The sequence below is a fragment of the Rhodoferax sp. GW821-FHT07F03 genome, from assembly GCF_059418745.1.
The window spans coordinates 115,344-226,452 of sequence record NZ_JBWKQM010000008.1; the positions used below are offsets into that span (position 1 = coordinate 115,344).

The following is a 111,109-nucleotide window of genomic DNA, read 5'->3' on the forward strand; positions in this document are numbered from 1 at the left end:
AAGGTGAAGCCATTCCATTGACGGGGCGTATCGTGGCGGTGGTCGATTTTTTTGATGCGCTGACCATGGACCGTTGCTACCGCCGTGCTTTTTCCGACGATATTGCATTGCAGATGCTGAAGGAGCAGCGCGGCCTTGCGTTTGACCCCCACATCGTGGATATATTCCTTGCCAATGCGCAGACCTTCATCAGCCTGCGCGACGACATCAACCGTACCCGTCCTAGCTTTAACCAACTGGTCGACAACGTCTGAAATCTGGATTTAGCACTATGCGTCGTATTTGTTTCCAGCGGATTCTGAGATTGGCTCTGGTGGCTGGTCTGAGCCTGGCTTGGATGGCCAGTCCCTGGGCCGGCACGGTGGTGGAGCGGGTCAGATCCAGCGGCAAGATACGGGTTTGCATCTGGCCCGAATACTATGGCGTGAGCCATCGCAACCCGAATACCCAGCAGCTCCAGGGTATCGACATCGACCTGTCCGCCGAGCTGGGCCGCGACCTGAAGCTGCGCGTGGAGTATGTGGACTCTTCCTTTTCCACTCTGGTGCAAGACCTGCTGCAGGACCGCTGCGACGTAGCCATGTTTGCCGTGGGCATGCTGCCCCAGCGCCTGCAACAACTGAGGTTTACCCAGCCCTACCTGCAAAGCGATATTTACGCCGTCAGTACCCAGAGCAACCGCACGGTGCGCCAATGGGCCGACATCGACAAGCCCGGCGTACTGGTTGGCGTACAGGCGGGCACCTTCATGGAGCCGGTGATGATTGAAAGCCTGAAAGCGGCGCAGGTTGTTTCCATTGCCCCGCCGACCACCCGCGAACGCGAGCTGGAGGCTGGCCGGGTGGACGTGTTCATGACCGACTACGCCTACAGCCGACGCCTGCTGGACAACGCCGACTGGGCCCGCCTGATTGCCCCGCCCAAGCCCTTTCACGTGGTGCCCTATGGCTATGCGGTTAAACCGGGTGACCCCGTCTGGCTGGCGCAGCTGAATGCATTTGTCACCCGCATCAAACACGATGGCCGGCTGAGCGCCGCGGCGGCTCGGCATGGTCTGTCGCCCATCGTGGTGCCTGGCTGATGTCCGTCATTTTGGCGTCTGCCGCTGCGTCAGCTCCCTCGTCACGCAAGGCAGGCCGCCGCCTGTCCAGCAATGTGGTGCTGGCCGCTGGTGTGTCGCTGACGTTGATGACCTGGCTGCTGCTGTGTTTGCTGGGCTGGTACGAATACCAGGAGGTGGTGCAAGGCTTCCAGGACCGGGGCGAGCTGCAGGCCCGCGTGCTGGAGGACCAGGCCACGCGCTCGGTGGAAACCGTGTCCGTGGCCTTGGGCTACCTGGCGGCAGAGACGGCGAATACCGACGCCATGGGTAGCACTGACAGAAGCAATGCCCTTTTGTCCCAGGCCCTGGCCGGACTGCCGCTCGTGCGCTCACTGGCTGTGGTGGATGCAAGCGGCGTGGTACAGGCCAGCAGCGTGCGCGGAGACGTGGGCCTACATATCGCGCTGGATCGGCTGGGTACCCTGCCCACGCAGGGCCAGGAAAAGCTAGGCGGCTTTGTCGCAGGCCGCAGCCTGGCCGCCCTTGCTGGGCGGGACGCGGCGCCTTCAACTGGTGTCGGCTTTATTCCCCTGGTGCGTGCGCAGCAACACAACCGCTCACGCCAGCTTCTGTACCTGGTGGCGCTGATGAATGCGGATGCGTTCTCCAACTTTCAGCTGCTGACGTTGGACAATCCGCAAAACGCGGCCTATCTGCTGAGCTACCAGGGCAGCGTGCTGGCCAGCAGCGGCACGCTGGCGCCGGCCACCTCGCTGGCCCAGCACCCGGTTTTTAGCCATTACCTGCCCGCGATCGAGCATGCCAACTATGTGGGTGAGGGCGCCGTGCCGCAGCGGCAGGTAGTGTCGTTTCGCCTGTCCAAAGGTCGGCCGCTGGTGGTTTTGGTTGAGCAGCCCTATGCCAGCGTGGTGGCCGAATGGGTCAAGACCATGCGCTCGTTTGCCGTGGTGGCGGTGTTTACCAGTCTGTTTCTGGGCTATATGACCTGGGCGGCGCGGCGTAGTCTGCGCGCCCGGGAGAACGCCTATGTCCAGCTAGGGCTGGCGCGCCGCGAGGCAGTGCACCGCGAGCGCGAGCTGCAGGTTCTGGTGAAGAGCGTGCAGGAGCTGATCTTCCGCACCGACACCCGGGGCATCATCACCTACACCAATGAACGCTGGCTGGCCCTGCGTGGCGACGTGACGCAGACCACGCTGTCAAAGACCCTGGCCGAGGTAGTTGAGCCTAGCGACCGGGAGGCCGTGCAGGCCCTGTTCACGCTACAGGGCGACAGCGGTGTGCGCACTACCACCGCCAGCATCCGTACGGTGGACGGCATGGCCCGGCGGCTGGACTTTGCCGTGGTGCCGCTGCGCAGCAAGTCAGAGATCGTCGGTTTCGCCGGCAGCGCGGTGGATGTGTCGGAGCGCTATTTTGCCGAGCAGGCCCTGAAGCACCAGCTGGCGTTTGTGGGCACCCTGCTGGAGATCAGCCCCACGCCGGTGGCCACCTTCAACCAGCGGGGCCAGTACACCAGCGTCAACCGCGCCTGGGAGGAGTTCACCGGCCACGCACGGCAGAAGGTGGTGGGGCAGTACCCCGAGGCTTTTATGCCACCCAGCGAGGCCGCTCTGGTGCGCGAGCGGGATTCCCAGCTATGGCGCGAAGGCGGCACCGTACGTTACGAGATCAAGGTACAGCACCGGGATGGCAGCCGCCGCGACGTGGTGGTGAACAAGGTGCTGGTGCCCGGCTCGGGCGACGGCGGCGCCAGCCTGCTCAGCAGCATGATGGACGTGAGCGAGTTCCGCCAGGCCGAGCGCGCCACCCGTGAGGCGCGCGAGGCGGCGGAAGAAGCCTCGCGTGCCAAGTCGGAGTTCATCGCCAACATCAGCCATGAGCTGCGTACGCCGCTGCAGTCCATCCTGGGCTTTTCGGAGCTGGGCGTGATGCGCGGGCGCGAGAACCCCAAGCTGCAAGGCATGTTCAGCGACATCCACGCCTCGGGCGTGCGCATGCTGGCGCTGGTGAATGATTTGCTGGACGTGTCGAAGATCGAAAGCTCGGTAGGCGGCATCAACCTGGAACGGGCCGATCTGCGCGGCCTGGTGCACGCCGTGCTGCACGAGCTCAGCCCCCTGCTGCAGGCCAAGCATGTGCTGACCGTGGTGGAGCTGGGCGAGCGCCCGCTGATCGCCAAGGTGGACCCGGTGCGCTTCCAGCAGGTGGTGCGCAATATCGCGGCCAACGCCATCAAATTCTCGCCCGTCTGGAGCGAAATCGTGGTGCAAGGCAAGATCACCGAAGACCGCCGCATCTGCATCAGCGTGCGCGACCACGGTGCGGGCGTGCCGCCGGCCGAGCTGGAAAAGATCTTCGACGCCTTTGTGCAGTCCAGCAGCAGCAAGGACGGCTCGGGCGGCACCGGCCTGGGCTTGACGATCTGCAAGAAGATCATCGAAGCCCACGAGGGCAGCGTGGTGGCCGGCAATATGCCCGATGGCGGCGCCATCTTCTCCATTTACCTGCCCGCACGCCAAAGCCTGCACGCTGAAACGACTTTCTAAGCTCACCCCCAGGCTACAGTGCTTCGCACTTTTCGCCCCCCCCCTCGCATCGGCTTCTAAAAGTCGATGCGACACGCAGGGGGCAACACCAGCAGCCTGGCAAAGCCAGTTCTGCGGTGTTTCTGGACGGCCTGCGTTCTGTCTATAGACTTGGCTTGGAGTTATTTTGCTATTGAATAAATAGCTGCTTGCGTAGGTTCTATCTGCGCTAGTGGCCTTTTTTATTCGGATATACCGTCGACCCGCAGATGCAGCACACGGTCGGCCCGCGCCGCTGCAGACTCCGAATGGGTGACCAGCACCAGAGACGCACCCTGGGCCCGGGTCTGGGCCAGCAGCGCATCCATTACCTTGGCGGCGGTGGTGGGGTCCAGGTTGCCGGTGGGTTCGTCGGCCAGCAGCAGGGCCGGGCGGTGCACCAGGGCACGGGCAATCGCCACGCGCTGCAGCTGGCCGCCGCTGAGCTGCTGCGGCAGCCGTGCGCCCAGGCCACCCAGGCCCACGGCTTCCAGCAGACTTTCCACCCGCGTCGCATCGTTCTGGCCCAGCAGCATCAGCGGCAAGGCCACGTTTTGCGCCACGTCCAGATGTGGCAGTACATGGAAGGCCTGGAACACAAAGCCCACCTGCTGGCGCCGCAACAGGGCGCGCTGGTCGTTGCCTAGCGTGCCCAGGTCAGTCCCGGCGATATGTACCGTGCCACTGTCCCAGCTGTCTAGCCCGGCCATGCAGTTCAGCAGCGTGGATTTGCCCACGCCAGATTCACCGACGATGGCGACAAACTCGCCTGGCGCCACGCGCAGCGACACATTGGTGAAGACCGTGCTGTCGCCATAGCGCTTGGCCAGGCCATTGATGACCAGGCTCATACCGCCTGCTCCACGATGTCGAGTACCTGCTGCAAAGCGTCTGGCGCCTCGCAGGCCACGATGCGCCGCTGCGGCATGGAGCGCAGCCAGGTGATCTGCCGCTTGGCCAGTTGGCGGGTGGCGAAGATGCCTTTGTCGCGCAGCTCAGCCATGGGCCAGAGTCCATCCAAGGCCTCCCAGGCCTGGCGGTAGCCCACGCAGCGCATGCTGGGCAAATCCAGGTGCAGGTCACCGCGCGCACGCAGGGCCTGCACCTCGTCCAGAAAGCCACCGGCCAGCATCTGCTCAAAGCGCAGGGCGATGCGCGCATGCAGCCAGGCGCGGTCCAGAGGTTCCAAAGAAATAAGGGTTGTAGCGCAGGTTCTATCTGCGCTGGCAGCTGCGTTTTTTGTAGCATGAAAGCTGGACAAAGGCTGACCGGAGATGCGGTATACCTCCAGCGCACGCTGTATGCGCTGGCCGTCCAGCGGCTGCAGCCGGGCGGCGGTGATAGGGTCGACCAGGGCCAGCTGGGCGTGCAGTGTGGGCCAGCCGTACGCGGCGGCTTCAGCCTCCAGTCCGGCGCGGATGGCGGGGTTGGCGGTGGGCATGGGGTCTATGCCGTCAAACAGCGCCTTGAAGTACAGCATGGTGCCGCCCACCAGCAGCGGCAGCTTGCCGCGCGCGGTGATGTCGGCCAGCAGGCGTTCGGCATCCACCACGAATTCGGCCGCGCTATAGGCCTGCAGCGGGTCGCGGATGTTGATCAGGTGGTGCGGCACCTGGGCCAGCTCGGCTGCCGTGGGCTTGGCCGTGCCTATGTCCATGCCCTGGTAGACCAGCGCGGAATCGACGCTGATGATCTCCACCGGCATGCGTTGCGCAATCGCCAGTGCGGCGGCGGTTTTACCCGAGGCCGTGGGGCCTGCCAGGGCGATGCAGCGGGGAAGAGGGGTGGGGGCGGTTGGTGTGGCGGAGAGGGAGGCAGACGGCGCAGACATGCGCCGGAGGCTACCAGAAAGTCAGCAGTGGCTTATCTTGGCGCTGCCACGGCGCCCACAGGGCGTGGCCAGGCTGGTGTCGGGGCTGGGCGTGCCGTCGGCGTCCATGCGTACGGCCACGGTGTTCCAGCTGCGAATGCCTTGCTTGTCCACGCTCAGACGCAGCAGCCAACCCAGCTTGGCGGCGGGCAGTTCGAAGCCGTCAAACACCAGATTGCCCAGGCTCCAGATCACCGGCTTGCCCAGCACCACATCGGCGCCCTGGGTGACGTGCGGGTGGCTGCCCACCACGGCATCGGCGCCGGCCTGGACCATCAGCCTGGCCAGTTGGCGCTGGCGCTGGCTGGGCTCGGGTTCGCGCTCCCAGCCCCAGTGCATGAAGGGGATGACCACGTCGGCGCCAGCGGCCTTGGCGGCGCGGATATCGGCCACCACCAGGCTGTCTTCGCTCCAGGCCACGCCGGGCCAGTTGGCACCGGCCTCGAAAGAGCGGGGTTTGAATTCGTCGTAGCCCAGCACGGCGATGCGCAGGCCGTTCTTTTCAATCCAGTAGGGCTTGTGCGCTTCGACCAGGTTCGCACCGCCACCGAAGCCGGCGATATCTGCGCTGCGCAGATGCGCCAGCGTTTCCATGAAGGCTTCGCGGCCAAAGTCGCCGCTGTGGTTGTTGGCCACCGACATCGCGGTGAAGCGGCCCTTGAGCACATTTACCGTGTTTGGCTGGGCGCGGAAGGTGTAGATCTTGTTGTCCAGCGGCGTACCGGTGGTGGTGGCGGCAACCGAGGTTTCGAGGTTGCCTATGGCCACGTCGGCCGCCTGCAGGATGGGGGCGATGGCTGCCAGCGGGTCGCCGCCGGCGGCGATCAGGCGACCGGGGCCGTCGTCCAGCATGACATCGCCGCCGAACAGCAGCTCGACTTTTTTCGATTCAGCGGGCGCGGCAAAGCCCAGCAGGGGGACGCAGAGCAGCGCGGCGAGCAAGGTATGTTTCATCATTTCTTCCAGCCGCACCAGTATTGCAATTCACCGTCGCGTATGGGCTCATACACGCGCTGCAGGCCGGTGAAACCATACGGCCCTGGCGCTGGTGGCGGCGGATACAGGTAGTCGGCTTGGTGCAGCATCACCGCGCCCTGCGGCGGGTCGCGGTCGGCATAGGTATAGAGCTTGATGGCGGCCAGCCCGGGTGGCTGGCGTTCAAACACCAAGCGGAACATGAAATACGAGCCGATGGAGGTCGGTGCGACGGTGTAGGGCGTGGCTGCGGGCTGGGCTGAAATGATCTGCGTCTCGCCACCGTAGCTGACGTGGCAGTCCACGCTTTCGGCCTGGGCAGACTTGGAAAACTGGCATGCCAGCAGCGCCAGCAACAGGAGTGTGCGCTGCATGGTCATCGGCCGCGCATGAACAAGGTGTCCAGCTCTTTCACTGTGATTTGTCGCCATGTGGGGCGCCCATGGTTGCATTGGTCGGATCGTTCGGTAGTTTCCATCTGGCGCAGTAGGGCGTTCATTTCGTCCAGGGTCAGGCGGCGGTTGGCGCGCACGGCGCCGTGGCAGGCCATGGTGCCTAGCAGTTCGTTGTGCGCGCGTTGGATCACGGTGCTGGCTTCATGTTGTGCCAGCTCTGCAAGCACGCCACGTGCCAGTTCGGTCGCGTCGCCCTGCACCAGGCTAGTGGGCACGGCACGCACGGCCAGGGTCTTGGGCGAGAACGGGCTGATCTCCAGGCCCAGCGTGGCCAGTGTGTCTACATGGGCTTCGGCGGTGGCGACTTCTTGCGGCGTGGCGGCGAAGGTGACCGGGATCAGCAGAGGCTGGCTGCTGATGCGCGCATGCTCTGTGTTCGCCAGCTGGGCCTTGAGCCGCTCGTAGACGATGCGCTCGTGCGCCGCGTGCATGTCCACCACCACCAGGCCCTGGCTGTTTTCGGCCAGGATATAGATGCCTTGCAACTGGGCGATGGCGCGGCCCAGTGGCCAGGCCTCGTTGGGCTGGTCCGGCTGGGTGGTGGGGGCGCTGGCCGCGGCAACCGGGGCTGCGGTGGGTGTAGCGGCGTATGCATGGGCTACAGGGCTGGGCACGGGCGCCGCAACGGTCGTGGTCACCGGCCACAGGGCTTCGAAGTCCGACACCTTGTGCGGCGTGGGTGCTGCGAAATAGATAGCTGCTTGCGCAGATAATACCTGCGCTGGAGCCTTGTTTTGTATAAATTCTTGCGGCGGGCTGGTGGCGGGTGTTGTGGCGCTCGCTGCTGCGGCTACTGCAGCAGCGGCTGCGCGCGGTGCCGCCAAGGCTGCATCCACGGCGCGGCGCACGGCCTGGTGGACTTCACGGCTGTCGCGGAAGCGCACCTCGATCTTGGTGGGGTGCACGTTTACGTCCACCCGGGTCGGGTCGATCTCCACATACAGCGCATACACCGGCTGGCGCTGGCCGTGCAGCACGTCTTCGTAGGCGCTGCGGGCGGCGTGGGTGATGACCTTGTCGCGCACAAAGCGGCCGTTGACGTAGGCAAACTGCTGGTCGGGCCGGGCCCGCGCCGCGTCGGGAATGCCGACCCGGCCCCAGACGCGCACGGCCTGGCCGCCGTCGTCGCGCATAGAGCTGCGGTGGTCTACCGCCACCGAGCGCTCGGTGAAGTCATCGCCCAGTACGTCGCGCAGGCGCTCGGACAGCGCGTCGATGCTGTGGGGTGCAGGGCAGGCGCGCCATTGTTCGACCAGCTTGCCCTCGTGCCAGATGGCAAAGCCTACGTCGGGCCGGGCCAACGCATGGCGGCGCACGGCTTCCACGCAGTGGGCCAGCTCGGTGGCATCGGTCTTCAAGAACTTGCGGCGGGCCGGGGTGCTGAAGAACAGCTCTTTCACTTCTACCGTGGTGCCGGTGCTGCGCGCCACGGGCTTCAGTTCGCCGCTGCGGCCGTCCAGCAGAAATGCATTCGATTGGCCGCTAGCGCGCGAGGCGATTGCCATGTCAGCTATGGAGTTGATAGCGGCCAGGGCTTCGCCACGAAAACCCATGGTGCCTACGGATTCCAGCTCATGCAGGTCGCGGATCTTGCTGGTGGCGTGGCGCTTCAGGGCGATGGGCAGCTCTTCCATCGGGATGCCTCCGCCATCGTCTTCCACCGCAATCAGCCGCACGCCGCCGGCCAGCAGGCGCAGCGTGATCTGCGTGGCGCCGGCGTCCAGCGCGTTGTCGACCAGCTCGCGCACCACGGATGCCGGGCGCTCCACCACTTCGCCTGCGGCGATCTGGCTGATGAGTTCATCGGGCAGCTCGCGGATGACGCGGCGGGGACTGGGGGACAGCAGGGGGGGGGGGATGGGGGCGTTCACCGGGTGATTTTAGAGGGCGCCGCAGATCGGCCGCAGTCACTGCGCGACCTGAGGGGCGCTGGCGGGCTTATAGCCACAAGTCCTGGCTGCTAGCCAGTTCCAGTCCGCGCCTTTGCATGTCCTGCAAAAACATTTCGTGCTGCAGCTGGAAGCCGCCCACCGGGCTCATGCAGTCGGTCAGCAGCACGATGCGCTGGGGTTTGTGGCGGGCCAGGTGGTCCACGATGTGCTCGGTGGTGGCGCGCACGCAGTGGCTGCTGGCCTCGCCGGCAATCAGCAGGGTGTCGGCCTGGTCCATGGCGGCCATCAGCGTGTGGTTCAGGCCGGTGGCCTCGTCCTGCGCATCGGGCACCTCGGCCATGACCGCGCTGTAGTGTTCGGTCCAGGGGTTGCTGCCCTTGCTGAGCTTGGTGACGCTACGGCCCTGCTGGTCTTCCCAGGCGTTGTAGGCGGCGTGCACATCGGCGTGTACGTTGTGGCCCCAGGTGCCGATCTCGCAGTGCACCGGCCAGACCATCAGGGTGTAGCGGCCGCGCGCTTCCAGTGCATCCAGGTAGGCCAGGCTGCGGCCCAGGTGGGCGGGGTCGCGCGGCCGATACAGGCCGGCGTTCACATCCGCCGCCGTGATGGTGGTGAAGGGAGTGACGGCGCTGCCGTCGCCTTGCAGCCAGAAGGTGGGGTGGGCGATGTCCAGCCGGTGGTGCGAGTCCAGCGTAATGGTGATGTCGGTCAGCCGGGCCGCATATTCGCGGATGAAGGCTGCCAGCCGCTGCATGTCGGCATGGGCGCCGGTGACCGGCAGGGCAGGGCTGCCGCCGGCACCTGGGGGGAGATCGCAAAAATCGTTCTGGGGGTCGATGATGAGCAGATGGGTGTGGCGTGTCATGGCTGTCTTCCGTTTGTCTTGCGATGCTGGCGATAATCGGTGCCCATGGACATTCTCATGCAACTTCTCGACTTCATTCTGCACGTGGACAAGCACCTGCAGGCTTTTGTAAGCAATTACGGCTTGTGGGTTTACGCCCTGCTGTTTCTGATTATTTTTGTGGAGACCGGCGTTGTTGTGATGCCGTTCCTGCCGGGGGACTCGCTGCTGTTCGTGGTGGGCGCCATGTGCGGTGTGGGGCTGATGTCCTATCCGCTGTCGGTCGGGCTGCTGCTGGCCGCGGCGATTTTGGGCAACCAGAGCAATTACGCCATCGGCCGTTATTTAGGCCCCAAGGTATTCCAGTGGGAAGATTCGCGCTTTTTCAACAAGAAGGCCTTCAACCAGGCCCATGCGTTTTACGAGCGCTATGGCGGCCTGACCCTGGTGGCTGCACGCTTTATGCCGTTCCTGCGCACTTTCGCGCCGTTTGTGGCGGGCGTGGCGGTGATGAATCGGGCCAAGTTTGTGTTTTTTGACGTGCTGGGGGGCGTGCTGTGGGTGGTGGGCATCGTCACCATCGGCTACTTCTTTGGCAATTTTCCCTGGGTCAAGCAGAACCTGGACAAGATCATCTGGGCCATGATTCTGGTACCCACGGCCCTGGTTGCCATCGGCGCCCTGAAGGGCCGTATGACCGCCAAGGCTTAGTATTCCACTTGCCTAAAAAATAGGCGCTGTAAGCTTTGTCTTTGTAAATCAATGGCTTAGCCTGCATATACAAACGCTTGCCCGGGTTATCCACAAGTTTGTCCAGCGCCAGCAGGGAGAACTCTACAATCCCACGCTTCACCGGGGGTGCCTGCTTTGAAGCGGGCTGAGAAATACCCCACACACCTGATCTGGGTCATGCCAGCGTAGGGAGCGTGATGGGGCTGCGGCCTTCCATGCGACCCGCGCCGGCGCATTGAAAGGCAAGCATGTTCCACCGCCGCGCTACTAGTACACGCCGTACGTTCACTTGGGCCGCCACCGCGCTGGCCGCACTCTGCACCTTCCCTGCCCTGGCTGCCGACAAGGAGCTGCGTGTGCTGGTGCACAGCTCTTTTGATCTGCCCAAGCCCTTGCTGGCCCAGTTCGAGGCCGATGCCGGCGTCAAGCTCAGCCTGATCAAGGCCGGGGATGCGGGTGAAATGCTGAACAAGCTGATACTGACCCGCGCGCAGCCCATTGCCGACGTGGTGTTTGGCCTGGACAACGCGCTGGTGGCCAAGGCCCAGGCCGCCAAGGTGCTGGAGCCCGTGAGCTATACCCAGGGCTCGCCGGTGACACAGGTGGGCACGAATGTGGTGGCGGTGGACTATGGTTTCGTCACGCTGAATTTCGACAAGGCCGCCTTCGCCAAGAGCGGCCTGGCCTTGCCCAAGACGCTGGAGGATTTGACCCAGCCGGCCTACCGTAACCTGCTGGTGGTGCCCAACCCCGCCACCTCCAGCCCCGGCTACGCTTTCTTGCTGGCTACCGTGGCCGGCATGGGCGAGGAGAAAGCCTTTGACTGGTGGGGCCGCATGCGTGCCAATGGCGTGAAGGTGGTGAAGGGCTGGACCGAGGCCTACTACACCGAATTCAGCCGCAACGGCGGCAGCCGCCCGCTGGTGGTCAGCTACGCCACCAGCCCGGCGGCCGAGGTGTTCTACAGCAAGGAAAAGATCAGCGAATCGCCCACCGCCAACCTGTTCCTCAAAGGCGGCGTGTTCCGCCAGGTCGAAGGTGTGGCCTTGGTCGCGGGTGGCGGGCAGCGCGAAGCCGCCGCCAAGTTCATCCGCTTCATGCGCGCTGGTACGGTGCAGCAAGCCCTGCAAACCAGCATGTGGATGTATCCGGTGGAAGCCCACACGCCCCTGGCCGACGTGATGCGCCATGCAGTTGAGCCTACCGCGTTTGAAAGTCTGCCCGCCGAGACCATCGCCGACAAGGGCCCGGCCTGGGTCGCGCGCTGGACCCAAGTTGTACTGAAATAAATGGCGATCACACGCCGCCAGAGTTTGCTGGCAGCGCTGCCGCTGCTGTGCCTGGCGGTGCTGCTGGTGGCACCCGTGCTGCGGCTGGGGTTTGAAGGTTTTTGGGGGGAGCTGGCCACTGGACCCACGCCGTCGCTTTGGGCGGTATGGACCGACCCGTATCTGCGCTGGCGCGTGCTGTGGTCGCTTTTGCAGGCGGGCGCCACCTGTGTCGCCGCTTTGCTGCTGGGCTTGCCCGTGGCCTGGGTGCTGGCGCGTTGGGAGTTTGCCGGGCGCCGCCTGGTATTGCGCCTGCTGATGCTGCCGTTCGTGGTGCCCACCCTGGTGGCGGCAGTGGGCGTGCTGGCGCTGTGGGGGCCGCGTGGTTTGTTGAGCAATGCCTTGGGACTGGAGCTACAGGACTCGCCCTGGCTGCTGCTGTATGGCAATCTGTTTTTTAATCTGTGCGTGGTGGTGCGGGCTGGGGTGGAGGCGCTGGAGCAGGTCAATGCCCAGCGTGTGGCCGCCGCGCGCAGCCTGGGTGCCAGCCCGTGGCGGGCCTTCTGGCGGGTCGAGTGGCCGGCAATCGCACCCTGGCTGGCGTCCAGCCTGTGCATGGTGTTCTTGTATTGCTTTGCCGGTTTTGGCCTGGCCCTGGTGTTGGGGGGCCAGCGCTATGCGACGGTGGAGGTGGAGATCTACAGCCTGGTCGCGCACGAGCTGCAGCTGGCCCCGGCGAGCTTGCTGGCGCTGTGGATGCTGCTGCTGACTGGCGCCGTGGCCTGGGGCTATGCCGCCATTGAAAAGCGCCTGGCCGTGCCCGGCCGTGTGCAGCCCATCGCGCGTCGCCGTCCCAATCGACCCGTACATTGGCTGGGCGTGTGGGGCGCATGTGCGGTGCTGGTTTTTTTCTGCGCTGCACCTATCGCGGCGATTCTGTGGCGCGCGGTGCACGCGGGCTGGCAGATCTGGGCCGTGCTGCTGGAGGCCGATACCCTGGTCGCGCTGTGGAACACCTTACGCTTTTCGGCTGTGGCGCTGTTACTGGCCAGCGTGCTGGGGCTGTTGCATGCGCTGGCGGCACAGCAGTCGCTGGCGATGCGCGCGGCGGCCTTTTTACCGTTTGTGGTGTCGCCCATCACCGTGGCCTTTGGCCTGTTGTTGCTGTACCCGCAGTGGACTGCCAGTCTGGCGCTGCTGCTGTGCGCCTATGCCGTGCTGGCTTACCCCTTTGTCGCCAAGTCCCTGGCAGCCGCATTGGACAGCCTGCCCGCGCATGTGTCCCAGGCGGCGCGCAGCCTGGGGGCCAGCCCCTGGCGGCTGTTCTGGCGTGTCACGCTGCCGCTGGTCGCACCCGCGTTGCGCCGCGGCATGGCATTTGCAGCCGCCACGGCGCTCGGCGAGTTTGCGGTCACCCTTTTTCTATCTCGCCCAGAATGGGCCACGCTGACTACCCTGGTTTACCAACGCCTGGGGCGGCCCGGTGCAGCCAATGGCGACGCGGCGCTAGTGCTGGCCTGCCTGCTGATGGCGCTGGCCTTGGCGGCGTTTGCGTTGATCGAAGGCCCGCGACGGGCGGAACCCACCCATCCTCCCCATGCTTGAACTGCGATCCATCACCAAACATTACGGCTCTCGACTGCTGGCCGACCAGCTCAGCCTGCAGGTGGCCGAGGGCGAAATCGTGGCCCTGCTGGGCCCGTCCGGCAGTGGCAAAAGTACGCTTTTGAAAATAGCGGCCGGGTTGGAGGAGGCCGAGTCCGGCAGCGTCTGGTTCGATACGCAGGACATCACCCGACTGCCACCCGAGCGGCGCGGCTTCGCCTTGATGTTCCAGGACTTTGCGCTGTTCCCGCACCTGGACGTGCGTGACAACGTGGCTTTCGGCTTGGTGGAGCAACGGGTGAAAAAAGCCGAGGCCCGCCAGCGCGCCGAGGCCATGCTGGCGCGTTTCGGCCTGGCCAGCCACGCCCGGCAGCACGTGTGGACCTTGTCGGGCGGTGAGCAGCAGCGTGTGGCCCTGGCCCGCGCACTCATCACCGCGCCGCGCGCCTTGCTGTTGGACGAGCCGTTTTCCGCGCTGGATGCGGCCCTGCGCCAAAGCCTGCAGGCTGAGTTTCGTCAGCGCATCTTCGAGGCCGGTATGGCAGCCGTGTTGGTAACGCACGACGAGGGCGAAGCCCGTGCCATGGCCACACGTGGCCTGCGCCTGGTGGACGGGCGTCTGCAGAGGCTTTGGTAGTTGCTATTGATTCAATAGCTGACTGCAGAGCATCTATCTGCGCTATCGGGCATTTCACCACTGGTTTTTAAGTGCCTTGCAGGCCGGATCTAGGCGGCGTTGGGTGCGGCTGTGTGTTGCCGGCCATGCACCTAAGTGTGACTTATCGCAAACAAACTCGGCTCATGCGCACATATTCGTGCACGAGCGCACCCACTTTGTGCGATACTAGGGTTAACCCTAGAAAGGGTAAACCTCTAAATTTGGAGTTCTAGCTATGAACATCGCTCTCTTCTTTTTGTTGTCCGCTCGGCGTGCTGCCCAGGCAATTGGCCGTAGTTTTGAACAGCACGAATCCAGCGATGTTGAGAGCTATCTCAGCAAATCCCAGTCGCTAGCCGACCTGGAATCCCGCCAGCGGGACTGGCTGCAGTCTCACTAAACCACCACGGCCGCTGTGCCGGCAGGCCCCCCCAAGGGTCTGAAACATTCAGGATATTTACCATGCAAGTTCTGTTCTTTTTGAAATCTTTGTTCACCGTCGCTGCTGCCACGTTTGTTCCAGGCGAGCGCGTCAATTTGGTGCGTCGCGGCAGCATCTTGCGTACCGACGGTTATGTGATCGCCCAGACCGACAAGGGCGTGTTGGTGGAATGGCCACGCGCCGGCACCGGCTTCGTCAATTCTTCGGAACTGACCGCCATCGTCTGAATCCAGCCGCCGTCTGCTTGACGGCGCTATGGAATAAATAGCTGCTAGCGCATGCAGAATGTGCGCTAGCAGCTATTTATTTGTCTTTTTTCCGGCGCTTTATGCGTGGCTGGGCGTTGCAGTCTTGCCAAACCGTTCCAGCACATGCCTGCCCATGCTATGGGCCAGCTCGTCTTCACCCAGGAAGACACGGCCGATCTTTTCCTGCTGCAGCAGTTCGGCCTCGGTTTCGTTGTGGGTACGCACCACGGTTTCTATCGCAGGGTTGAGCATGCGGGCGTTCTCCACCATCTGGCGCACATTGAAGGCGTCGGGCGTGGCCACCACCAGCATGCTGGCGTGGGCAATGTGCGCCTGTACCAGTACGGCAGCATCGGCCGCGTCGCCAGATACGGCGGTCAGGCCGCTGGCGCGCAATTGCTCCACACGTTCGCGGTTTTGCTCGACCACCACAAACGGGATGCCCTGCACACCCAGCTCCACAGCCAGACGCTTGCCAACCCGGCCATAGCCCACCAGCACGACCTGGCGCGACAGGTATTTCTCATGTGTGTCCATGGGCAGCTCGGCCAGATGGTCGGTGCTGCGTGCGAACCGCTGCTTGAGCGACGGGTGGGCTTCCACCCACTGCTCCAGCCAGTCCGCGCCCTTGAACACCAGTGGGTTGACGGCGATGGACAGCAGGGCACCGGCCAGTATCAGGCTCTGGCCCTCGGGCCGCAGTAGCCCCAGGCTGGCCCCCAGACCGGCCAGGATGAAGGAGAACTCGCCAATCTGCCCCAGGCTGGCGGACACGTTCAGCGCCGTGTTCAGCGGGTAGCGGAACACCAGCACCAGAGCTGCAGCGGCAATCGACTTGCCCACGATGATGATGGCCAGCACCGCCAGGACTTGTAGCGGCTGCTGCACCAGCACCATCGGGTCGAACAGCATGCCCACTGACACAAAGAACAGCACGGCAAACGCTTCGCGCAGCGGCAGCGAGTCCTCGGCGGCGCGGTGGCTGAACTCCGACTCGCGCATCACCATGCCCGCAAAGAAGGCGCCCAGCGCGAACGACACGCCGAACAGCGTGGCCGCGCCATAGGCGATGCTGACGGCAGCAGCGATCACGCACAGGGTGAACAGCTCGCGCGAACCGGTGCGCGCCACCAGCCACAGCAGCTTGGGGAACACGCGCCGGCCCACCACCAGCATCAGGCCGACAAAGGCCGATACCTTCAGCAGCGTCAGCCCCAGGCTGAGCCACAGATTGCCACCACCGCCGTGGCCGTCGCCGGGCACGGTGCCACCCAAAGCGCCAGCCAGCGGGGGCAGAAGCACCAGCACCAGCACCATGGCCAGGTCTTCCACCACCAGCCAACCCACGGCGATCTTGCCGTTCATCGAATCCAGCGCGCCGCGCGACTCCAGCGCGCGCAACAGCACCACGGTGCTGGCCACCGATAGCGCCAGGCCAAATACCAGGGCCTCGCCCATGGGCCAGCCCCAGAAATGCGCCACACCTGCGCCCATGGCTGTGGCCACAGCGATCTGCAGTATCGCGCCGGGCAGGGCGATCTTGCGCACCGACATCAGGTCGTCCAATGAGAAATGCATGCCTACCCCAAACATCAACAGCATCACGCCGATCTCGGCCAGCTCGGCGGCGATCTGGCCGTCGGCCACGAAGCCGGGTGTGAACGGACCGATCAACACCCCGGCCAGCAGATAGCCGACCAGTGCGGGCAGCTTCACCCGCACGGCCAGAAAGCCGAACACCAGGGCCAGTCCGAGCGCCGTGGCTATGGTGGTGATCAAGGGGGTGCTATGCAACATCTACGGGTTCCTTCAGGGTGTTGAGTGACAGCAGGCACTGCACGATGGGGGTGAAAAGAGGGCGTAGCGCGGGCTGGGGCTGCAGGCAGCTGTCGCGCAACGCGGTCAAGGTAGCTATTGCCGGACTGTCGGCGTGGGCCAGAAGTTCCTCCAGCAGGCAGCCAAAGGCGCGTACCTCCAGGCGTTGCAGGGCTTGGGACAGGCTTGTGTCGGCGGGCAGGAAGGTTGCGGCACCCATATCGCCCAGCAGGCAATTGCCGTCTGCATCGCACTGCAGGTTATGGGCGTACAGGTCGCCGTGCAGCAGGCCTCGGCCGTGCAGGTACTCGGCGGCGCGGGCTACGCCGAGGGCGATGCGCAGGATTTTGTTCAGTGTGAACTGCGTGCCCGCCGGGTACACATCGCGGGTACAGCTCTGCAGGCTGGGCGGTCCGGCCAGAGTGCTGAAATGCTGCGGTATGTATTCCAGCACCAGGCCGGCCGTGCCATCCGGGTGCCCGGCCAGCGGGCCAGCCACTGGAATGATGTGCGGGTGTGCGCCAGCGGCCAGGCAGGCTGCCATTTCGCTGTGCGGCCAACCGTCGCTGGTGACCGCGCCCTTGAACAGCTTGACGGCCACCGTGCGCGGGGTCGCGTGGTCGTGCAGCTCGGCCTGGTGGATCACGCCAGAGGCACCTTCGCCCAGCACGTGCTGCAGGCGCAGTTGCTCCCAATCGATAGGCAGGGCCGACGAGGGGGCGCGTTCGGCATCCAGCGGATTGCCGGCATAGGCCAGCCAGGCCAGGCGGGGTAGCTCCAGCAGCCAGTCGGGTAGGGCGGTCAGCTGATTGGCCGAGATGCGTACCAGCTCCAGTTGTCGGCAGCGCGCCAGCTCGGGCGGCAGCTGCCGCAGCCGGTTGCCGGCCAGCATGAGCTTTTGCAGCTGGCCGCACTGGCCTATGGCTGCGGGCAGGCTGTCGATCTGGTTGTCGGTCAGGATCAGCCAGCGCAGGCTGGACGGCAAAGCCGAGGCCGGCACCTGGCGGATCTGGTTAGATTTGAAGCCCACCATCTGCAGGCTGTTGCACTGGCCCAGTACGGCGGGTAGCTCGGTAAAGGGGTTGTTGGAGCAGAACAGTACGCGCAGGCGGTGCAGCCGGTGCAGATCGTCGGGTAACTGGGTCAGCGCGTTGCCTGACAGATTGAGTATCTGCAGGCTGTCGGCCAGGTCAAATATTTCGCGCGGAAACTCGGTCAAACCGCAGGACAGGTCCAGCCGTTCTATGCCTTGCAGCTGGCCCGCGCGCAGTTGGGAATAGGTGTCCATGGGGTCATGCATCACCCTATTGTCGGTGCAGTGCCGCGGGGGGCGGCATCTGGGGGTTATCTGTTTGAAATGGCTGTGATGCAGGTATATTGTGCGCAAGCAGCTATTTATTCGATAGCAGGCCGGTGGCCACGTGCAGTGGCTGCGGATAGCCGAACCAGTAGCCCTGGGCGATGTCACATTGCTTGGCGATCAGTATCTGGTTTTGTTCTTCGGTCTCCACGCCTTCGGCCACCACTTTCAGGCCCAGGCCATGGGCTAGGGCGATGGTGGCGCGCACGATGGCGGCGTCGCCCTTGTCGGTGGCGATGTCCATCACAAAGCTGCGGTCGATCTTCAGCTCGTCTATCGGGAAGCGTTTCAGGTAGGCCAATGAGGAATAGCCGGTGCCGAAGTCGTCCACTGCCAAGCCTACGCCCAGCGCACGGATTTCATGCAGCAGGCTGATGACCTGGTCGGCATCGGCCATGGCCGTGGTTTCGGTGATTTCCAGCCGCAGCATGTGCGGCGGGATGCCCGTCTCTTGCAAGGCCAGGCGGACCACCTGGACGATGTCGCGGTTCATGCACTGGCGTGCCGAAACGTTCACCGCCAGCGGTACCGCCGGCAGGCCGGCACGCAGCCACAGCGCGACCTGGCGCGCGGCCTGCAGCACGGCCCAGGCGCCCATGTCTACGATCAAATCGGACTCTTCGGCCACGCCAATGAATTCGCCGGGCATGACCAGTTGTTCGGGGGTGCGCTGCCAGCGCATCAGCGCCTCCATGCCGACCAGCCGCCTGTCGTTCAGCGTGAACTGGGGCTGGTAGTGCAGCACGAACAGGCCGTCGCGCAGACTGCGGCGCAGGTCGATCTCCAGCGCCAGGCGGTTGTGCATGCGGCTGTTCATGTCGTTGGACCAGAACTGGAAGCAGGCCCGCGGTTGCTCCTTGGCGCGGTACATGGCCATGTCGGCTTTGGACAGCAGGTCTTCCAGGTCCGATCCGTCCTGCGGAGCCAGCACCACGCCCACGCTGCCCGAGCTGGGTAGGCGTGCGTGGTTGAAGTCGGCGCCCAGCTCGATGTCGCGCGCCAGCGCGTCCACCACCTTGGCGGCGGCGCTGGCGGCGCCCTCGTGGCCGTCTACATCCTCCAGCAGCATGACGAATTCGTCGCCGCCCCAGCGGGCGACGGTGTCGGTATCGCGGCACATGCTCAGCAGGCGCTGGGCCAGGATCTTCAGCACCTGGTCGCCAGTGCGGTGGCCCATGCTGTCGTTGATGTGCTTGAAGCGGTCCAGATCCAGAAACAGAATCGCCGTGCTTCCGCCGCGCCGCTGCGCGCGCGACAAAGCCAGTGCCAGGCGCTCGTGCAGGGTGCCGCGGTTGGGCAGGCCGGTCAGTTCGTCATGGCTGGCGGCGTAGTCCAGCTTGCGGGCGGCGGCCACGGCGTCGGTGACGTCAGAAAACACCAGCACTGCGCCGTCCAGATGCCCTTCCGGGCTGGACAGTGGGCTGGCTGTGGCTCGTAGTGCCCGCATGCCGCTGGCCCCGTGCAGGCTCAACAGCTGGGGCACATGTATGCGCTGGCGCGTTTCCAGGCAGGTTTGCACGGCCTGGCGCAGATGGGCCTGGCTGTCCTGGGTGAGCGGGTAGGTGCTGAGCAAGGGTTGGCCTTGCAAGTCTTGTTCGCCTGCTTGCAGCAGGGCTGCGGGGTTGGCAAAGCGCACGCAGCCGTCGTGGGCATTGATGGTGACGACGGCTTCGTCCAGCGCCTGCAGGGTGGCCTGGGCATGTTGGCGGGCACGCTGCAGACGCCGGTTGGCGGCTTGCAACTGGCCCGCGACCCAGACCAGCAGCGCCGCCGCTAGTGCCAGCTGGGCCATGGCTGGAGGTAGCCAGACCTGGGCCGTGCGCAGCAGTACGGCACTGCACAGCAAGGGTAGCAATAACAGGCTGCTGGCCAGCAGGGCACGCCGGCCGGAGTGCCGGGGCCAGGCCGCCAGGCTGCTGAGCATCAGCACGGAAAACAGCATGGTGGCCAGCAGCGAGGCGCGTTGTATCAGCCCATGGCTTTCCAGCGCCGCGTAGGCTTTGGCATGGAGCACCACCGACGGCAGAGTGCTTTGGCGGCCCGCCAGCGGGCTGACCAGCTCGCCGCCCAGGCCGCTGGCGGTCAGGCCGATGAAGGCCACGCGGTCATGCACCTCGGACAATAGCTGCGGGTTGTGTAGCGCCGCCGCAAAAGACACGGTGGGCAGGTCCGGCACACGCGGTAGCAAGGCTTCCTGGGCGCGGACCCAGGTGGTTTGTGGCTTGAATGCCGGAGCCGGGGCACTGCTGGCGGCTTGTTGCACCGCCAGCGCCAGGGCGGGCCAAACCGCATCACCGTTGCCAGCGTACAGAAACAGGCTGCGCGAAGCGCCGTCGGTGTCGATTTCCACGTCCACATGGCCCAGGCTGGAGGTGGTCAGCGCCCCGCCCAGCGCAGGCAGCAGAGGCTGCGGGCCCATGCCGCCATCGGCCTGCTGGCTGGGCGCCACGGCCAGCACCACATGGCCGTAGCGTTGGATGGCTTCGGCCAGCGCGGCGTCGCTGCCCGGGTGTTCGGTGTCTGGCTCGGAAAACAGAATGCCTATGCCCACGGCGCTGGCACCCGCCTCGTGCAGGCGGTTGACCATGTCGGCATGTACCGAGCGCGGCCAGGGCCAGCGGCCCAGCTCGGCCAGGCTGGCGTCGTCAATCGCCACCACCACCGGCGGCCGTGCCGGCAGAGCTTGTACGGGTAGTAGCAAGTCGTAACTGAGCAGGTCCAGGCGACGCACGCTGCTGGGCTGCAGCCAGGCCAGCAGCAGAATCGCCAGCAGACCTGCCCCCCACCAGCCGTGGCGCAGCATGGCCCGCCTCCAGCGCTGCCGGGGTGGGCTGGCAAGAGGCAAAAAGGTGCTCAGAGAAAGCCCAGAAGCGGTAGCAACAAAAGCAGTACACGCCAGGGGCTGGGTGCATCTGGCACGGTGAAGGATTGGGTGCCGCCCCAGGGGCCGGTGTAGCCGTCTTCGCCTATGGTCTGCACCCGTACATAGTGGGTGCCAGGTGCCAGGTTCTGTAGGGCGTATTGGGTGGTATCGGTCTGCGCATCGGTCTGCGGGCTGGCAAAGGTCTTGTCAATGTCTACCTGTAGCCGGTATTTGGCGGTTTGGGGCTGGGCGGTCCAGCGCAGGCTCAGGTTGCCGTCCTTGGGAGGCGGTATGTCTACGCCCGGGCCTGGCAGTACGCGCCTGAAGCTTTGGGCATCACCCCAGGGCCCCTGGCCTTTTTGGGGGTGGATAGCCGCCATGCGCCATTGGTACTGGCCAGGGGGCAGGTCCTGCTGGGTTGTGGTGCTGGCGGTATTGGCCAGCTCCTGGTCTTCCAGCGGCGCTGGTTGGTCCTTGGCGCTGACTTGCAGGCGGTAGCGCCAGCTGGGGTCGGCCAGGGTCCAGCGGAAGCTGGGTTGGGTGGCTGTGGTGGCGCTGTCGGCTGCGGGCTCTATCAGCAGTGGCGGCTCGGGCCTGGCATGTACGACCAGGCTGCGCTCGGTGCCCAGGCCTTCCAGGCCTTGGGCGTCGATTGCGCGCACGCGCAGCACGTAGCTGCCATCTGCCACGTCGCGGGCACGGATACGGGCTGCGGGCGAGGTTTCGTCCGACTCGGCCACCACGAACTGCGTGCCTGGTGCCAGCTGGGTGCGGTAGCTGCTGGCACCGGCGACCGGGGGTAGCGGCCAATCTATGGGCAGGCGCTCTATGCGCTCGGGCAAGCTGTCCAGCACCGGTGCGGGCAGCAGCGTCACCGGCTGGTCGGGCGACTGGCCGGCCTGGGCTAGGCTGCCCTGGGCGGCCGAGGCGGTGACCTGGCCTGCCGGGTTGCTTACCTTGACAGCGCCCTCTATCACTTCAGTGCGCAGGCTGTCTTTTTCGGCGTAGACGCGGAACTGGGTGCCGCGCACCGCTGCCACGGCCGCCGGGGTGCGGATTTCAAAACGACCGCCCGAGGTTCCCATGGGCGTGACCTGGTTTTCCAGGCTGCCTTGCAGCAATTCCAGCTCCACCATGCTGACCTGGCCCAGCACGCGCCGCTGCGTGCTGCGTAACTGCAGCGCGGTATCGCGGCGTACCAGCACGCGGGAGCCGTCGGCAAACTCCAGGCTGGCGCTGCCGGTGGGGCCGGTTTGCAGGCCGGCGGGTGCTTGCAATAACTCGCCCACTTCTGGGCTACGGGCTGCGGCTTGGCCAGATACCAGGCGGGTATCGCCCACCACGGCGGCCACGCGTACCTGGGCCGATTCCAGTCTGAGCCAGTCTGTGGGGATGTGCAGGCGGGTTCCCGGCGGGATGCGGTGATCGTCTGGAATATGGTTGCGCTGCCGCAGCGCCAGCGCCAGGGCGGGTTTTTTCAGATAGCGCTGGGCCAGGTTCCAGGGATGATCTCCAGGCTGTACGGTATAAACGAAGTCAGCGGCCGAGGCGCTGCCAAAGGCGCCTGACAATAAAAGCAGCGCCAGGCCGTGGCCCAGTTGCGTAGAGCGGTAGATGTGCAGTTTCATCGTGTCTTACATTTCGGTTGCTGCCGTTGTGCTGGGCGATGGCAGCTTGTAATAATGCCGTTACAAGCTGCATTGGACAACATTTAGATGGGTCTGAACCGCCAAAGGGCGTCGCTGCTAGCGCATTTTTGAAGTACGTCGCTTGAGGCAGCGTGTAACACGGTCTTAACACGACCTTAGGCTCCGCTCCCCAGGGGCAATTATCCTTTGTAGCTTGGCGCCGCGCGCCAGAAAGAAGTACATGGACAGATCGAGGACCTGGCTTCAGCGCAGTCTGGACGGCTTGCTGGGTGTAGAAAAGGCCATGCGCATCCGCACCAGCCAATTTGTGCTGGCGGCGGTGCTGATGCTGGCCTGTATTGGCGAGCTGTACTGGCTGGCGGCATTCGGCATCGCCAATATGCAGGATGTGACCCACTGGTCCATCCTCTCCGGCGCTGGCCTGGTGCTGGTGTTTGCGCTGATTCGCAGCGGGTTTTCTCTGCGCTGGAGCGATCCCTCGCTGGCGCTGCCGCAGATGCTGTATGCGATTGCCTGCAACGCTGTGGCTTTTGTGATTGCGGGCGATGGCCGGGGGGGGACTTTGCCGCTGCTGTCGGTGATCTTGACCTTTGGCATGTTTGGCATGTCCACCCGGCAGGTGACGTTTGTAGGGGTTTACGCCTTGGTCCTGTTTGCCTGGGCGATTGCGTATGTGCGCGAGACCATGGGCAGCCTGGTGCCAGTCGAGATACACATCGCTTATTTCTTCATGTTGGTAATTGTCGTGATTGGCTGCTCTTTTTTGACCTGGCGCTTGACCAATATGCGCCAGCATATCCGCGACCAGAAGGACCAGTTGCAGCAGGCGCTGGAGAAAATCCAGCGCATCGCTACCCGCGATGAACTCACGGGTACGGCCAACCGCCGTTTCATGCAGGAGCAGATGCGGCAGGAGTTCCAACGCTCCAGCCGCAGCGGAACACCGGTGATGGTGGCGATGCTGGATATTGACTATTTCAAGCGCGTCAACGACACCTACGGCCACCAGGCAGGAGACCGCAGTCTGCAGATGTTTGCCCAGGTGGTGCAAAACAGCCTGCGCTCCACCGACCTGCTGGCGCGTTGGGGTGGAGAGGAGTTCCTGGTGTTGTTGCCCGATACCGACTTCAGCTACGGCATGGCCTGCCTGGAGCGCGTGCGCACCCAGGTGGCCGAGACCATGGTGGCCTTTGGCAGTGTGGAAATCCAGTTTACCGCGTCCATCGGTGTGACCCAGTACCTGGAGGGCGACTCCATAGAAAGTACGGTAGACCGTGCCGACTTTGCGCTCTATGCAGCCAAGGCCCAGGGCCGCAACCAGGTGGTTAGTGCATAGCTACACTGTGCGGTTGCGGGCCAGCGGCGGGTTCTTCGCAAAGTAGCTGCGGATGCCGCGCAGGATGGCGTCGGCCAGCTGCTCGCGGTAGTCGCTGCTTTTGAGCTTGGATTCCTCTTCTGGGTTGCTGATGAAGGCAGTCTCCACCAGCACGCTGGGGATGTCGGGCGCCTTCAACACCGCAAAGCCGGCCTGTTCCACGCTGCCTTTGTGCAGGCGACCAACACGGCCCACCTCGCCCAGCACCGCACTGCCTAGTTTCAGGCTGTCGTTGATCTGCGCGGTGGTGCTCATGTCCAGCATGGCGCTTTGCACCTGTGAATCCTTGGCATGCACATTGATGCCACCAATCGTATCGGCGGCGTTTTCCTTGTTGGCCATCCAGCGCGCGGCACTGCTGGAAGCAGCGCCGTGGCTGAGCGCGAACACGCTGGCGCCGCGTGCGGCGGGGGTGAGAAAGGCGTCCGCGTGGATGCTGACGAACAGGTCGGCCTGCACGCGCCGGGCTTTTTGCACCCGCACCTGCAGCGGCACGAAGAAGTCGGCATCGCGCGTCATGAAGGCGCGCATGGGGTTGCCGTTGACGGTGGTGGCGTTGATGCGCTCACGCAGCAGATGCGCCACCTGCAGCACCACATCTTTTTCGCGTGTGCCGCTGGGGCCGATGGCACCCGGGTCTTCGCCGCCGTGGCCGGGATCCAGGGCGATGATGATCAGGCGGTCAGTGCGCTGCGCAGCTGTGGCCGGATTATTGGCATCATTTGAGCCTGTAGCGCTGGGCGGCTGTGCTGGAGGCGCTATTGAATTGATAGCGGAATCCTTGTTGGGCGCACCACCGGGTACCGGCGGGCGCGCGATGCCTGTAATGGCCGGTTTGGTTTGCTGTTTGGCGATTAGCGCCTCTAGTGCGTCGGCCTCGGCGGCCTCGCTGGGCTGCGGAGCGGGCGTGCGGTCCGCCAGGCGTTCGGTGATCAGCGCCTCCAGCGGGTCTTCTTCCTGGGCCGGGTAGAGGTCAAACACCAGCCTGTGCTGGTAGGCCGCCACGGGGGCCAGGGTGAACACCTGGGGTTTGGCAGCGCGCTTCAGGTCGATCACCATGCGCACGATGCCGGGTGCGTTCTGGCCCACGCGGATGCCGGCGATGTTCGGGTCATCGGCTTGCACACGGCCCACCAGTTCGCGCAGCGCCGGGTTCAGGTCTATACCCTCGATGTCCACCGCCAGGCGCGGCGGGTTGGCCACAAAGGTTTGCTTCACCGCCAGGGCGGTATCCGATTCGATGGTGACACGCGAGTAGTCGGGCGCCGGCCACACGCGTACCGCCACGATGCTGGCGCCGCGCGCAATGTGCTGCGCACCCAGCAGCAGGGCCAGGGTGCTGCCTTGTACAAATTCGCGCCGCTTCATGCGCCTACTCCTTGCAGCAGGCGCTGGCCTATGGCGGTGGCGGCTGTGATGTGCACCTGGCGGGACTCGTCGGCCAGGGCTTCCAGTGTGATGGCCAGGTCGGGCGCGGGCAGCAGGCCGCCGGCGTTTTGTGGCCACTCGGCCAATTTCAGGCCGGGGCTGGCGAAGATGTCGCGAAAGCCCGCGTCTTCCCATTCGCGCGGGTCGCTGAAGCGGTAGAAGTCAAAGTGCCAGATATTCAGGCCGGGCACCTCGTGCGGTTCCACCACGGCATAGGTGGGGCTTTTGATGCGGCCGGGTACGCCCAGGGCGCGCAGTAGGTGGCGCACCAGTGTGGTTTTACCCGCGCCCAGGTCGCCGTGCAGGGTGATGAAGGCGTGGGTAATGTCGGGCTGGGTGGCCAGGGCCTGGGCAAAGGCGGCGGTCGCGGTCTCGTCGGTCCAAAGCAAGGTGCTGTGGGTTTCTACAATCGGCGAATGGTGTTGAACGGTGCTCAGAACAATGGTCTCCAATGGGTGTCGCAGATACAGGCATGGGCGCGCGAACTCGGATTTTCCCAAATTGGCGTGGCCCCGGTGGATTTGTCGTCTGCCGAAGCAGGTCTGATGGCCTGGCTGGCCCAAGGGTTCCATGGTGACATGGCTTATATGGCCAGCCACGGCATGAAACGAGCCCGCCCGGCGGAACTGGTGCCAGGGACCGTCAGCGTCATCACCGCCCGCATGGATTATCTGCCGCGCAGCACGCCCGAGGGTTGGCAGGTGCGGGAATTCGACCGTTTGAACCGGCCGGGCGAGGGCATCGTGTCCGTTTACGCCCGGGGGCGGGACTACCACAAGGTGCTGCGCGCACGCTTGCAAAAGCTCAGCGATCGCATCGCCGCCGAGCTGTGCCCGCTGGGTTACCGTGTGTTCACCGACTCGGCTCCAGTGCTGGAGGCCGAGCTGGCCGCGCGCAGCGGCCAAGGCTGGCGCGGCAAACACACCCTGGTGCTGAACCGCGAGGCCGGGTCGATATTCTTCCTGGGTGAAATCTATGTGGACATTGCTTTGCCGCCGTCCGCACCTACCAGCGGCCATTGCGGCAGCTGTAGCGCCTGCATTGATATCTGCCCTACGCAGGCCATCGTGGCCCCGCACCGGTTAGATGCACGTCGTTGCATCTCTTACCTGACCATCGAACATGCTGGGCCGATTCCGCTGGAGCTGCGCCCGCTGATGGGAAACCGCATCTATGGTTGCGATGACTGCCAGCTGGCCTGCCCCTGGAACAAGTTCGCCCAGCGCAGTGCCTTGCCCGACTTTGACGAGCGCCGTGGCTTGAGCGGTCAGCAACTGGCTACGCTGTTTAGCTGGACCGAGGACGAATTCCTGCGCTACACCGAAGGTGGCCCGATACGCCGCATAGGCCATGAACGCTGGCTGCGCAATGTGGCGGTGGCGATGGGCAATGCGCTGAGGGTGTTGGACGATGTGATGATCCGCAACGCGTTAGAGCAGCGAGCCCAGGACCCAAGTCTGCTTGTGCGCGAACATGTGACGTGGGCGCTGAAAAGTTAGTACATTCCTGAATTTAGAGCAGGGCCCTAGGGTATTTACTGTGTTTATTGATTTTGTAAACGTGTAAGAAAAACTATCTTTTTGCTGGTTGTAATTAATTAATTAATGAAATCAGAGGTAATATTGGCTACGAAATGTATCCAGTATTTCAAAGGGATTAGCGTGAACAATCAGTTCGGGAAAAAGAAGAAAGCGCTGGTTATCGGCGGTGGCGCTCCGAATTCGCCTTTGATTGCCGGCGCCTTAGCCGCCTTCCTGGACCAAGGCATTGAATTCGATGTGATTTCTGCCTCGGGCGCTGGCGTACTCATGGGCTTGCTGTACCAGGCACCCAAGAACTACACGCCCCGGGAGGCCTTGGTCCGCTGGGCTGAGGTCGGGGTTGCGGACACGATCTACAAGCTGTTCCCGGTCAACTACAAGATATTCCAGAAACCAGGTGCCGAGGCCATGCAGTACCGAAGTGCCATGCAGCCTGCTGCAGCGCCGATTGCGAGCAACCCGTTCCTGGATGCCATCACCAAAAGCTTCACACACAATTTCAGCCAGACTTCCGGTACCTGGAAAGACTGGATGCAACTGGTGCAGTCCAGTCTGTCGCCATCGGATTTGAGTAGCAAAAGCCTGGGCTTGTGCGCGCATCTGCCGTTCTTGGAGCAGTCGGTTGACTTCAGTGCTGTAGCGAACATGCGGCCGGCCTTCTACATCAATGCGTACAACATGACCCAGGGTCGCATGCAGATTTGGGGTAAGGATGAGATTCAGCCTGTGCATGTGCGGGCGGCCTTGTCATTCCCTTTTCTGTACCCACCGACCGAGATCGATGGGGACGACTACATAGAGGGTGCAGCGCTGGATACGCTGAATTTTCAACCCTTCGAGTCGAATGCTGATGGGCAGTCTCAGCATGACGACGTGGATACGCTGGTCGTGCTCGACATCCTGGGAGACGAGCGTTTGATCCGCAAGCCGCGCAATCTGTACGACGCCTGGGTTCGTTCTGTCATCACACCGCTGGTGAAGATATCGAAGGCTGAAACCCGGCTGTTCGAGCTCGAACACAACACCGACCCGGCCACCGGCCAGCCCAAGCGGCGCATGCTCAAGGTGGACCTGATGCAGGGGATTCCGGATGGGCACTGGCCGGAAGTGCTGGAGTGGTCAGCATCCAATATGCAACTGCTTTTCGAAGTCGGCTACCGGGCAGGGCAGGCATTCTGCTTGGAGCATGCAGCTCTTTTGCATGTCACACATCCCGAAGACGACGAGGCCGTATCCGCTTGTTGAGCAAGTCGGCAGAACGATGGCCACCTAATGACATTGACGAGGAACATCTATGACAATCACCAAACGCTTGCTATTGACACTGTCCACCGCGCTTGTCGCGTTGATTTTTGTGGGCGTGGATGGGCTGTGGCAGCTACAGCGTTCCCAGGATCGCTTTGACACGGTGCAGAACCGCATCATTCCCAGCATCCATGGTCTGAATGCGGCCAAAGGCTTTTTGGCGGACACCCGGCTGGCGGGTTACCGCTTGTCGGTGTTCTCCAATCTCAGCGACAAAACGGCTCTGGAAAAAGCCTTGACCGACGCCAACAAGAACTTTGATGACGTGATCGCGACCTACGAAAAGGAACGCATTTACGACGACACCGACCGCAAGATGCTGGCCGCCGACCGTGCCAACATGGAAGCCTATCGCCAGGCCTTGGTGCCGTTTTTCAGCGCTGCACGCGCGGGCGACATGGACGGTGTGCGCGCAACGCTGGTCGCCGGCTCGCCGTTGGCGCTGTCAGCTGCCGGTGTCAAAAAGGGCATAGACGAGCACATCGTCTACAACAACTCCTTGGTAGAGGCGGTGCGCCGGGAAAGTGCCGACGCCCATACGTTTGCCCAGCGCAGCATGCTGGCCGTGATGGTGGTGGCCTTGCTGCTGACGGGTACGCTGGCCTTGCACCTGTACCGCACCATTACCGGCAGCTTGGCCAATCTGCAGAAGGACTTTGAACGCGTCAGCGTGTCGCTGGATTTGTCGAAACCGGTGAAGATTGAGCGCATGGATGAAATTGGCCGGGTAGCGAATGCGTTCAACACCTTGCTGGCGCGCATTGCCGACGTAGTTGCAACGGTGCATGCTTCAGCCGATGCGGTCAGTGTTGCGTCGCAAGAGATCGCCGCGAGCAATGCCGACTTGTCGACCCGTACTGAACAACAGGCATCTTCGCTGGAGCAAAGCGCGGCCAGCCTGGAGCAATTGACCGCCGCAGTGCAGCAGAACACCAGCAGTGCGCGCGAGGCGAGCCAACTGGCGGTGACAGCATCGCAGATCGCATCGCAGGGTGGCAGTGTGGTGAACCAGGTGGTGAGCACCATGAATTCGATCAATGATTCCTCCAGCAAGATCGTGGACATCATCAGCGTGATTGATAGCATTGCATTTCAAACAAACATACTGGCGTTGAATGCTGCTGTCGAGGCTGCACGTGCGGGTGAGCAAGGGCGTGGCTTTGCCGTGGTGGCCAGTGAGGTGCGCAGCCTGGCACAACGCTCGGCGGCTGCAGCCAAGGAGATCAAGGCACTTATTGGCGACTCGGTTGACAAGGTTGGGTCTGGCAGCAAGCTGGTGGAGCAGGCTGGTGAAACCATGCAAGATATCGTGACCAGTGTGCGCAAGGTAACGGAGATTGTGGGCGAAATCGCATTGGCCAGCCAACAGCAAAGCGACGGCATCGGCCAGGTGAACGTCGCGATTTCTCAAATGGACCAGATGACCCAGCAGAATGCTGCATTGGTGGAAGAGGCTGCGGCCGCGTCCCAGGCCTTGCATGAGCAGGCACAAACGCTGGAGCAGGTGGTGGGTGTGTTCCAGGTGGACGCGAACCCGTTGGCGTCAAAGCCTGATCCCTATAAAGCCGCCTCGCGCTTGGCGGTCGCTGCACAGCCTAGTTCACCCGCACCGCGTTCTTCGGATAGGAAAATAGCTCTGAACTAGGTTGCTCTTCGAAAGCCTATTTCTCTACTGAGCGTGCTGCGCGCTCTATCAGCGCAACCACCGCGTCTGGGTGGCTGACAAGCGACATATGGCTTGACTTCACACTGACGGTCGTTGCGCCGATGGCCTGGGCCAGCGTGCGCTGGACCCGGGGTGAAAGGGCGTTATCGTTTTCCGTCACCAAATACCAACTGGGCTTGCTGTGCCATGCGGCCGTCGTCACTTTGTCGCCAAATGCGCGGGCGCCCATGGGTTGCTGGGCCGCTGCCAGCAGCGCTGCCTGCGCCACGGACACATCGCCCGCCATGACGTGCCGGTAGGCCACGGGATCGTCGAGCCAGATCAGTCCGTCGTTGTCGGGCGTGAAGCCTTCCATGGGCGCGGCCAGGCGGGTCAAAACGTCTGCGGTGGATTCACCCGAGTCCGGCACCAGGGCGGACAGATAGACCAGGCCCAGCACATTGCTGGTGGTGCCGGTCTCTGTCACCACGGTTCCCGCCCAGGAATGGCCAACCAGGATCACGCCGCCTTTCTGCCTTTCCAGAACACGGCGCGTGGCGGCAACGTCATCGGCCAGCGAAGTCAGCGGGTTCTGCACCGCCGTCACGTGGTAGCCCTTGCGCTGCAATCGCTGGATCACAGGTGTCCAGCTGGAGCCATCGGCAAAGGCGCCATGCACCAGCACGATGTTGCGCACCGTGGCTGGGGCCGCGCTGGCCGAGGCGAATGCGCAGCTGGCCGTCAAGGCCAGGGCGCCGCTGAACCAGCGCCAAAAACGGGATGTCGCCAAGATGCCGCTCCTCACTGGATGGCCTTGGCACCGGGCGCCCAGTCGGCTGGGAAGGCAGCGCTGCGCATGGCGGCGTCAAAGCCGCGTACCTGGTAGTCCACTAGCTTGTGTACGGCAAAGGAATCCAGTGCCAGCACGCGGTCCAGATCGTCGCGGCTATTGCTGCGTGCCAGCACAAAGCCACCGCTGCGGTCTTCCAGTGGACCGGCGACCAGTATCTGGCCGCTGCGTGTATGTGTGACCAGCCAGTCACGGTGCGTGTCGATGTGCGCATTCACCTCCTGGATGGGGCGGATGTAGTTCAGTGTGACGAGGTAAAGCATGGGTTTCTCCGAATAGTGGGGATGGTGATCAGGCAGCAGCTTGGCGTACGACATCGGCAACCGCTGCATGCGCGGTGCGCATGGACAGTTCCTTGGCCTCGTTGCCTCGGGACAGGTTCTCTGCACGTACGAAGCGCACGTCGGTGATACCTATGAAGGCGAAGACAGCCTTCAGGTAGTCCTCCTGGAAGTCCATGGCCGTGGCCGGGCCGGAGGTATACGCGCCGCCCCGGGTGGACGCGACGATCACGCGCTTACCCGTAGCCAATCCCACCGGGCCGGTGGCGGTGTACTGGAAGGTGCGCCCGGGCTGCACCACGCGGTCTATCCAGGCCTTCAGCTGGCTGGCCACCGAGAAGTTATACATGGGTGCGCCGATGACGATGGTGTCGCTGGCCAGCAGCTCGTCCACCAGAGCTGCCGAGCGGGCGTGCTCTAGCGCCACGCTGGCGCTGGTGTAGTCGCTGTGCACGGGCCGGAAGCTGGCGGCAATCGGGCCGTCCAGGTGCGGAATGGCGTCTTCCACGAGATCGCGGTAGCTCACCTGGGCGCCTGGGTGGTCGTGGCGGATGTGGCTGACGATGGCGGCTGTCAGTGCGCGCGATGTGGATGCGTCTGTGAGGATGCTGGAATCGAGGTGGAGAATTTTCATGTGATGCTCTTTAGTGGTAGTGCCTTGATGATCGGCAAATGGGCGGTGTCTGTCCAAGACGGAATGTGCGACAGTTGAGACCTGAAAGGACTCAACCATGCTCGACCTGCGCCAGCTCCGCTACTTCATTGCAGTCGCCGAAACCGAGAACGTGGGCCGCGCGGCCGAGCTGCTGCACATCTCGCAATCGCCGCTGAGCCGGCAGATCCAGCAACTCGAAGAGCAGCTCGGCGTACTGCTATTCGAGCGCAGCAAGAAGCGCCTGCGCCTGACGCACGAAGGGCGCGACCTGCTCGGCGAGGCGCGGGTGCTAATGGCGAATGCTCTGCGGGTCGAGGCCTTTGGCCGCCGGCTGGGCTCCGGCACCGCGGGGCGGCTGGCAATAGGCTATGTGGAGGGCGCCATGCATGCGAACCTGCTGGGCCCGGCGCTGCGGCGGTTTCGGCGTGCCAGTCCGGCAGTGGCCTTGTCCTTGCAGGCGCTGGGTACCGCCGTGCAGTTCGAGCGGCTGCGCCAGCGCACGCTGGACCTGGGTTTTGTCTATCGGGCGCCCGAGCCAGGGTCTGACCTAGCCAGCGTGGCGGTGGTGGACGAGCCGCTGCTGCTGGCCATCCCCAAGGATGACCCGCTGTGCAAGCTGAAAAACATCCAGCCCGCGCAACTGGACCAGCGCCCCTGGATCGCCGTGGCCCGCCAACCGGTGGACACCGTACGCCCCGCGCTGCTGGCCGGCTGCCAGCGCGCCGGCTTCACGCCCGACATCGCCTATGAAACCTCCGACCCTCTGTCGTCGCTGCAGCTGGTCAGCGCGGGCGTGGGGCTGACGGTGGTGCAGGCCAGCCTCGGCACGGCCAACGCTGTGCCCGATGTGGTGTTTCGGGAGCTGCCCTGGCTGAACCTGCGGGTCAACGTGTACCTCGTCTGGCGTAGCGACGAACAGCGCCCGCTGGTCAGCCAGTTTCATAACGCGGTTCTCAAGATTTAGGCCCCTGGCGCAGGCAATATCTGCACAGTCAGCTATATTTTTAATAGCAGCATCAATGAGCTAGCCCCAGGGCAAAAGGCAGGCTGAGTATGGCCAGCAGGGTAGACAAACTCACCAGGCTGGCCGTCAGCGCGCCGTCGTAGCCCATTCTGGACGCCAGCACATAGCAGCTGGATGCCGTGGGCAGGGCTGAGAACGCCAGCAGCACAGTGGTGTAGAGGGGCGACAAGCCCATGGCACGGGACATGCCCAGCGCCAGCAGCGGCAACACGCAATGCCGTATCCCCAAGATGCAGACGGCCAGCACCTTGGCCCGGGCCAGCGGCCCGAAGCGCATGCCAGCGCCCGCCGCCATCAGACCCAATGCGATGGACGCGGCGCCGATGCGGTTTACCGTGGGCTCCAGCCAGACCGGAATGGCAAAGCCCAGCAGGTTTGCCGCCAGGCCCGAGGCCGTGGCCAATATCAGCGGGTTGCGCAGCAGCTCGCGCGCAAAGCCGCGCTGCGCGTGCCGCGCCATGGGCCACACCGCCGCCACGTTGTAGATCGGTACGCAGATGCCGATCAGCACCGCCACCAGCTGCGGGCCCTGCGGGCCGGCCAGGCGCTCGGCCAGTGCCAGGGCGACAAAGGAGTTGAAGCGAAATGCCACCTGGGCCGTGGCTGCATGCTCGCGCCGGTCTATGCGCTTGCCGATGAAAGGCAGCCAGGGCAGGGAGTAGGACAGGGCGATGGCCAGTAGCCCGGTCGCCAGGCCGGCCAGTATCAGGCCGGAAGTGGCCTGCAGGTCCAGCGGGGTGCGCACAATCGACTGGAACAGCAGTACCGGGAACAGAAAGTAGTAGGTCAGGCTTTCCACCTGTTCCCACACCGTGCGGTTGAGGGCGGTGTAGCGGCACACCAGGTAGCCGCACAAAATCAGCGAGAAGTCGGGGAACAGCAGTTGCGCGTAGTACATCGCACCGAGAATAGCAGCCACCTTTTGTCCGTATTAGAAATTCACCATGATCCGTTCCACTGCCAGGGCCTGGGGCCTGCCTGCGTGAGCACCGACCGAATCGACGCCTTCATCGACGCCATCTGGCTGGAAGAAGGCTTGTCCAAAAACACGCTGGAGGCCTACCGGCGCGACTTGACGCTGTACGCCACCTGGCTGGCGCCGCAGCAGCGCGGGCTGGACGACACGCGCGAGCAAGACCTGCAGGCCTACTTTGCGGCCAAACACGCCAGCACCAAGGCCACCTCGGCGAACCGGCGGCTGACGGTGCTGAAGCGTTATTTCCGGTGGGCCTTGCGCGAGCAGGTTATTACGGTTGACCCCACCTTGAAGCTGCAGCCGGCGCGCCAGGCTTTGCGCGTACCCAAGACCCTGAGTGAAGCCCAGGTGGAGGCCCTGCTGGCCGCGCCGGACGCCGACACCCCACTGGGCCTGCGCGATCGCGCCATGCTGGAGTTGATGTATGCCAGCGGCCTGCGTGTCAGTGAGCTGGTGTTGTTGAAGACCTTTCAGCTCAGTCTGGGCGACGGCGTTTTGCGCACCATGGGCAAGGGTAGCAAGGAACGCCTGGTGCCGTTTGGCCAGGTGGCTGCTGAGTGGCTGGAGCGTTATGTGGCCGAGTCCCGGCCCGAGATACTGGACGGCAAGCAGACCGACGACCTGTTTGTTTCCTCGCGTGGCAACAAGGCCGGCCGCGCCATGTCGCGTGTCATGTTCTGGATGCTGGTGCGCAAATACGCGCTGGCCGCCGACATCCATGTGGCCTTGTCACCCCACACCCTGCGCCACGCCTTTGCCACGCATTTGCTGAACCACGGCGCCGACCTGCGTGCGGTGCAGATGCTGCTGGGGCATGCGGATATTTCGACCACCACCATCTATACGCATGTGGCGCGCGAGCGGCTGCACAGCTTGCACGCCAAGCACCATCCGCGGGGGTGATTGCCGTTTGCTTTTGCCCATCCAGGTAAAGTCTTTTGCGAAACGACAAAAGAGCACCAGGATCGCCGTATGAGGTTCGGCGGCTGTGCTCAAGCTATTTTTACAAGTTTGAAGGAAGTGCTACATAAAAAGTAGCTGCTTGCCCTTTCAATGTCTGCGCTATTACCCATAATTCCCTGAGCGAATAGCGTAAAAAAGAGCGCTTGCTTAGCTCAAATCTTAGGTCTCAAAAATGCAATCTGCTGCTGACTATATGCTTCGAACGGAAAGTGCTGTACGCCTGCTCTTTGAAGGCGTCGGCTCATATCTCACTGTCTTAAAGAAGGCAACGTGCGTCACGTTCGTGACCAGCGAACCATACGGTCCGAAGCAAGACGCAGAGTTTGCTGCATGGCAGCTAGAAAACGCGGAGCGCTTGTCAGCGGCACGAGCGGCTGAACGTGAGTTCATAGCCGAATCGTTTGCACTTGATACCTTGTGTGGTGCGATTCTCCAGGTGGCCGACAAGGCTATCGAACTCTACGGCTCAAATGAAACCATGCCTTCCGGCTTGCCTGCTGTATTGAAAACCCATCACGCGAAGTTTTGTGTGGGGAGGATCGTAAGAACAGTTCCTCTCGGTCTAATCGTCTACGCGGCGAGAAATCAGCATACTCACTTTAACGATGAGGCTCTCAGGGAGCCTGGCGCGTCCGTATTCCATCTTCTAGCCACCGCACACGGCTATGGTGAAGGACAAGTAATTATTGACCCTGCGTTTGATCTGACCAATCAGAGTCTCTCGAGTTTCGCTAGTAACGTGACATCTTTGATAGGGTGGCGTTCCTATGAAAAATACGCTGAAGACATGCGCGCGATGCTTGGTGCCTAGCTCGTGATGGCTGCGCCGCCGACGGCATCGAGGTTTAGACGCGCACAGCCGCCTGCCTTTCCGTCGCGTACACCGGCGCCAACTTGCGGGTGAAAACCTGGGCGATGAGCGCGCCATCGGACTTGCGTTGTAGCGTGCTGCGGTGGCACAGCATGCCCTGGTCCGCTGCCTGTGACTGCAGCTGGATGCGTACGCTGTCGCCCAGGTCCAGGTTGCCGTGGAACACCAGTTCACGTTCGCGCAGCGCTGCCGGCCGGCCCGGTGGCTGGGTGTGCAGCATCCAGGCCCACTCGGTGCGGTCCACCATGGCCTGGAAGGTGCTGAAGTACAGCAGGTCGGCTCCGTTGAAATCGTTGTTGGGGCAGGGGGTGAAGTTCAGCGTATAGGCGGGCTCATTTGCAAGCGTGGGTTCCATGGCCCGGTGCGCATGGCCCCGCTGCACGAAGGCTTCGGCGGCGGCCCATAGTTCGGGGTCTGGCGCGTACCTGCCGGCATCGGCCATGGCCGCGCGCACCACGCTGCGGTTGCTGCCCGATTGGGCACGGCGCACAAACACGGACAGCATTTCCACCCGTGCTGCAGTTTGACCCTGCGCATGTAGCACATGGCGGCTGTAATGCTGGGCTCGGCCCACGGCCAAGCATTGGCTGGCGATGGTGAATACATCGTTCTCACCGATCTGCTCCAGCCTTCCACCTGTGATACGCACCAGGGTGAAGGCGGCGTAGACCTTGTGGCCCTGCGTATTGCGGAACTCCGGCCGCGGCAGGCCCTGGGCTTGGGCGATGCCCTGCCAATGGCGGTCGCCGCATTCTTTGAGCAGCCAGTTTTCCGACAGTCCGTTGACGTTGAGCTGCGGCATGCCGGCGGTATAGCGCCCGACCTGCGGTGCTGTAGATGCATGGATGGTCATGAGAGTAGTTCGGCCATTTCGGGTGCGTGGTGCGGTTCGGCTGTGCGTGCTTCAATCTGCTCCGCCAGGTACAGCGCATCGCGCGCCACACCTGAAAAGCGGCCCGAGCCCCAGGTGTGCAGCCAGGGCAGGCCCAGAAAGTACAGCCCAGCCTGGGCCGTGACGCCGCGCACATGGCTGGGCTGGCCACGGCCATTGAACACCGGCAGGTCCAGCCAGCCAAAGTCTGGCTGGAAGCCTATGCACCAGATGACCGACGCTATGCCTGCCTCGCGCAGGTTCAGCGCCGGGCGTTCTTCACTGGGGTGCCAGGGGGCGGTGTAGACCTCGCCGGGCGGCGCATCAATGCCGGCTTTGGCGATGAATTTGTCGATACTGGCGTTGATGCCGTTGTAGATGCGGTCGGCGTGGTCCAGGTTCTCCGCCAGGTTGGGTTCGAACTGCAGTGTCTCGCCGTCCAGTCCGGTCAGCAGGCCATACAGCTCCATGCCCTCAGAAGCGAATTTGCGCAGGTCGATATCGCGCCCCCCGTCGCGGCCGGTGACGTAGTGGTTGGTGTTGTCGCGCACGCCCTCGCGCAGCGGGTGCTCGTGCACCGGCATGTCGTAGTAGCCCATGTCGGCCAGCCAGTCCACCACGTCCTTGCCGCGGTAGAAGCGCGCGCAGCGCGGGGCGTTGCCCGTGGCCAGCACCACTTTGCGGCCGGCCAGGTGCAGGTCCTCGGCGATTTGCGCGCCCGACTGGCCGCAGCCTACCACCAGCACCGTGCCTTCGGGCAGGGCCTGCGGGTTGCGGTACTGCTCGGAATGCAGCTGCAGTATGTCGGCCGGCAGGCGCTCGGCCATGCGCGGGATGATGGGCTGGTGGTAGCCGCCTGAGGCCACCACCACCTGGTCAGCGGTGTAGCTGCCGGCCGAAGTCTGCACCTCAAAGCCCTGCGAGCCGCGTCGGCTGACGCGCTGCACTGCCACGCCTTCACGCAGCGGGGCGTTGACGTGTTTTTTGAAGCCCTCCAGATAGGCCAGGATTTCCTGCTTCTTCATGAAGCCATGCGGGTCCGGACCGGCATAGGGCCAGCCGGGCAGGGCGCATTGCCAGTTGGGCGTGACCAGGCTGAAGGCGTCCCAGCGCTGGTTGCGCCAGGCGTGCATGGGTGTTTGCTTCTCGATCACCAGGTGGTCGATGCTGCGCTGCTGCAGGTAGTAGCTGAGCGACAGACCGGCCTGGCCGCCGCCGACGATGACGACGCTGTGGTGGGGTGTTTGGGACATGGAATTTCCTATGGATTTGGGGGTTATTCGTGGAAGGCCAGCACTTCGACCTCTGCGTCTGGCGTGGCTTCAAAGCGGGCTGCGGTTTGCTCCAGCTGGGCCAGTTGGTCCATGGCGGAGGAGCAGCTGAAGCCAAACTTGGCGCGTACCCGCTCGGAGGCAATGTTCAGCGCCTCGCGCACCTGTGCCATGAACTGCGGCAGCGGGTAGCGCGAGCCGGGCTGGAAGTAGTCCTTGATGACCAGCGATGGTGAATAGCAGTGGCTTTGCGTGGCGTCAGGCCAGCGGATATCGAAATGCATGGCGGGCATGGGGGTAGGGCTCCAGGTCGGGGTTAAACAGAAAATGCGGCCGCCGTGGCATGGCGGGCCAGGGCCAGGTGGGCGCGGTACAGGTCGGCATGGCGTGCGGCGCTGGCCGCCCAGCCAAAGCGCAGGCAGACCGCCGGGGTGCGTACCAGAGACTGCTTCCAATGCGGCGCCAGCGCAGCCCGCATGGCCTGAGCGATAGACGGGGCGGACATGGGGTCAGCCCAGCAGCAGTCGGCATCCGCCAGGTATTCGGTGAATGGCGCCTGGCGCGACACCACCACCGGTGTGCCGCTGGCCAGCGCTTCCAGCACCACCAGGCCAAAGCCTTCGCGTAGCGATGGCATCGCCAGCGCATCGGCGCGGCGAAACAGCGCGGGCATGTCGGCATCGGGCAGCGCACCGGTCAGCACCAGGTCGCGGCCCGGCCCGGCCTGCAGGCCATGGCTGGCGGCCAGGACCTGGAACTCGCGGGCATAGCCGCTGTGGTCCAGCAGACTGGAGCCGCCCGCCAGCACCAGCTGCGCCTGCGGGTGCTGGGCGCGCAGCAGCACAAAGGCCTGCAGGATGCGCAGCGTGTTCTTGCGTTCTTCCACGCCGCCTACGGCCAGTAGCAGCGGCGCAGCCGTGCCGCCACGCAGGCCCCAGCGGGCGGCCAACGTAGCGTCGGTGGCGTTCGGGTGGGGCGTGTAGCGGTTGCAGTCCACGCCGTTGTGCACCAGGGCGGCATCCACGCCATGCTCGCGGCGCAGCAGGTCGCACCACAGCTGGCTGACGCACAGCACCTGCTGTGCGGCCAGAAAGCCGCGCTGCTGCCAGGCCGCCAGCCGGGCATCGTCAAATTGGTCCAGGTGGTGCACGGTGCGTACAAATTCGTTCACCAGGCCCCGTGCCTGCAGGTCGGCCAGTGCATTCGCGCCCAGCGGGTCCTGGGCGTGGAAGATGTCGAACTGTTCTGCTTGCAGCAATGGCGCGAAGTGTGTTTTGAAGGCTTCAATACGCGAAGCCACCATATCCACCATGCCACCGGGGGCGGGTGCCACTGGCACCAGCTGCAGCCGGCACGGCAGCGGGCGGAACATGGTTTGGCCGGGCAGGGCGGGCGCGAACACCGTCACCGCATGGCCTGCCCGGTGCAGCGCATGCGCCAGTTCCAGGGTGTGCACCACGCCGCCGCGCGGCAGCACGGAATGCGTCAGCAGCGCAATCTTCAGCGGCGGTGGCGAGCCGATGTCACGCATGGGCCAGCTCCTGCGGCGGCAGGATGAAGCTTTGCTGCGCCACGTTCCATAGCAGGCAGCGCTCTTCGCCCTGGTGCAGCCAGACCTCGGGCGCGGCCTGCACGCTACCCACGCCAGTACAGGCAATGCCCCGGGCGTGGAAGCGTGCGCATACCGCCTCGGCCTGTTCGGGCGCCACGCTCAGCACAAAGCCGTAGCTGGGGAAGGACTGCAGCCAGCGCAGCAGCGGCACGCCTTCTGGGCGGGGAATGGCGTCTAGATCGATATGCGCGCCCACGCCCGAGCATTCCAGCAGCATCAGCGCCGTGCCTATGGCGCCGGCCATGCTGATGTCTTTCGCGGCAGCGCACAGGCCGTCTTCGGCCAGCAGGGGTAGCAGCTCCAGGTCGGCGCGCAGGCGCTCGTCGGGGGCGCCGGTGGATGCATTCCAGTAGGGGTGCGGCTCCTGGTAGGCGCCGCGCAGGTCTACGGCCATCAGCAGGCGCTGGCCGGGCTGCGCATCAAAGCTGGTCAGCAGCTTGCGCGCCCGACCCAGTATGGCCACGGCCAGCTGGCCTTTGTCGCTGCGGTGGTTGGTGTGGCCGCCGACGATGGGTACGCCGTAGCGCCGCGATGCCTCGGCCATGCCGGTCAGTACCAGAGCGCTGTTGCCTTGGCCCTGGCTCCAGATGGCATCGACCACCGCGATGGGCCGCCCGCCCATGGCGTAGATATCGCTCACATTCACCATCACGCCGCAGTAGCCGGCAAACCAGGGCATGGCCTGCACAAAGTCGTCCACGAAGCCTTCGATGGCGAACAGCAAGTAACCATCGCCGTCAGGAATGGCTGCGCAGTCGTCGCCCAGGGCTACGGCGGTGTGGGCCGGCAGGCCCTGGCGCAACAGGGCCATGGCGTCGCCGATGTCGCGCTTGTGGGCAAAGCCGCGCCCAGCGCGCAGTGCTGCGGCCAGCTCGTGCAGCGTCATGCCGCGCTCCGGCTGGGTACGGCATAGCCCCACAACGGGTCGTAGCAGGGTGGGTAGTGGTCCAGGTCGGCCTGCATCAGGTCGTGCGGCCGGCCGTGCAGGGTTTCCTGTTGCAGTACCTGCCAATGCAGGCGTTTGAACAGCGGGGTGTTCTGGCTTTGCACATGGGCCAGAAAGATGCGGCAGCCGCGTGCATGCGCGCTGCTGACGGCCAGGCGTATCAGCGCTGCGCCCAGGCTTCCGTGGCGGCGAAAAGCCGCGTCCACCGCCAGCCGCGAGCCCCACCACAGGCCGGGTTCGCTGCTATGGATGCGCACCGTACCCACCACCTGGTCGGGCATGCCGCCAAGCTGCGACACCGCCACCAGGGTTTGCGCCTGGGTGTCTATGGCATCGGTGTCGTCGTCCACAAACACGGCTTGCTCGGTACAGAACACGTCGCGCCGCACACGCCGGGCCTGGGTGATCTCCCAGGCGCTGTCGGCCCACTTCACGCGGAAGGCACGGGGACGGTAGTCTTGCGGCAGATCGCACAGGGGCTCGGTGGTCAGCATGGCGTGGCCTTTCAGGCGGACTCAAAAACGGACAGGGATGAGCAGGCGCCGCATTTGCCGCAGCCGGCCTTGATGTCGGTCGAGCGCAGCCCGGCCTGCGCCACCATGGCGCCCAGCGGCTTGAGCAGGCCCTGCATGAATTCGGCCGATGGCGCGGGGTGGTCTTCCAGCGGCGTGCCGCTGATGGGTACAAAAGGTACGACGAAGGGGTACACGCCCAGCGCCAGCAACTGCGCCGAGATGTCGAGAATGGCATCCTGGCTATCGCCCAGGCCGGCCAGGATGTAGGTACTGACCTGGCCCCGGCCGAACACGCGCACGGATGCTTCGAAGGCCTGCATGTAGCGGCTGATGGGCACCTGGGCCTTGCCGGGCATGATCTTTTCGCGCAGCGCGGGAGTGACCACCTCCAGGTGCATGCCCAGCGTGTCGATGCCCGCGTCCTGCATGCGCTGGAACCAGCGGTCGTCGTCGGGCGGCTCGCACTGGGCTTGCAGCGGCAGGTCCACGGCGGCCTTGATGGCCTGGGCGCTGTCGCACAGCACCTGGGCGCCGCGGTCGGTGGCATTGGGCGTGCCGGTGGTCATCACCATGTGCTTCACACCGTCCAGCCGCACGGCAGCAGCGGCCACCTCGGCCAGCTGGGCCGGGCTCTTGTGGGCAATGGTGCGGCCTGCCGCCAGCGATTGGCCTATGGCGCAGAACTGGCAGGTCTTCTTGCGGCTGGCGTAGCGTATGCACTCCTGCAGCACGGTGGTGGCCAGCACGTCCGAACCGTGCAGGGTGGCGATGTGCGAATAGGGCACACCCTCGGCGGTTTTCAACCCGTAAAAGCGCGGCGCGGGCGGGAAGGCTATCTGCGCGATGGGGATGCTGCCGCGCGTCAGCGCGCTGCGGCCCTGCGCATCAGGTGCCTGGGCCACAAAGGGCGAGTTCCAGGCGCTGGAGGTATGCACCGGCACCATGATGGTGTGGCCGTCCACCACCACCGCCTTGTGGTCGGAAGGGCCGGCGCCGCCCTTGCGGCTGGCCACGCCCGCGTGTTCGGCGCTGGGGTCAGCCAGCCGCAACCCGAAGGACTGCAGCTCGGTCATCAGCTGCTTGCTGGCGGGCGATGGGCTCAGGTTGGGCGTGTGCATGGTCGGGACTCCGTGGGGCAAAAGTAGTAGGCGTTGAATGGGCGTGCATGGCGTGCATGGCGTGCGTGGGCTGAGCTGGCGCATCGTTGATGGCCAGGCTCAGCAGCTCGGGGCGGGCGTAGTGGCCCACCGAGTCCATCATGCGTTTGCGCTTGGTGATCAGGGCCATGTCCAGGTCGGCGATCACCATGCCTTCGCCCTCGGTCAGCGGCGGCGCCAGGTGCTTGCCTTCGGGCGAAATGATGGCCGTGTGGCAGCCGCCGCGCAGTGCCTTCTGCAGGCTGGCGTCGGGGGTGATGGACTGGATTTGCGCGTCTGTCAGCCAGCCCGTGGCGTTGATGACAAAGCAGCCGGACTCCAGCGCGTGGTGGCGGATGGTGACTTCCATCTGCTCGGCAAATATGGGCCCCACTAGCGAACCGGGGAACTGCGCGCAGTGGATTTCCTCGTGCTGCGCCATCAGGCTGTAGCGGGCCAGCGGGTTGTAGTGCTCCCAGCAGGCCAGGGCGCCGACGCGGCCCACGGCGGTGTCCACCACCTTCAACCCGGCGCCGTCGCCCATGCCCCAGACCATGCGCTCGTGGTAGGTGGGGGTGATCTTGCGGCGCTTGAGTGCCAGGCTGCCATCGGCGTCAAAAATGAGCTGGGTGTTGTACAGGCTCCCAAAGTCGCGCTCGTTCACGCCCACGACTACCACGATGCCGTGGGCCCGGGCACGCTCGGCCACAGCGGCAGTCACCGGGCCGGGCACCACCACCGCTTGCTCGTACAGCTTGAGGTGGGGTGCGCCTTGCAGCACCGGCGGCAGCACGAACGAGAAATAGGGGTAGTAGGGCATGAAGGTCTCTGGGAAGACCATGATCTGCACGCCCTTGGCAGCGGCCTCGTCGATGGCCCCGCACACACGCTCCAGCGTGCCCTCGGGGCGTTCCAGGTCCGGCGCGATCTGCACCGCTGCGGCACGGACGGTACGTGGTGTGGAAGCCATCGTCGTGTGTCCTTACAGAGTCCAGGTGTCCAGAATGACCGCGTTGGCCTTTTTGTGCAGCAGCACAATGTCCAGCACATCCAGCGGGTTGATCGGGCGTATGCCTTCGATCAGTGCGCCTTCGCCGTGGCCGTACAGCGCTTGTAGTGCGAAGCGGCAGGCGTAGACCTTGCCGCCCTCGGCCATGAATTTGGTGATCTGGTTGTTGAAGTTTTGGTGACCGGGGAAGGCCTCGTCGCCCAGCGTGGGGAAGCCGCGCTGCACGCCCAGCGTGACGCCAGGGCCGTACAGCAGTACCGAGGTCTCGAACCCCTTGCGCAGCAGGCGGGTGGCTTGCAGCAGGTTGACGAAGCCGATAGAGCCTTCAAACGCCACGGTGTGGAAGGTGACCAGGGCTTTCTGGCCCGGGTCGGCCTTCACGTCTTCAAAGACCTTTTCTTCGTAATCGACCAGGAAATCGCCTTTGGCGTTTGCGGGCTTGGTGACTTTGGGCATGGAAATACTCCGTTAAAAGCGGGTGGATGAAAGGGATGCGCCCCCAGCTTTTCGCATGCTCTGTGCCACCGAAAACGCAATGCCATGCAATCAAGTCGCCATCAACCAAGCCAGGCGCATGCGGGCCGTTCGAAATATTTTTTTCAAGCCTGTATGAGGGGGATTGGTGGGTAAAAAAGCGCACTGCTTTGATGCGATTTCCGTGCGATCAATGCACCCGATAAAGTGGTTTTGTGCACCTGCAAGATGCGCAATCAGTACCCGTGCCGGGTGCGAAACTTGCGTCATTGATTGCATGCACATGCGATCAATGCATGCGATCAAGTTAAACGAGCCGGTAACGCCATGAAAAAAACCCCCGTCCACTGGATCAAGAAGCTGCAAAAGAGCGACAAGCCTGCCTATCTGCTGATGGCCGACTTAATCGCAGACGATGTGCGCACCGGCCGCCTGGTGGCGCGCGACCGCCTGCCCACGCTGCGCGAGCTGGCCGAAGACCTGGGCCTGAACTACACCACCGTGGCGCGCGGTTACAGCGAGGCGCGCAAGCGCGGCCTGATCGACACACATGCGGGCATGGGTACCTTTATCCGGGGCAGCAGCCCCAGCCTGCCGCTGCGCGGCGGCAGCGCGGCCGAGATGACCATGAACCTGCCGCCCGAACCGCAAGACCCGGCGCTGCTGGCGCATATGCACGACACCGCCGCCGGTGTGATGGCCAGCGCCGACCTGTACGCCTTGCTGCGCTACCAGGACTTTGGCGGCAGCACGCACGACCGTGCGGTGGCCGCGCACTGGCTGCGCCGCCGCCTGCCGGCTTGCCGGGTGGAGCAGGTGCTGGTCTGCCCCGGCATCCACAGCGTGCTGACGGCGCTGTTCTCGCAACTGGCCCGGCCCGGTGAGCTGGTGTGTGTCGAGGCGCTGACCTACCCGGGCGTGAAGGCGATTGCCGCCCAGTTGGGGATACAGCTGCACGCGCTGCCGTTGGACGATGACGGCCCGAGTGCCGAGGCCTTCGAGCACGCCTGCAAAACCTTGCACCCCAAGGCCCTGTACTGCAACCCCACGCTGCTGAATCCGACCACGGCTACCGTCAGCCGCTCGCGCCGCGAAGCCCTGGCCGATGTAGCGCTGCGCTACGCCATCCCCATCATCGAAGACGATGCCTACGCCATGCTGCCGCTGGACATGCCGCCCACCATGGCCGCGCTGGCCCCGGGCCTGACCTACTACGTTACCGGCTTCGCCAAATGCTTTGGCGCCGGCCTGCGCAGCGCCTATGTGTGCGCGCCCGGTGACCGCCAGGCCCAGCGCCTGGCCGGCGCCATGCGCGCTACCACGGTGATGGCCTCACCCTTCACCAATGCGCTGGCCACCTTCTGGGTGGAAGACGGCACGGCCGAGGCCATGCTGCAGGCCATACGTGCCGAGTGCACGGTGCGCCAGGCGGTGGCTGAGCGCTACCTGGCGCCCTACGGCATGCTGGGCCATCCGCAGTCCTTTCACCTCTGGCTGCCGGTGAAAGAGGGCTGGAGCCCGGTCGAGTTCGCAGCCCATTTGCGCAGCCAGGGCGTGGGCGTGGTCGCCAGCGCAGCCTTCTCCACCGATGGCGACCCGCCGGATGCCGTGCGCATCTGCCTGGGCGGGCCGACCAGCCTGGACGATTGCGAGCGCGGCATGCATCTGGTGGCCGACACCTTGCTGCACCCGGTGCACCACCACGCTACCAACCTTTGACTTCTTGTAGACGCCTATACCGTCACCCTGGGTGCTATGGATTTATGGAAAAAAGTTAGGTGTCAAATAGGCCACTTGCGCATATATCCTCTGCGGTAGGTGCTACAAAAAAGATACTTTTTTCATCCATCCAGCCAGGAGCAAGCGCCTGCCGTACAGGGCTCTTTGAGGCTTCTGGCGGGTGGGTGCCTGCTTTCCGCTAAGCAGGGGCGGGGTCGCGGTGCGCCGCCACCCTGGGTATCCTCAGCATGAAGACGGTACCTTGCCCCAGGCTGGATTCCACATCGATGGTTCCGCCGAGGAGGCCTGATAGCAGGCTATACACAATACTCAGCCCCAGGCCAGATCCACCGGCACCCATACGGGTGGTGTAGAAGGGGTCAAAAATCCGGGACACATTCTCAGGCGCAATACCCGCTCCATCATCCGATACGGTCAAGATGATCTGCTCGTCGGCCTGTGCCGCGCTGATGCGCACCGTACCTTTATGGTGTTCAGAGAAAGCATGCAGAACGGCGTTTTCAAACAAGTTGCTGACGATCTGCCCCACCGCGCCTGGATAGCCTTCCATCTCAATGCCTTCGGGTACATCAATCTGAAGTTGTACCGACGCGTATTTGCGAACCACCGATACGGATGCCAGGGTTTCTCGGATCACTTCCTTCAAGTCGAAGCGTCTGCGCCGCAGGCTTGTCTGGTCTACCGCGATCTGCTTGAAATCCTGGATCAAACTGGCCGCCCGGTTGAGGCTGTTGATCGCAATTTCGGCGCCTTGCGCTACCTGCTCCAGGTATTGCTTGAGCTGGGTTTTGGTAAGGCCCTGGTCCATGCTTACGAGAAACTCCTGGGTCTGCCCAACAATCGTGCTCATCACCAGCAGGCCATTCCCGATGGGTGTGTTCAGCTCGTGGGCTACGCCGGCCACCAGTGAACCCAAGGAGGCCAGCTTCTCGGACTGGATCAGGCGATCTTGCGCCTGCTTCAAATGTTGCAGGGCTTCCTCCAAATGGGTATTGGCCAGGCGTACTTCGGTGGTGCGCAGAAGCACCCGTTCTTCCAGCGCGTCTACCGATTGCGCGAGTGCTATTCGCATGCTGTCGAGCTGTAGGCTTAAAACCCCGAACTCGTCTTGGCGCAGCGCGGGCACGGCCGTGCTGAGGTCACCTGTCGAAATTGAGGCGGCACTGGAGCGCAGCAAGTTCAACGGCCGGTGAACCCGCCGGTTCAACCATATGCTGATGAGCAGAAGAGACGCCACAAATTGACAGCCCACCACAGCCGCCAGCAACCAGGACGAATTGAGTGCCTCGCTTTGGGCTGAATCTGTGGCATAGGCGAGGCTGACTTCGCCCAGCGGGGTACCCTCCTTGTCAATTTGCCTGCTGACTTTGATGGCGGTACTGCTGGGGTTCTGCGGACGATGAAACTCCAACAACATCGCGCCCGTGGCGTCATGCACCTCCACCCAGCTCACTGAGGTATCAGCCACTACGGCTTGCAGCAAGGGATGTGCGGTATCCAGCGCCACATTCCAGAGCGGCAACACCAGGCCAGCTTGTAAAAGATCGGCAAACTTCTCTGCCTTGGCCCGCGCATCGACGTCGATGGCTTTTTGCCAGTTGAGGGTCAATAAAACCAGAATGGCGATCGCACCCGGAATCACCAAGGCCAACATCAGGACGACGAACAAATCGCGCCGAAGACTGCTGGTGGGCTTGCTGTCTACCACGAGCGGCTGCGCCGGACCCATGTCAACAGCAGCCCCAAGGGCATGTGTTTTTCGCAGTGTTTTTAACGGCTGTTGCCGGCTGGTTCGGGCGCATCGGCAAATTGTCGGGCACTCCTACCAGGGGGTCAATTGGACTACTGGTTTATCCTGCCTTGCCAAAACACAAGCCCCCGCGTTCAATGAAAAAGTATCTTCTGCAATATCCTTTGACGGCGCGCAGTTCTACTTGGATGGCTGCATGAATACATACCGGAAGCATTTTTTCTCGCTCGCCATCTTGGCTGCCAGCATGGCAGGCGAGTGCGCCCCTTGGGTGTTGCGTGCTGCGGCCCAAGAGGGGTCAGCTCCAAAATTCATTGTGTCGAATGGCACCGCGACCGGGCATTGCCCCGATATCTTGCATGCGATCGAGCAGGTCGATAAGGACCTGCGTTTCAGCATTGCACCCATCGCCATGCCAATCAAACGGATTGAGAAAGAGATCCAAGCGGGGACGCAGGACATTATGTGCGCCTTGCTTGAGTCTCCGACCCGTAACGAGATTGCCCAGCGAGTTTCCACGCCCGTATATACCGTGCGTGAACGCCTGGTTGGTTTGCGTGACGATGAACAGGCCATCTTCGGATTTGATGATCTGGCCCGTGTTGGAGGCTTGGTGGCGACCCAGAACGGAGCCAGCTACGCCCAAAAGTTGCGAGAGCACCAGGTCAAGGTCGATGAATCCAGCAGTTCCGTGGCTCTGCACAATATTGTCAGGAAGCGGGTTCGCTATTTCTACATCAATGAACTGACGGCCATCTACTACATCAAGGCCGAAGATCTGGAGGACAAACTTTATCTGTTGCCGGTCATCATGGGACGAACCCAAAGTTATCTGTGGGTCGGGCGGCAGGTAGACCCCGAGGTGTTTCAAAAGCTGGATGCCGCGCTGGCCAAACTCAAGAAAAATGGCACGCTGGACCGCATCTATCGCAGCTACGGCGGTACAAATTGAAGGGCTTTCTCTTGCTTGGCAATCGAGCAGCTATCGAAAAACCGAGGTTGTCAAAATGAGCAGCTTGTTTTCACGTTGCAGTGGGTTTGCACTTTTTTTGCTGTGCCATACCGCTGCCGTAGAGGCCCATTGCAGCAAGCTCATCGTGACCGCCGATCCGTCATATCCACCCATGCATTGGTATGACGGCGAGCACCTTCAGGGTGCCAGCATAGAAATTGCCAAGCGCGTCCTGGACGAATTGAAGATACCTTACGAAGTGCGCTACGTTGGCCCCTTTGCGCGGCTCGTCAAGCTCGCTGAACGCGGCGAGGTCGACATGGTTGCCACGCTTAAAAAAACACCCGAGCGCGAGCAGTTTCTGCTGTTCACCAAGACGCCCGCTCTGTCCAATCCGGTGGCGGTGTTCCAGTCGCGCGAGCACCCATTTCCCTTCCAAGGTCGGGGTGACCTGATCGGCCGCAAAGGCGGTATCACCCGTGGCAATATGTTTGGTGATGATTTTGATAGTTTTCTCAGCACCAAGCTCAATGTGGAACCCGCAGACAACCCGGAAAGTAATTTCAACAAACTGAAACTGGGGCGCATCGACTACTTCATCACCGGCTACTACGTGGGTATGGCCTACCTGCTCAAACGTGGCGACGAGCAACGCTTTATCCCAACGTCGCCGTATGTGGTGGACACCCCCAACTATCTTGCGCTCACGCAAAAAGGCAATTGCGGCGACAAGCTGGATGCCATCGATGGCAAGCTTGCCCAGCTGACGAAGTCTGGCGTGATTGACGAACTGGTCAAGCTGAGCTTTGCGCGTTGGAAAGCCCATCCGACGGTGGTCGAGAAATAAGAGCGCCCATGGCAATAGTGCTATTTATTTTGATGAAATTCATAAATGTTGAATAGCCTTCCAGCGCAGGTAGTACCTGCGCTGGCAGCTATCAAAAAGATACCAATTTCTTCAAAAAAATCACGCTGCGGGTAAGCCCCGCGTTGACCAGCACGGGCGCGCTTCGCACAATCCGGCCCATGGTTACTGTGGAATTCGCCCCCAGCCTGCGCCGGCATATCGACGTGCCGGCCCAGCAGGTCGCCGCCGGCCCGCTGCGCGCCGTGCTAGAGGCGGCGCTACAGGCCGCGCCGGCGCTGGGCCACTACGTGTTTGACGACCAGCGCACGGTGCGCAAGCATGTGGCGGTGTTCGTCAACCAAACCCTGGTGCATGACCGCGTGCGGCTGGACCTGCCCGTGGCAGCTGGCGACAAGGTGCTGGTGGTGCAGGCCCTGTCCGGCGGATGAGCGCCTTTTTTTGAAAGCCCAGTGATGCATACCTTGCTTGTTGGCACCCGCAAAGGCCTGTTTACCGTGCAAGGCACGGGCAAGGCCTGGCAGATACGCGACCACCACTTTGCAGGCGAGCCCGTCAGCCAGGTGCTGGCCGACCCGCGCGACGGCAGCTGGCTGGCCGCGCTGCGTATGGGGCATTTCGGCGTCAAGCTGCGCAAAAGCTTGGACCACGGCGCGCATTGGACCGAGATCGCGGCTCCGGCATTTCCAACCAAACCAGTCACTGGCTCTGACGCGGACGACCCCACGCCCTGGAGCGTGGACACTATTTGGTCCCTGGCTGCGGGTGGCGCCAGCCAGCCCGGAACGCTTTGGGCCGGCTGCCTGCCGGCGGGCTTGTTCCGTTCGGACGATGGCGGCCAGAGCTGGGCGCTGAACCGCCCGCTGTGGGACGAACCGCGCCGCCGTGCGTGGTTTGGCGGTGGCTACGACGTGGCCGGCATCCATTCCATCCTGGTGGACCCGCGCGATGTGCAGCACATAAGCCTGGGCATTTCCTGCGGCGGGGTCTGGCAAAGCCGTGACGGCGGCGCCAGCTGGAGCCTGACGGCCGACGGGATGCGCGCACCCTATATGCCCGAGGGTAGCCAGGAGGACGGTAACACGCAGGACCCGCACCGCATGGTGCAGTGCGCTAGCGCACCCGATGTGCTGTGGGTGCAGCACCATGGCGGCATTTACCGCTCGACCGACGGCGGCCAGCAGTGGCAGGCCATCGCAGCGCCCGCACCTTCGGGCTTTGGCTTTGCCGTGGCCTGCGACCCGGGCAATTCGCAACGCGCCTGGTTTGTGCCCGCGCAGGGTGACTACTGCCGCATACCGGTAGATGGCCGCGTGGTCGTGACCCGAACCGACGACGGTGGCCAGAGCTTTCAAACCTTTGACCACGGCCTGCCAAGCGCACATGCCTACCACCTGGTGTACCGCCACGGCCTGGACGTCAGCGCCGATGGCCAGACCCTGGCCATGGCGTCCACCACCGGCGGCCTGTGGCTGAGTGCGGACGCGGGGGAGAGCTGGCAGTGTGTGTCGAACGATTTGCCGCCGGTGGCCGTGGTGAGGTTTGCGTAGGTCTTGTTTTTGCTTGCAGTGTGCTTGCTATGGATTTGCAAGCGAAATCCATAGATGAAAACCGCTGCTGGCGCAGGATATATCTGCGTTGGCTGCTATCAAAATGGATGCAAATTTTCAAAAGGACGCCATGAACCGCAACGACATCACAGAGAAGATCATCACCGTCAAGGTCGCCAAAGGCATCCAGTGGGCCGCCGTGGCCAAGAAGGTGGGCCAGTCCAAGGAATGGACGACAGCAGCCTGCCTGGGCCAGATGACCTGCACGCCCGAGCAGGCCAAGGTGATAGGCAAGATCTTCGGCCTGAACAGTGAGGAGCAAAAGTGGCTGCAGGTGGTGCCCTACAAGGGCTCGCTGCCTACGCCCGTGCCCACCGACCCGCTGATCTACCGCTGGTACGAGATCGTCAGCGTGTACGGCACCACGATCAAGGAGTTGATCCACGAAGAGTTTGGCGACGGCATCATGAGCGCCATCGATTTCAGCATGGACATCACCCGCGAGCCCGACCCGAAAGGCGACCGGGTGAAGGTGGTGCTGTCGGGCAAGTTCCTGCCGTACAAGACTTATTGAGGCCTATTGAGGCCGGGAAGCGGTGCTGCATCCTGCAGAATGCGGCACTACTGAAAACGGCTTATGGACCCCTGGATTGTTTACTGTGATGGCAGCGCCGTGCCCAACCCCGGCCGCATCGGCCTGGGCGCCGTGATGGTCGCACCCGATGGCACGCGCCACACCCTGTCCCAAGCGGCGCACACCCATGGCTGCAACAACGAAGCCGAGCTGCGCGCGCTGATGGCGGCGCTGCAGGCGCTGCAAGCCTTTGGCGCCCACGCGCTGCGTATCCATTGCGACAACAGCGTGGTGGTGGCGCAAATCTGCAGCCCCCAGGCCAAACCTATCGTGCGCCTGGCCGCCTTGTTTGACGCGGCGCGGGCGCTGTTCCAGTCGTTCGAACAGGCCGAGCTGCTGTGGATACCGCAGCACCGCAATGCCGAGGCGGATGCACTGGCCCGGGCTGCGCTGGGGATTACCGCTCCGCGCGTGGCCAAGATGGCCAAGAAACGACGCTAGCAGCGGCATCAAACGATGGCTGCTATACGCCGTCCGTGTTGAATCTCCCCGCAACTTGTTTGCGGAATTGGGTCGGTGTCATGCCCTTGACTTCCAGAAAGCGGCGGTTGAAGTTGGCCACGTTGTTGAAGCCAACGGCATAGCACACGCTGGATACATAACTGTCGCGTTCCATCAGCAACTGGCAGGCTCGGTTGACGCGCAGGCGGTTCACAAAGTTGGTGAAGGTCAGGCCCGTGGCCTTGCTGAAGAAGCGCGAGAAAGCACTTTCGCTCATGCCGACCAGGCCGCTGACTTCACCTACCGACAGCGCCTGGGCGTAATGCTCGTTTACATGCGAAATCACTTTGTTGACCACCGAGAGCGTGTCGTCCGAGCCGTTGAACGCCACATGGTCGGAGGACAGCAGCCGGTAATCCTGGCAGCGGTTCAGCAGGCACAGCAGGCTCGCGAATTCGGCAAAACGCTCCAGGCCGTGGCTTTGCTTGATGCGGTAGAAGCGCTCGCGCACCGCCTCGCTCAGCCCGAAGAATTCAATGCCATGAAGGGCCCGTTCCAGCAAGGGCAGGGTTTCTTCGAGTTCGCTGATGGCGCGCATGCCGTCGCGCAGCGGCGCCTCGCGGAACTGGATCACCAGGCTGCGCACCGCCAGGCCATCGGGCGGCAGATCCGTCGAAACCCAGTTGTGTGGCACGCGCGGACCGGTCAGCACCAAGTGGCCAGGCTCGAAGAAGCCGACGTAATCGCCCACAAAGGCCTGGCCGCGTGCGCCCACGATCAGTTGCAGCTCGTATTCGTCATGGCAGTGCCAGCGCTCCAGCGGGGTGGGGCTGCCGTGCTCGACGCAGCGCACAAACTCTTTGCCAATGTCCGCCTCATAGCCCAGACGCGGATCGCGCAGCAGATCGTGCTCGACCTCGGGGGCTATGTTGCGGCGGGTGGACAGAACTTGCTTCATGGCGTGCGGCCTCAGGCCATCATGGGCGCATCTGGGGCTCTACGAAGGCTACTGGGGCTACGGAGATGTGCTCTTTATACGGCATGGGTGGGCGCATCGGTGCGCACCAGGCCCGCGGCTTTCAGTTCATCCCATAGTGCGGCTGGTATCGGCAATGTCATCCAGCGCGCGTTCTGCTCGGCCTCGGCGCGGGACTTGGCCCCGGGGATCACCGTGGCCACCGAGGGATGGCCCAGCACGAACTGCAGTGCCGCAGCGGCCAGCGGCACCTGGTGGGCGGCGCAGATTTGTTCAATCTTGGCGACCTTGGACTTGATCTCGGCGGTGGCTGGAAGGTAGTTGTAGCGTGCATCGGGAGTCGCGCCGGTCACCAGAATGCCGGAGTTGAACGGCGCCCCAAGGATCACCGAGACCCCTTCCTTCACGCAGCGTGGCAGGAAGCTATCCAGCGCGCCCTGTTCCAGCAGGGTGTAGCGCCCGGCCAGCAGAAAGCAGTCGAATGGGCCCAGGTCCATCAGGTCTTCACAGGCTTCAAACTGGTTCACGCCGGCGCCATATCCACCGATCACACCGGCGCTTTTCAGCTCCTGCAAGGCCTTCAGCGCGCCGGTTTCCACGGTCTTCAGCGCGGTACGGTAGTTCTCGCCCTGCGACCACTCGTCGCAGTCGTGGATCAGAAGCAGGTCGATGCGGTTCATGCCCAGGCGCTGCAGCGAGTCCTCGAACGAGCGCATCGTGGCGCTGTAGGAGAAATCAAACTGCGGCGCGAACGGCAACTCGTCCACAAAGATGCCGCCCTCGGACGGCTTGAGCTTGGCCGGCGGCACGCGGCCATGCGGCTTCAACAGCCGGCCAACCTTGCTGGACAGCACGATGGATTCACGCGGCAGCGCCCGCAGCGCGTCGCCCAGGCGACGCTCCGACAGGCCGTGGCCATACAAAGGCGCGGTGTCGAAGTAGTTGACGCCGGATTGCTGGGCCGCCAGCACCGTGTCTTTTGCCACATCGTCGGGTACGGCGGCATAGAGGTTGCCCAGCACATTGCCGCCGAAGCCGAGGGTGGTGATATGAACGTCGGTATTGCCGACTTTGCGTTGTTGCATGGCGATGGTCATGGTGTGAGTCGTGAGAAAGAGGCAGGCGAGTGCACCAACGATAAATAAAAACAGGGCCGCGCCCGGTACGCATCTGCGCGATGCTGGTACGTATCTGCCGTCGTCGGTGCAGGAATACCCCAGCTTGAAATAGCCCACCCAGGACGAGACGGTACGATGTCAGGCATCGGCAAGATGCCGGCATGCGAGGACGGACATGGCAAAGAACCTGGCGAACCCTGGCGAATCCGCCGCCGAGTTGATAGACGCGCGGATCGCGGCACTGGACGGCTGGCGCGGCCAGATGCTCGCGCACATGCGTGCGCTGATCCTGCAGGCCGCCCCTGGCGTGGTGGAGGAATGGAAGTGGAGCGTTCCGGTCTGGTCCCTCGCCGGCATCATCTGCACTGGCGAGGCCTACAAGAGCGCAGTAAAGCTGACTTTTCCCAAGGGCGCGTCGCTGCCGGACCCTGCTGGTCTGTTCAATTCCAGCCTGGACGGGAAGGTCCGGCGGGCCATCGATTTGCACGAGGGGGACGCCATCGACGCAGAGGCCTTCAAGGCGCTGGTGCGCGCAGCTGCGGCGCTGAACCAGGCCCAGGTCCGGTAGCCGCCTGCCGAGTCTGCAGCCATGTGCGAATTACTAGCCTTGTCTACCTCCGAGCCGGCGCAGCTGACGTTTTCATTGAAGACGCTGGCCTCGCGCGGCAGCGCCACGGGCGGCGTGCACGATGGCTGGGGCGTGGCCTTCTACCAAGGTGTGGATGTGGCGCTGTTCCGCGAGCCGCTGGCCGCGGGGGATAGCGCACTGGTGCGTTACCTGGAAACCCAAGGGCCCTGCACCTACCTGGGTATCTCGCATATCCGCCACGCCACCCAGGGCAGTGTGGCATTCGTCAATACCCAACCGTTTGTGCGCGAGCTGGGTGGGCGCACCCACAGCTTTGCCCACAACGGAACCTTGCGCCAGCTGGAAAGTGGCACCATGTTTCCGCTGGCTGGGCACCACCCGGTGGGCCAGACAGATTCGGAATACGCGTTTTGCGCACTCATGGCACGCATGCAAAACCTGTGGGCCACTGGCAGCGTGCCCAGCCTGGAGGCGCGCATGGCGCTGCTCACGGAGTTTGCGGCCGATCTGCGCAGGCTGGGGACGGCCAACTTCATGTATTCGGACGGCGATGCCTTGTTTGCCCATGCCCACCGGCGTATCCATGATGGCGCTGATACCGCAGACCCCCCCGGTTTGTGGATGCTGCAGCGCCACCGCATACCGGCCGAACCTTCCACCACGCACGAGCATGGCGTCGCCATCGACGCAACAGAGCACAGCGCCTTGCTGATTGCCAGCGTGGCGCTGACCGACGAGGCCTGGCGCCCATTGGAGGAGGGCGAGCTGGTGGCGGTGCGCGAGGGCATTTTGCTGGCGACGCAGCAGGGCATGCGGTAACGCGCCAGCGCGGGCGGTGCTGTAGTTGTCCAGGCAGGTATCGCCGGACGGCTGTAAATGCGTTAAGGTAAGCATATGGACATATCTACACACCAGTTTCATGGGCTTTTTGCACAGCTGGGACTTCCCTCGGACCCGCAGGGCATTGCCAATTTCATCGCCACGCATAGCCCCTTGGCCAGCCATATTGCTTTGCCGGATGCGCCGTTTTGGTCAGCAGCCCAGGCTACGTTTCTGCGCGAAGCCTTGTTGCAGGACTCCGATTGGGCCGAGCTGGCCGACCAACTGAGCGAAGCCCTGCGGGCGCCGGGCGCCTGAGTAACCAAAGACGCACAAGAAATAGGCCGCTAGCCTATATGCTGCCTGCGTGGGCAGCAATCATATTTATAGCGTTTTGGTGACACACTTTGCATATGCTCCGGCAAGCTCGCCGGAGCCCGGCGCGGTTTAGCGTGCCGGTAGCCAGCATTGAAAATACAACCCCATGAAGAAGAATTTGCATCCGGCCCATGCGCCGTGCCCCTGCGACAGCGGCAAACCTTACGCTGAATGCTGTGCGCCTTGGCACAAGGGCATGGCAACCGGCGACTACGCGCCCACGGCGGAGGCGCTGATGCGCTCGCGCTACAGCGGTTACGTGCTGGGTTTGCTGGAATATTTGCTGTTTACCTGGCATCCGTCCAGCGCACCGGGCGATTTGGAGCTGGCCCCCGTCAAATGGCTGGGGCTGGAGGTGCGCCATGCGATGGAGTCTGGCGACGCTGGCGTGGTGGAGTTCGTGGCCCGTTGCCGCGACAACGGCCGAGCCCAACGCATGCATGAAACCAGCCGCTTTGTGCGCGAAGACGGGCGGTGGTACTACATCGACGGGCAAATGCACGGGCCGGCAGACTAGCGCGGGCAGATTTCCGGGTATTTGCTATGCTATTAATAGCGTTTGACGCACGCAGCATTTGCGCTACACCTGGATTTTTTTCAAACTTACAAGGTGTACAAAAGTCGCCAATGTGACAAAAAAGCGGCTTTCCTGACTTCACAGCTAAGATGATAGGCAGATGGCGGCAATCTGGCACGGTGGATGCTGGACTGAGGGTCATACGCTAGGTAACATCCGTTTACATATGAACTGGGCCTCTTTCAAACGCCGTAATTTCTGTCTGACGCTTGCAATGCTGCTTCCGGTGGTGTCACGTGCAGACCAGACTTTGCGCGTACTGGCCTGGCCCGGTTATGCCGACCCGGACATCGTCAAACAGTTCGAGCAGCGCGCCCAGGTGCGGGTCGAGGTGACCACCATAGACTCCGATGCGGACATGTGGCAAAAGATCCGCACCAACAACGCGCAGGACTTTGACCTGTTCGCCGTCAATACGGCCGAGCTGCAGCGATACATCAAGCAGGATCTGGTATTGCCCATCCCCCTGCAGGACGTCCCTAATCTGTCGCGCCAGCTGACGCGCTTTCGCAACCAGGATGCCATACCCGGCCTGCGACGCAACGGCAATACCTATGCCATTCCGTATACCTATGCGGAGATGGGCTTGATTTACGACCGCAAGCAGATGCCGCAGCCACCGGATTCGCTGGCTGCATTGTGGGACACGCGCTGGAAGGGCAAGGTCGTGGGCTACAACGGCGGTGCGCACAGCTTTTCTCTGGCGGCGCAGATGCTGCGCCTGAAGTCGCCATTCCAGATTGATGACAAAAGCTGGGGGCCGGCGGTAGAGCAACTGGTGGCTCTGCGCCGTAATGCAGCGGGCTTTTACACCCAGCCTGAGGAGGCCATGGCGCTGTTCAAGGCGCGCAAAGCCGCCTTGCTGTTCGCCAACTTTGGCCACCAGCAGCTGCAGCTAATGCAAAAGGCCGGCATGGACGTGGGTTACGTTATTCCCAAAGAGGGGGCCCTGGCCTGGCTGGACTGCTGGGCCGTGACCCGCGGCGCTCGCAACCCGGCGCTGGCGGCTGCCTGGATCAACTACATGCTGGAGCCCGAGCCTGGCCAGGCCCTGGTCAGTCGGCAAGGCCTGGCCAATACCACCACGGCCTCTGCCGGCGAGCGTGCCGAAGACCGCCTGGTATGGCTGGAGCCGGTCGAGAGCGAGGAGCGGCGGGATCTGCTATGGACCCGCATCATGGCGGGCGACCGCATCAGCAAGGTGTTGGCTCCATGAGGTTTGGCATCGCCGCCAAGCTGGCCCTGCTGTTGGCGTTGGTGGGTTTCTTGGCAGCGGGTGTGACTGGTTTCTACGCCTACCGAGCCAGCCGCGACCTGCTGGTGGACGCGGCCCAGAACAAGCTGCTGACGGCCACCCAGGTGCTGGCGCGCCGCATCACCCTCACACGTCAGGAGATTTCGCGCACCCTGGAGGTGCTGGCCCACCACCCGGCTGCGGTGTCCACCCTGCAGCACCCGGATACGGCGCTGGAGGACCAGCTCGCGACCCTGTTCCAGCTGCAGATGCAGGCCAATCCGGCCTACAGCCAACTACGGCTGATTTCTGCCAGCGACTTTGGCTTGGAGCGTGTGCGGGTAGATCGCAACAACGGCACGGTGGCGCGAGTGCAGGGCGACAACCTGCAGGAAAAGGGCCACTACACCTATGTTGCGGAGACGTTGAAGCTGCCGGCGGGCTCCACCTATCTGTCGCCCATCACCATCAACCGCGAAGCCGGCAGCGATGCCGGGCGGGACCTACCCATGCTGCAACAGGCCATGCCGGTGGTGGATGCAGAAGGGAACGCCGTGGGCGTGGTGGTGGTGAATGTGGATTTGAACGGCATGTTTGCCCTGCTGTCGGCGGATCTGCCGGCGGCCTACAAGGTGTTTCTGGCGAACAGCGAGGGTGACATCCTGGTCCACCCGGACAACAGCAAGACCTTTGGCTTCGAGCGCGGCCGGCGCATGCTGGTACAGGACGAGTTCTTGCCAACCCGGGCCGTGGTGCAACGCGAGCAGGAACACGTGGTGTTCGAGGATCGTGGCGGCGACTATGCGGGGGCGCCGGTGGTGGCCGCGTTCATTTCCCAGTCCACCCGGCTTTCGGCCAATGAGAGCCGGCTTATCCTGGGCTTGGCCCAGCCGCTGGAGCAGGTGCTGGCGCAGTCGCAGCAGCTGGGCTCCACCGTGGTGAAGATCGTGGTGGGTTTGTGCCTGGCCTGCCTGTTGCTGGCGATTGTGCTGGCCCGTATCTGGACGCGGCCGATCAACCACATGACGGTGGCCGCGCAACGCATTGCCAACGGCCTGCCTCCGGAAAAGCTGCCCCTGCAAAGCCGTGACGAGATCGGTCTGCTGGCACGTAGCTTCCACAAGATGCATAGCCAGATCACCCAGCAGCTGGCGGACCTGAAGGACAACCAGGAAGAGCTGGAACATCTGGCCCAGCATGACATGCTGACCGGCCTGCCAAACCGGCGTCTGTTCCAGGAGCGGCTGGAGCAGGCCCTGGCCCATGCCCGCCGTTACCAGCAGCAGGTGTGCCTGTTCTTCATCGATCTGGATGCGTTCAAGGCCGTCAACGACCGCCACGGCCATGAAGCCGGTGACGTGGTGCTGGTGAACCTGGCGCAGCGCATGCTTTCCCTGGTGCGTGAAGTGGACACCGTGGCCCGCCTGGGCGGTGATGAATTCGTGGTGCTGCTGGGCGCTGCCGTGCCCGATGAAGGCCTGATCGCCATCGCCGAAAAGTTGCTGAACGGCATCAAGCAACCCATGACGGTGCGCGGCAAGGTACTGCAGCTGACGGCCAGTATCGGCATCAGCCGTTACCCGCAAGACGGGCAGACGGCCGGCGAGCTGTTGTCCAGTGCAGACAAAGCCATGTACGAGGTCAAGGGTTCCGGGCGGAACAGCTTCCACCAGTCATCCATCCTGCCCCTTTGATTCCGTGGGCAGTGCAGCGCACTGGACTGCGACAAACTCGCGCAGCAGGCGCAGGGCCGGGGTGAGCTGGCGCCGGTCGGGCAGCACCATGTACAGGGGGGCGGCCTCGGTATCCCAGTCGGTGCACAGAGCCTGCAGCGTGCCGTCTGCCAGTGCCTGGGCCATGTCCAGCCGGGACTTGTAGGCAATACCGCGCCCGGCAATGGCCCAGCGGCGCACCAGATCTCCATCGTTGGCCACATGGCCTCTGCCCACCCGTACCGTGGTGGGATGGCCGTTGTGGCTGAACTCCCAGCGGTCGTTCACGTCTTCACCCAGCAAAAAGCACAGGCAGTCGTGCTGGGCCAGGTCGGCTGGCGTGGTGGGTGTGCCGTGCCGTTGTAGGTAGGCCGGCGAGGCGCACAGTACGCGCCGGTTGTCCAGGGCGACGGGTAGAGCCACGAGGCTGGAGTCGGGTGGCTCGCCGTAGCGGAAGGCCGCGTCCACCGGTTCGCTGAAGATGTTTGCCATGCGGTCAGATACCTGCAAGCGAAAGCGCACCTGCGGGTGCTGGTCCTGAAAGGCATCCAGCCAGGGCAGTAGCAGGTTGCGTCCCAGATCGGACGCAACGGCCAGGCGCAGCATGCCCTGTACCTGCTGGCGGCCCGTGGCCAGGGTCTGCTGGCCTTCACGCAAGGTGTTCAATGCCAGGCGGCAGTGCTCCAGGAAAACCGCGCCCTCGGGCGTTAGGCGCAGGCTGCGCGTGGAGCGCACCAGCAGTGCCATCTGCAGCTCGGCCTCCAGCCGCTGCAGGGCCGCACTGGCAGCTGCGGGGGTGATATCCAGAGCCCGGGCGGCGGCGGACATGCTTCCCGCATCCACGGTGCGCACAAAGATGTCCAGGTCTTGCAAGGCTTTCATTTGCAAATTTTATTTGAAGCTGAATTCAATCAGTGGGCTATTTATCTGAAATTTAAGAAAGATGAAGATACGTCCCGTACCAAACATCTTTGAAGGAATCTCCATGCGCGCCATAGGCTACCAACGTCCCCAAGCTATTTCTGAACCCAGTGCCTTGCTGGACATTGAGTTACCCGAGCCACAGGCCCAGGGGCGAGACCTGCTGGTCGAGGTGCAAGCGGTATCCGTCAACCCGGTGGACGCCAAGGTTCGCGCCTCTGCAGCGCCAGCGGAAGGACAGAGCCACAAGGTGCTGGGCTGGGACGCCAGCGGCATCGTGCGTGCGGTAGGGCCGGAGGTGCTGCTGTTCCAGCCCGGCGACCGCGTGTACTACGCCGGCTCCATCACCCGACCTGGCAGCAACAGCCAGCTGCACCTGGTGGACGAGCGTATCGTTGGCCATATGCCCACAACACTGGGCTTTGCCGAGGCCGCCGCCTTGCCCTTGACCAGCATCACCGCATGGGAGCTGCTGTTTGACCGCCTGGCCGTCCCACAAGGGGTGTTGGCCCAGCCCAAGTCGCTGCTGGTGATTGGAGCGGCCGGTGGCGTGGGCTCCATCCTGGTCCAGCTGGCGCGGCGCCTGACCGGGCTGACCATCGTGGGCACGGCCTCGCGGCCCGAAACCCAGGCCTGGGTGCAGCAGCTGGGCGCCCACCATGTGATCGACCACAGCCAGCCCCTGGCGCCGCAGCTGCAGCGCATTGGTTTGCCTCAGGTGGATTACATCGCCAGCCTGACTCATACCGGCGACTACCTGGCGCAGATACAGGAGGTGATTGCTCCACAAGGCAAGCTCGGCCTGATCGACGATCTGCCGGTGCTGGACGTGGCGCCATTCAAGCGCAAAGCCGTGTCGGTGCACTGGGAGATGATGTTCACCCGCCCTATGTTCGGCACGCCTGATATGCAGGCCCAGCACGAGCTGCTGGAGGCGGTGGCACAGCTGGTCGATGCGGGTCAGGTTCGCACCACGCTGACGGAGCGCTTTGGCAGCATCAATGCCCACAACCTGCGCCGTGCCCACGCACTGATCGAGTCCGGCCAGGCGCGTGGCAAGGTGGTGCTGGAAGGTTGGGGCAGCTGATCTGACTGCCGAGTCGGGGCGTATGGGGAAGTGTGCGCAGATGTATCTCATGCATCTGCTTTGTTACTCTTTTGATAGCGTCCTGTGCAGGTGTTTTGTGCGCTGCAGGGCGATGGGGCTTAAATGGGCGGCGTGTATAAAGAAATGTATATGTGGTCAACGGGCTGGATACGTTCGCGTTGTAGGTACAGGTCTGAACGCAATTCGGACTTGCTCGACGAAGTCGGAGCCCATGCGACTATTGTTTTAGGAACCCTGTAATGACCACGATCAAATCTCTCTTCGCTGCCGCCCTGATTTCTACGGTTGCTGCTGCCTCGTTTGCCCAGGCGCCAGCCGCTCCTGCCAAGGATGCAGCTCCTGCTGCTGCCGCAGCAGCACCTGCAGATGCCGCATCCAAGCCCATGAAGAAGCACACCAAGAAGCACGTGAAGAAGGCTGAAAAGGCTGCTGCAGCGACCCCTGCCACACCAGCAGCACCAGCTGCCTCCGCCGCCAAGTAAGCGCATCCGCCATTGCAAAAGGGGGCTGAAGAAATTCAACCCCCTTTTTGTCTTATAGGCTTACGGCGCAGGAGATACCTGCGCGTGAAGCTCCTGAATTTATAGCGTGTCGATTGTTACCACGACGGGTGCATGGTCGCTGGGACGTTCGTTCTTGCGCGGAACTTTGTCGATCACGCAGGCACTGACGAGTGGTTTGAGCGCGGGGCTGACCAGGATGTGGTCGATGCGCATGCCCCTGTTGCGGCGAAAGCCGAAGTCGCGGTAGTCCCACCACGAGTAGCTCTTCTCGGGCTGCGGGAACATGCGGTGCGAATCGGTCAGACCCAGCGCTACTAGGGCTTGCAGGTGGTAGCGTTCTTCGTCGGTGCAGTGGATGGTGTCCTTCAGGCCCACTGGGTCCCAAACGTCAGCATCGTCGAAGGTGATGTTGTAGTCGCCCATCAGCACCAGCTGCGGGTGTGTCAGCAGTTCGGTCTTGATCCAGTCGCGCAAGGCCTTCAGCCAGTGCATCTTGTAGTCGAACTTGTCGGTGCCCGGCGCCTGGCCATTGGGAAAATAGGCGCCGATGACGCGTACCCCGTTTACCGTACCGGTGATGACGCGCGATAGCTCATCGCTGAAGCCCGGGATGTTTTTTACGACATCGGTCGCCAGCGTTTTGCTCAGCAGAGCCACGCCGTTATAGGTCTTCTGGCCAAACCATTGCGCCTGGTAGCCGGCTTCGGCAAAGACCGCATGCGGGAATTTGTCGTCGGTTATTTTGGTTTCCTGCAATACCAGTACATCGACCGGGTTGGCGGTCAGCCAGTCAAGGACCTGGGGCAGGCGCACGGTGAGAGAGTTGACGTTCCAGGTGGCAAATTGCATGGTTTGGCAGGGAAGAAGAACAGGGTCTGAATCTTATTCTGTCTTGCGCCATGCAAAGTGCTGTGCTCCATGAAAAGCGCCCCAGGGCGCAAGCGACCAGGGGCGTTGAAAGGTTGCGGCCTTGGCAGGCATACAACCGAGGGCACAGGAAACTATTTGAACCAGGAATCATTGGCCTGCTTTTCCCAGGCTGAAAGCTGCTTCTCTGCTTCGTCTTTGGCAACGCCATAGCGTTCTTGGATCTTGCCGGCCAGTTGGTCACGCTTGCCCGCGATGACCCTCAGGTCGTCATCGGTCAGCTTGCCCCATTGCTCTTTTACCTTGCCGGTGGCTTGTTTCCAATTGCCTTCGATACGGTCCCAGTTCATAGCAGTTCCTTTCAGGATAGTTGGGGATTCAGGCAGTGGCTGGGCTTAGGGGCGCACAGCGACTTCGTTTTTCACGGCCTTCACGCCGCTGACGCTACGAGCAATACTTTCCGCAGCAGTCTTTTCACGCAAGCTCTTCGCGAAGCCGGAGAGCATCACGGTGCCGTTCAGTGTTTCGACACTGATGGCGCTTGCGTCCACATCTTTGTTTTCTACAAAGCGGGCCTTGATGCCGGTCGTGATGGATGCATCATCGACATAGGCGCCTACGGTTTGTTGGCCACGGCTGACGGCGCATCCGCCCATGGTGAGCAGGGCTGCGGCGGCAACGGTGGTGGCGATAGTGGTACGTAAGTTGAAGTACATGGTGAAGCTCCTGTGGTGAATAAATTGGTTGGAATCAACCGGGGGATCGTGACGATTGCTCTTCCACCCGAGGGTGGACGCGCTCTACTCGGTTAGGCGCCTAGCCAGTCCTTGAGTTCTTCGGCGTGCTCTTGCTCGTCGCTCAAGATATCTTCGATCAGGCGCCGGGTGGTGGAGTCTTTGTCTCCAATCATGGCGATGATTTGGCTATAGGCTTCAATGGCGACGCGCTCGGCAACCAGGTTGGCGCGGATCATGTCGCTCAGGTCCGAGGAGTCGTCGTAGCCCGCATGGCTGCGTTGGCTGAGTGAATCGGGTGCGAAGTTTGGTTCTCCGCCCAGTTGCACGATGCGTTGGGCCAGGCGGTCAGCGTGTGCAGATTCTTCGTTGGCATGTACCAGGAATTCTTCTGCAATCTTGGCCGATGCCCGTCCCTGGGCTGTGAAATGGTGGCGCTTGTAGCGCAATACGCATACCAACTCAGTGGCCAGTGAGTCGTTCAGTAGCTGGATGATGTCTTCGCGCCACGGCCCATAGTGGGGCGTGATGGAGCCCTGGTCCAGGCTGTGTTTGGCGGCTTCCATGGCAACCGTATCGAGTTCCATGCGGCCAGGCACGGCCGCAACTGCATGGATGGTATTTGTCGATTTTTTCTGGTTGGCCATGAAAGTCCTTGGTTGTTCGTCTTGGCGGTTGGTGATGGCACCAAGCCGATGACTGAACTTTAAAACCAGGGACCATGGCCAACCATCGGTCTAGACCGGCTGCCTGTGTAGGAAATTACCCCGCTACGCTGTCGGACCCGCGGGGGCGAATGGGGCAATCAGCGGGCAGAGAATCGGTAGTGGATGCTGTGCCGATAGACCTGCCCAGGCAATAGCCAGCAAGAAGGCTGGGGCCACTCTGGGTGGTTTGGGCTGTCGGGCAGGAACTGCGGCTCCAGTGCGATGCCGGCACATGCGGCGTACGCACCACCTTCCCGGGCCGGCACGCCGGTCAGAAACTGCCCGGCATACATCTGCAATGAGGGCAGGGTGGTGTGCACGCGCATGCTCAAAAGGCCGTCACTGGCCTGTAGTACGGCAGCTGGTACCTGCATATGAGCGCATGCTGGATCGAGCAAAAACGCGTGGTCATAGCCTGCGCCAGCTGCTTGCTGCTCATCCTTGAGCCAGTCCTGCGCCAGAGTTTTGGGCTGGCGAAAATCGAAACCGGTGTCTTGTACCGATGCCAAATGCCCGAGGGGAATCAACTCCTTGTCTACGGGCAGGTATTGGGTGGCAGCGATAGACAGTTTGTGCGCCCGCGCATCGCCAGGTGCGGCGTCCAGATTGAAGTAGCTGTGATTGGTGAGGCACACCGGACTGGGCGCGGTGACACGTGCTTCGAACTCCATGTCGATGCCGAGGGCCTCCGTCAGGCGTACGACGACCTGTGTTTGCAGTTCACCAGGAAAGCCTTGGTCTCCATCGGCAGATTCCAGGGTGAAGCGCACCTCGGTGTCGCTGCTTGATGCAATTGTCCAGCGGCGCTTGTCAAAACCTTCCGGTCCACCGTGCAACTGATGTGGAGACCCGGCATTCGGTGTGACGGGGGTGACTTGGCCCGCGTGGGTGATGCGGGCTTGGCCAAGACGATTGGCATACCGGCCAATCGTGGCGCCAAGATAGGCGGTTTGTTGTGCGTATGCTGCAGGACTGGGGCAGCCGAGCAAAACTTCGCGGCGGGTCCCATTGGACAGTGGAACCTGGCAGGACAGCCAGGTTGCGCCCAGGTCCATGAGAGTCAGGTTCAGGCCGTCGTGGCTGCGGAGATGCAAAAGGGTAGGGGGGGTATCGTGCATGGTGTCTGATCATGCCACTGCCTCGTGCTGAACGCGTTTACCCTCAGATGGAGTGATGGTGCGGCGCGCTACACTGTGCACAGCATTGCATTTGTATGATGATTAATCGGCTCCAGGCATTCTATTTCGTTTCATTCCATGTTTGACCGCAACGACCATTCCCACCGCCGCTATAACCCCTTGACTGACCAGTGGGTATTGGTGTCTCCACACCGATCCAAGCGACCTTGGCAGGGGCAGCAAGAGGCTCCCGATACGGCAGAGCGCCCGGCCTATGACGCTCAGTGCTATCTGTGTGCTGGCAATGCCCGCGTCACCGGCGAACACAATCCGGCCTATACGCATACCTATGTGTTCACCAACGATTACGCAGCGTTGATGCAAGAAGTACCCGATGCACCGCCAGCCACCGATGCGTTGTTCACGAGCATGTCGGCACGCGGGACCAGCCGTGTGATATGTTTTTCGCCCGACCACAGCAAGACCTTGCCCGAGCTGTCGCTGGAGTCAATAGGCCATGTCATCGGCACTTGGGCTGAACAGAGCGAAGACTTGGGGGCGACCTATCCCTGGGTGCAGGTGTTTGAAAACAAGGGGGCTGCCATGGGTTGCTCCAACCCGCATCCCCATGGGCAGGTGTGGGCCAGCAGCTTTTTACCCAACGAAGCCTTGAAGGAAGATACGCAGCAGCGGCACTACTTTGCGAAGCATGGACGGGCACTGCTATTGGACTATGCCGAGCGCGAAGCACAGCTGGGCGAGCGTACGGTGGTGCAAACCGAGCACTGGTTGGCGGTCGTGCCGTACTGGGCAACATGGCCGTTCGAGACGCTACTATTGCCGCGCTTTGAAGTGCAGCAACTGCCGCAACTGAATGCAGCCCATCGCCTAGACCTGGCCTTGGCTTTGAAAAAACTGACCAGCCGCTACGACAACTTGTTCCAATGCTCGTTTCCCTATTCCATGGGCTGGCACGGAGCACCGTTTGACGGTTCTGATGCCCGGCCATGGCAGCTGCACGCCCATTTTTATCCACCACTTTTGCGTTCGTCCTCTGTGCGCAAGTTCATGGTGGGCTATGAAATGCTGGCCGAGGCGCAGCGCGATCTCACACCTGAGCAAGCCGCAGAAAAACTGCGTGCCGTATCCGATACCCATTACTTGAGCAAGCAACCATGAATTCCGCCTTGATAGCGGCTGTGACAACAGCATTTGAAAGCAGCTTTGGCGCAGCCCCAACACTGTTTGTGCAGGCGCCAGGACGCGTCAACTTGATCGGCGAGCATACCGATTACAACGACGGCTTCGTCCTGCCCTGTGCCATCAACCACGGTACGGTCATCGCCGCTACACCGCGCAACGACGGCCTGGTGCGTGTCGTGGCGGCAGACTATGGCAACGCAGTGGATCAGTTCCGTCTGGACGCGCCCATCATGCCGCATGCCACTGAGCTTTGGCCCAACTATGTGCGGGGCGTCGTCAAATACTTGCAGGAGCATGGATTGGCTTTGCAGGGAGCAGACTTGGCGCTGTCTGGGGATGTGCCCCAAGGCGCCGGACTGTCTTCGTCTGCGTCGCTGGAGGTTGCCGTGGCCCAGGCGTTCAAGAGCCTGCAGGGCTGGACGGAGTTGCAACCCACGGATATGGCTTTGATCGCTCAGCGCGCTGAAAATCGCTTTGTGGGTTGCAATTGCGGCATCATGGACCAGCTCATTTCAGCTCGCGGGCAGGCAGGCCATGCGCTGCTGATCGACTGCCGCTCGCTGGACGCCCGTGCTGTGCCCATGCCACCCGGCGTGGCGGTGATGATCGTCAATTCACGCGTGCAACGCGGCCTGGTGGAGAGCGCCTACAACATCCGCCGTCAGCAATGCGAGGCTGCTGCCGCCCATTTTGGCGTGCCGGCGCTGCGCGATGCCACGCCCGAGATGCTGGATGCCCGCAGCGTCGGAATAGACCCCGTGGTGCTGCGCCGGGCTCGCCATATCGTGACCGAAAACCAGCGTACGCTGGACGCCTGCGAGGCCTTGTCACGTGGAGATATGCGGCGTATGGGCGTGCTGATGGCCGAGTCGCATGCATCCATGCGTGATGATTTCGAGATCACAGTCCCTGCCATTGACCAACTTGTTCAGTTGCTACAAGACGCAATCGGTGCGCATGGCGGGGCGCGTATGACCGGTGGTGGCTTTGGCGGTTGTGTGGTGGCGCTATTGCCCGAGGCTATGGTGGCCCAGGTGCGAGTCGTGGTCGATGCGCACTACCGCTCTCCCAACGGATTGCCGGGAGATGTCTACGTGTGCTTGCCGAGTGCGGGCGCAGGTGCCATCGCTTAAAAATTTAAACCATGAGCCCTATCTACCAACCCAGCCCCCGCCGCTATGAGCAAGTGCCTTATCGCCGTTGCGGCCGTAGTGGGCTCAAGTTGTCCGCTGTATCGCTGGGCTTGTGGCATAACTTTGGTGGCGTGGATGCCATGGACAATGCGCGCGCCATCGTGCGTTGTGCGTTTGACCATGGCATTACCCATTTCGATTTGGCGAACAACTACGGTCCCCCACCCGGCTCTGCGGAGGAGTGCTTTGGCCAGCTTTTGCGTAGCGATTTAGGGCGCTACCGCGATGAATTGGTGATCTCTACCAAGGCCGGCTATACCATGTGGCCGGGCCCCTACGGAGACTGGGGCTCGCGCAAATACTTGCTGGCCAGTCTGGACCAAAGCCTCAAGCGCATGGGACTGGACTATGTGGACATTTTCTACCACCACCGGCCCGATCCCGATACACCCCTGGAAGAGACCATGGGTGCGCTGGCCCATGCGGTACGTACTGGCAAGGCGCTGTATGTGGCCGTGTCCAATTACCCGGCGGAGCTGGCGCGTCGCGCTGCTGGAATGTTGCGCGAGATGGGTGCTCCTTGTTTGATTCACCAGCCACGTTACAACATGTTCAACCGTGCTGTGGAAGAGGGGCTGCTGCAAACCCTGGATGCCGAAGGCGTTGGGTGCATCGCTTTTTCTCCGCTGGCGCAGGGACTGTTGACCGACAGATATCTGGATGGTGCAATTCCGGCGGATTCGCGGGCAGGTCGTTCGGGTGGATTTTTACGGCCAGAGCATTTGACGCCTGAGCGTTTGGCGCAGATTCGCCAGTTGCACCATCTCGCTCAGGAGCAAGGTCGTAGTTTGGCGCAACTGGCATTGGCTTGGGTGCTGCGCCATCCGGGTATGAGCTCGGTGCTGATCGGTGCAAGTCGTCCCGCCCAAATTCTGGACGCAGTGGCCGCCATGCAAAAAACCAGCCTGGATGCGCAAGTTTTTCCGGCCATTGACCGTATTCTGGCAGGTGCCTAGCAGTAAGCGGTTTTGGCGGTCTCTGTCTTGTGGCACCGTATTCGATAGAATAAGATACGCGGCTTAATGTTTGTTGGCATACGCTCTTTGAAAGCATTCTCATGATGGCTCTGCGAACTACACCGGTAATTTTTAAAAGCCCCTAAAGGTCGTAGTCTGCGCGCCTTAGGCGTCGAAGAGCTATCAATATGAAAAAGCGCGGTCTGTGAACCGCGCTTTTTGCTTTCTGTGACTCCTGTTTCTCCGATTACCTATCCAATTCTTATGATCCAAATCACGCTCCCCGATGGCTCCGTCCGTGAGTTTCCTGGTCCGGTCACTGTGGCCGAAGTGGCTGCCTCCATCGGTACTGGTCTTGCCAAAGCGGCGTTGGCAGGCAAGATCAATGATCAGGTGGTAGACACCAGCTACCAAATCGTGGAAAACAGCCCTCTGGCGATCATCACGGCCAAGGATTCTGAGGGGCTGGAGGTGATTCGCCACTCCACAGCGCATTTGTTGGCGTATGCGGTGAAGGAGTTGTTCCCGGATGCGCAGGTCACGATTGGGCCGGTGATTGAAAATGGCTTCTTTTATGACTTCTCTTACAAACGCCCGTTCACGCCCGACGACTTGCTAGCCATCGAGAAGAAGATGGCCGCTTTGGCGGCCAAGGACGAGCCAGTGGTGCGCCGCGTTTTGCCACGAGACGGGGCCGTGGCTTATTTCAAGGGCCTGGGCGAGCACTACAAGGCCGAAATTATTGCCAGCATTCCAGTAAACGAGGATGTGTCGCTGTACCGTGAAGGCGCGTTTGAAGATTTGTGCCGCGGCCCCCATGTGCCTAGCACGGGCAAACTCAAGTTCTTCAAGCTGATGAAGCTGGCCGGTGCCTACTGGCGCGGTGACCACAACAATGAAATGCTGCAGCGCGTCTACGGTACGGCCTGGGCTACCAAGGACGAGCTGCAAAATTACCTGACGCAGCTGGAAGAAGCCGAGAAGCGTGACCACCGCAAGTTGGGCCGCGAGTTGGACCTGTTCCATATTGACGACCATGCACCCGGCTTGGTGTTCTGGCACCCCAAGGGCTGGACTGTCTGGCAGGGCGTTGAGCAGTACATGCGCAAGGTTTACCAAGATAACGGTTACCAGGAGGTCAAGGGTCCACAGGTCATCGACAAGACGCTGTGGGAGAAGACCGGGCATTGGGACAAATACCGTGAAAACATGTTCACAACCGAGTCGGAAAAGCGTGAATACGCGCTGAAGCCGATGAACTGCCCAGGCCATATCCTGATCTTCAAGCAAGGCATCAAGAGCTACCGTGACCTTCCGCTGCGTTTTGGCGAATTTGGTCAGTGCCACCGCAACGAGCCGTCGGGCGGCTTACACGGCATCATGCGCGTACGCGGCTTCACGCAGGATGATGGTCATATCTTTTGTACCGAAGACCAGATCCAGGCCGAGTGTGTGGCCTTCACGACGCTACTGCAAAAGGTCTACAAGGATTTTGGTTTCACCGACATCATTTACAAGCTGGCGACCCGACCCGAGAAGCGCATTGGCTCCGAAGAAAGTTGGGACAAGGCCGAGAACGCCTTGATGGCCGGCTTGCGTGCCTCAGGTTGTGACTTCCAAATTTCGGCGGGCGAAGGTGCGTTCTATGGTCCTAAGATCGAATACACGCTGAAGGATGCGATTGGCCGCGAGTGGCAGTGCGGCACGATGCAGGTGGATCCCAATATGCCTGAGCGTCTGGATGCCGAGTACGTGGGCGAAGATGGCGCGCGCCACCGCCCCGTGATGCTGCACCGTGCGATCGTGGGTAGTCTGGAGCGTTTCATCGGAATTTTGATCGAGCAGCATGCCGGAGCGTTGCCAACATGGCTGGCGCCGATCCAGGTTTCCATTCTGAATATCACGGAGTCTCAGGATGAATACTGTCGTGAAATTGCCAAAATGCTGCAGAATCAAGGGCTTAGGGTTCAACTGGATCTGCGTAACGAAAAAATTACGCGTAAAATACGCGAGCATTCGATACAAAAGCTTCCCTATATCCTAGTGATAGGAGACAAGGAGAAAGAAGCTGGTTCCGTTGCAGTGCGCGCCCGGGGCAATATTGACCTCGGAGTCATGTCTCTCCAGGACTTCCTGTCCAAAGTGGCAGATGACATAGCCTCTAAAGTTTAGTTTTAATAGAACGCAGCTTTAGCGCCCGCGCTGATTGCGGTTGTCGCTATAATATTTATAGCATTGATTTTGAAGGATTAAAGCCATCGCTACTGAATTTCGTGACCGCCGTCACCGCGAAGAACGCAAGCACCGTCTCAACCGTGAAATCATGGCGCCGGAAGTACGACTCTCCGGTCCAGACAACGAGCCATTGGGTATTGTTAGTCTGATGGAGGCTTTGCGCCTTGCCGGTGAGTACGACGTCGACTTGGTTGAAATTGTTGCTACAGCGAATCCACCGGTTTGCCGGTTGATGGACTATGGCAAGTTCAAGTACCAAGAGCAGAAAAAGGCGGCAGACGCGAAGTCCAAGCAAACGGTTATCGAGATCAAGGAAGTCAAGTTCCGTCCCGGTACCGATGATGGCGATTACAACATCAAGCTGCGCAATATCAAGCGTTTTCTGGCCGATGGCGACAAGTGCAAGATCACTTTGCGTTTTCGGGGGCGAGAAATCACCCACCAGGAAATCGGTATGGCTTTATTGCAACGTATTCGCACGGATTTGCAGGACTTGATCATCGTTGAGCAATTCCCCAAGTTGGAAGGCCGTCAGATGATCATGATGATCGCGCCAGGCAAGAAAAAGCCAGGCTCCAGCAAGCCAGTGGCGGAGGCTGCAACTGCTCCGGCAGCGGCGGCATCTTAAAGATTCGGTTTGCAGGTTTACCTGTAGGCTGTTTGCAAGGAGGGCAACCTCTTTGTCCAAAACGGTGGTTTTTCCATCGTTTTGAAAAGCGAAAGGTGAAAGCTTTTCGCTAAGAAGTGGCTCGGGGCCAACAAGCCTGGGATCGGTTCCCAGCGCCTCACGAGCACAATGAAAAGGAGCATTTAAATGCCCAAAATGAAGACCAAGAGCGCGGCCAAGAAACGGTTCCGCGTTCGTCCAGGTGGCACCGTCAAGCGCGGTCACGCCTTCAAACGTCACATCTTGACCAAGAAGACCACCAAAAATAAACGCCAATTGCGTGGTACTGCAACCGTGCATGAGACCAATATGGGTCACATGGCACAGATGCTGCCAGGCCGTGGCATTTAATTTAACGACGAACAAGGAGTAAATACATGCCTCGCGTCAAACGTGGTGTAACGGCTCGCGCCCGCCACAAAAAAGTTCTCGCCCTTGCAAAAGGTTTCCGCGGTCGCCGCGGTAATGTTTACCGCATCGCCAAAGAAGCGGTAATGAAGGCTGGGCAATATGCCTACCGTGACCGTCGTACCCGCAAGCGGGTGTTCCGTCAGCTGTGGATTGCCCGTATCAACGCCGCTGCGCGTGAATGCGGTCTGACCTACAGCCAGTTCGCCAATGGCCTGAAGAAGGCGGCCATCGAGATCGACCGCAAAGTGCTGTCCGATATCGCTGTGCACGACAAGGCAGCTTTTGCCAGCATCGTGGAGCAAGTCAAGGCCCGTCTGGCTGCTTGATTCCCCACGCTGGGCTGCTATTCTTTGGATAGCGGTCTGTGCAAGTAATACAAGGGCTAGAGCTTGAAAAAGCACTAGCCCTTTGTCATTTCAAGACAAGAGATGTTATGAACGAGTTGGACGCAATCGTCAGTGCCGCACAAGCCAGTTTTCAGGGGGCGAGTACGCCTGCCGATCTGGAGAATGCCAAGGCCCAGTTTTTAGGTAAATCCGGCCGCATCACCGAGTTGATGAAGGGCATGGGGGCTTTGAGCGTAGAAGAAAAAAAATCACGCGGCGCCTCGATCAATCTGGCCAAGCAGGCCATCGAAGCCGCGCTGACGGCGCGCCGTAAAGCCTTGGCCGATGCCGAGCTGGACCTGCAATTGAAAGCCGAAGCCTTGGACGTGAGCCTGCCAGGCCGCCAGCGTGGGCAGGGTGGTCTGCACCCGGTGTCGCTAACCCTGGAGCGTATCGAGGCCATCTTCGGCTCCATGGGCTTTGAAGTCGCCCAAGGCCCCGAGATCGAGTCCGACTGGTTTAATTTCACTGCACTGAACACACCCGAAGACCATCCGGCGCGTTCCATGCACGACACCTTTTACGTCGAAGGCGGCACCGCCACCGCGCCGAACCTGCTGCGCACCCACACCAGTCCGATGCAGATCCGCCATGCGGTCACGCATGTGAAGAAACACCGCGCCGCCATCGATGCAGGGAAGAACATGCCCGAGATCCGCGTGATTGCGCCCGGCCGCACCTACCGCGTCGACAGCGACGCCACGCATTCGCCGATGTTCCACCAGTGCGAAGGCCTGTGGATCGGCGAGAACGTTAGCTTCAAAGACCTGAAAGTGGTCTTCACCGACTTTTGCCGCACCTTCTTCGAGTCGGACGACCTGGTGCTGCGCTTCCGCCCCAGCTTCTTCCCGTTCACCGAGCCCAGCGCCGAGATCGACATCCAGTTCCAGAGCGGTCCGCTGTCGGGCCGTTGGCTGGAAGTGGCCGGCTCTGGCCAGGTGCACCCGAATGTGGTGCGCAATATGGGCCTGGACCCCGAGAAATACATCGGCTTTGCCTTCGGCATGGGCCCCGACCGTCTGACCATGCTGCGCTATGGTGTGAACGACTTGCGACTGTTCTTTGATGGCGATATCCGCTTCCTCAGCCAGTTTCAATAAACCTTCAGCAGAACTAGACCATGCAATTTCCTGAATCCTGGTTGCGCGCCTTCTGCAACCCCGACCTGACCACCGAGCAACTGGCCGAGACCCTGACCATGGCCGGGCTGGAAGTCGAAGAACTGAAACCGGTGGCGCCGCCCTTCATCGGCATCGTCGTCGGTGAAATCAAGACGGCCGAGCAGCACCCGAATGCCGATCGCCTGCGTGTCTGCACCGTCGATGTCGGCCAGGCCGAGCTGCTGAATATCGTCTGCGGTGCGCCGAATGCCCGCATCGGTATCCGCGTGCCCTGTGCGCTGGTCGGTGCAGAATTGCCGCCCGGTGAAGACGGCAAACCTTTCCTGATCAAGGTCGGCAAGCTGCGCGGTGTCGAAAGCCAGGGCATGCTGTGCTCGGCGCGCGAACTCAAGCTGTCCGAGGACCATGGCGGCTTGCTGGAGTTGTCGGCCGATGCGCCGCTGGGCCAGAACATCCGCGAGCACCTGGCGCTGGACGACACCTTGTTCACCCTCAAGCTCACGCCGAATTTGGCGCATTGCCTGAGCGTGTATGGCGTGGCACGTGAAGTTGCCGCATTGACCGGTGCGCCACTGCTGCAGCCTGAGTTTCCTGCGGTTGCCGCAAAGAATGCCGACCGCCTGCCAGTGAAGATCAGCGCCCCGGATCTGTGTGGCCGCTTTTCCGGCCGCATCGTGCGCAAGGTGAATCCCAAAGCCAAGACGCCCCAGTGGATGGTGGATCGCCTGGCACGTTGTGGCCAGCGCAGCGTGACTGCCTTGGTAGACATTTCGAACTACGTGATGTTCGAGCTGGGCCGTCCTTCGCATATCTTCGACTTGGACAAGATCCACGGCGGACTCGATGTGCGCTGGGGCCAGCCTGGCGAGCAGCTTAAGCTGTTGAACGGCAACACGGTCACCGTCGACGAAAAAGTCGGCGTGATAGCCGACGATCAGCAGGTCGAATCGCTGGCTGGCATCATGGGTGGTGACGCCACGGCCGTGTCGGACGATACGGTCAACATCTATGCTGAAGCCGCCTTCTGGTGGCCCAAATCAATTGCAGGCCGTTCGCGCCGCTACAACTTCTCTACCGACGCAGGGCATCGCTTCGAGCGGGGTGTGGATGCGAGTCAGACAGTAGAGCATCTGGAGCGCATTACCCAGCTGATTCTGGACATCTGCGGCGGCGAAGCCGGTCCGATGGACGATGTGCAGGTGAATCTGCCCCAAGCTCAGCCCGTTACCTTGCGCGTGGCGCGTGCCGCCAAGGTGATCGGCATGCCGCTGACCCAAGCCCAGTGCGCCGATGCATTGAAGCGCCTGGGGCTGCCGGTGGTGGAGGGCGATGGCGTGCTGACCGTGACACCGCCGTCCTACCGTTTCGACCTGACCATCGAAGAAGACCTGATCGAAGAAGTGGTGCGCATGGTGGGCTACAACCAGCTGCCGACTACGCCGCCGCTGGCGCCGATCACCGCCAAGATCCGTACCGAATCGCAGCGCAGTCCATTTGCCGTGCGCCGTGCGCTGGCCGGCTTGGGCTACCAGGAAACCATCAATTTCAGCTTCGTCGAAGAGCGCTGGGAGAAGGAGCTGGCGGGCAACCCGAATCCTATCCAGCTGCTGAATCCGATTGCAAGCCAAATGAGCGTTATGCGCTCGTCCCTCATGGGTTCCTTGCTACAGGTTTTGAAGTTCAACCTGGACCGCAAGGCCAGCCGGGTGCGTGTCTTTGAGCTGGGCCGCGTGTTCCTGCGCGATGCCAATGCGGTGAACTCCGACACCACCGTCGCCGGCTTCCACCAACCCATGCGAGTCGCCGGCATCAGCTTTGGTGCGGCCGACCGCCTGCAATGGGGGCGTAGGGAGCAGGATGCCGACTTCTTCGACATGAAGGGCGATATAGAGGCGCTGCTGGCGCCGCTGCAGGCCCAGTTCGAGTCTGCTGAACATCCGGCTTTGCATCCCGGCCGTTGCGCGCGGGTGCTGGTCAATGGACAGGCGATTGGTTTTATTGGCGAATTGCATCCCCAGTGGCGCCAAGGCTATGAGCTGGCGCAAGCGCCGATGCTGTTTGAGTTGGATTTGGACGCAGTGCTGCAACGCCCCGTACCGGTGTTCGCGCCGGTAGCCAAGTTCCAGGCCGTCGAGCGTGATATTGCGGTGATCGTGGCCGAGGCTGTGACGCATGCGGCCTTGCTGACAGCTGCGCAAGCGGCGGCAACCAACGGTTTGCTGCGAGACACCCTGGTGTTCGACATCTACCGTCCCAAGCCCACGCCCAAGGGTGTTGAAGCCCAGCCGGTGGCGGCTGGTGGCCTGGCCCAAGGCGAAAAGAGTGTGGCCCTGCGCCTGACTCTCAACAGTGCGGACGCTACGCTGACCGAGGCGCAGATCGATGCTTCGGTACAGGCAGTACTGGCCCAGTTGACGACCCAATGCGGCGCACGTTTGCGTGCTTGATGAAATCGGTTTGACGCGACACGACATACTGGAGAACGCCGTGGAAATTGCGGTAGAGAGCCTGGAAACCCCGACCCTGACCAAGGCGCAACTGGCCGATTTGCTGTTCGAGCAGATCGGTTTGAACAAGCGTGAGTCGAAAGACATGGTGGATGCATTTTTTGACTTGGTCAATGCCAGTCTGGTTGAGGGCACGGACGTCAAAATCTCCGGATTTGGTAACTTCCAAATTCGTACCAAGGCACCTCGCCCTGGCCGCAATCCCCGCACCGGAGAGGCAATTCCGATCGATGCCCGCCGTGTCGTGACCTTCCATGCCAGCCACAAACTCAAAGAGCAAATCCAGGGTTGATGGCGGTTTAAAACACAGTCGTGCCCCAGGCGTGGCTGGTTAGCGCATGTGATATTTGTCACGGCCGGTATCTGACCCGTTGAAAGTTATTTTTCCTTGGCATGAGACTTGGGTTAACCTTGTGGATTGATCCTGCACTCCATCCAATCCTCTTGATTCCCATGGGAAATTTACTTCCTAGCATTCCCGCAAAACGCTACTTCACCATCGGTGAAGTTGGCGAGCTATGCGGTGTCAAGCCGCATGTTTTGCGTTACTGGGAGCAGGAATTCACCCAGTTGCGTCCGATGAAGCGTCGCGGCAATCGGCGCTATTACCAACACCATGAGGTGCTGATGATTCGGCGTATTCGGGACTTGTTGTACGACCAAGGCTTCACTATCAGCGGTGCCCGCAATAAGCTGCAGGAGTGGGCTAGTGGCGACCGCGACAAATTGCGCGAGTATGTGCCGGCGCTGGATGCCCTGGATGAAACCGAATCGTCGTTTGAGCGATTGGAAGACGTGGTTGCTTTGGAGGGAGATGATTTCGTGTCGCATCATCTGCTGTCTGTGCGTCAAGAATTGTTCGAAATTCGTGACCTGCTTTCAGAAGTGCTCTGAATTCGGGCTATAATTCAAGGCTTGATCGGTGTGTGGCGCAGCCTGGTAGCGCACTTGCATGGGGTGCAAGGGGTCGAAGGTTCGAATCCTTTCACACCGACCATTACGAACGACAAAAGCCGCTAAGGAGCAATCCTTAGCGGCTTTTCTCATTGGTCGCTCAGTAGTGCGGGTGGTAAGGCTGCATTGCTCGGCGGCGTACTGCGAGCCGATCTGGATATCGGGTGAGTGGTTCATAACTTGTTTAATGTTGCATGCCTGAATTTGCTATGAAAGAAGTAGCTATTCGTGCAGGCGCAATATGCGCCAGTGCCTTGTTTTCTATAAACTGGCGACTTTGCCGAACACGCGTTTGCATGCCCATGCCCCATCCACTTGTACCGGTCCGCACTGAAACCCACGGGGTGGTGATCGAGCTGGCCTACGCCAGCCATAACAACATCGCTGGCCGGCCGATTTATGACTTCCCCCATTGCCTGCTGCACCGTGATGCCGAGCGCTGCCTGCGCCAGGCGGTAGACCTGGCAGCGCAGGCCGGCTACCGGTTGAAGATTTTTGATGCCTTTCGCCCGCATGAGGCGCAGGTATTGCTGTGGGAGTCCGCCCCCGACCAGGCCTACGTGGCCGACCCACAGATCGGCTCCAACCACACGCGCGGCACGGCCATCGATCTGACGCTGGTGGATGCTCAAGGCCGCGAGCTGGACATGGGTACGGGCTTTGACGATATGACTGTGCAGTCCCACCATTTCAGCGAACAGGTTTCACCGGAAGCGCAGGCCAACCGCATGTTGTTGCTGAAGATCATGCGAGATGCCGGCTTTGAGCACATAGACCACGAGTGGTGGCACTATGCGCTACCCGACCATTACGCCTTGATCGACAGCGCGGCACTCGGCGATATGAGTCCGATGCGCAAGCGTTAGCACGCTTCTTGCTCGGGTTGATGTAGTGTTTGCACCATGGATGTGGTTTGTTTGCCAGCTTGTTTTAAACCGGAGAAACGACTGATGCGACTTTCAATACCTCTTCTGTCCCGCCGCGCCCTGGTCGCGTTGGCCGCCTCCGCAGTTGTCGCCGGGACGGCCATGGCCGCTACGCCCAAAGACACCCTGGTGGTAGCGTTTGCCTTCGACGACATCATCACCATGGACCCGGCGGAGCTGTTTGAGATTTCCGCCAGCGAAGTTGCCAACAACATCTATGACCGTCTGGTGCGCCTGGACCTGAGCGACCCGTCCAAGCTGGTGTCTGATATCGCCAAGTCGTGGACCATTTCTGCGGATGGCAAAACCTTCAGTTTTGAGCTTAAACCGGGGCTGAAGTTCGCCTCTGGCAACCCCTTGACGGCCGAGGACGTGGCCTTTTCCTTCCAGCGTGCGGTCATCCTGGACAAGGGGCCGGCCTTTATCCTGGGGCAGTTTGGCTTCAACAAAGGCAACGTCAAGGACAAGATCAAGGCCACCGGTCCGCTCACGCTGACGCTGGAGGTTGACAAGGCCTATGCACCTTCGTTCGTGTTGAACTGTCTGACCGCCGACGTGGCTTCCGTGGTCGATAAAAAGCTGGTGCTGGCCAACGAGGTGTCTGGCGACATGGGCTACGCCTGGCTCAAGACCCACTACGCCGGCTCCGGTCCGCTCAAGCTGCGCGAATGGCGTGCCAATGAAGTGGTGGCGCTGGAGCGCAACGACAACTACTACGGCCCCAAGTCGCCGATGGCCCGTGTGCTGTACCGCCATATCAAGGAGTCTTCGACCCAGCGCCTGCTGCTGGAAAAGGGAGACGTGGACATGGCGCGCAATCTGTCGCCGCAAGACATTGCCGCCGTGGCTAGCAACAAGGACATCAAGAGCACCTCGTCTCCCAAGGGTACGGTGTACTACATCAGCCTGAACCAGAAGAACCCCAACCTGGCCAAGCCTGAGGTGCGCGAGGCCCTGAAATGGCTGGTGGACTATGCAGCGATTGGCGATACCGTCATCAAGAATATCGGTGTCGTCGACCAGAACTTTATGCCCGTCGGCCTGCTGGGCGCCGCCAAGGACATGCCTTACAAGCTGGACGTGGACAAAGCCAAGGCTTTGCTGGCCAAAGCCGGCTTGCCCAATGGCTTCAAGGTCAGTATCGACATGCGCACCGTGCAGCCGGTGCAAGGCATTACCGAAGCCTTCCAGCAAACCGCCAAGCGTGCCGGTATTGACGTCGAAATCATCCCCGGCGACGGCAAGCAGGTGCTGACCAAATACCGTGCCCGCAGCCACGATATGTACATCGGCCAGTGGGGTGCCGACTACTGGGATCCGCACAGCAACGCTACCTTTGTGCAAAACCCCGACAACAGCGACGACGCCAAGTCCAAGACTCTGGCCTGGCGAAACGCCTGGGAGGTGCCCGCACTCGACAAGATGGCAGATGCCGCCGTGCTGGAGCGTGACACTGGCAAGCGCAAGAAAATGTACGAAGACATGCAGGCTGAGTTCCGCAAGACCAGCCCCTTCATCATGTTGTACCAGCAGGTCGAGGTGGCGAACGTGCGCAGCAATGTGCAGGGCTTCAAGCTGGGGCCGACGTTCGGCACGAACTACATGTTTACCGTTAGCAAGCGCTAGCCGGTTTGCGCGCGCCTCAACAAGTGTCCGCTGGTGCGGGCACATCGCTGAGCTTATGGCTACGTGCTGCAGGTCGGTTTTTGTTGGCCATGGTGCTGACCTATCTGGGCCTGCTGGCGGTTACTTTTTTCATCGGCCGGGTCATGCCCATCGACCCGGTGCTGGTCATTCTGGGCGACCATGCCTCGGGCGACGCCGTGGCCCGGGTGCGTGAAGAACTGGGCCTGAACAAGCCGCTGTGGGAGCAGTTCATCATCTACATGGACAAGGTGCTGCATGGGGACTTCGGTATCTCGGTGCTGACCTCTAACCCGGTGATGCAGGACATACGCCATGTATTCCCCGCTACGCTGGAGTTGGCCACCCTGGGCATCCTGTTGGGCGCCGGCATAGGCGTGCCGTTGGGCGTGTGGGCGGCGGTGCGCCGTGGCGGTCTGGTGGACCAACTGGTGCGGGTCATGGCCCTGGTCGGCTATTCCGTACCTATCTTCTGGCTGGGGCTGATGGGCCTGCTGCTGTTCTACGCCAAGCTGGGTTGGGTCGGTGGGCCGGGCCGTGTGGACGTGGCGTTCGAGTACACCCTGGAAAATGTTTCGGGCCTGTTGCTGTTGGACGCGGCCATGGCCGGGCAGTGGGATGCATTTGCCAATGTGCTGTCGCATCTGGTGCTACCGGCCTCGCTGCTGGGTTATTTCTCGTTGGCCTATATCAGCCGTATGACGCGGTCCTTCATGTTGCACGAGCTGTCGCAAGAGTACATCGTGGCGGCGCGTGCCAAGGGCTTGTCCGAGGCGCGCATCATCTGGCGCCATGCATTGCGCAATGCCGCCGTGCCGCTGGTAACGGTCATCACACTCTCGTACGCCGGGCTGCTGGAGGGCTCGGTGCTGACCGAAACGGTCTTTGCCTGGCCGGGCCTGGGCCTGTACATCACCAACTCGCTGCAGAACGCCGACATGAACGCGGTGCTGGGCGGCACGCTGGTGGTGGGCTCGGTCTTTATCGCCTTGAACCTGCTGTCGGACCTGCTCTACAAGACGCTGGACCCGCGCACCCGGAGTAGATGATGGAGTTATTGCAACGCTGGCACGGCTGGCTGATGAGTGAACAACCCAGCTCGCGCAAGCAGGCGGCCTGGGGCCGGGCCTACCACGCCTGGCGGGTATTCCTGCACAACCGGCTTGCGGCACTGGGCCTGCTGACGATTCTGGCCCTGGTGCTGGTGGCCGTATTCGCGCCGTTGCTGGCGCCGTATGCGCCCACGGTGGGCGACCTGCGTACCATGCGCCTGCTGCCGCCGTCCGCGCAGTTCTGGCTGGGCACGGACGACCAGGGGCGTGACATCCTGTCGCGGCTGATTTTTGGCGCACGCATCACCCTGGAGGTGGTGGCGTTGGTGGCCGTGCTGGCAGCGCCCATAGGCTTGCTGGTGGGCACGGTGGCGGGCTATGCGGGCGGCATGGTGGATGCGGTGCTGATGCGCATCACCGACATTTTCTTGGCCTTTCCCCGGCTGATACTGGCCCTGGCTTTTGTCGCGGCGCTGGGCCCGGGTATTGAGAATGCCATCATCGCCATTGCCATCACGGCCTGGCCGCCGTATGCGCGCATGGCCCGCGCCGAAACCCTGACCATCCGCCAGGCCGATTACATCGCCGCAGTGCGCTTGATAGGCGCCTCGCCCTGGCGCATCGTGCTGCACCACATCATGCCGTTGTGCATGTCGTCGGTGATCGTGCGCGTCACGCTGGACATGGCCGGCATCATCCTCACCGCTGCCGGCCTGGGCTTTCTGGGCCTGGGCGCCCAGCCGCCCACACCCGAGTGGGGGGCGATGATCGCCAATGGCCGCCAGTATGTGCTGGACCAATGGTGGGTAGCGGCGGCACCCGGGGCGGCTATCTTTCTGGTCAGCCTGGCTTTCAACTTGGTGGGTGATGGCTTGCGGGACGCATTGGATCCAAAGGGCAACAAATGAGCGATCCCGTCTTGGTGGTGGACGATCTGCGCGTGTCCTTCCCCAACCGCGACGGCGGCTGGGCTGAGGTGGTGCGGGGCGTGTCCTTCACGCTGGGGCGCGAGCGCCTGGGCATTGTGGGCGAATCGGGCTCGGGCAAATCGCAGACGGGCAGGGCGATCCTGGGCTTGACCGCACCGCAGGGCCGTGTGTCCGCTCAGCGTCTGGCCTTCCATGGCACAGACTTGCTGGCATGTTCACCCAAAGAGCGGCGCGCGTTGCGCGGCGGGCGCATTGCCATGGTGCTGCAAGACCCGAAGTTTTCACTTAACCCGGTGATGCGCATTGGGGACCAGATTGTGGAGACTCTGCGTGCCCACAGCCCTGTTAGCCGGGGCGAGGCACGTAACAAGGCGTTGGCCGCACTGGAGGCGGTGCAGATCGACGAGCCCGAGCGGGTCTACCGCCTGTACCCCCACGAGGTGTCGGGCGGTATGGGCCAGCGCGCCATGATTGCCATGATGCTGATTGCCGAACCCGAGTTGCTGATTGCCGACGAACCCACCTCGGCGCTGGATGTGACGGTGCAGCTGCAGGTGCTGTCTATTCTGGACGGCCTGGTGCGCCAGCGCGGCATGGGCCTGGTGTTCATATCGCACGACCTGCGCCTGGTCTCCACCTTTTGCGACCGCATTCTGGTGATGTACGCGGGGCGCGTGGTGGAAGAACTGAGCGCTGGTGGCCTGGCGCAGGCCACGCACCCGTACACACAAGGCCTGCTGAACTGCCTGCCGCAACTGAGCGCCCAGCGCCACCCATTACCTACGCTGGACCGGAAGCCGGAGTGGGCGCTATGAACCCGTCCATAGGTCTGCAAGTCGACAAGCTGCGCGTGGTCTTTGATGGCTTTGTGGCTGTGGCGGACACCAGCTTTGCTGTGCAGCCGGGCGAGAGCTTTGGCATCGTGGGCGAGTCCGGCTCGGGCAAGTCCACGGTCCTGCGCGCCATCTGTGGCCTGACGCCGCGCGCCGCAGGCACAGTGCAGCTGCTGGGTGCCGATACCTTGCCACAGCCGGGCAGCAAGGCATTCCGGCGTAGCGTGCAGATGGTGTTCCAGGACCCCTATGGCTCGCTGCATCCGCGCCACACGGTGGACCGGTTGCTGGCCGAGCCGCTGGCCATCCACGGCATGAACAACGCCGAAGCGCGCATCGCGCAGGCGCTGGACGATGTGGGCCTGGGGCAGGGCTTTCGTTTTCGCTTCCCGCACCAGTTGTCGGGCGGGCAGCGCCAGCGTATCGCCATTGCCCGGGCGCTGATACTGGAGCCGCAGATTTTGCTGCTGGATGAACCTACCTCGGCGCTAGATGCGTCCGTGCAGGCCGAGGTGTTGAACCTGCTGGAGGCCCTGCGCACACGCCGGGGTTTGACGTTCATCATGGTCAGCCACGACCTGGCGGTGGTCACCCACCTGTGTCAGCGGCTGATGGTGATGCAGCGCGGCCAGACGGTGGAGATGCTGTCCGCCGCCGACCTGGCGGCCAGCCGTGTGACCCAGCCCTATACACGCCAACTGATGGAAGCCTCCAGCGGCTTTCGCCGAACCGGAGTTGCCGCATGATCCATTGGGAATCCCACGCCTGTTTGCCTTTGCACCCGCAGGCCAGTTTTGAACCGATCGAGCAGTTGCGCGCCGCCGGCGTGCACTACGTGTCGATCAACGTCGGCATGGACATGAACCCGCTCAGCCAGGTGATGTCCGTGCTGGCCGGCTTCCGTGCCAGCATCGCCGCGCAGCCGGGTCGTTACCGGCTAGCCGCCAGCGTGGCCGACATCCAGCGCGCCCAGGCCGGCGGCCAGATCGCCATAGGCTTCGACCTGGAAGGCGCCATGCCGCTGCTGGAGCAGCCCGAGATGGTGGCGCTATACGCGGCCCTGGGTGTGCGCCAAATCCACTTTGCCTACAACCGCAACAACAGCGTGGCCGATGGCTGCCACGATGTGGAGCGCGGGCTGACGCCGCTGGGCCTGCGCATGGTGCAGGCGGTGAACGCGGCCGGCATGCTGATGGACTGCTCGCACACCGGGCGGCGCTGCAGCCTGGACATCATGGCGGCCAGCAGCCAGCCGGTGATCTTCAGCCATGCCAACCCCTTGGCCCTGGTGGAGCATGGCCGCAATATCACCGACGAACAGATACGTGCCTGCGCAGCCACCGGCGGTGTGGTGTGCGTGTCCGGCGTGTCCTTCTTCCTGGGTACGCAGACGCCATCGGTGCAAGACGTGGCGCGGCATGCCGCTTATGTGGCGAATCTGGCGGGTGTGCGGCACGCTGGCATTGGGCTGGACATCAGCTTTCGCCAGCCTGAGCTGAACGACGACCCGCCTGGCGACTACGACCCGAGCTACTGGTGGCCAGCGTCCATAGGCTATGACCGTGCCATCACCCGAGCCAGCTATGTGCCGGTGTCCGCCTGGCAGCAGCTGGACCAGGCGCTGCAAGACCAGGGCATGACGCCGGCCGAGACCGTGCTGGTCCTAGGCGGCAATATGCTGCGGGTGGCGCAGCAGGTCTGGCACTAACTGGACTTGCTATGTAAATGGTAGCTGCTGGCGCAGGTATTACCTGCGCTGGAGCCCTGTTTCCCTAAGTTGTGTAGCTGCTGCGCGGCCCGGCCATGAAGTCCCTGGGGAATACCCGGTTGGCAGGTCTAGTCCCCAAATCAACAATACGGTCATTCGTTTAAATTGGTCTTACCACTAGACCAATAACCCCGCCCAAGACATTGCCATGACGACTGCATTCACCGCCACGCTCACACCTTATACAGGCACCAAGCCTTTGTTTGGAGCTGCAGCATGAGGGTTGATGCACACCAGCATTTCTGGACCTTGGCGCGGCCCGACTACGGCTGGCTGACCCCGGCACTGGGTCCCATCTACCGCGACTTCCAGCCGGCCGATTTGCAGCCATTGCTGGCCCAGCAGCAGGTGTCGCGCACCGTGCTGGTCCAGGCAGCGCCCACGGTGGCTGAGACCGACTACATGTTGGCCCTGGCCGCGCAGCACAGTTTTGTGCAGGGCGTGGTGGGCTGGGTGGATATGCAAGCCGCCAGTGCCCCGGCCGAGCTAGAGCGCCTGGCCGCCAACCCCGTATTCAAAGGCGTGCGGCCCATGCTGCAGGACCTGCCGGATGCCAGCTGGATCGCCAGCGCACCCATTGACGCGGCGGTGCAAGCCATGCTGCGCCTGGGCCTGTCGCTGGATGCCCTGGTGATGACCGCGCATTTGCCGCACTTGCTGCGTTTTGCCCAGCGCTACCCGGCCCTGCCCATCGTCATAGACCACTGCGCCAAGCCGGTGGTGGCGCGTGGGCCGGGCCATATGGAGTTTGCGCAATGGCGTGACGGCATGGCGGCGCTGGCGCAATTGCCCCAGGTCTGCTGCAAGCTGTCCGGCCTGGTGACCGAGGTAGGCGCCGGCTGGCAGCCCGACATGCTCAGCCCCTATGTCGATACGGTGCTGGAGCTGTTCGGCCCGCAGCGACTGATGTGGGGCAGCGACTGGCCGGTGCTGAACCTGGCCGCAGACTACCCGGCCTGGGGGGCCTGCAGCGAGCAGCTTTTGCAGCGCCTGGACCCGGCCTCAGCGCAGGCCGTGTGGGCGGGCACGGCGGAGCGCCTCTACCGGCTCAGTCCGGCCTAAACACAAGCTAGCGCGGCACGTCGAACGTCAGCGGCCCGCCATCGCACATGCCGTCGGATAGCACCAGCAGTTGGTAGGCCTGTGGAGTCTCGGCCAGCAGGGTGATGGCTTCGGGCTTGAGTTCCTTGTCGCAACTGCGCAGCTTGACGGCGCGCAGGTCCAGTGTGGCCAGCACGCGGGGCGCCACTGGGCTTCTGTTGGGCTGGCCATCCCACCAGGATACGGTCCAGTCCACGCTGTTTTGGTGGCTGGGGTCGTCGTCCGGGCCGGCCAAGACCAGAAATCCGTCACTGACGGCCAGCAGGTCGCGTATGCCCAGGCCGCTGCCGAGCACCAGCTGTGTGAGCGCAGGGTGGCTATCGCCACCCTGGAACAGCGTCTGCGCATCGACTGCCAACACGCCGGCCTGGCCGTCCTGGGCCGGCCCTCGGAAGCCGAAATACAGGCGCCCAGCATGTACCGCCAGGCCTTCGATGTTGATGCCGCGCTGGCCCTGCAGCCCGGGTGCATCGGGCGGTGGCTCGGCTCCCAGGCATTTGCGTTCGCCCACATGGGCTGCCAGGGCTGGCTGGGCCTGCAGGATGTCCCACAGGTGGCCGCTGTCGGCATAGCCGGCCAGGCTGCCATCGGCGGTGCGCAGGGCCAGGCCGGTGGCGGGGTCGCGTTGGAAGCGCAGCACGTGCCGGCTGTCGGGGTTGCTTTTGCAGCTGGAGCGCTTGGCCGAGTGCGAGCCGGTAACGTAGAAGTACTGGCCATCGGTGGCGGCGCCCTCGGCGTCCAGCTCGTCATCGCCGCTGCGCAGCACGATGGGCTCGGGCAGCGGCTGCAGCTTGTTGTTGCCAAGTTTGGCAAAGCGCGCCTGCTCGCCTTCGTCAAACGCCATCAGGCATACGCGTTCCTGTGCGGCATTCAAGCTGCAAGCGATACCGCTGAGGGACTGGCGGGTTTTGACAGCCTTCTTTTTTGGCAGGTCAAACGCAAAAACCGGGTCGCTGCTCCAGAGAGCGCTGCTAGGGGCGATACGGGGTGCAACGTGGGGCGTGGTCTGGCCCATAGCGCTGGACAGCGCTACGGCCATGGCTGCGCAGGCCAGCAGGAGAGGGTAGGTGCGCATGGTTCGGGCTCCTGGTTTGCTATTGAATTAAGAGCTGTCTGCGCAGGTTTTATCTGCGCTGTAGCCATAAATCTTATGAATATTCAGAGGTCGCGAGCGGCAACGCGGGTCAGCTGTTCCAGCAGATCGCTGCGGTATTTGCGCCAGCGCGCATCGCGCACAAAGCGCGGCTGGGTGCCCAGCAAGTCCACGTCGGCATCGGCGGCCGGTGTTACCGATGGGTCGGCGCTGGGGCAAAGCCAGCGCATGGGCGGGCGTTCGCCACGCATTTCCTCCAGCGAGATGGCTTCCATCATGGCGATGGATTTGTCTTGCGCGTTCATGCGGTCGATCTTGGCCAGCAGCGGCTGCAGATAGGCCTGCGCAGGGTACCAGTCCATCAAATGCTCGGCCTTGCTGCGGTCGGTGCAGCGGTTGCCGTCCAGCGTCAGCGCCAGTTTGGCGTGCAGGAAGAAGATGACAGCTTCCTGGCCAAAGTCGCCGTCCTGGTCGCGCAGATGGCTGAGTTCGTAGGCGTAGGCAAAGGAGTAGCGGGCGTCTGCGTTCTGCGACAGGATGCGCCAGCGCAGCCAACTGGTATGGGCGAGCAACTGGCTGGCATTGCCGGTGTCGAGTGCGCCGACGATCTCTTGCAAAGGGGCTTTGCCGGTGGCGGTGTCGGTTTGCTGGTCCAGCGCTTGCCAGATGGCCAGGACGGCGGTGTCGGAGCTTGTATCGTGCTGGGCCTTGGCCTGGGCGGCAGCTTCGCGCCAGCGGGGTATGGCGTCTTCTGTCTTGATGCGCTGGATTTGCTCGAAGTCCGCGGCGGGCGCGCTTGTGGCCGTGCAGCCCATCGCTGCGGCCAGCAAGAGCGCCGCGAGTGGGTTCACGAGGCTGCGGGCAAGGCCGTGTCGGCCCAGTGTTGTACCGCGGCAATATCGTCTGGCGTGGTGCGGCAACAGCCGCCGATCAGGCGGGCGCCCCGCGCATGCCAGCCGCGTGCCTGCTCGGCAAAGTGCGAGGCGCTGGGGTTGCCGTGCCACTGCTTATGGGCCGCGTCGTAGTGCTCGCCCGAGTTGGGGTACACCAGGATGGGCTTTCGGGTGCGCGCATGCATCTGGTCCACCAGCGAGGCAATGTGCTCGGGGGCGGTGCAGTTCACACCTACGGCGACCACCTGGTCAAAGTCTTCCAGCGCAGCTACGCAGTCGCCCAGCAGCTCGCCTTCGCTGGTGTGCAGGCCGTCGCGGCAGGAGAAGCTGATCCAGGCCGCCGCGCCCGGGAATTCCGGCAGCAGGCGGGCAATGGCGCGGGCTTCGGCCAGGCAGGGAATGGTTTCGCAGGCCAGCAGGTCGGCGCCGGATTCCACCAGCACTTGCAGGCGCTGGCGGTGGAAATCCATCAACTGCTCTTCGCTCAGGCCGTAGTGGCCGCGGTATTCCGAGCCATCGGCCAGCATGGCGCCATAGGGGCCGACCGATGCAGCGATCAGCGGCTTGATGCGGCCCACGCGGTTTGCGGGTTCGGCCCAGAAGGCGTCGCGTGCTTCCACCGCCAGGCGTACCGAGTCGCGCATCAACTGGGCCGAGGCCGCCGTGTCGAAGCCGCGCTTGGCAAAGGCTTCAAAGGTTGCCTGGTAGCTGGAGGTGGTGGCCACGTCGGCGCCAGACACAAAGTAGTCCAGGTGCACCTGGCGTATCAGTTCGGGCTTTTCGATCAGCAGCTTGGCTGACCACAACGGGTCGTTCAGGTCGGCGCCGCGGCGCTCCAGCTCGGTGGCCAGCGCGCCGTCAAGTATCACCAGCGCGCGCCGGGCAAAGAAGTCGTCAAGGGGAGAGGTTTGCATGGTGGTGTGCGTATGTTCAGCGCCCGCGCGCATGCTCGGGCACTTCAAGTTTCTTGGCCAGTTTCGACAGGGTCCAGGTCAGTACCAGGTACATGGCCGAAATGGCCAGATAAGGTTCCCAATAGCGGGAGTAGGCGCCGGCCACGGTGCGGGCGGCCATGGCCAACTCCAGCAGGCCGATGGCGGACACCAGTGATGTGTCTTTGATCAAGGCCACGCTTTCATTCACCAGCGCAGGCACCATACGCCGAAAGGCCTGGGGCATGACGATGTAACGCATGCTCTGCCAGGGCGTCATGCCCAGGCTTTGCGCGGCTGCGGTCTGGCCGGTGTGGATGCTCTGGATGCCGGCGCGGAAGATTTCTGAAATATAGGCCCCGGCGTTCAGCGTCAGCGCCAGGGCGCCAGACAGAAAGGCGCCGTGGTTTTGCCGGAACTCGCGTGCCGCGTCACCGCTGAGCAGCCAACCGCCGTCCGGGTGCACCAGCACCGGCATCAGCGCAAAGTGCACCAGCAGAATCTGCACGAACAGCGGCGTACCGCGAAAGAAGGTGACGTAGGCGGTGGTCAGCGCGCGCAGCAGTTTCAGGCACCAGGCTAGCGGCCAGGGCGGGCTGGCCGGTAGCAGGCTGTTGGTATTGACCAGACCGACCGCCGCCCCCAGCAGCATGCCGGCTGCTGTGGCCAGCACGGTGAGCTGCACCGTCATCCACAGGCCTTCTGCGAACAAGGGGCCGTAGCCGGCCAGAATTTCCCAACGAAACTGCACTGCGCCCTCCTTGTCTATTTTTGCCCGCTTACTTGGCGGCAGACTTGAAGTACTGCTCGTAAATCTTCTGGTAGCTGCCGTCGGCCTTGATGTCGGCCAGACCCTTGTTGAACTGGCTTGCCAATTCGGTGTTGCCCTTCTTGAAGGCCAGGCCATAGAACTCGGGCGCGAAGCTGGCGTCGCTGACCGACTTGAACTTGGCGTTGGGGTTGTTGGCCAGGTAATGGATGACCACGCCGTTGTCGGCCACTACAGCATCTACGCCGCCAGCCGCCAGTTCGGCCAGGGCCAGGGGGGTGGATTCAAAGCGCTTGATGTTGGGGCTGGTCTTGCCCAGCAGCTTGACTACGACTTCCTCGCCGGTGGTGGATGTCTGCACGCCGATCTTGCTCTTCTTCAGGTCGTCCAGCTTGGCGACCTTGGAGGATTCGCTCACTGCAATCAGCTGGCTGGCTTCGAAGTAGGGCTCCGAGAAGTCCATGGTCTGCTTGCGTTCGTCGGTGATGGTGATGGCCGATGCCAGCACGTCGCGATCGCCTTGTGCCAGGGCGTTGAACGCGCCTTCCCAAGGCGTGCTGACGAACTTGACTTCCAGGCCGGCCTTCTTGGCGGCGGCGGTGGTCACGTCCATGTCGAAGCCGACGATATCGCCTTTTTCGTTCTGGAATTCAAACGGCGCGTAGGTGGGGTCCGTGCCTACGGTCAGCACGCGGGCTGCGGGTGCCGGGCTGCTGGCAGCGGGCGCGGCAGGTGCGGCTGCTTCGGGCGCTGGCGCCGATTTTTGGCAAGCGCTGAGGAACAGGCCCACGGACAGGGCGGCGACGGTTTGGAGGAATTGGCGCTTGTAGGACATGGAATAAAGGAAATAAGGGCCGCACACAAGGTGGACTTGGGTTTTAGACAAGGGCTGGATTATGCGTGGGTTGTTACGTTTATCCCGGCATATGCATATGCTTGCGAAGCTCAGTGCTGTGCGTTGACTTGTTCCACGGTGCGCCGCAGCAGCTCCAGCGCGGCCTGCTGCGTCAGTGTGGACGGACGCAGCGAGCTGGTGGCCAGGGCCAGCTTGGTACGCAGGGCCGGCTGCTGGATGCTGCGCACGGTAAAGGCCGAGGGGCGGATGGAGCTGGCTACCGCGTTGCGCGACAGTACGGCGCAGCCCACGCCATCGGCCACCAGGTCCAGGATGGCGGCCACACCGTCGATCTCCAGCACTACCTGTGGGCGGCAGTCGATATTCGCCATTTCGGCTTCCACGTGCATGCGTATGGCATTCGGCCGGCTGGGAATGACCAGGGGCAGGGCGGCCACCTCGCGTAGCGTGATGGCGGCCGGTGGCGGGTCTTCCGGCAGGCCGGGCGGGCGGGCCTGCACCAACAGCAGTTCTTCCTCCATCAGTGGGCTGATATCTACCTCGGCACTGGGTTGGGCGTTGTACAGCACGGCAATGTCCAGCCGGCCGGCCAGCAATGATTCGTGCATGGCGACCGACAGGCCTTCTCGTATGGACAGGGCCGCGTCCGGCATTTGCTGGCGGAAGGCCCGCGTTAGGGGTACGGTCACCATGCGCGCCAGGCTGCTGGGCAGGCCAATGGCCACGCGCCCGGCCAGCGAGCCCCGCACCCGGCCCAGCTCTTCGCGGGCCCGCTGTACCTGGTGCAGGATGCCGCGCCCATGCTCCAGCAATAATTTGCCGGCCTCGGTAGGGGCCGCGCCGCGCCCATTGCGCACCAGCAGCGTTTGGCGCAACTCCACCTCCAGCAGGCGTATCTGCCGGCTGAGTGCTGGCTGGGCAATGTTCAGCGCGGTCGAGGCACGGGTAAAGCTGCCCAGCTCGGCCACGCGCACAAAGTATTCGATCTGTTTTAAGTCCATGGTGTTGCTATATATGTGTATAGCTGGTTATCCATTATGCCGTTTTGAGATAACTGATAGTGGAGGCCCTGTCTTAACAAAGGCCTGGTACGGGTACAGAATGCCCGGCATGCAAAGCCAGATCAAGCCCATCGCCCCCATCGATTCCACCACGCCGGCGCTGCGTGGCATCTCCTCCATGGCCACCCGCCAGTTGCTGGCGGATTTGCTGGCCTTGTATGCCCAGCAGTCGGATGAACGCATGGCGATTGAGTCCGTAGGCGGTGTTGACGCCGCCAAGCGGGTACAGGCCGGTGAGGCGTTTGACGCGGTTTTTCTGGCGTCTGACGCCATCGACAAGCTGATTGCCGCCGGCCACATCGACGCGCAAAGCAAGGTGAATTTGGTGCACTCCGGCGTGGCGGTAGCCGTGCGGGCTGGTGCGGCCCTGCCTGATATTTCCAGCGAAGACGCAGTGCGCAGCGCCGTGCTGGCGGCGGGCAGCATCAGCTATTCCACCGGCCCCAGCGGTGTGGCCCTGGTCAAATTATTCGAGCGCTGGGGCATTGCCGCAGCCATTGCCGATCGCATTGTCCAGGCGCCACCTGGCGTACCTGTGGGCGCGCTGGTGGCGCGTGGCGAGGTGGAGCTGGGCTTTCAACAATTGAGCGAGCTGATCAATCTGGACGGCATCACCGTAGTCGGCCCACTGCCGCCTGCGATCCAGATCACCACCACGTTTTCTGCTGGCGTGTGCACCGGCTCGGCCCAGGCGCAGGCAGTGCGCGATCTGCTGGCTTTCATGTGTTCGCCCCAGGCCGACGAGGCCAAGCGCCGCCAAGGCATGGAACCCGCCTAATTTCTTCTTTTCATTTATAGCAAGCAGGAGACACCCATGATCATCGATTGCCACGGCCACTACACCACCGCGCCCAAGGCGCTGGAAAACTGGCGTAATCAGCAAATCGCCGGCATCAAAGACCCGACCATGATGCCTAAGGTGTCCGATTTGAAGATCAGCGACGACGAACTGATCGAGACCATCGAAGCCAACCAGCTGCGCCTGATGCGCGAGCGTGGCAGCGACCTGACCATCTTCAGCCCGCGCGCCAGCTTCATGGCCCACCACATTGGCGACTTCAATGTGTCCAGCACCTGGGCCGCGATCTGCAACGAACTGTGCTACCGCGTGAGCCAGCTGTTTCCCGACAACTTCATCCCCGCTGCCATGCTGCCGCAAAGCCCGGGCGTGGACCCTGCGACTTGCATCCCTGAGCTGGAAAAGTGCGTCAAGGAATACGGCAACGTCGGCATCAACCTGAACCCGGACCCTAGCGGCGGTCACTGGAATTCGCCCCCGCTGAGTGATAAGCACTGGTACCCCATCTACGAGAAGATGGTGGAGTACGACATCCCCGCGATGATCCACGTGTCCACCAGCTGCAATGCCTGTTTCCACACCACCGGCGCACATTACCTGAACGCCGACACCACGGCCTTCATGCAGTGCCTGACCAGCGATCTGTTCAAGGACTTCCCCACGCTGCGCTTCCTGATTCCGCATGGCGGCGGCGCCGTGCCTTACCACTGGGGCCGTTTCCGTGGCCTGGCGCAAGAGCTGAAGAAGCCGCTGCTGGAAGAGCATTTGCTGAACAACATCTTCTTCGACACCTGTGTCTACCACCAGCCCGGCATCGACCTGCTGAACACAGTGATCCCGGTGAAGAACGTGCTGTTCGCCTCGGAAATGATTGGCGCAGTGCGCGGCATCGACCCGCAAACTGGCCACTACTACGACGACACCAAGCGCTACATCGAAGCCAGCAAGATACTGAGCAGCGAAGACCGCTTCCAGATCTATGAAGGCAATGCCCGCCGCGTGTTCCCGCGCCTGGATGCCGCCCTCAAAGCTAAAAACGCATAAGGAGCCAATATGACCGATATGAACAACCTGGGCATCGTCAAGCGCAACATCGTGCGCGCGGACAAGACCGCCGTGGAGCGCCTGTCCAAGCTGGGCGTGGCCACCATCCACGAGGCCATGGGCCGCGTCGGCCTGATGAAGCCCTATATGCGCCCCATCTACGTTGGTGCCAAGATCTGCGGCACCGCTGTCACCATCCTGCTGCAGCCCGGTGACAACTGGATGATGCATGTGGCGGCCGAGCAGCTGCAGCCCGGTGACGTGGCGGTAGCTGCCTGCACCACCGACAACGAAGACGGCTTCTTTGGCGACCTGCTGGCCACCAGCTTCCAGGCGCGTGGCGCCAAGGGCTTGATCATCGACGGTGGCGTGCGCGACGTGGCCGACCTGGAAAAAATGGGCTTCCCGGTATTCAGCAAAGCCATCAACTCCAAGGGCACGATCAAGGCCACGCTGGGTTCGGTGAACGTGCAGATCGTCTGTGCTGGCGCCATCGTCAACCCCGGTGACGTGGTGATTGCCGATGTGGACGGCGTGGTGGTGGTGCCCGCTGCCATCGCAGCCCAGGTGGCCGACGCCGCCGAGAAGCGCGAGAGTTTTGAAGGCGAAAAGCGCGCCAGGCTGGCAGCCGGCGTGCTGGGTCTGGACATGTACAAGATGCGCGAACCGCTGGAAAAAGCCGGCCTGCGCTATATAGACTAAATAAAGCATCAAATAGGGCTGTAGCGCAGGTAATACCTGCGCAAGCAGCTATTGATTGCATAGCAAAACAAGGACGTATATGGAATTCACCAAAACCCCCGGCTGGCTTGACTGGTACTCCGGCCCCAGCAAACCCCGCTTCCAGCTGCCGGCTGGCGCGGTAGACGCGCACTGCCATGTGTTTGGCCCCGGTGACAAGTTCCCTTATGCGCCAGAACGCAAGTACACGCCCTGCGATGCGTCCAAGGAGCAGCTGTTTGCCCTGCGTGACCACCTGGGCTTTGACAAGAACGTGATCGTGCAGGCCACCTGCCACGGCAGCGACAACCGCGCCTTGGTGGATGCGCTCAAGGCGTCCAATGGCAAGGCCACGGGCGTGGCCACGGTCAATGAACTGGTGACGGACGCCGAGTTGCAAGAGATGCATGCCGCCGGCGTGCGCGGTACCCGCTTCAACTTCGTCAAGCGCCTGGCCGACTCCACGCCGCGCGAGGTGCTGCGTGAAATCGCCGCCCGCATCGCGCCGCTGGGTTGGCATGTGGTGATCTATTTCGAGGCTGTCGATTTGCCCGAGTACTACGATTTCTTTACCAGCCTGCCCACCACGGTGGTAGTGGACCACATGGGCCGCCCAGACGTTACCAAGCCGGTGGACGGTCCTGAGTTCGCCCTGTTCGTGAAGATGATGCGCGAGCACAGCAATATCTGGAGCAAGGTCAGCTGCCCCGAACGCCTGAGCGTCAGCGGCCCCAAGGCCCTGAACGGCGAGCAGCATGCTTACCAGGACGTCGTGCCGTTCGCCAAGCACCTGGTGGAAACCTTCCCTGACCGCGTGTTGTGGGGCACCGACTGGCCCCACCCGAACCTGAAGGACCACATGCCCGACGACGGCCTGCTGGTGGACTACATCCCACAGATTGCGCCCACCGCCGAGTTGCAACGCAAGCTGCTAGTGGACAACCCCAACCGTCTGTACTGGAGCTAAATATGTCGTTAGACAAACCCTATCTGGACGTGCCCGGCACTACCATTTTTGATGCCGAGCAAAGCCGTAAGGGCTACCACCTGAATCAGTTCTGCATGTCCTTGATGAAGGCAGAGAACCGCGAAAAGTTCAAGGCCGATGAGCGCGCCTATCTGGACGCCTGGGCCATGACCGAGGACCAGAAGCAGGCCGTACTGGCCCGCGACCTTAACCGCTGCATCTCCCTGGGCGGCAACATTTACTTCCTGGCCAAGATTGGCGCGACTGACGGCAAGAGCTTCCAGCAGATGGCCGGCAGCATGACCGGCATGACCGAAGAGGAATACCGCAACATGATGGTCGGCGGTGGCCGCTCCGTGCAGGGCAACCGCGTGGTCGGTGAAGACGGCGACGCCCAGGCGCATCGCCAACCGCAAGGTTCTGCGGGCAAAAAAGGAAACAACTGATATGGCCAAAATTACCGCCAGCGTTTACACCTCGCATGTCCCCGCCATCGGCGCGGCCATCGACTTGGGGAAAACGACCGAGCCTTACTGGCAGCCCCTGTTCAAGGGCTACGAATACTCCAAGCAGTGGATGAAGGACAACACGCCCGACGTGATCTTTCTGGTCTACAACGACCACGCCACGGCCTTCAGCCTGGACATGATCCCGACGTTCGCCATCGGCACTGCGGCAGAGTTTACGCCCGCCGACGAAGGTTGGGGTCCGCGCCCCGTGCCCAAGGTTATCGGCCACCCCGAGCTGGCCGCTCACATTGCGCAGTCGGTGATCCAGCAGGACTTTGACCTGACCATCGTCAACAAGATGGACGTGGACCACGGTTTGACCGTGCCCCTGAGCTTGATGTGCGGCCAGCCCCCCGCATCCGATTACCGCTGGCCTTGCCCGGTGATTCCGTTCGCTGTCAACGTGGTGCAGTACCCGGTGCCATCGGGCCGCCGCTGCTTCGAGTTGGGTAAGGCCATTCGCAAGGCGATCGAATCGTTCGACAAACCGTTGAAGGTGCAGATCTGGGGCACGGGCGGCATGAGCCACCAATTGCAGGGTGCGCGCGCCGGCCTGATCAACAAGGAGTGGGACAACGCCTTCCTGGACCGACTGATTGCCGACCCCGATGGTCTGGCCAGCGTGCCGCACATCGACTACGTGCGCGAAGCCGGCTCGGAAGGTATCGAGCTGGTGATGTGGCTGATTGCCCGCGGCGCCATGGCCGACGTGGCCGGCGGTGCGGCGCCCACGCTTAAACACCGTTTCTTTCATGTACCAGCGTCGAATACGGCGGTGGGACATCTAATTATGGAGAACAACTAAATGGCTAAGACAATCAAAGTCGCCCTGGCGGGCGCTGGCGCTTTTGGCACCAAGCATTTGGACGCAATCAAACTGATTGACGGCGTGGAAGCCATTTCGGTTATTGGCCGCGACATGGAAAAAACCCGTGAAGTTGCCGCCAAGTACGGCATTGGCCACGTGACGGACGACCTGGCTGAAAGCCTGGCCTTGCCCGAGCTGGATGCCGTTATTCTGTGCACCCCCACGCAAATGCATGCCGCCCAGACCATCCAGTGTCTGCAAGCGGGTAAACATGTGCAGGTGGAAATCCCTCTGGCCGACAGCCTGGCGGGTGCCGAAGAAGTCGTGGCTCTGCAAAAGAAGACCGGCCTGGTGGCCATGGTGGGCCACACCCGCCGCTTCAACCCCAGCCACCAGTACGTTAACCAGCAAATTGCGGCCGGCAAGTTCAATATCCAGCAAATGGATGTGCAGACTTATTTCTTCCGCCGTACCAACACCAATGCGCTGGGCCAGGCACGGAGCTGGACCGACCACCTGCTGTGGCACCACGCGGCCCACACAGTGGACCTGTTCGCCTACCAGTGTGGCAGTCCCATCGTGCAGGCCAATGCGATCCAGGGCCCGATCCACCCGGTGCTGGGTATTGCGATGGACATGTCTATCCAGCTGAAGGCCGCCAATGGCGCGATCTGCACGCTGTCGCTGAGCTTCAACAACGACGGCCCGCTGGGTACTTTCTTCCGCTACATCGGCGACAGCGCGACCTATATCGCCCGCTATGACGACTTGTTCACCGGCAAAGATGAAAAGATCGACGTGAGCCAGGTGGCTGTGTCCATGAACGGTATCGAGCTGCAAGACCGCGAGTTCTTCGCCGCCATCCGCGAAGGCCGCGAGCCCAATAGCAGCGTGGCCAAGGTGCTGCCGTGCTACCAGGTGCTGCACAAGCTGGAGCAACAACTCAACGCAGTCGCTTGATTTGCTATTGAAATAGTAGCTGCCTGCGCAGGTTTTATCTGCGCTGGTGGCCTATTCCTTATAAATTGCTGGATTCAGCCCAGTGTGAACGGCCCGCCTTTTTCCAGCGCACGCTGGTAGGCGGGTCGTTCGTGTATGCGGGCCAGGTAGGCCATCAGATTCGGGCGGCTGCTGTCCAGGCCTCCGCGGGCTTGCGCGGCCTCGATGGGGAAGCTCATCTGGATGTCGGCCCCGCTGAACTCGGCGCCTGCGAACCACAGGCTTTTGCCCAGCTCCGCTTCCATGAAGTCCAGATGGGTTTTGAGTTGCGGCAGGATGAAGCTCTTTTTTACGTTCCCGCTGATGGCCTTGGCAATGGGCTTCACGAAGAACGGCATCTTGGTGTTCTCGATCTTGTCAAAGATGAGCTTGAGCAACAGAGGCGGCATGGCCGAACCTTCGGCGTAATGCAGCCAGTAGCGGTAGCGTAGACGATCCGGCGTGCCGACAGCCGGGGCGAGCCGGCCCTGGCCATGCTGTTCGATCACGGTTTCCACAATCGCGCCCGATTCGGCCAGCACCGTGGCGCCATCGGTTAGCACCGGCGATTTACCCAGGGGGTGCACTGCGCGCAGGCTGGCCGGCGCCAACATGGTTGTGGCGTCGCGTTGGTAGCGCTGGATTTGGTAGTCCAGGCCCAGTTCTTCCAGTAGCCACAGCACGCGCTGCGAACGGGAGTTGTTCAGGTGGTGCAAGGTCAGCATAGAACTCCGGGTTGTTGTCATGGCAAATGCACAGCGAATTCGGATAATCCGCCAACAATTTTGCAATTCTTTACCTTGTGACGATATGCAACAGGCCTTGTACTGGCATCCGGCCTGACGGGGCAGCATATGATTTCACTTAGTTTAGCTAACCAATTATTTGCTTTGCCCGCTTCATCGTCCGTACAAAAACATGCCGCCATGGTGTTGGAGGTTGTGCCCGCCGTGATGGATTCCATCCGCCAGGCGATGAGGCTAGGTGCGGGTGCACATTTGTCGGTGCCGCAGTTTCGTTGCCTGAACTTCATTGCACGCAAGCCGGACTGTTCGATTGGCGAGGTCGCGGCTTTTCTGGGCGTCACTATGCCCACGGCTTCGGCCATGACGGACCGCCTGGTGCAGAGCGGCCTGGTTTCCCCCCAAACCGCCAGCGACGACCGGCGGCGTACCCAATTACAGCCTACCCATGCCGGGTTGGCACAGCTTGCACATATCCAGCAGGATGCGCAGGCTGATTTAGAACGTGCTTTGACGGCTTGTACCGGCAAAGAGCTACGCGACCTGCAAGCAGGATTGGCCATTCTTTGGCGCACTTTTCGACCCGACCTAGAAACCCCATGAAGACTGTTCCCATTCTTTTGAATACTGTTTGCGGCGCGCTGGTGCTGGTCCTGGCGGGCTGCTCAGGTAAGGCCGATGTGGCGGCCCCTGCAGGTGGCGCCAGTGCCGCCGCCGCACCTTCCGCCGGGGCCTCGTCGGCCACGCCACCGGTCACCATCACCACGGTCAAGGCGCAGTCCAAGGACTTCCCGGTGGTACTGAAGGCCACGGGTACAGTCACGCCCATCACCAGTGTGGACGTCAAGGCCCAGGTCACCAGTGTGGTGGCCAAGGTGCACATCCAGGAAGGGCAGTTCGTTAAAGCCGGAGAGTTGATGTTCACGCTGGATTCGCGTACCGACGAGGCCAACCTGGCCAAGGCCCGCGCCCAATTGGCCAAGGACAACGCCTCCCTGGCTGACGCCAAACGGCAGTTCGCGCGCAGCCAGGAGTTGTTCCGCCAGAGCTTTATTTCCCAGGGCGCTCTGGATACCGCCCAGGCCCAGGTCGATGCCCTGGCCGCCACCGTGGCAGCAGACCAGGCGGCGATAGACGCGGCCAAGGTCGCGCTGTCGTTTGACCGCATAGCCGCGCCCAATACTGGCCGAGCAGGCCAAGTACCTGTGTCTACCGGCAGCGTGGTCCAGGCCAATGTCACCACCCTGGTGACGATTACCCAGCTGGACCCGATCTCGGTGGGCTTCAGCCTGCCGCAGCGCAACCTTCCCAACGCTCTTGCAGCATTGAAGGGCGGTGGCGCACCCGTGACTGCAACCCTGGGCGATGGCGGCGGCTCATTTACGGGCCGCCTGCAGTTTGTGGACAACGCGGTGGATGCCAGCTCGGGCTCGGTCAAGGCCAAGGCAGAGTTCGCCAACAAAGAAGGCAAGCTGTGGCCCGGTGCTTTTGTAGAGGTATCGCAAACCTTCAACACCCTGAAGGGTGCGGTGGTTGTGCCCCAGGCGGCCATCATCCAGAGCGCGCGCGGTAACATCGTCTACACGGTGGAGGAGGGCAAGGCGGTGTCCAAACCCATCCAGTTGGTGTATGCCCAGGGCACGGACGCCGCTGTCACGGGCGTGAATGCCGGTGATGCCATCGTGGTGGACGGCAAGCAGAACGTGCGCCCCGGTTCCCGCGTGGTCGAGCGTGCCCATGACGCCAAACCCGCGGCCTCCAGCCCCGCTGCAAGTGACGCCGCCAGCTCGGTGGCCAAGAGCGCCAGCGCCGATTCCGCCAACACACCTCGGCCTGCCGCACCATGAGCTTTTCTGAAGTCTTTATCCGCCGTCCGGTGATGACGGTGCTGCTCAATGCGGCGGTGGTCATGGCCGGTGTCATTGGTTTCCAGAAGATTCCGGTGGCGGCCCTGCCCAGTTACGACACACCGGTGATCAACGTGTCGGCCACCTTGCCGGGGGCCAACCCCGAGACCATGGCCAGCTCGGTGGCGCTGATTCTGGAGAAGCAGTTCCAGACCGTGCCCGGCCTGAAGACCATCAGCTCCACCAGCATTCTGGGCAGCACCTCGTTGACTTTGGAGTTTGACGAAGGCCGCAACATCGACGCCGCCTCGGTGGATGTGCAGGCGGCCCTGCTGCGTGCACAGCGTTCCCTGCCCACCGACATGACCAACCCGCCGTCTTACCGCAAGGTGAACCCGGCGGACGCGCCGGTGCTGCTGGTGGCCATGACCTCGCCATCGTTGGCACCGGCAGACTTGCAAGACTTTGCCGAGCATCTGATTTCACCCACGCTGTCCACCATCGACGGCGTGGCCCAGGTGAATATCTTTGGCGCCAAGCGCTACGCCGTACGTGTGCGCGTGAATCCGCAAGCCCTGGCGGTGCGCAATATTGGCCTGGACGAACTGAGCAGTGCCCTGAAGTCCGCCAACGTGAACACGCCGGTGGGTACCCTGGAGGGGCCGCGCCAAACCCTGGTGCTGCAGGCGAATCGGCAACTGCGCAACGCGGCCGACTTCTCGGACTTGATCGTTAGCACCCGGGGCGGTAATCCGGTGCGCCTGAAAGACGTAGCCAGCGTGGAAGACAGCCTGGAAACGCTGAAGAGCTGGGCTACGCTGGATGGCGAGAACTCCATCACGCTTGCCATCCAGCGCCAGCCGGGTGCCAACACGGTGAAGGTGGTGGACTCCATCCGCGCCGCGCTGCCCAGGCTGCAAAGCCAGATGCCGCAGTCGGTTTCCATGACGCCGGTGAACGACCGCTCCAAGTCCGTGCGCGAGGCCTTGCACGATGTGTCGCTGACCCTGATGGGCACGATTGCGCTGGTGGTGCTGGTGATCTTCCTGTTCCTGCGGCGCTTCATCGCCACCTTGATACCGGCCTTGTCCTTGCCCGTGTCCCTGGTGGGGGCCGTGGCCTTGTTGTGGGGCTTGAATTACAGCCTGGACAATATTTCTCTGCTGGGTCTGACGCTGGCCGTGGGTCTGGTGGTGGACGACGCCATCGTGGTGCTGGAGGACATCATCCGCCACGTCGAAAACGGCGAAGACCCGTTCCAGGCCTCGCTGCGTGCGGCGCGCGAGGTGGGCTTCACCATCGTTTCCATGTCCACCTCCTTGATCGCGGTGTTCATTCCCATCTTCTTCATGCCCGGCGTGATCGGGTTGCTGTTCCACGAATTCGCCGTGGTGGTGGGCTTGTCCATCGTGGTGTCGGCCTTTGTGTCGCTGACTCTGGTGCCCATGCTGGCCAGCCGCTTTCTGAGTGACGAGTCGCACAAGAAGCCGCCAGGCCGCCTGGTGCATTCCTTTGAGACTGGCTTCAACGTGGTGCTGGCCGGCTATACCAAGACGCTGGACCTGGCTCTGCGCCACCGCAAGTTGGTGCTGCTGGTGGCGGCGGGTACGTTTGTCGCCACGTTCTGGTTGGCCTACATCATTCCCAAAGGGTTCTTCCCCGAGGAAGACATAGGCCAGATCCAGGTCACCACCGAAGCTGCGGAAGACGTGTCCTTCCCTGAAATGGTCAAGCTGCAGGAACGTGCGGCGACGATCTTCCGGGCGGACGAGAACGTGGCCACGGTCAGCTCCTTCACCGGCGGCAACAATGCGCAGAACTCAGGGCGCATGTTCATCAACCTCAAGGCGCAAGGCGAACGCCTGCCCATGAAGAAGGTGGTCGAAGGCCTGCGCAAGAAGCTGCGCGCCGTGGCCGGCATCAACGTCTTCATGCGGCCTGTGCAGAACCTGCAGCTGGGTGGCCGCCAGAGCAAGGCCCAGTACCAGTACATCCTGCAAAGCATCAAGGCTGATGAATTGAACACCTGGGCTAACAAGCTGCAAGAGCAGCTGCGTGCCGACCCCATCTTCCGTGACGTGACCAGCGACTCGCAGCTGCGCGGCCTGCAAGCCCAGTTGAAGATCGACCGTGACAACGCGAACACCCTGGGCGTGTCGATTGACACCATACGCACCGCCTTGTTCAGCGCCTTCGGCGAGCGCCAGGTGTCCACCATCTACCTGCCCACCGACAGTTACCAGGTGATCATGGAAGTGGCTCCCGAGGCCAAGCTGGATGAACGTGCACTGAACGGCATTTACGTCCGCTCGTCCAACGGGACCTTGGTGCCCATGTCCAGCTTCACCACGGTGGAGCGCACCGTAGGCCCCACTGCCATCAACCATGCGGGTCAGTTGCAGGCGGTAACTGTGTCATTCAACCTGGCACCCGGCGCGGCCCTGGGCGATGCGACTGCCAAGATCGACGCGGCCAGCACGGCCATTGGCATGCCGTCCAGCATCATCACCAGCTACGGCGGTGATGCTGCGGTGTTCCAAAGCTCGCAGGGTAGCCAGGCGATTCTGGTGGTGGCGGCCTTGCTGGTCATCTATGTGCTGCTGGGCGTACTGTACGAGAGCTATATCCACCCATTGACGATTCTGGCCGGCCTGCCGTCTGCCGCCGTGGGGGCGCTGGCCACGCTGATGCTGTTCGGCCAGGACCTGACGCTGATTGCCACCATCGGTATCGTGCTGCTGATTGGTATCGTGAAGAAGAACGCCATCATGATGATCGACTTCGCGCTGGAGGCGCAGCGCCACCGTGGCATGACGCCTGCCGAGGCGATCCGCGAGGCCTGCATACTGCGCTTCCGCCCCATCATGATGACCACGCTGGCCGCGCTGATGGGCGCCTTGCCGATTGCCCTGGGCATAGGCGCGGGCGCCGAGCTGCGCCAGCCGCTGGGCCTGGCCGTGGTCGGTGGGCTGGTGTTCTCCCAGGCCATTACGCTGTTCATCACGCCGGTGATCTATCTGGCCCTGGAGCGCTTCAGTGGCTCCGGCCCGGTGACCACGCCTGAGTTCATCTTGACCGGATCGGCACATTGACGTATTGATACATTGCTACTGAATGTATAGCTGCTAGCGCAGGTAATATCTGCGCTAGCAGCATTTTTTATGGAGAGTTGAAAGCTATGCAAAACCGCGCGCTCGGCCCCTTCCAAGTTTCCGCCATCGGCCTGGGTTGCATGAACGTGAGCCACGCCTATGGCGCGCCGGTCACGGCAGAGCAGGGCGAATCCGTCTTGCTGCACGCGCTGGACCGCGGCGTGACCCTGTTTGACACTGCCGCTCTGTACGGCTTTGGCAGCAATGAAGAGCTGGTGGGGCGTGCTCTGTCGAAGCACCGTAACAAGTTCACCCTGGCCAGCAAATGCGGCATGACCGGCGTGGACGGCAAGCGCGTGATCGACGGCCGCCCGGCTACCCTCAAGCGCACCTGTGAAGAGGCGCTGAAGCGCCTGCGCACCGAGGTCATCGACCTGTATTACCTGCACCGCTGGGACAAAACCGTGCCGATTGAAGACAGTGTGGGCGCGCTGGCCGACCTGGTGCGCGAGGGCAAGATCCAGACCATAGGCCTGTCCGAGGTATCGGCCAGCACGCTGCGCAAAGCCCATGCCGTGCACCCCATCACCGCGCTGCAAACCGAGTACTCGCTGTGGACGCGCAACCCCGAGATCGCGGTACTGCAGGCCTGCAAGGAGCTGGGCACGGCCTTTGTGGCTTTCAGTCCAGTGGCGCGAGGCTTTTTGACTGGCACGCTGCAAGACGTAAACACGCTGGACGCCAAGGACATACGCCGCGGCATGCCCCGTTTTGCGCCCGAGAACTACGCCGCCAATCTGCGCCTGCTCAGCGGCTACGCAGCCATTGCGCGCGAAGCCGGCTGCACCCAGGCCCAGTTGGCCCTGGCCTGGTTGCTGCAGCAGGGCGAGCACATCATCCCCATCCCTGGCACCACCCGTGTGGAGCACCTGGACGAAGACCTGGATGCGGCCGATGTGCACCTGTCACCCGAACTGCTGGCCCGCTTGGATGCGCTCATCAACCAGCGCACCGTCACGGCGGCGCGCTACAGCTCGGCCAACCAGGCCGACGTGGATACCGAAGAGTTTTGATACTGCCAGGCAGGGGAGTGGCACAGGGTTTGCTGCATTGACAGTGGGGACTTTCCCCTAGTCGATTTCTGGAGACCTGATGCATACAAGCCCCCGCTCCGCGGTCGCCCCGGCCGCCAGCCCCGCCGGTATTTCCACCGTCAATCTGGCGGCGCGCCAACGTATGCTGTCGCAGCGCATGATTCTGCAAACCGTGTTGGCTTCACAGGGGGATAAAGACAAACGCCAGGCGGCGGAGCGCACTCTGGCGCTGTTTTCTGAAAGCCAGGCCCAGCTGCTGGAATTTTCCAAGACGCTGGATGTTGCCAATGCCCGCAAGTTGGACGCGGTCTACCACGGTGATCATGGCGTGGCCACCACCATCCAGGAATTCACCAGCTTGGTGCGCACCGCTTTGGCACAGATAGCCCAGCGCGACGACCGTCAGGCCGCGTCGGTGGCCCAGTTGGTGGAGCAGACCGATGTGGTGCTGGACGCCCTGAACAAAGCCACCACGGTGTTTGACGACATCAGCAAATCCAAGTCCGACAGCATGAAGCGTGAGCTGACCGGCATCGTGAGCGACATCCAGAGCGTGGCCCGCGAGGCCAAGGTGGTTAGCTTCAACGCGCTGGTGATTGCCGCACGCGCCGGCAATTTTGGCCGCGAGTTTGCGGTGGTGGCGAACGTGCTGACCGGCATCACCGGCAAGATCGACGGCCTGTCGCGCGACGCCATCGTGCTGGCTGGCCGTACCTGAGCCAGCGGGTCGCCGGTGGGGGCGGGTGGGGGCAGCGTACACTCGGCGCCCCTCTGTCATTCCTCTTGCCGATGCCCTCCAATTCCTCGGGTCCTCTGACCCGCACACCACGCGCCCGCAAGGCCGTGGTGGACGCTTCGCAGCAGCTCAGCCTGGGCTTTGCGGACGATGTCTTTGCAGTCCCCGCGCTGCCAACCGAAAAATCTGCCTCCGTGCGTGCCGCCCCGGTGCCCAAGCCCGTCGCTGTACAGCAGGTGGCAGCTGCCGCGCAACCGTCCACCGAGTACAGCATGGAAGCCATGGCTGCGCAGCTGGAGCAGCACCCCGACTACCGCGTGCTGCGCCGGCTGGTGCCGCAGCTGCAGTTTGCCGCGCCACCCGCATCCGGCGTGCTGCGTCTGCTGGTGTTGGACACCGAAACCACCGGCCTGGAACACAGCCGCGACAAGATCATCGAACTGGCTCTGCTGCGGGTGGACGTGGACACCGCCACCGGCTTGCCCTGCGGCACGGTGCAGGTATATGACGGCCTGGAAGACCCGGGCATGCCCATCCCCGCGATTGCCCGCCAGGTAACCGGCATAGACGACAGCATGGTGCAGGGCCAGCACCTGGACGAGGCCCGCGTCGCCGAGCTGCTGGATGGCGTGGACCTGGTAGTGGCGCACAACGCGGCTTTCGACCGGCCCTTTGTCGAAGCACGGTTTCCAGCTTTCGCCGCCAAAGCCTGGGCCTGCTCGTTTGCCGATATCGACTGGAAGGCCGAGGGCCGTGAATCCGCCAAATTGTCCGCCCTGGCGCTGGAGTTGGGCTGGTTTTACGATGCCCACCGTGCCGAGATGGACTGCCACGCGCTGCTGGCCGTGCTGCAGGCCATGCTGCCCAACTCGGGTGGTAGCGGCCTGGCCCGGCTGCTTGAGGCGTCCAAAGCCACGCGTTACCGCCTGCAGGCTACCGGTGCTCCGTTCGACGCCAAGGACGCGCTGAAAGAGCGCGGCTACCGTTGGGACGCCACCCAAAAGGTCTGGCACACCCGCCTGGCCGACGAAGCTGCGCTGCAGGCCGAAGGCGAATGGCTGGCCGCCGAGGTCTACCGCGGCCGTGCCGCCCGTGTGCAGGTAGAGGCGCTGGACGCCCTGGTGCGCTATGCCAGCCGCCCAGGTGTGATTGGCTGGAAGCAGTTGGGGTAAAAAAGGCCGCTGGCGCAGAATTTACCTGCGTGAGCAGCTATTAATTTGATAGCAAAGCATCAACGACCGCGGATCAGCCGCGTAACCAGCGCAGCCGTGCGACGCCTCAGAGGTGTTTCCCGTCGCTGCGCAGGCGTGACAAGGCAGAGCGTGGTCTTGATCTCGGGGCGTTCGAACGGCGACACGACCAGCCGTTTGGGATGCGCAAATACGCGAATGGCGTCTTCACTCAGGGTAGCGTGCCCTATGCCGGCACTTACGAGGTCGAGGATCACCGACACGCTGGAAACCTCCCACTCGACATGCAGCGGCACGCCCGCCATGGCTGCTGCCGACTCCATCAGCTTGCGATAGGTTTGCCCTCGCTCCGGCATGATCAGCGAGTACTTCGACAGGTCTCGCAAGGTCACCGGTCCGGTGGGCGCCTGGTTTGCTGGACTCACCAGGCACAGCCGTTCTTCTCGCAAAGGCTGGATGTCGAGCGCGGGCAAGGGCTCCGGGCTGTGCACCAGGCCGAGGTCGCAGCGCCCCGAAACCAGCCACTCGGTGATGTGCGTCGAGAAGCCTTCGATGATCGCCAGGTGGGCCTTGGGTAGCTCGTCGCGGAAGGCCTCGATCAAGGGCAGCGTATGCAGGCGCGCCAGCGTGGGCGGCATCGCGATCACGATGCTACCGGTGGGCTCGTCGCGCTGCGTGACCGCGTTCTCCTTGGCTTGCTCGACCAGATGGAGGATGTTGTAGCAATGGTCCAGCAACCGGCGACCGGCCTCGGTGAGCTCCACGCCCCGGCCATGGCGCAGCAGCAGAGGTTCGCGCATTTCAACCTCCAGCGCACGCACCTGCCGGCTCAGGGCCGGCTGCGCAGCACCGAGCACCATAGCTGCCTTGCTGAAGCTGCCGTGTTCGGCAACGCGTACAAAGGTCTCCAGTTGATTCAGGTTCATGTCCGGATCTTCTCATAAGCCATGCTGTGAATGCATAGCTGCTAGCGTTTGCTAGAACTTGCTTGTAGGGTCTTGTGCCCCCAGAATCGGCGTCGGAGTCGATAAATCACTGCCAATCTGCCCAAGCCACCTTGATCGGTGTGCCGACAGGCCATTTCGCAGATACCCATATGAGTCTCGCTTTAGCGAGCGTAATCTAGGAGACAAAAATGAATGCAGACAACATGGCTGCGGATGCATCGCAGCCAAAGCCGCGGCGCGCGTGGTACCGGCAGTTATGGGTGCAGGTGCTGGTGGCGATGGTCTTGGGCGTCGTCCTAGGGCACTTTTACCCCGATGCTGGCAAGCTGATGCAACCCCTGGGTGATGGTTTCATCAAACTTATACGCATGCTGATCGCGCCCATCGTGTTCTGCACCGTTGTGCTCGGCATAGCCAAGATGGGCGATATGTCGAAGGTGGGCAAGGTCGCCATCAAGGCCCTGATCTACTTTGAGGTGATGACCACCGTGGCCTTGGTTCTTGCGCTGGTGATCGTGAATGTGTGGCAGCCCGGCGTGGGCATGAACGTCAACACCTCGGCACTGGATGCGGGGTCGGTGAAGGTTTACGTTGACCAGACCAAGTCGCATGGCACGGTGAGCTTTTTGATGGACATCATTCCTTCGACACTGGTGGGCTCATTTGCCGAAGGCAACGTGCTGCAGGTGCTGCTGATTTCTGTGATCCTGGGCAGCACGCTGGTCGCCATCGGGCCGCGCGCCAAGCCGGTGATCCAGCTGCTGGACATCGGCTCGGAGATGCTGTTTCGCGCCGTCGCCATCGTGATGTACCTGGCGCCTATCGGGGCATTCGGCGCCATTGCCTTTACCGTCGGTCGTTATGGTGCGGGCGCGCTCGCATCTCTGGGCAATCTGCTGATCTGCTTTTATTTCACCTGCCTGGTGTTTGTGTTCCTGGTCCTGGCACCGTTGTGTAAATTCCTGGGTTTCAGCATCTTCAAGCTGCTGCGGTATCTGCGCGATGAACTGCTGATCTGTCTTGCAACGACGTCCTCCGAAGCCGTGCTGCCGCGGATGTTGGTCAAGATGGAAAACCTGGGTTGCAAGGGCAGTGTCGTCGGCCTAGTGATTCCTACAGGCTACTCGTTCAACCTGGATGGGACTTGTCTCTATTTGGCCTCGGTGGCGGTGTTCCTCGCGCAGGCCACCAATACGCCGCTGGACATTTACCAGCAACTTCTGCTGCTTGGCGTGTTGCTGCTGACGTCGAAAGGTGCGGCTGGCGTCGCTGGGGCTGCGTTCGTGGTACTGGCGGCCACGCTGTCGACCGTGGGCAGCATTCCCGTGACCAGCGTTGCATTGATCCTGGGCGTGCACCGATTGCTCGCAGAAGGCCTGGTGCCGACGAACCTCATTGGAAATGCCGTGGCAACCATCGCCGTCTCCAAATGGGAGAACGGGCTGGACCAAGAACAAATGCACCGGGTACTGAACCGGGAATAGCCCAAAGCAGATTGCTTGCGTCGCCCTTTTGGACGACACCTACCTTCACATTATTGAGAATACGCATGTCCCTACTTCACACAAAATCCATGCAATGGGCCGCCGGCGCCATGGCCACCCTGAGTGCCTTGGCATTTGCCACACAGGCTACTGCCCAGAGCAGCGTGCAGCTCTACGGGCTGGTGGGCACTTATGTAGCCAGCATCAAACGCAGCGACACCACGGTGCGCAACACCGTGGTCGGTTCTGGCGGGTTGACCACCTCTTACTTTGGCTTGCGTGGCAAGGAGGATCTGGGTGGTGGACTGGCAAGCGTGTTCCAGCTGGAGAACTTTTTTCAGTCGGATACCGGCGGCGCGGGCCGTTCGGCCAAGGACCCCACAGCGTTCTCCCGCAACGCCTGGGTAGGGCTACAAGGCGACTTTGGCGCTGTCACGTTGGGGCGACAAACCTCGCCGTACTACTTGGCGATGCAGGCTGTGAATCCGTTCCAGTCGTCAGTGGTGTTTTCACCGCTGGTGCTGCAGTCCTACGTGGCCACGTTCGGCGGTACTCTGATTGGCGACACGGTTTGGGACAACGCGGTGCAGTACGTGTCACCCAAAATAGGCGGGGTTAGCGGAACCGCGATCTATAGCCTGGGTGAGGTTGCTACCAATACGGCTGTCAATAATGCGGGCCTGAGCCTGAACTACGCCAACGGGCCACTCGTGGCCGTGCTGTCGGCGCAAAACGTGCGTACTGCAGCGGTAGCGCCATCGACGGGCCAGCGGGCCTACCAGGCGGGCTTGAGCTATGACTTCGGTCCGGCCAAGTTATACGGGTCGGCACAGACGACCGACAACGCGGTGACAGACATTAAGACGCACACCTACCAGGTCGGCACGTCCATTCCTGTGACCGCCGCGGGCGCAGTGCAGGTTTCGTGGGCCCACACCAGTACCGACAATCCGACGGTTGCGTCGTTCACCCGCAATACCGCAGCGCTGGGTTATGACCATTTTCTGAGCTTGCGAACCGACGTCTACGCTACCTACCTGTACGACAAGGCGAGTAACCAGGCTGTGGGCAACAGCGTGGGGCTGGGTATCCGCCACCGGTTTTAGAACCTCACAAAGTGTGCGTCACCAGCCGGAAGTCGGGGTCCTCGGCAAAGGGCTGGATGGTGTAACCCAGGCTGCGCATCAGCTTGAGCATGCCAGGGTTGTTGGCCAACACCAGGCCGTGGATTTCACTCAGGCCTTTTTCGCGCGCCACGTCCATGATGCACAGCATCAGGCGTGTGCCCAGGCCACGGCCACCGAAGTCATCGGCGACTACCAGCGCAAATTCGCAACTGGCGTTGTCGGGGTTGGTAATGAAGCGCGACACGCCGATGATGCGCTCCGTCTCCTGCATCTCGCCACTCGCGTCTGGGCTGCGCTGCTTGTGCACGGCCACCAGGGCCATTTCACGGTCGTAGTCGATCAGCGCGAAGCGCGACAGCATGCTGGGCGGTAGCTCGGACAGCATGGACACATAGCGGAAGTAGCGGCTCTCGGCCGACAGGCCGCGCACCATGTCCTGCAGCATCTCGCCGTCGTCCGGGCGTATCGGGCGCAGCGTGGTCTGCCCGCCGCCACGTAGGGGCCAGACCTGTTCGTAGCGGGCCGGGTAGGGCAGTATGGCCAGGTGCTGGTATTCGGGGCCGCGCCCGCTGCCCGCGGGGGATGCGCTGTCGATCACGATGCGCGCGTCCACCGCCACTGCGCCGGAAGCGTCCACGATGATGGGGTTGATGTCCATCTCGCGCAGCTGGGGCAGCTCGCAGACCATTTCAGAGACGCGCATCAGCACCCGCTCCAGCGCGTCCATGTCCACCGCGCTGGCGCCGCGCCATTCGCCCAGGGTTTCACTCACGCGGGAACGGTCTATCAGCTGGCGTGCCAGGAACTGGTTGAGTGGCGGCAGCTCCATGGCGCGGTCGTTGATCAGCTCAATCATGGTGCCGCCCGCGCCAAAGGCGATCACCGGGCCAAACGGATCGTCGGTCACCAGGCCGATGCAGACCTCACGGCCGCGCTTGTGGCGCGCCATATTCTGCACCGTCACGCCGTGGATGCGCGCATCGGGCATTTGCCGCGCCACGAGCTGCACCATGTCGTTATAGGTGTCGCGCACGCCCACGGCGTTCATCACATTCAGTGCCACGCCGTCTACGTCGGACTTGTGGCTGATGTCGGGCGAGTCGATCTTCAGCGCCACCGGGTAGCCCAGTTGGGTGGCGATCATCATCGCTTCGTTCGCACTGCGGGCCAGCACGGTCTGCGTCACCGGGATGTGGAAGGCCGCCAGCAGGGCCTTGGACTCCATTTCGGTCAGCACCTTGCGGCGCTCGGCCAGCACGCCTTCGATCAGCAGGCGCGCACCTTCTACATCCGGCTTGGCCAGGGCCGACAGCGGCGGTGGTGTTTGCTGCAGCAGTTGCTGGTTTTGGTAGAAGGAAGCGATGTTGCCAAACGCACCCACCGCCGCCTCCGGCGTACGGAATGTGGGGATGGCTGCCGCGTTCAGTGCGGTGCGCGCTTCGCCCACCGAGGCGTCGCCCATCCAGCAGGTCAGCAGCGGTTTGGACAGGTGGGGTTTGAAATCGGCCAGTGCCTGGGCCACGCCGGTAGCGTCGCAGCCGGCCTTGGGTGAATGGATAACCAGCACGCCGTCCACCTGGCTGTCGTGGCTGGCTGTTTCTACCGCCGCACGGTAGTGGGCAGGGCGGGCGTCTTCCGATAGGTCCACCAGATCGCACAGTGAGGCTTGCGACGGCAGCTGGGGCGCCAGCGCGGCCTGGCTGGCGGGGCTGAGCAGGCCGAGCTGCAGCTCAATTTCGGTGATCCAGTCGGCGGCCAGCACGCCGGGCCCGCCACCGTTGGTGACGATGGCCAGGCGTTTGCCCACGGCCTGGTAGCGCGATGCCAGGCATTTGGCCGCAGAAAACAGCTGCACGAATGAGCGCACGCGCACCGCACCCGCGCGGCGCAGGGCCGCGTCGAACACATCGTCGCTGCCGACGATGGTGCCCGAATGGGTATGCGCCGCCGTGTTGCCGGCCGACTTGCGCCCGGCTTTCAGTACCACTACCGGCTTGGCGTTGGCGGCTGCACGCAGCGCACTCATGAAGCTGCGGGCGTTGGCTATGCCTTCCATGCAGACCACGATGCTGTGCGTCTGCGGGTCGGAGGCCAGAAAGTCCAGCACCTGGGCAATGTCCACCGCCGCATTCGGCCCAAGCGACACCACGCTGGAAAAGCCCACCGCGTTGTGCCGCGCCCAGTCCAGTATCGAGGCCGTGAGCGCACCCGATTGCGACACCAGGGCCAGCGGACCGGGGGCGGCCAGTGCACCCGCTAGGCTGGCGTTCAGCCCCAGCTGCGGGCGCTGGAAGCCCAGGCAATTCGGCCCCATCAAATGCATGCCGTGGCGGCGTGCCACGCGGTGCAGCTCGCCGGCCAGGCTGGCCGGCACGCCGCTGGAGACAACCACCGCCGAGCGGCATTTGATGCGCCCAGCCACCTCCAGTGCGGCGGCCATGTCCTCGGGTGGGAGGGCGATGACGGCCAGGTCGGCACGGGTCTGCGCCAGGTCGGCCAGCGTGCCGGTGGTATGAATGTCCAGAAAGTTCAACCGGCCGCTGAAGCGCTGGGCCCGCAGGGCGTTCGGCAGGGCCTGCAACTCGGGGCTGGCGAACACTACGATCGAGTCGGGGGAGAAGAGTGATGTCAGGTAATGCGTGTCCATGGAGCCCTTTGGGCGCAGAGTTCGGCGCCGCTTGACCGAAATCATACGACCTGGCTTGCATTCATAGTAAAAACACGTCCAGCGCAGATTTTGCCTGCGCCAGGTGCTATATTTTCAATAGTATTTTCGGGCTTGCGGTCTTTGTGGGTGGGGGCACCAGTGGTTTATCCTGCCAGCTACCCGAGGGCTGCTTGAGCCATTACACCCGTCCACCACAAGGAATCCCCATGAAAGCCATCTGGAACGGCGCCGTGATCGCCGAAAGCGACGACATCGCCGTGGTTGAAGGCAACCACTATTTCCCGTTGAGTTCGCTGAACCGCGAGTTCGTCAGCTTCAGCAACCACAAGACCACCTGCGCCTGGAAGGGCCAGGCCAGCTACTACTCGCTGATGGTCAACGGCGAAATGAACACCGACGCCGCCTGGTACTACGCCAACCCCAAGTCCGGTGCCGAAGAGGTCACGGACCGCGTCGCTTTCTGGAAAGGCGTGAAGATAGAAGCATGAGCACAGCACTGTTATCCGCGCCGTTCACCCCGGT

At 62.5% G+C, this 111,109-nt stretch carries 110 protein-coding genes, 1 tRNA gene and 1 riboswitch (2 of these 112 only partly in view); of the genes, 68 read left to right on the top strand and 43 right to left on the bottom strand.

Annotated elements, in window-relative coordinates:
- The 3 genes in view from AC07R0_RS13680 to AC07R0_RS13690 are tightly spaced (at most 17 nt apart) and all read left to right on the top strand, a layout consistent with a single transcriptional unit that may run on beyond the window.
- Positions 1 to 254: the 3' portion of an HD-GYP domain-containing protein gene (locus AC07R0_RS13680; RefSeq protein WP_495105221.1), read on the top strand. The gene continues 490 nt to the left of window position 1, outside the view; only the last 254 of its 744 coding nucleotides appear in the window; the start codon falls outside the window, past its left edge; it ends in the stop codon at positions 252 to 254.
- A gap of 17 nt (positions 255 to 271) precedes the next feature.
- On the top strand, positions 272 to 1,081 hold the full coding sequence (locus AC07R0_RS13685) for an ABC transporter substrate-binding protein (RefSeq protein WP_495105222.1): 810 nt from the start codon (positions 272 to 274) through the stop codon (positions 1,079 to 1,081).
- Positions 1,081 to 3,609 carry a PAS domain S-box protein gene (locus AC07R0_RS13690; protein ID WP_495105223.1) on the top strand — a complete coding sequence of 843 codons (2,529 nt, stop codon included), beginning with the start codon at positions 1,081 to 1,083 and terminating at the stop codon, positions 3,607 to 3,609. The genes AC07R0_RS13685 and AC07R0_RS13690 overlap by 1 nt, the downstream gene beginning before the upstream one ends.
- A gap of 221 nt (positions 3,610 to 3,830) precedes the next feature.
- Here AC07R0_RS13690 and AC07R0_RS13695 read toward each other — a convergent pair whose 3' ends face one another.
- From AC07R0_RS13695 to AC07R0_RS13720, 6 genes are all read right to left on the bottom strand, one after another.
- On the bottom strand, positions 3,831 to 4,478 hold the full coding sequence (locus tag AC07R0_RS13695; protein WP_495105224.1) for an ABC transporter ATP-binding protein: 648 nt from the start codon (positions 4,476 to 4,478) through the stop codon (positions 3,831 to 3,833).
- Entirely contained in the window at positions 4,475 to 5,458 is a 984-nt protein-coding gene (gene miaA, locus AC07R0_RS13700) for a tRNA (adenosine(37)-N6)-dimethylallyltransferase MiaA (protein WP_495105225.1), read from the bottom strand. The genes AC07R0_RS13695 and miaA overlap by 4 nt, the downstream gene beginning before the upstream one ends.
- A gap of 21 nt (positions 5,459 to 5,479) precedes the next feature.
- Positions 5,480 to 6,451, bottom strand: coding sequence for a CapA family protein (locus AC07R0_RS13705; RefSeq protein WP_495074437.1), 972 nt, complete (start codon positions 6,449 to 6,451; stop codon positions 5,480 to 5,482).
- On the bottom strand, positions 6,451 to 6,846 hold the full coding sequence (locus AC07R0_RS13710; RefSeq protein ID WP_495105226.1) for a hypothetical protein: 396 nt from the start codon (positions 6,844 to 6,846) through the stop codon (positions 6,451 to 6,453). The genes AC07R0_RS13705 and AC07R0_RS13710 overlap by 1 nt, the downstream gene beginning before the upstream one ends.
- 2 nt (positions 6,847 to 6,848) lie before the next feature.
- Positions 6,849 to 8,798, bottom strand: coding sequence for a DNA mismatch repair endonuclease MutL (gene mutL / locus AC07R0_RS13715; protein WP_495105227.1), 1,950 nt, complete (start codon positions 8,796 to 8,798; stop codon positions 6,849 to 6,851).
- A gap of 67 nt (positions 8,799 to 8,865) precedes the next feature.
- Positions 8,866 to 9,684 (bottom strand): cysteine hydrolase family protein, encoded by an 819-nt coding sequence (locus AC07R0_RS13720; protein WP_495099906.1) that lies wholly within the window; start codon positions 9,682 to 9,684, stop codon positions 8,866 to 8,868.
- A 45-nt stretch (positions 9,685 to 9,729) separates the two neighbouring features.
- On the opposite strand from AC07R0_RS13720, the gene AC07R0_RS13725 reads away from it, so the two are divergent.
- From AC07R0_RS13725 to AC07R0_RS13750, 6 genes are all read left to right on the top strand, one after another.
- A complete protein-coding gene (locus AC07R0_RS13725; RefSeq protein WP_495074433.1) occupies positions 9,730 to 10,374 on the top strand; it encodes a VTT domain-containing protein in 645 nt (214 codons plus the stop codon).
- Between the two features lie 133 nt (positions 10,375 to 10,507).
- Positions 10,508 to 10,605: riboswitch (TPP riboswitch) on the top strand.
- Positions 10,606 to 10,643: 38 nt separating this feature from the next.
- Entirely contained in the window at positions 10,644 to 11,684 is a 1,041-nt protein-coding gene (locus AC07R0_RS13730; protein WP_495105228.1) for a thiamine ABC transporter substrate-binding protein, read from the top strand.
- Positions 11,685 to 13,268, top strand: a complete 1,584-nt coding sequence (locus tag AC07R0_RS13735; RefSeq protein ID WP_495105229.1) for an ABC transporter permease — start codon at positions 11,685 to 11,687, stop codon at positions 13,266 to 13,268.
- Complete coding sequence (locus AC07R0_RS13740) at positions 13,261 to 13,905, top strand: ABC transporter ATP-binding protein (RefSeq protein WP_495105230.1); 645 nt, start codon at positions 13,261 to 13,263, stop codon at positions 13,903 to 13,905. Before AC07R0_RS13735 ends, AC07R0_RS13740 begins: the two co-directional genes overlap by 8 nt.
- 256 nt (positions 13,906 to 14,161) lie before the next feature.
- A complete protein-coding gene (locus tag AC07R0_RS13745) occupies positions 14,162 to 14,326 on the top strand; it encodes a hypothetical protein (protein WP_495074429.1) in 165 nt (54 codons plus the stop codon).
- Positions 14,327 to 14,388: 62 nt separating this feature from the next.
- Complete coding sequence (locus tag AC07R0_RS13750; protein ID WP_495074428.1) at positions 14,389 to 14,595, top strand: hypothetical protein; 207 nt, start codon at positions 14,389 to 14,391, stop codon at positions 14,593 to 14,595.
- Between the two features lie 99 nt (positions 14,596 to 14,694).
- On the opposite strand, the gene AC07R0_RS13755 is transcribed toward AC07R0_RS13750, so the two are convergent.
- From AC07R0_RS13755 to AC07R0_RS13770, 4 genes are all read right to left on the bottom strand, one after another.
- The gene (locus tag AC07R0_RS13755) at positions 14,695 to 16,413 is read right to left on the bottom strand and encodes a cation:proton antiporter domain-containing protein (protein WP_495105231.1); all 1,719 of its coding nucleotides are present in this window, start codon (positions 16,411 to 16,413) and stop codon (positions 14,695 to 14,697) included.
- Positions 16,403 to 17,719, bottom strand: coding sequence for a leucine-rich repeat domain-containing protein (locus tag AC07R0_RS13760; RefSeq protein ID WP_495105232.1), 1,317 nt, complete (start codon positions 17,717 to 17,719; stop codon positions 16,403 to 16,405). Before AC07R0_RS13760 ends, AC07R0_RS13755 begins: the two co-directional genes overlap by 11 nt.
- 103 nt (positions 17,720 to 17,822) lie before the next feature.
- The gene (locus tag AC07R0_RS13765; RefSeq protein WP_495105233.1) at positions 17,823 to 20,594 is read right to left on the bottom strand and encodes an EAL domain-containing protein; all 2,772 of its coding nucleotides are present in this window, start codon (positions 20,592 to 20,594) and stop codon (positions 17,823 to 17,825) included.
- Positions 20,595 to 20,644: 50 nt separating this feature from the next.
- A complete protein-coding gene (locus tag AC07R0_RS13770; RefSeq protein ID WP_495105234.1) occupies positions 20,645 to 22,282 on the bottom strand; it encodes a FecR family protein in 1,638 nt (545 codons plus the stop codon).
- 241 nt (positions 22,283 to 22,523) lie between these two features.
- Between AC07R0_RS13770 and AC07R0_RS13775 the strand changes: the two genes are divergently transcribed.
- Positions 22,524 to 23,639 carry a GGDEF domain-containing protein gene (locus AC07R0_RS13775; RefSeq protein WP_495105235.1) on the top strand — a complete coding sequence of 372 codons (1,116 nt, stop codon included), beginning with the start codon at positions 22,524 to 22,526 and terminating at the stop codon, positions 23,637 to 23,639.
- Here the strand turns inward: AC07R0_RS13775 and AC07R0_RS13780 are convergent, their stop codons facing one another.
- Both AC07R0_RS13780 and tsaE read right to left on the bottom strand, forming a co-directional pair.
- Complete coding sequence (locus AC07R0_RS13780) at positions 23,640 to 25,046, bottom strand: N-acetylmuramoyl-L-alanine amidase (RefSeq protein WP_495105236.1); 1,407 nt, start codon at positions 25,044 to 25,046, stop codon at positions 23,640 to 23,642.
- A complete protein-coding gene (tsaE, locus tag AC07R0_RS13785; RefSeq protein ID WP_495105353.1) occupies positions 25,043 to 25,543 on the bottom strand; it encodes a tRNA (adenosine(37)-N6)-threonylcarbamoyltransferase complex ATPase subunit type 1 TsaE in 501 nt (166 codons plus the stop codon). The genes AC07R0_RS13780 and tsaE overlap by 4 nt, the downstream gene beginning before the upstream one ends.
- Here tsaE and queG point away from each other — a divergent pair.
- From queG to AC07R0_RS13800, 3 genes are all read left to right on the top strand, one after another.
- On the top strand, positions 25,523 to 26,605 hold the full coding sequence (gene queG / locus AC07R0_RS13790; RefSeq protein ID WP_495105237.1) for a tRNA epoxyqueuosine(34) reductase QueG: 1,083 nt from the start codon (positions 25,523 to 25,525) through the stop codon (positions 26,603 to 26,605). The two genes, tsaE and queG, sit on opposite strands and share 21 nt — an antisense overlap.
- Positions 26,606 to 26,767: 162 nt before the next feature.
- Positions 26,768 to 27,892, top strand: coding sequence for a patatin-like phospholipase family protein (locus AC07R0_RS13795; RefSeq protein WP_495105238.1), 1,125 nt, complete (start codon positions 26,768 to 26,770; stop codon positions 27,890 to 27,892).
- Positions 27,893 to 27,941: 49 nt separating this feature from the next.
- Positions 27,942 to 29,597: a methyl-accepting chemotaxis protein gene (locus AC07R0_RS13800; RefSeq protein WP_495105239.1), complete on the top strand. Its 1,656-nt coding sequence runs from the start codon at positions 27,942 to 27,944 to the stop codon at positions 29,595 to 29,597.
- Between the two features lie 16 nt (positions 29,598 to 29,613).
- Here the strand turns inward: AC07R0_RS13800 and AC07R0_RS13805 are convergent, their stop codons facing one another.
- Genes AC07R0_RS13805 through AC07R0_RS13815 form a run of 3 tightly spaced genes read right to left on the bottom strand, consistent with a single transcriptional unit; the run spans position 29,614 to position 31,362 of the window.
- Complete coding sequence (locus AC07R0_RS13805; RefSeq protein ID WP_495105240.1) at positions 29,614 to 30,387, bottom strand: alpha/beta fold hydrolase; 774 nt, start codon at positions 30,385 to 30,387, stop codon at positions 29,614 to 29,616.
- An 11-nt stretch (positions 30,388 to 30,398) separates the two neighbouring features.
- Positions 30,399 to 30,710 (bottom strand): YciI family protein, encoded by a 312-nt coding sequence (locus AC07R0_RS13810; RefSeq protein ID WP_495105241.1) that lies wholly within the window; start codon positions 30,708 to 30,710, stop codon positions 30,399 to 30,401.
- Between the two features lie 28 nt (positions 30,711 to 30,738).
- Positions 30,739 to 31,362, bottom strand: a complete 624-nt coding sequence (locus AC07R0_RS13815) for an FMN-dependent NADH-azoreductase (RefSeq protein ID WP_495105242.1) — start codon at positions 31,360 to 31,362, stop codon at positions 30,739 to 30,741.
- Between the two features lie 97 nt (positions 31,363 to 31,459).
- Between AC07R0_RS13815 and AC07R0_RS13820 the strand changes: the two genes are divergently transcribed.
- Complete coding sequence (locus AC07R0_RS13820) at positions 31,460 to 32,347, top strand: LysR substrate-binding domain-containing protein (protein WP_495105243.1); 888 nt, start codon at positions 31,460 to 31,462, stop codon at positions 32,345 to 32,347.
- Positions 32,348 to 32,399: 52 nt separating this feature from the next.
- Here the strand turns inward: AC07R0_RS13820 and AC07R0_RS13825 are convergent, their stop codons facing one another.
- A complete protein-coding gene (locus AC07R0_RS13825) occupies positions 32,400 to 33,305 on the bottom strand; it encodes an AEC family transporter (RefSeq protein ID WP_495105354.1) in 906 nt (301 codons plus the stop codon).
- An 84-nt stretch (positions 33,306 to 33,389) separates the two neighbouring features.
- Here AC07R0_RS13825 and xerD point away from each other — a divergent pair, with 84 nt between their 5' ends.
- Both xerD and AC07R0_RS13835 read left to right on the top strand, forming a co-directional pair.
- Positions 33,390 to 34,286 carry a site-specific tyrosine recombinase XerD gene (gene xerD, locus AC07R0_RS13830; protein WP_495105244.1) on the top strand — a complete coding sequence of 299 codons (897 nt, stop codon included), beginning with the start codon at positions 33,390 to 33,392 and terminating at the stop codon, positions 34,284 to 34,286.
- Between the two features lie 232 nt (positions 34,287 to 34,518).
- The gene (locus tag AC07R0_RS13835; RefSeq protein ID WP_495105245.1) at positions 34,519 to 35,157 is read left to right on the top strand and encodes a hypothetical protein; all 639 of its coding nucleotides are present in this window, start codon (positions 34,519 to 34,521) and stop codon (positions 35,155 to 35,157) included.
- 34 nt (positions 35,158 to 35,191) lie between these two features.
- Here AC07R0_RS13835 and AC07R0_RS13840 read toward each other — a convergent pair whose 3' ends face one another.
- From AC07R0_RS13840 to AC07R0_RS13880, 9 genes are read right to left on the bottom strand one after another with little or no spacing between them, the layout of a single operon-like run.
- Entirely contained in the window at positions 35,192 to 36,070 is an 879-nt protein-coding gene (locus tag AC07R0_RS13840; protein WP_495105246.1) for a Pnap_2097 family protein, read from the bottom strand.
- Positions 36,067 to 37,341 carry an MSMEG_0569 family flavin-dependent oxidoreductase gene (locus AC07R0_RS13845; protein ID WP_495105247.1) on the bottom strand — a complete coding sequence of 425 codons (1,275 nt, stop codon included), beginning with the start codon at positions 37,339 to 37,341 and terminating at the stop codon, positions 36,067 to 36,069. Before AC07R0_RS13845 ends, AC07R0_RS13840 begins: the two co-directional genes overlap by 4 nt.
- Before the next feature lie 23 nt (positions 37,342 to 37,364).
- Positions 37,365 to 37,652, bottom strand: coding sequence for an MSMEG_0570 family nitrogen starvation response protein (locus AC07R0_RS13850; protein ID WP_495105248.1), 288 nt, complete (start codon positions 37,650 to 37,652; stop codon positions 37,365 to 37,367).
- A gap of 23 nt (positions 37,653 to 37,675) precedes the next feature.
- Entirely contained in the window at positions 37,676 to 38,890 is a 1,215-nt protein-coding gene (locus AC07R0_RS13855; RefSeq protein ID WP_495105249.1) for an MSMEG_0565 family glycosyltransferase, read from the bottom strand.
- Positions 38,883 to 39,857, bottom strand: coding sequence for a sll0787 family AIR synthase-like protein (locus AC07R0_RS13860; RefSeq protein WP_495105250.1), 975 nt, complete (start codon positions 39,855 to 39,857; stop codon positions 38,883 to 38,885). The genes AC07R0_RS13855 and AC07R0_RS13860 overlap by 8 nt, the downstream gene beginning before the upstream one ends.
- Positions 39,854 to 40,411: an MSMEG_0567/Sll0786 family nitrogen starvation N-acetyltransferase gene (locus AC07R0_RS13865; RefSeq protein WP_495105251.1), complete on the bottom strand. Its 558-nt coding sequence runs from the start codon at positions 40,409 to 40,411 to the stop codon at positions 39,854 to 39,856. Before AC07R0_RS13865 ends, AC07R0_RS13860 begins: the two co-directional genes overlap by 4 nt.
- A gap of 11 nt (positions 40,412 to 40,422) precedes the next feature.
- Positions 40,423 to 41,505: an MSMEG_0568 family radical SAM protein gene (locus AC07R0_RS13870; protein WP_495105355.1), complete on the bottom strand. Its 1,083-nt coding sequence runs from the start codon at positions 41,503 to 41,505 to the stop codon at positions 40,423 to 40,425.
- Complete coding sequence (locus tag AC07R0_RS13875; RefSeq protein WP_495105252.1) at positions 41,468 to 42,538, bottom strand: Nit6803 family nitrilase; 1,071 nt, start codon at positions 42,536 to 42,538, stop codon at positions 41,468 to 41,470. The genes AC07R0_RS13870 and AC07R0_RS13875 overlap by 38 nt, the downstream gene beginning before the upstream one ends.
- A 12-nt stretch (positions 42,539 to 42,550) precedes the next feature.
- Entirely contained in the window at positions 42,551 to 43,033 is a 483-nt protein-coding gene (locus AC07R0_RS13880) for an MSMEG_0572/Sll0783 family nitrogen starvation response protein (protein ID WP_490589998.1), read from the bottom strand.
- 345 nt (positions 43,034 to 43,378) lie between these two features.
- On the opposite strand from AC07R0_RS13880, the gene AC07R0_RS13885 reads away from it, so the two are divergent.
- Complete coding sequence (locus tag AC07R0_RS13885; RefSeq protein ID WP_495105253.1) at positions 43,379 to 44,770, top strand: aminotransferase-like domain-containing protein; 1,392 nt, start codon at positions 43,379 to 43,381, stop codon at positions 44,768 to 44,770.
- Between the two features lie 199 nt (positions 44,771 to 44,969).
- Here AC07R0_RS13885 and AC07R0_RS13890 read toward each other — a convergent pair whose 3' ends face one another.
- The gene (locus AC07R0_RS13890; protein WP_495105254.1) at positions 44,970 to 46,520 is read right to left on the bottom strand and encodes a sensor histidine kinase; all 1,551 of its coding nucleotides are present in this window, start codon (positions 46,518 to 46,520) and stop codon (positions 44,970 to 44,972) included.
- Here AC07R0_RS13890 and AC07R0_RS13895 point away from each other — a divergent pair.
- From AC07R0_RS13895 to AC07R0_RS13920, 6 genes are all read left to right on the top strand, one after another.
- A complete protein-coding gene (locus AC07R0_RS13895; RefSeq protein ID WP_495105255.1) occupies positions 46,519 to 47,493 on the top strand; it encodes a substrate-binding periplasmic protein in 975 nt (324 codons plus the stop codon). The two genes, AC07R0_RS13890 and AC07R0_RS13895, sit on opposite strands and share 2 nt — an antisense overlap.
- Positions 47,447 to 48,340 carry a substrate-binding periplasmic protein gene (locus tag AC07R0_RS13900; RefSeq protein WP_495105256.1) on the top strand — a complete coding sequence of 298 codons (894 nt, stop codon included), beginning with the start codon at positions 47,447 to 47,449 and terminating at the stop codon, positions 48,338 to 48,340. The genes AC07R0_RS13895 and AC07R0_RS13900 overlap by 47 nt, the downstream gene beginning before the upstream one ends.
- Before the next feature lie 179 nt (positions 48,341 to 48,519).
- The gene (locus AC07R0_RS13905) at positions 48,520 to 48,789 is read left to right on the top strand and encodes a MoaD/ThiS family protein (RefSeq protein ID WP_495074401.1); all 270 of its coding nucleotides are present in this window, start codon (positions 48,520 to 48,522) and stop codon (positions 48,787 to 48,789) included.
- A 21-nt stretch (positions 48,790 to 48,810) separates the two neighbouring features.
- Positions 48,811 to 49,908 (top strand): WD40/YVTN/BNR-like repeat-containing protein, encoded by a 1,098-nt coding sequence (locus AC07R0_RS13910; RefSeq protein ID WP_495105257.1) that lies wholly within the window; start codon positions 48,811 to 48,813, stop codon positions 49,906 to 49,908.
- Between the two features lie 130 nt (positions 49,909 to 50,038).
- On the top strand, positions 50,039 to 50,482 hold the full coding sequence (gene cynS / locus AC07R0_RS13915) for a cyanase (protein WP_495074718.1): 444 nt from the start codon (positions 50,039 to 50,041) through the stop codon (positions 50,480 to 50,482).
- Positions 50,483 to 50,545: 63 nt separating this feature from the next.
- On the top strand, positions 50,546 to 50,983 hold the full coding sequence (locus AC07R0_RS13920) for a ribonuclease HI family protein (protein WP_495105258.1): 438 nt from the start codon (positions 50,546 to 50,548) through the stop codon (positions 50,981 to 50,983).
- Positions 50,984 to 51,005: 22 nt separating this feature from the next.
- Here AC07R0_RS13920 and AC07R0_RS13925 read toward each other — a convergent pair whose 3' ends face one another.
- Together AC07R0_RS13925 and AC07R0_RS13930 are read right to left on the bottom strand one after the other, a co-directional pair.
- Entirely contained in the window at positions 51,006 to 51,941 is a 936-nt protein-coding gene (locus AC07R0_RS13925; RefSeq protein WP_495105259.1) for an AraC family transcriptional regulator, read from the bottom strand.
- A 74-nt stretch (positions 51,942 to 52,015) separates the two neighbouring features.
- Positions 52,016 to 53,056: an aldo/keto reductase gene (locus tag AC07R0_RS13930; protein ID WP_495105260.1), complete on the bottom strand. Its 1,041-nt coding sequence runs from the start codon at positions 53,054 to 53,056 to the stop codon at positions 52,016 to 52,018.
- Between the two features lie 196 nt (positions 53,057 to 53,252).
- On the opposite strand from AC07R0_RS13930, the gene AC07R0_RS13935 reads away from it, so the two are divergent.
- The 6 genes from AC07R0_RS13935 to AC07R0_RS13960 all read left to right on the top strand — a co-directional run bounded on the left by AC07R0_RS13935 (position 53,253) and on the right by AC07R0_RS13960 (position 58,368).
- Complete coding sequence (locus AC07R0_RS13935; protein ID WP_495105261.1) at positions 53,253 to 53,645, top strand: DUF1801 domain-containing protein; 393 nt, start codon at positions 53,253 to 53,255, stop codon at positions 53,643 to 53,645.
- Positions 53,646 to 53,666: 21 nt separating this feature from the next.
- On the top strand, positions 53,667 to 54,485 hold the full coding sequence (locus AC07R0_RS13940; RefSeq protein ID WP_495105262.1) for a class II glutamine amidotransferase: 819 nt from the start codon (positions 53,667 to 53,669) through the stop codon (positions 54,483 to 54,485).
- Positions 54,486 to 54,560: 75 nt separating this feature from the next.
- Positions 54,561 to 54,803 carry a DUF2789 domain-containing protein gene (locus AC07R0_RS13945; protein WP_495098109.1) on the top strand — a complete coding sequence of 81 codons (243 nt, stop codon included), beginning with the start codon at positions 54,561 to 54,563 and terminating at the stop codon, positions 54,801 to 54,803.
- Positions 54,804 to 54,969: 166 nt separating this feature from the next.
- Complete coding sequence (locus AC07R0_RS13950) at positions 54,970 to 55,380, top strand: YchJ family protein (protein WP_495105263.1); 411 nt, start codon at positions 54,970 to 54,972, stop codon at positions 55,378 to 55,380.
- Between the two features lie 274 nt (positions 55,381 to 55,654).
- Complete coding sequence (locus AC07R0_RS13955; RefSeq protein ID WP_495105264.1) at positions 55,655 to 56,656, top strand: extracellular solute-binding protein; 1,002 nt, start codon at positions 55,655 to 55,657, stop codon at positions 56,654 to 56,656.
- Complete coding sequence (locus AC07R0_RS13960; protein WP_495105265.1) at positions 56,653 to 58,368, top strand: diguanylate cyclase domain-containing protein; 1,716 nt, start codon at positions 56,653 to 56,655, stop codon at positions 58,366 to 58,368. Before AC07R0_RS13955 ends, AC07R0_RS13960 begins: the two co-directional genes overlap by 4 nt.
- Here AC07R0_RS13960 and AC07R0_RS13965 read toward each other — a convergent pair.
- Complete coding sequence (locus tag AC07R0_RS13965) at positions 58,348 to 59,268, bottom strand: LysR family transcriptional regulator (RefSeq protein ID WP_495105266.1); 921 nt, start codon at positions 59,266 to 59,268, stop codon at positions 58,348 to 58,350. The two genes, AC07R0_RS13960 and AC07R0_RS13965, sit on opposite strands and share 21 nt — an antisense overlap.
- Positions 59,269 to 59,371: 103 nt before the next feature.
- On the opposite strand from AC07R0_RS13965, the gene AC07R0_RS13970 reads away from it, so the two are divergent.
- Together AC07R0_RS13970 and AC07R0_RS13975 are read left to right on the top strand one after the other, a co-directional pair.
- Positions 59,372 to 60,394 carry a zinc-binding alcohol dehydrogenase family protein gene (locus AC07R0_RS13970; protein ID WP_495105267.1) on the top strand — a complete coding sequence of 341 codons (1,023 nt, stop codon included), beginning with the start codon at positions 59,372 to 59,374 and terminating at the stop codon, positions 60,392 to 60,394.
- 260 nt (positions 60,395 to 60,654) lie between these two features.
- A complete protein-coding gene (locus AC07R0_RS13975; RefSeq protein ID WP_495074388.1) occupies positions 60,655 to 60,897 on the top strand; it encodes a hypothetical protein in 243 nt (80 codons plus the stop codon).
- A 99-nt stretch (positions 60,898 to 60,996) separates the two neighbouring features.
- On the opposite strand, the gene AC07R0_RS13980 is transcribed toward AC07R0_RS13975, so the two are convergent.
- The 5 genes from AC07R0_RS13980 to AC07R0_RS14000 form a co-directional block, all read right to left on the bottom strand.
- A complete protein-coding gene (locus AC07R0_RS13980) occupies positions 60,997 to 61,767 on the bottom strand; it encodes an exodeoxyribonuclease III (RefSeq protein ID WP_495105268.1) in 771 nt (256 codons plus the stop codon).
- A gap of 152 nt (positions 61,768 to 61,919) precedes the next feature.
- Positions 61,920 to 62,135 (bottom strand): CsbD family protein, encoded by a 216-nt coding sequence (locus tag AC07R0_RS13985; protein WP_495074386.1) that lies wholly within the window; start codon positions 62,133 to 62,135, stop codon positions 61,920 to 61,922.
- 45 nt (positions 62,136 to 62,180) lie between these two features.
- Positions 62,181 to 62,501 (bottom strand): BON domain-containing protein, encoded by a 321-nt coding sequence (locus AC07R0_RS13990; RefSeq protein ID WP_495074385.1) that lies wholly within the window; start codon positions 62,499 to 62,501, stop codon positions 62,181 to 62,183.
- 92 nt (positions 62,502 to 62,593) lie between these two features.
- Positions 62,594 to 63,106, bottom strand: coding sequence for a ferritin-like domain-containing protein (locus AC07R0_RS13995; protein ID WP_495074717.1), 513 nt, complete (start codon positions 63,104 to 63,106; stop codon positions 62,594 to 62,596).
- 218 nt (positions 63,107 to 63,324) lie between these two features.
- Positions 63,325 to 64,344 carry a galactose-1-epimerase gene (locus AC07R0_RS14000; RefSeq protein WP_495105269.1) on the bottom strand — a complete coding sequence of 340 codons (1,020 nt, stop codon included), beginning with the start codon at positions 64,342 to 64,344 and terminating at the stop codon, positions 63,325 to 63,327.
- 138 nt (positions 64,345 to 64,482) lie between these two features.
- Here AC07R0_RS14000 and AC07R0_RS14005 point away from each other — a divergent pair, with 138 nt between their 5' ends.
- The 20 genes from AC07R0_RS14005 to AC07R0_RS14100 all read left to right on the top strand — a co-directional run bounded on the left by AC07R0_RS14005 (position 64,483) and on the right by AC07R0_RS14100 (position 84,191).
- Positions 64,483 to 65,523, top strand: coding sequence for a UDP-glucose--hexose-1-phosphate uridylyltransferase (locus AC07R0_RS14005; RefSeq protein WP_495105270.1), 1,041 nt, complete (start codon positions 64,483 to 64,485; stop codon positions 65,521 to 65,523).
- A complete protein-coding gene (gene galK / locus AC07R0_RS14010; protein ID WP_495105271.1) occupies positions 65,520 to 66,680 on the top strand; it encodes a galactokinase in 1,161 nt (386 codons plus the stop codon). Before AC07R0_RS14005 ends, galK begins: the two co-directional genes overlap by 4 nt.
- Positions 66,681 to 66,691: 11 nt before the next feature.
- Positions 66,692 to 67,696, top strand: a complete 1,005-nt coding sequence (gene mgrA, locus AC07R0_RS14015; protein WP_495105272.1) for an L-glyceraldehyde 3-phosphate reductase — start codon at positions 66,692 to 66,694, stop codon at positions 67,694 to 67,696.
- A 264-nt stretch (positions 67,697 to 67,960) separates the two neighbouring features.
- Positions 67,961 to 69,868 carry a threonine--tRNA ligase gene (thrS, locus tag AC07R0_RS14020; protein WP_495105273.1) on the top strand — a complete coding sequence of 636 codons (1,908 nt, stop codon included), beginning with the start codon at positions 67,961 to 67,963 and terminating at the stop codon, positions 69,866 to 69,868.
- A gap of 76 nt (positions 69,869 to 69,944) precedes the next feature.
- A complete protein-coding gene (gene infC, locus AC07R0_RS14025) occupies positions 69,945 to 70,559 on the top strand; it encodes a translation initiation factor IF-3 (protein WP_495098200.1) in 615 nt (204 codons plus the stop codon).
- A 186-nt stretch (positions 70,560 to 70,745) separates the two neighbouring features.
- The gene (gene rpmI, locus AC07R0_RS14030) at positions 70,746 to 70,949 is read left to right on the top strand and encodes a 50S ribosomal protein L35 (RefSeq protein ID WP_092758776.1); all 204 of its coding nucleotides are present in this window, start codon (positions 70,746 to 70,748) and stop codon (positions 70,947 to 70,949) included.
- A 26-nt stretch (positions 70,950 to 70,975) separates the two neighbouring features.
- Entirely contained in the window at positions 70,976 to 71,335 is a 360-nt protein-coding gene (gene rplT, locus AC07R0_RS14035) for a 50S ribosomal protein L20 (RefSeq protein WP_092758774.1), read from the top strand.
- A 107-nt stretch (positions 71,336 to 71,442) separates the two neighbouring features.
- Complete coding sequence (pheS, locus tag AC07R0_RS14040) at positions 71,443 to 72,495, top strand: phenylalanine--tRNA ligase subunit alpha (RefSeq protein ID WP_495105274.1); 1,053 nt, start codon at positions 71,443 to 71,445, stop codon at positions 72,493 to 72,495.
- Positions 72,496 to 72,515: 20 nt separating this feature from the next.
- The gene (gene pheT / locus AC07R0_RS14045; protein WP_495105275.1) at positions 72,516 to 74,963 is read left to right on the top strand and encodes a phenylalanine--tRNA ligase subunit beta; all 2,448 of its coding nucleotides are present in this window, start codon (positions 72,516 to 72,518) and stop codon (positions 74,961 to 74,963) included.
- Positions 74,964 to 75,003: 40 nt separating this feature from the next.
- A complete protein-coding gene (locus AC07R0_RS14050; RefSeq protein WP_495074715.1) occupies positions 75,004 to 75,315 on the top strand; it encodes an integration host factor subunit alpha in 312 nt (103 codons plus the stop codon).
- A 161-nt stretch (positions 75,316 to 75,476) separates the two neighbouring features.
- Complete coding sequence (locus AC07R0_RS14055) at positions 75,477 to 75,917, top strand: MerR family transcriptional regulator (protein ID WP_495105276.1); 441 nt, start codon at positions 75,477 to 75,479, stop codon at positions 75,915 to 75,917.
- Positions 75,918 to 75,943: 26 nt separating this feature from the next.
- A tRNA-Pro gene (locus AC07R0_RS14060) sits at positions 75,944 to 76,020 on the top strand.
- Positions 76,021 to 76,273: 253 nt separating this feature from the next.
- A complete protein-coding gene (gene ddpX, locus AC07R0_RS14065; protein ID WP_495074377.1) occupies positions 76,274 to 76,843 on the top strand; it encodes a D-alanyl-D-alanine dipeptidase in 570 nt (189 codons plus the stop codon).
- Between the two features lie 84 nt (positions 76,844 to 76,927).
- Positions 76,928 to 78,529, top strand: a complete 1,602-nt coding sequence (locus AC07R0_RS14070) for an ABC transporter substrate-binding protein (RefSeq protein WP_495105277.1) — start codon at positions 76,928 to 76,930, stop codon at positions 78,527 to 78,529.
- Between the two features lie 89 nt (positions 78,530 to 78,618).
- On the top strand, positions 78,619 to 79,596 hold the full coding sequence (locus AC07R0_RS14075) for an ABC transporter permease (RefSeq protein WP_495074375.1): 978 nt from the start codon (positions 78,619 to 78,621) through the stop codon (positions 79,594 to 79,596).
- On the top strand, positions 79,593 to 80,507 hold the full coding sequence (gene nikC / locus AC07R0_RS14080; protein WP_495105278.1) for a nickel transporter permease: 915 nt from the start codon (positions 79,593 to 79,595) through the stop codon (positions 80,505 to 80,507). Before AC07R0_RS14075 ends, nikC begins: the two co-directional genes overlap by 4 nt.
- Positions 80,504 to 81,343 carry an ABC transporter ATP-binding protein gene (locus AC07R0_RS14085; protein ID WP_495105279.1) on the top strand — a complete coding sequence of 280 codons (840 nt, stop codon included), beginning with the start codon at positions 80,504 to 80,506 and terminating at the stop codon, positions 81,341 to 81,343. Before nikC ends, AC07R0_RS14085 begins: the two co-directional genes overlap by 4 nt.
- Positions 81,340 to 82,107: an ABC transporter ATP-binding protein gene (locus AC07R0_RS14090; RefSeq protein WP_495105280.1), complete on the top strand. Its 768-nt coding sequence runs from the start codon at positions 81,340 to 81,342 to the stop codon at positions 82,105 to 82,107. Before AC07R0_RS14085 ends, AC07R0_RS14090 begins: the two co-directional genes overlap by 4 nt.
- A complete protein-coding gene (locus AC07R0_RS14095; protein WP_495105281.1) occupies positions 82,104 to 83,069 on the top strand; it encodes a dipeptidase in 966 nt (321 codons plus the stop codon). The genes AC07R0_RS14090 and AC07R0_RS14095 overlap by 4 nt, the downstream gene beginning before the upstream one ends.
- Positions 83,070 to 83,345: 276 nt before the next feature.
- On the top strand, positions 83,346 to 84,191 hold the full coding sequence (locus tag AC07R0_RS14100) for an amidohydrolase family protein (RefSeq protein WP_495105282.1): 846 nt from the start codon (positions 83,346 to 83,348) through the stop codon (positions 84,189 to 84,191).
- A gap of 7 nt (positions 84,192 to 84,198) precedes the next feature.
- Here the strand turns inward: AC07R0_RS14100 and AC07R0_RS14105 are convergent, their stop codons facing one another.
- The 6 genes from AC07R0_RS14105 to AC07R0_RS14130 all read right to left on the bottom strand — a co-directional run bounded on the left by AC07R0_RS14105 (position 84,199) and on the right by AC07R0_RS14130 (position 89,774).
- On the bottom strand, positions 84,199 to 85,305 hold the full coding sequence (locus tag AC07R0_RS14105; RefSeq protein WP_495105283.1) for a DUF3616 domain-containing protein: 1,107 nt from the start codon (positions 85,303 to 85,305) through the stop codon (positions 84,199 to 84,201).
- A gap of 83 nt (positions 85,306 to 85,388) precedes the next feature.
- Positions 85,389 to 86,174 carry a hypothetical protein gene (locus AC07R0_RS14110; RefSeq protein ID WP_495105284.1) on the bottom strand — a complete coding sequence of 262 codons (786 nt, stop codon included), beginning with the start codon at positions 86,172 to 86,174 and terminating at the stop codon, positions 85,389 to 85,391.
- Positions 86,171 to 87,130, bottom strand: a complete 960-nt coding sequence (gene mmuM, locus AC07R0_RS14115) for a homocysteine S-methyltransferase (protein ID WP_495105285.1) — start codon at positions 87,128 to 87,130, stop codon at positions 86,171 to 86,173. Before mmuM ends, AC07R0_RS14110 begins: the two co-directional genes overlap by 4 nt.
- Before the next feature lie 16 nt (positions 87,131 to 87,146).
- Entirely contained in the window at positions 87,147 to 87,899 is a 753-nt protein-coding gene (locus AC07R0_RS14120) for an amino acid ABC transporter permease (protein ID WP_495074366.1), read from the bottom strand.
- Between the two features lie 28 nt (positions 87,900 to 87,927).
- Entirely contained in the window at positions 87,928 to 88,752 is an 825-nt protein-coding gene (locus AC07R0_RS14125) for a basic amino acid ABC transporter substrate-binding protein (protein WP_495074365.1), read from the bottom strand.
- A gap of 110 nt (positions 88,753 to 88,862) precedes the next feature.
- A complete protein-coding gene (locus AC07R0_RS14130) occupies positions 88,863 to 89,774 on the bottom strand; it encodes a LysR substrate-binding domain-containing protein (protein ID WP_495105286.1) in 912 nt (303 codons plus the stop codon).
- Between the two features lie 178 nt (positions 89,775 to 89,952).
- Between AC07R0_RS14130 and AC07R0_RS14135 the strand changes: the two genes are divergently transcribed.
- From AC07R0_RS14135 to AC07R0_RS14165, 7 genes are all read left to right on the top strand, one after another.
- The gene (locus AC07R0_RS14135) at positions 89,953 to 90,612 is read left to right on the top strand and encodes a substrate-binding domain-containing protein (RefSeq protein WP_495105356.1); all 660 of its coding nucleotides are present in this window, start codon (positions 89,953 to 89,955) and stop codon (positions 90,610 to 90,612) included.
- Positions 90,613 to 90,648: 36 nt separating this feature from the next.
- Positions 90,649 to 91,677, top strand: coding sequence for an amidohydrolase family protein (locus AC07R0_RS14140; RefSeq protein WP_495074363.1), 1,029 nt, complete (start codon positions 90,649 to 90,651; stop codon positions 91,675 to 91,677).
- Between the two features lie 18 nt (positions 91,678 to 91,695).
- Positions 91,696 to 92,379, top strand: coding sequence for a 4-carboxy-4-hydroxy-2-oxoadipate aldolase/oxaloacetate decarboxylase (gene ligK / locus AC07R0_RS14145; RefSeq protein WP_495105357.1), 684 nt, complete (start codon positions 91,696 to 91,698; stop codon positions 92,377 to 92,379).
- A 79-nt stretch (positions 92,380 to 92,458) separates the two neighbouring features.
- Complete coding sequence (locus AC07R0_RS14150) at positions 92,459 to 93,364, top strand: amidohydrolase family protein (RefSeq protein WP_495105287.1); 906 nt, start codon at positions 92,459 to 92,461, stop codon at positions 93,362 to 93,364.
- 2 nt (positions 93,365 to 93,366) lie between these two features.
- Entirely contained in the window at positions 93,367 to 93,810 is a 444-nt protein-coding gene (ligA, locus tag AC07R0_RS14155) for a protocatechuate 4,5-dioxygenase subunit alpha (protein WP_495074362.1), read from the top strand.
- 1 nt (position 93,811) lies between these two features.
- Positions 93,812 to 94,678, top strand: coding sequence for a class III extradiol dioxygenase subunit beta (locus AC07R0_RS14160; protein WP_495098143.1), 867 nt, complete (start codon positions 93,812 to 93,814; stop codon positions 94,676 to 94,678).
- Complete coding sequence (locus AC07R0_RS14165; protein WP_495105288.1) at positions 94,679 to 95,641, top strand: Gfo/Idh/MocA family oxidoreductase; 963 nt, start codon at positions 94,679 to 94,681, stop codon at positions 95,639 to 95,641.
- Positions 95,642 to 95,715: 74 nt separating this feature from the next.
- Here the strand turns inward: AC07R0_RS14165 and AC07R0_RS14170 are convergent, their stop codons facing one another.
- Entirely contained in the window at positions 95,716 to 96,384 is a 669-nt protein-coding gene (locus tag AC07R0_RS14170) for a glutathione S-transferase (protein WP_495074359.1), read from the bottom strand.
- A 201-nt stretch (positions 96,385 to 96,585) separates the two neighbouring features.
- On the opposite strand from AC07R0_RS14170, the gene AC07R0_RS14175 reads away from it, so the two are divergent.
- The 6 genes from AC07R0_RS14175 to AC07R0_RS14200 all read left to right on the top strand — a co-directional run bounded on the left by AC07R0_RS14175 (position 96,586) and on the right by AC07R0_RS14200 (position 104,343).
- Positions 96,586 to 97,005, top strand: coding sequence for a MarR family winged helix-turn-helix transcriptional regulator (locus AC07R0_RS14175; RefSeq protein ID WP_495098144.1), 420 nt, complete (start codon positions 96,586 to 96,588; stop codon positions 97,003 to 97,005).
- Positions 97,002 to 98,249 carry an efflux RND transporter periplasmic adaptor subunit gene (locus AC07R0_RS14180; RefSeq protein WP_495105289.1) on the top strand — a complete coding sequence of 416 codons (1,248 nt, stop codon included), beginning with the start codon at positions 97,002 to 97,004 and terminating at the stop codon, positions 98,247 to 98,249. The genes AC07R0_RS14175 and AC07R0_RS14180 overlap by 4 nt, the downstream gene beginning before the upstream one ends.
- Positions 98,246 to 101,341: an efflux RND transporter permease subunit gene (locus tag AC07R0_RS14185; RefSeq protein WP_495105290.1), complete on the top strand. Its 3,096-nt coding sequence runs from the start codon at positions 98,246 to 98,248 to the stop codon at positions 101,339 to 101,341. The genes AC07R0_RS14180 and AC07R0_RS14185 overlap by 4 nt, the downstream gene beginning before the upstream one ends.
- A gap of 86 nt (positions 101,342 to 101,427) precedes the next feature.
- Positions 101,428 to 102,414: an aldo/keto reductase gene (locus AC07R0_RS14190; RefSeq protein ID WP_495105291.1), complete on the top strand. Its 987-nt coding sequence runs from the start codon at positions 101,428 to 101,430 to the stop codon at positions 102,412 to 102,414.
- 79 nt (positions 102,415 to 102,493) lie between these two features.
- Positions 102,494 to 103,153, top strand: coding sequence for a methyl-accepting chemotaxis protein (locus tag AC07R0_RS14195; RefSeq protein WP_495098147.1), 660 nt, complete (start codon positions 102,494 to 102,496; stop codon positions 103,151 to 103,153).
- A 71-nt stretch (positions 103,154 to 103,224) separates the two neighbouring features.
- A complete protein-coding gene (locus AC07R0_RS14200; RefSeq protein WP_495105292.1) occupies positions 103,225 to 104,343 on the top strand; it encodes a 3'-5' exonuclease in 1,119 nt (372 codons plus the stop codon).
- Between the two features lie 59 nt (positions 104,344 to 104,402).
- Here AC07R0_RS14200 and AC07R0_RS14205 read toward each other — a convergent pair whose 3' ends face one another.
- Positions 104,403 to 105,287, bottom strand: coding sequence for a LysR family transcriptional regulator (locus AC07R0_RS14205; RefSeq protein ID WP_495105293.1), 885 nt, complete (start codon positions 105,285 to 105,287; stop codon positions 104,403 to 104,405).
- A 209-nt stretch (positions 105,288 to 105,496) separates the two neighbouring features.
- Here AC07R0_RS14205 and dctA point away from each other — a divergent pair, with 209 nt between their 5' ends.
- Positions 105,497 to 106,792, top strand: coding sequence for a C4-dicarboxylate transporter DctA (gene dctA, locus AC07R0_RS14210; RefSeq protein ID WP_495105294.1), 1,296 nt, complete (start codon positions 105,497 to 105,499; stop codon positions 106,790 to 106,792).
- A gap of 89 nt (positions 106,793 to 106,881) precedes the next feature.
- Entirely contained in the window at positions 106,882 to 107,898 is a 1,017-nt protein-coding gene (locus AC07R0_RS14215; protein WP_495105295.1) for a porin, read from the top strand.
- 4 nt (positions 107,899 to 107,902) lie between these two features.
- Here the strand turns inward: AC07R0_RS14215 and AC07R0_RS14220 are convergent, their stop codons facing one another.
- Positions 107,903 to 110,566: a bifunctional acetate--CoA ligase family protein/GNAT family N-acetyltransferase gene (locus AC07R0_RS14220; protein ID WP_495105296.1), complete on the bottom strand. Its 2,664-nt coding sequence runs from the start codon at positions 110,564 to 110,566 to the stop codon at positions 107,903 to 107,905.
- Between the two features lie 227 nt (positions 110,567 to 110,793).
- On the opposite strand from AC07R0_RS14220, the gene AC07R0_RS14225 reads away from it, so the two are divergent.
- Together AC07R0_RS14225 and AC07R0_RS14230 are read left to right on the top strand one after the other, a co-directional pair.
- The gene (locus AC07R0_RS14225) at positions 110,794 to 111,075 is read left to right on the top strand and encodes a DUF427 domain-containing protein (RefSeq protein WP_490592915.1); all 282 of its coding nucleotides are present in this window, start codon (positions 110,794 to 110,796) and stop codon (positions 111,073 to 111,075) included.
- Positions 111,072 to 111,109: the 5' portion of a 2OG-Fe dioxygenase family protein gene (locus AC07R0_RS14230; RefSeq protein WP_495105297.1), read on the top strand. Its footprint extends 718 nt past the window's final position; only the first 38 of its 756 coding nucleotides appear in the window; the start codon lies at positions 111,072 to 111,074; the stop codon falls past the right edge of the window. The genes AC07R0_RS14225 and AC07R0_RS14230 overlap by 4 nt, the downstream gene beginning before the upstream one ends.

Coding starts and splice junctions, on each gene's coding strand:
- dctA (WP_495105294.1), top strand. CDS start 105,497: ATGAATGCAGACAACATGGCTGCGGATGCATCGCAGCCAAAGCCGCGG.
- thrS (WP_495105273.1), top strand. CDS start 67,961: ATGATCCAAATCACGCTCCCCGATGGCTCCGTCCGTGAGTTTCCTGGT.
- AC07R0_RS13990 (WP_495074385.1), bottom strand. CDS start 62,501: ATGTACTTCAACTTACGTACCACTATCGCCACCACCGTTGCCGCCGCA.
- AC07R0_RS13940 (WP_495105262.1), top strand. CDS start 53,667: ATGTGCGAATTACTAGCCTTGTCTACCTCCGAGCCGGCGCAGCTGACG.
- AC07R0_RS13970 (WP_495105267.1), top strand. CDS start 59,372: ATGCGCGCCATAGGCTACCAACGTCCCCAAGCTATTTCTGAACCCAGT.
- AC07R0_RS14130 (WP_495105286.1), bottom strand. CDS start 89,774: ATGGACTTAAAACAGATCGAATACTTTGTGCGCGTGGCCGAGCTGGGC.
- AC07R0_RS14215 (WP_495105295.1), top strand. CDS start 106,882: ATGCAATGGGCCGCCGGCGCCATGGCCACCCTGAGTGCCTTGGCATTT.
- queG (WP_495105237.1), top strand. CDS start 25,523: ATGGTGTTGAACGGTGCTCAGAACAATGGTCTCCAATGGGTGTCGCAG.
- AC07R0_RS13835 (WP_495105245.1), top strand. CDS start 34,519: ATGCAATCTGCTGCTGACTATATGCTTCGAACGGAAAGTGCTGTACGC.
- AC07R0_RS13720 (WP_495099906.1), bottom strand. CDS start 9,684: ATGACACGCCACACCCATCTGCTCATCATCGACCCCCAGAACGATTTT.
- AC07R0_RS13875 (WP_495105252.1), bottom strand. CDS start 42,538: ATGGCTTCCACACCACGTACCGTCCGTGCCGCAGCGGTGCAGATCGCG.
- ddpX (WP_495074377.1), top strand. CDS start 76,274: ATGCCCATGCCCCATCCACTTGTACCGGTCCGCACTGAAACCCACGGG.
- AC07R0_RS14000 (WP_495105269.1), bottom strand. CDS start 64,344: ATGCACGATACCCCCCCTACCCTTTTGCATCTCCGCAGCCACGACGGC.
- galK (WP_495105271.1), top strand. CDS start 65,520: ATGAATTCCGCCTTGATAGCGGCTGTGACAACAGCATTTGAAAGCAGC.
- AC07R0_RS14165 (WP_495105288.1), top strand. CDS start 94,679: ATGGCTAAGACAATCAAAGTCGCCCTGGCGGGCGCTGGCGCTTTTGGC.
- AC07R0_RS14170 (WP_495074359.1), bottom strand. CDS start 96,384: ATGCTGACCTTGCACCACCTGAACAACTCCCGTTCGCAGCGCGTGCTG.
- AC07R0_RS13980 (WP_495105268.1), bottom strand. CDS start 61,767: ATGCAATTTGCCACCTGGAACGTCAACTCTCTCACCGTGCGCCTGCCC.
- AC07R0_RS13780 (WP_495105236.1), bottom strand. CDS start 25,046: ATGAAGCGGCGCGAATTTGTACAAGGCAGCACCCTGGCCCTGCTGCTG.
- AC07R0_RS13745 (WP_495074429.1), top strand. CDS start 14,162: ATGAACATCGCTCTCTTCTTTTTGTTGTCCGCTCGGCGTGCTGCCCAG.
- AC07R0_RS14100 (WP_495105282.1), top strand. CDS start 83,346: ATGAGGGTTGATGCACACCAGCATTTCTGGACCTTGGCGCGGCCCGAC.
- AC07R0_RS13850 (WP_495105248.1), bottom strand. CDS start 37,652: ATGCCCGCCATGCATTTCGATATCCGCTGGCCTGACGCCACGCAAAGC.
- AC07R0_RS13860 (WP_495105250.1), bottom strand. CDS start 39,857: ATGACGCTGCACGAGCTGGCCGCAGCACTGCGCGCTGGGCGCGGCTTT.
- AC07R0_RS14195 (WP_495098147.1), top strand. CDS start 102,494: ATGCATACAAGCCCCCGCTCCGCGGTCGCCCCGGCCGCCAGCCCCGCC.
- AC07R0_RS13930 (WP_495105260.1), bottom strand. CDS start 53,056: ATGACCATCGCCATGCAACAACGCAAAGTCGGCAATACCGACGTTCAT.
- AC07R0_RS13735 (WP_495105229.1), top strand. CDS start 11,685: ATGGCGATCACACGCCGCCAGAGTTTGCTGGCAGCGCTGCCGCTGCTG.
- AC07R0_RS14075 (WP_495074375.1), top strand. CDS start 78,619: ATGGTGCTGACCTATCTGGGCCTGCTGGCGGTTACTTTTTTCATCGGC.
- AC07R0_RS13840 (WP_495105246.1), bottom strand. CDS start 36,070: ATGACCATCCATGCATCTACAGCACCGCAGGTCGGGCGCTATACCGCC.
- AC07R0_RS13845 (WP_495105247.1), bottom strand. CDS start 37,341: ATGTCCCAAACACCCCACCACAGCGTCGTCATCGTCGGCGGCGGCCAG.
- AC07R0_RS14190 (WP_495105291.1), top strand. CDS start 101,428: ATGCAAAACCGCGCGCTCGGCCCCTTCCAAGTTTCCGCCATCGGCCTG.
- AC07R0_RS14180 (WP_495105289.1), top strand. CDS start 97,002: ATGAAGACTGTTCCCATTCTTTTGAATACTGTTTGCGGCGCGCTGGTG.
- AC07R0_RS14205 (WP_495105293.1), bottom strand. CDS start 105,287: ATGAACCTGAATCAACTGGAGACCTTTGTACGCGTTGCCGAACACGGC.
- AC07R0_RS13880 (WP_490589998.1), bottom strand. CDS start 43,033: ATGCCCAAAGTCACCAAGCCCGCAAACGCCAAAGGCGATTTCCTGGTC.
- AC07R0_RS14090 (WP_495105280.1), top strand. CDS start 81,340: ATGAACCCGTCCATAGGTCTGCAAGTCGACAAGCTGCGCGTGGTCTTT.
- AC07R0_RS13695 (WP_495105224.1), bottom strand. CDS start 4,478: ATGAGCCTGGTCATCAATGGCCTGGCCAAGCGCTATGGCGACAGCACG.
- AC07R0_RS14135 (WP_495105356.1), top strand. CDS start 89,953: ATGGCCACCCGCCAGTTGCTGGCGGATTTGCTGGCCTTGTATGCCCAG.
- AC07R0_RS13885 (WP_495105253.1), top strand. CDS start 43,379: ATGAAAAAAACCCCCGTCCACTGGATCAAGAAGCTGCAAAAGAGCGAC.
- AC07R0_RS13725 (WP_495074433.1), top strand. CDS start 9,730: ATGGACATTCTCATGCAACTTCTCGACTTCATTCTGCACGTGGACAAG.
- AC07R0_RS13760 (WP_495105232.1), bottom strand. CDS start 17,719: ATGGACACCTATTCCCAACTGCGCGCGGGCCAGCTGCAAGGCATAGAA.
- AC07R0_RS13740 (WP_495105230.1), top strand. CDS start 13,261: ATGCTTGAACTGCGATCCATCACCAAACATTACGGCTCTCGACTGCTG.
- AC07R0_RS13960 (WP_495105265.1), top strand. CDS start 56,653: ATGAGGTTTGGCATCGCCGCCAAGCTGGCCCTGCTGTTGGCGTTGGTG.
- AC07R0_RS13995 (WP_495074717.1), bottom strand. CDS start 63,106: ATGGAACTCGATACGGTTGCCATGGAAGCCGCCAAACACAGCCTGGAC.
- AC07R0_RS13890 (WP_495105254.1), bottom strand. CDS start 46,520: ATGGGTCCGGCGCAGCCGCTCGTGGTAGACAGCAAGCCCACCAGCAGT.
- rplT (WP_092758774.1), top strand. CDS start 70,976: ATGCCTCGCGTCAAACGTGGTGTAACGGCTCGCGCCCGCCACAAAAAA.
- AC07R0_RS13800 (WP_495105239.1), top strand. CDS start 27,942: ATGACAATCACCAAACGCTTGCTATTGACACTGTCCACCGCGCTTGTC.
- AC07R0_RS14095 (WP_495105281.1), top strand. CDS start 82,104: ATGATCCATTGGGAATCCCACGCCTGTTTGCCTTTGCACCCGCAGGCC.
- AC07R0_RS14200 (WP_495105292.1), top strand. CDS start 103,225: ATGCCCTCCAATTCCTCGGGTCCTCTGACCCGCACACCACGCGCCCGC.
- AC07R0_RS13965 (WP_495105266.1), bottom strand. CDS start 59,268: ATGAAAGCCTTGCAAGACCTGGACATCTTTGTGCGCACCGTGGATGCG.
- AC07R0_RS14225 (WP_490592915.1), top strand. CDS start 110,794: ATGAAAGCCATCTGGAACGGCGCCGTGATCGCCGAAAGCGACGACATC.
- AC07R0_RS13750 (WP_495074428.1), top strand. CDS start 14,389: ATGCAAGTTCTGTTCTTTTTGAAATCTTTGTTCACCGTCGCTGCTGCC.
- AC07R0_RS13945 (WP_495098109.1), top strand. CDS start 54,561: ATGGACATATCTACACACCAGTTTCATGGGCTTTTTGCACAGCTGGGA.
- AC07R0_RS14160 (WP_495098143.1), top strand. CDS start 93,812: ATGGCCAAAATTACCGCCAGCGTTTACACCTCGCATGTCCCCGCCATC.
- AC07R0_RS13755 (WP_495105231.1), bottom strand. CDS start 16,413: ATGTTGCATAGCACCCCCTTGATCACCACCATAGCCACGGCGCTCGGA.
- AC07R0_RS13895 (WP_495105255.1), top strand. CDS start 46,519: ATGTCAACAGCAGCCCCAAGGGCATGTGTTTTTCGCAGTGTTTTTAAC.
- AC07R0_RS13730 (WP_495105228.1), top strand. CDS start 10,644: ATGTTCCACCGCCGCGCTACTAGTACACGCCGTACGTTCACTTGGGCC.
- AC07R0_RS14105 (WP_495105283.1), bottom strand. CDS start 85,305: ATGCGCACCTACCCTCTCCTGCTGGCCTGCGCAGCCATGGCCGTAGCG.
- AC07R0_RS13950 (WP_495105263.1), top strand. CDS start 54,970: ATGAAGAAGAATTTGCATCCGGCCCATGCGCCGTGCCCCTGCGACAGC.
- mmuM (WP_495105285.1), bottom strand. CDS start 87,130: ATGCAAACCTCTCCCCTTGACGACTTCTTTGCCCGGCGCGCGCTGGTG.
- AC07R0_RS13900 (WP_495105256.1), top strand. CDS start 47,447: ATGGCACGCTGGACCGCATCTATCGCAGCTACGGCGGTACAAATTGAA.
- AC07R0_RS13815 (WP_495105242.1), bottom strand. CDS start 31,362: ATGAAAATTCTCCACCTCGATTCCAGCATCCTCACAGACGCATCCACA.
- rpmI (WP_092758776.1), top strand. CDS start 70,746: ATGCCCAAAATGAAGACCAAGAGCGCGGCCAAGAAACGGTTCCGCGTT.
- AC07R0_RS14055 (WP_495105276.1), top strand. CDS start 75,477: ATGGGAAATTTACTTCCTAGCATTCCCGCAAAACGCTACTTCACCATC.
- miaA (WP_495105225.1), bottom strand. CDS start 5,458: ATGTCTGCGCCGTCTGCCTCCCTCTCCGCCACACCAACCGCCCCCACC.
- AC07R0_RS14085 (WP_495105279.1), top strand. CDS start 80,504: ATGAGCGATCCCGTCTTGGTGGTGGACGATCTGCGCGTGTCCTTCCCC.
- pheT (WP_495105275.1), top strand. CDS start 72,516: ATGCAATTTCCTGAATCCTGGTTGCGCGCCTTCTGCAACCCCGACCTG.
- AC07R0_RS14175 (WP_495098144.1), top strand. CDS start 96,586: ATGGTGTTGGAGGTTGTGCCCGCCGTGATGGATTCCATCCGCCAGGCG.
- AC07R0_RS13920 (WP_495105258.1), top strand. CDS start 50,546: ATGGACCCCTGGATTGTTTACTGTGATGGCAGCGCCGTGCCCAACCCC.
- AC07R0_RS13710 (WP_495105226.1), bottom strand. CDS start 6,846: ATGCAGCGCACACTCCTGTTGCTGGCGCTGCTGGCATGCCAGTTTTCC.
- AC07R0_RS13765 (WP_495105233.1), bottom strand. CDS start 20,594: ATGCTGCGCCACGGCTGGTGGGGGGCAGGTCTGCTGGCGATTCTGCTG.
- AC07R0_RS14125 (WP_495074365.1), bottom strand. CDS start 88,752: ATGTCCTACAAGCGCCAATTCCTCCAAACCGTCGCCGCCCTGTCCGTG.
- AC07R0_RS13975 (WP_495074388.1), top strand. CDS start 60,655: ATGACCACGATCAAATCTCTCTTCGCTGCCGCCCTGATTTCTACGGTT.
- AC07R0_RS13905 (WP_495074401.1), top strand. CDS start 48,520: ATGGTTACTGTGGAATTCGCCCCCAGCCTGCGCCGGCATATCGACGTG.
- ligA (WP_495074362.1), top strand. CDS start 93,367: ATGTCGTTAGACAAACCCTATCTGGACGTGCCCGGCACTACCATTTTT.
- ligK (WP_495105357.1), top strand. CDS start 91,696: ATGAACAACCTGGGCATCGTCAAGCGCAACATCGTGCGCGCGGACAAG.
- AC07R0_RS13985 (WP_495074386.1), bottom strand. CDS start 62,135: ATGAACTGGGACCGTATCGAAGGCAATTGGAAACAAGCCACCGGCAAG.
- AC07R0_RS13935 (WP_495105261.1), top strand. CDS start 53,253: ATGGCAAAGAACCTGGCGAACCCTGGCGAATCCGCCGCCGAGTTGATA.
- AC07R0_RS13855 (WP_495105249.1), bottom strand. CDS start 38,890: ATGCGTGACATCGGCTCGCCACCGCCGCTGAAGATTGCGCTGCTGACG.
- AC07R0_RS14150 (WP_495105287.1), top strand. CDS start 92,459: ATGGAATTCACCAAAACCCCCGGCTGGCTTGACTGGTACTCCGGCCCC.
- AC07R0_RS13690 (WP_495105223.1), top strand. CDS start 1,081: ATGTCCGTCATTTTGGCGTCTGCCGCTGCGTCAGCTCCCTCGTCACGC.
- AC07R0_RS14185 (WP_495105290.1), top strand. CDS start 98,246: ATGAGCTTTTCTGAAGTCTTTATCCGCCGTCCGGTGATGACGGTGCTG.
- AC07R0_RS14005 (WP_495105270.1), top strand. CDS start 64,483: ATGTTTGACCGCAACGACCATTCCCACCGCCGCTATAACCCCTTGACT.
- AC07R0_RS13810 (WP_495105241.1), bottom strand. CDS start 30,710: ATGCTTTACCTCGTCACACTGAACTACATCCGCCCCATCCAGGAGGTG.
- AC07R0_RS13705 (WP_495074437.1), bottom strand. CDS start 6,451: ATGAAACATACCTTGCTCGCCGCGCTGCTCTGCGTCCCCCTGCTGGGC.
- AC07R0_RS13685 (WP_495105222.1), top strand. CDS start 272: ATGCGTCGTATTTGTTTCCAGCGGATTCTGAGATTGGCTCTGGTGGCT.
- pheS (WP_495105274.1), top strand. CDS start 71,443: ATGAACGAGTTGGACGCAATCGTCAGTGCCGCACAAGCCAGTTTTCAG.
- AC07R0_RS14220 (WP_495105296.1), bottom strand. CDS start 110,566: ATGGACACGCATTACCTGACATCACTCTTCTCCCCCGACTCGATCGTA.
- mgrA (WP_495105272.1), top strand. CDS start 66,692: ATGAGCCCTATCTACCAACCCAGCCCCCGCCGCTATGAGCAAGTGCCT.
- AC07R0_RS13955 (WP_495105264.1), top strand. CDS start 55,655: ATGCTGCTTCCGGTGGTGTCACGTGCAGACCAGACTTTGCGCGTACTG.
- AC07R0_RS13870 (WP_495105355.1), bottom strand. CDS start 41,505: ATGACCGAGCTGCAGTCCTTCGGGTTGCGGCTGGCTGACCCCAGCGCC.
- AC07R0_RS13820 (WP_495105243.1), top strand. CDS start 31,460: ATGCTCGACCTGCGCCAGCTCCGCTACTTCATTGCAGTCGCCGAAACC.
- AC07R0_RS13775 (WP_495105235.1), top strand. CDS start 22,524: ATGGACAGATCGAGGACCTGGCTTCAGCGCAGTCTGGACGGCTTGCTG.
- AC07R0_RS14140 (WP_495074363.1), top strand. CDS start 90,649: ATGATCATCGATTGCCACGGCCACTACACCACCGCGCCCAAGGCGCTG.
- nikC (WP_495105278.1), top strand. CDS start 79,593: ATGATGGAGTTATTGCAACGCTGGCACGGCTGGCTGATGAGTGAACAA.
- AC07R0_RS13925 (WP_495105259.1), bottom strand. CDS start 51,941: ATGAAGCAAGTTCTGTCCACCCGCCGCAACATAGCCCCCGAGGTCGAG.
- AC07R0_RS13770 (WP_495105234.1), bottom strand. CDS start 22,282: ATGAAACTGCACATCTACCGCTCTACGCAACTGGGCCACGGCCTGGCG.
- AC07R0_RS13825 (WP_495105354.1), bottom strand. CDS start 33,305: ATGTACTACGCGCAACTGCTGTTCCCCGACTTCTCGCTGATTTTGTGC.
- AC07R0_RS13865 (WP_495105251.1), bottom strand. CDS start 40,411: ATGCTGACCACCGAGCCCCTGTGCGATCTGCCGCAAGACTACCGTCCC.
- cynS (WP_495074718.1), top strand. CDS start 50,039: ATGAACCGCAACGACATCACAGAGAAGATCATCACCGTCAAGGTCGCC.
- AC07R0_RS14070 (WP_495105277.1), top strand. CDS start 76,928: ATGCGACTTTCAATACCTCTTCTGTCCCGCCGCGCCCTGGTCGCGTTG.